Annotated in this window: 107 protein-coding genes and 2 riboswitches (2 of these 109 only partly in view); of the genes, 21 read left to right on the top strand and 86 right to left on the bottom strand. The window is 44.0% G+C overall.

Annotated elements, in window-relative coordinates:
- Positions 1-1080, bottom strand: the 5' portion of a protein-coding gene (locus ACU1JV_RS16350; RefSeq protein ID WP_040103652.1) for a potassium/proton antiporter. Its footprint begins 387 nt before the window's first position; 1080 of the gene's 1467 nt are visible here — the first part of the coding sequence; the start codon lies at positions 1078-1080; the stop codon falls past the left edge of the window.
- Between the two features lie 201 nt (positions 1081-1281).
- The gene (gene fumC, locus ACU1JV_RS16345; protein ID WP_025678927.1) at positions 1282-2670 is read right to left on the bottom strand and encodes a class II fumarate hydratase; all 1389 of its coding nucleotides are present in this window, start codon (positions 2668-2670) and stop codon (positions 1282-1284) included.
- Between the two features lie 77 nt (positions 2671-2747).
- Here fumC and ACU1JV_RS16340 point away from each other — a divergent pair, with 77 nt between their 5' ends.
- Entirely contained in the window at positions 2748-2846 is a 99-nt protein-coding gene (locus ACU1JV_RS16340; RefSeq protein ID WP_413986197.1) for a DUF3953 domain-containing protein, read from the top strand.
- Here ACU1JV_RS16340 and ACU1JV_RS16335 read toward each other — a convergent pair.
- The 5 genes from ACU1JV_RS16335 to ACU1JV_RS16315 form a co-directional block, all read right to left on the bottom strand.
- Positions 2839-4383, bottom strand: coding sequence for a 2-isopropylmalate synthase (locus ACU1JV_RS16335; protein WP_058830850.1), 1545 nt, complete (start codon positions 4381-4383; stop codon positions 2839-2841). The genes ACU1JV_RS16340 and ACU1JV_RS16335 overlap by 8 nt on opposite strands.
- A 99-nt stretch (positions 4384-4482) precedes the next feature.
- On the bottom strand, positions 4483-5193 hold the full coding sequence (locus ACU1JV_RS16330) for a FadR/GntR family transcriptional regulator (protein WP_413986198.1): 711 nt from the start codon (positions 5191-5193) through the stop codon (positions 4483-4485).
- 152 nt (positions 5194-5345) lie between these two features.
- Positions 5346-6365, bottom strand: a complete 1020-nt coding sequence (locus ACU1JV_RS16325; protein WP_025678930.1) for an aldose 1-epimerase — start codon at positions 6363-6365, stop codon at positions 5346-5348.
- Positions 6366-6501: 136 nt separating this feature from the next.
- Entirely contained in the window at positions 6502-7305 is an 804-nt protein-coding gene (locus ACU1JV_RS16320) for an MBL fold metallo-hydrolase (protein ID WP_090738981.1), read from the bottom strand.
- A gap of 126 nt (positions 7306-7431) precedes the next feature.
- Complete coding sequence (locus ACU1JV_RS16315; RefSeq protein ID WP_013371376.1) at positions 7432-7728, bottom strand: hypothetical protein; 297 nt, start codon at positions 7726-7728, stop codon at positions 7432-7434.
- A 163-nt stretch (positions 7729-7891) separates the two neighbouring features.
- Here ACU1JV_RS16315 and ACU1JV_RS16310 point away from each other — a divergent pair, with 163 nt between their 5' ends.
- Positions 7892-9124 (top strand): aminopeptidase, encoded by a 1233-nt coding sequence (locus ACU1JV_RS16310; RefSeq protein WP_413986199.1) that lies wholly within the window; start codon positions 7892-7894, stop codon positions 9122-9124.
- Between the two features lie 75 nt (positions 9125-9199).
- Here the strand turns inward: ACU1JV_RS16310 and ACU1JV_RS16305 are convergent, their stop codons facing one another.
- The 11 genes from ACU1JV_RS16305 to ACU1JV_RS16255 form a co-directional block, all read right to left on the bottom strand.
- Positions 9200-9691 (bottom strand): hypothetical protein, encoded by a 492-nt coding sequence (locus ACU1JV_RS16305; protein WP_025678931.1) that lies wholly within the window; start codon positions 9689-9691, stop codon positions 9200-9202.
- Positions 9692-9849: 158 nt separating this feature from the next.
- Complete coding sequence (locus ACU1JV_RS16300; protein ID WP_413987572.1) at positions 9850-10962, bottom strand: glycerol dehydrogenase; 1113 nt, start codon at positions 10960-10962, stop codon at positions 9850-9852.
- Positions 10963-10998: 36 nt separating this feature from the next.
- The gene (gene bioB, locus ACU1JV_RS16295) at positions 10999-12006 is read right to left on the bottom strand and encodes a biotin synthase BioB (protein WP_413986200.1); all 1008 of its coding nucleotides are present in this window, start codon (positions 12004-12006) and stop codon (positions 10999-11001) included.
- Positions 12007-12206: 200 nt separating this feature from the next.
- Positions 12207-13508, bottom strand: coding sequence for a hemolysin family protein (locus tag ACU1JV_RS16290; RefSeq protein ID WP_413987573.1), 1302 nt, complete (start codon positions 13506-13508; stop codon positions 12207-12209).
- 388 nt (positions 13509-13896) lie between these two features.
- Positions 13897-14370 (bottom strand): spore coat protein GerQ, encoded by a 474-nt coding sequence (gerQ, locus tag ACU1JV_RS16285; protein ID WP_090738979.1) that lies wholly within the window; start codon positions 14368-14370, stop codon positions 13897-13899.
- Between the two features lie 62 nt (positions 14371-14432).
- A complete protein-coding gene (locus tag ACU1JV_RS16280; RefSeq protein ID WP_040103644.1) occupies positions 14433-14855 on the bottom strand; it encodes a cell wall hydrolase in 423 nt (140 codons plus the stop codon).
- Between the two features lie 119 nt (positions 14856-14974).
- Positions 14975-15724 (bottom strand): SDR family NAD(P)-dependent oxidoreductase, encoded by a 750-nt coding sequence (locus ACU1JV_RS16275; protein ID WP_413986201.1) that lies wholly within the window; start codon positions 15722-15724, stop codon positions 14975-14977.
- A gap of 134 nt (positions 15725-15858) precedes the next feature.
- A complete protein-coding gene (locus ACU1JV_RS16270) occupies positions 15859-16254 on the bottom strand; it encodes a DUF2500 domain-containing protein (protein WP_013371386.1) in 396 nt (131 codons plus the stop codon).
- A gap of 188 nt (positions 16255-16442) precedes the next feature.
- Positions 16443-16625 (bottom strand): hypothetical protein, encoded by a 183-nt coding sequence (locus ACU1JV_RS16265; protein WP_413986202.1) that lies wholly within the window; start codon positions 16623-16625, stop codon positions 16443-16445.
- Positions 16626-16777: 152 nt separating this feature from the next.
- Positions 16778-18028 carry a WD40/YVTN/BNR-like repeat-containing protein gene (locus ACU1JV_RS16260; RefSeq protein WP_413986203.1) on the bottom strand — a complete coding sequence of 417 codons (1251 nt, stop codon included), beginning with the start codon at positions 18026-18028 and terminating at the stop codon, positions 16778-16780.
- Between the two features lie 164 nt (positions 18029-18192).
- Complete coding sequence (locus ACU1JV_RS16255) at positions 18193-19584, bottom strand: amino acid permease (protein WP_413986204.1); 1392 nt, start codon at positions 19582-19584, stop codon at positions 18193-18195.
- Between the two features lie 232 nt (positions 19585-19816).
- Between ACU1JV_RS16255 and ACU1JV_RS16250 the strand changes: the two genes are divergently transcribed.
- The gene (locus ACU1JV_RS16250; protein WP_413986205.1) at positions 19817-20746 is read left to right on the top strand and encodes an L-lactate dehydrogenase; all 930 of its coding nucleotides are present in this window, start codon (positions 19817-19819) and stop codon (positions 20744-20746) included.
- Positions 20747-20870: 124 nt separating this feature from the next.
- Here ACU1JV_RS16250 and ACU1JV_RS16245 read toward each other — a convergent pair whose 3' ends face one another.
- Entirely contained in the window at positions 20871-21974 is a 1104-nt protein-coding gene (locus tag ACU1JV_RS16245; protein ID WP_013371391.1) for a DUF3900 domain-containing protein, read from the bottom strand.
- Positions 21975-22369: 395 nt separating this feature from the next.
- Between ACU1JV_RS16245 and ACU1JV_RS16240 the strand changes: the two genes are divergently transcribed.
- Together ACU1JV_RS16240 and ACU1JV_RS16235 are read left to right on the top strand one after the other, a co-directional pair.
- Positions 22370-23584 (top strand): MFS transporter, encoded by a 1215-nt coding sequence (locus tag ACU1JV_RS16240; RefSeq protein ID WP_040103641.1) that lies wholly within the window; start codon positions 22370-22372, stop codon positions 23582-23584.
- 720 nt (positions 23585-24304) lie between these two features.
- Positions 24305-26266: an endonuclease MutS2 gene (locus tag ACU1JV_RS16235; RefSeq protein ID WP_413986206.1), complete on the top strand. Its 1962-nt coding sequence runs from the start codon at positions 24305-24307 to the stop codon at positions 26264-26266.
- Between the two features lie 146 nt (positions 26267-26412).
- Here the strand turns inward: ACU1JV_RS16235 and ACU1JV_RS16230 are convergent, their stop codons facing one another.
- From ACU1JV_RS16230 to ACU1JV_RS16210, 5 genes are all read right to left on the bottom strand, one after another.
- Positions 26413-27318, bottom strand: coding sequence for an ROK family protein (locus tag ACU1JV_RS16230; RefSeq protein WP_413986207.1), 906 nt, complete (start codon positions 27316-27318; stop codon positions 26413-26415).
- A 69-nt stretch (positions 27319-27387) separates the two neighbouring features.
- A complete protein-coding gene (locus ACU1JV_RS16225) occupies positions 27388-28194 on the bottom strand; it encodes an HAD-IIB family hydrolase (protein ID WP_413986208.1) in 807 nt (268 codons plus the stop codon).
- A gap of 565 nt (positions 28195-28759) precedes the next feature.
- Positions 28760-29980 carry an MFS transporter gene (locus ACU1JV_RS16220; protein WP_434954051.1) on the bottom strand — a complete coding sequence of 407 codons (1221 nt, stop codon included), beginning with the start codon at positions 29978-29980 and terminating at the stop codon, positions 28760-28762.
- Between the two features lie 33 nt (positions 29981-30013).
- A complete protein-coding gene (locus ACU1JV_RS16215; RefSeq protein WP_013371398.1) occupies positions 30014-31015 on the bottom strand; it encodes an ROK family protein in 1002 nt (333 codons plus the stop codon).
- A gap of 206 nt (positions 31016-31221) precedes the next feature.
- Positions 31222-32178: a tyrosine-type recombinase/integrase gene (locus tag ACU1JV_RS16210; RefSeq protein ID WP_413986210.1), complete on the bottom strand. Its 957-nt coding sequence runs from the start codon at positions 32176-32178 to the stop codon at positions 31222-31224.
- Positions 32179-32646: 468 nt separating this feature from the next.
- On the opposite strand from ACU1JV_RS16210, the gene aiiA reads away from it, so the two are divergent.
- Together aiiA and ACU1JV_RS16200 are read left to right on the top strand one after the other, a co-directional pair.
- Complete coding sequence (aiiA, locus tag ACU1JV_RS16205; RefSeq protein ID WP_413986211.1) at positions 32647-33402, top strand: quorum-quenching N-acyl homoserine lactonase AiiA; 756 nt, start codon at positions 32647-32649, stop codon at positions 33400-33402.
- A gap of 437 nt (positions 33403-33839) precedes the next feature.
- Positions 33840-34007 (top strand): hypothetical protein, encoded by a 168-nt coding sequence (locus tag ACU1JV_RS16200; RefSeq protein WP_007432475.1) that lies wholly within the window; start codon positions 33840-33842, stop codon positions 34005-34007.
- A gap of 77 nt (positions 34008-34084) precedes the next feature.
- Here ACU1JV_RS16200 and ACU1JV_RS16195 read toward each other — a convergent pair whose 3' ends face one another.
- The 11 genes from ACU1JV_RS16195 to ACU1JV_RS16145 all read right to left on the bottom strand — a co-directional run bounded on the left by ACU1JV_RS16195 (position 34085) and on the right by ACU1JV_RS16145 (position 46193).
- Complete coding sequence (locus ACU1JV_RS16195; protein WP_040103633.1) at positions 34085-35131, bottom strand: FecCD family ABC transporter permease; 1047 nt, start codon at positions 35129-35131, stop codon at positions 34085-34087.
- Position 35132: 1 nt separating this feature from the next.
- Positions 35133-36197, bottom strand: coding sequence for a FecCD family ABC transporter permease (locus ACU1JV_RS16190; protein WP_413986212.1), 1065 nt, complete (start codon positions 36195-36197; stop codon positions 35133-35135).
- A gap of 228 nt (positions 36198-36425) precedes the next feature.
- Entirely contained in the window at positions 36426-37409 is a 984-nt protein-coding gene (locus ACU1JV_RS16185) for an ABC transporter substrate-binding protein (RefSeq protein ID WP_413986213.1), read from the bottom strand.
- A 37-nt stretch (positions 37410-37446) separates the two neighbouring features.
- Positions 37447-39162 (bottom strand): ABC transporter ATP-binding protein, encoded by a 1716-nt coding sequence (locus ACU1JV_RS16180; protein WP_025674535.1) that lies wholly within the window; start codon positions 39160-39162, stop codon positions 37447-37449.
- 32 nt (positions 39163-39194) lie between these two features.
- Positions 39195-40202: an ABC transporter substrate-binding protein gene (locus tag ACU1JV_RS16175; RefSeq protein ID WP_025674537.1), complete on the bottom strand. Its 1008-nt coding sequence runs from the start codon at positions 40200-40202 to the stop codon at positions 39195-39197.
- A gap of 220 nt (positions 40203-40422) precedes the next feature.
- A complete protein-coding gene (gene rbsB / locus ACU1JV_RS16170; RefSeq protein WP_013371406.1) occupies positions 40423-41343 on the bottom strand; it encodes a ribose ABC transporter substrate-binding protein RbsB in 921 nt (306 codons plus the stop codon).
- 34 nt (positions 41344-41377) lie between these two features.
- Positions 41378-42346: a ribose ABC transporter permease RbsC gene (gene rbsC / locus ACU1JV_RS16165; RefSeq protein ID WP_016820748.1), complete on the bottom strand. Its 969-nt coding sequence runs from the start codon at positions 42344-42346 to the stop codon at positions 41378-41380.
- Position 42347: 1 nt separating this feature from the next.
- The gene (locus tag ACU1JV_RS16160; protein ID WP_058830866.1) at positions 42348-43829 is read right to left on the bottom strand and encodes a sugar ABC transporter ATP-binding protein; all 1482 of its coding nucleotides are present in this window, start codon (positions 43827-43829) and stop codon (positions 42348-42350) included.
- Between the two features lie 30 nt (positions 43830-43859).
- Entirely contained in the window at positions 43860-44294 is a 435-nt protein-coding gene (gene rbsD / locus ACU1JV_RS16155; RefSeq protein WP_025674544.1) for a D-ribose pyranase, read from the bottom strand.
- On the bottom strand, positions 44294-45172 hold the full coding sequence (gene rbsK / locus ACU1JV_RS16150; protein ID WP_413986214.1) for a ribokinase: 879 nt from the start codon (positions 45170-45172) through the stop codon (positions 44294-44296). Before rbsK ends, rbsD begins: the two co-directional genes overlap by 1 nt.
- Positions 45165-46193, bottom strand: coding sequence for a LacI family DNA-binding transcriptional regulator (locus tag ACU1JV_RS16145; protein ID WP_413986215.1), 1029 nt, complete (start codon positions 46191-46193; stop codon positions 45165-45167). Before ACU1JV_RS16145 ends, rbsK begins: the two co-directional genes overlap by 8 nt.
- 213 nt (positions 46194-46406) lie before the next feature.
- Between ACU1JV_RS16145 and ACU1JV_RS16140 the strand changes: the two genes are divergently transcribed.
- Entirely contained in the window at positions 46407-47135 is a 729-nt protein-coding gene (locus ACU1JV_RS16140; protein WP_413986216.1) for a DsbA family oxidoreductase, read from the top strand.
- Between the two features lie 90 nt (positions 47136-47225).
- Here ACU1JV_RS16140 and ACU1JV_RS16135 read toward each other — a convergent pair whose 3' ends face one another.
- Positions 47226-48014, bottom strand: a complete 789-nt coding sequence (locus ACU1JV_RS16135; protein WP_025674548.1) for an SDR family oxidoreductase — start codon at positions 48012-48014, stop codon at positions 47226-47228.
- Between the two features lie 156 nt (positions 48015-48170).
- Entirely contained in the window at positions 48171-49082 is a 912-nt protein-coding gene (locus tag ACU1JV_RS16130) for a copper amine oxidase N-terminal domain-containing protein (protein ID WP_413986217.1), read from the bottom strand.
- A 240-nt stretch (positions 49083-49322) separates the two neighbouring features.
- Here ACU1JV_RS16130 and ACU1JV_RS16125 point away from each other — a divergent pair, with 240 nt between their 5' ends.
- Positions 49323-50240, top strand: coding sequence for an AEC family transporter (locus ACU1JV_RS16125; protein WP_013371415.1), 918 nt, complete (start codon positions 49323-49325; stop codon positions 50238-50240).
- A 339-nt stretch (positions 50241-50579) separates the two neighbouring features.
- Here ACU1JV_RS16125 and ACU1JV_RS16120 read toward each other — a convergent pair whose 3' ends face one another.
- From ACU1JV_RS16120 to ACU1JV_RS16110, 3 genes are all read right to left on the bottom strand, one after another.
- A complete protein-coding gene (locus ACU1JV_RS16120; protein WP_413986218.1) occupies positions 50580-53651 on the bottom strand; it encodes a X2-like carbohydrate binding domain-containing protein in 3072 nt (1023 codons plus the stop codon).
- Between the two features lie 466 nt (positions 53652-54117).
- The gene (locus tag ACU1JV_RS16115; RefSeq protein WP_025674555.1) at positions 54118-55290 is read right to left on the bottom strand and encodes a M20 metallopeptidase family protein; all 1173 of its coding nucleotides are present in this window, start codon (positions 55288-55290) and stop codon (positions 54118-54120) included.
- A 228-nt stretch (positions 55291-55518) separates the two neighbouring features.
- Positions 55519-56028: a GNAT family N-acetyltransferase gene (locus ACU1JV_RS16110; RefSeq protein WP_025674556.1), complete on the bottom strand. Its 510-nt coding sequence runs from the start codon at positions 56026-56028 to the stop codon at positions 55519-55521.
- 109 nt (positions 56029-56137) lie between these two features.
- Here ACU1JV_RS16110 and xerS point away from each other — a divergent pair, with 109 nt between their 5' ends.
- A complete protein-coding gene (xerS, locus tag ACU1JV_RS16105; RefSeq protein WP_413986219.1) occupies positions 56138-57238 on the top strand; it encodes a tyrosine recombinase XerS in 1101 nt (366 codons plus the stop codon).
- A gap of 8 nt (positions 57239-57246) precedes the next feature.
- On the opposite strand, the gene mobB is transcribed toward xerS, so the two are convergent.
- The 3 genes from mobB to ACU1JV_RS16090 all read right to left on the bottom strand — a co-directional run bounded on the left by mobB (position 57247) and on the right by ACU1JV_RS16090 (position 59515).
- Positions 57247-57798, bottom strand: a complete 552-nt coding sequence (mobB, locus tag ACU1JV_RS16100) for a molybdopterin-guanine dinucleotide biosynthesis protein B (protein WP_413986220.1) — start codon at positions 57796-57798, stop codon at positions 57247-57249.
- Positions 57795-59072 (bottom strand): molybdopterin molybdotransferase MoeA, encoded by a 1278-nt coding sequence (locus ACU1JV_RS16095; RefSeq protein WP_413986221.1) that lies wholly within the window; start codon positions 59070-59072, stop codon positions 57795-57797. The genes mobB and ACU1JV_RS16095 overlap by 4 nt, the downstream gene beginning before the upstream one ends.
- Before the next feature lie 203 nt (positions 59073-59275).
- Positions 59276-59515: a helix-turn-helix domain-containing protein gene (locus ACU1JV_RS16090; protein WP_058711193.1), complete on the bottom strand. Its 240-nt coding sequence runs from the start codon at positions 59513-59515 to the stop codon at positions 59276-59278.
- An 88-nt stretch (positions 59516-59603) separates the two neighbouring features.
- Between ACU1JV_RS16090 and ACU1JV_RS16085 the strand changes: the two genes are divergently transcribed.
- Positions 59604-59819: a helix-turn-helix transcriptional regulator gene (locus tag ACU1JV_RS16085; protein ID WP_016820733.1), complete on the top strand. Its 216-nt coding sequence runs from the start codon at positions 59604-59606 to the stop codon at positions 59817-59819.
- A gap of 268 nt (positions 59820-60087) precedes the next feature.
- On the opposite strand, the gene ACU1JV_RS16080 is transcribed toward ACU1JV_RS16085, so the two are convergent.
- From ACU1JV_RS16080 to ACU1JV_RS16065, 4 genes are read right to left on the bottom strand one after another with little or no spacing between them, the layout of a single operon-like run.
- On the bottom strand, positions 60088-60822 hold the full coding sequence (locus tag ACU1JV_RS16080; protein WP_013371423.1) for a hypothetical protein: 735 nt from the start codon (positions 60820-60822) through the stop codon (positions 60088-60090).
- A gap of 5 nt (positions 60823-60827) precedes the next feature.
- Complete coding sequence (locus ACU1JV_RS16075; protein WP_013371424.1) at positions 60828-60959, bottom strand: hypothetical protein; 132 nt, start codon at positions 60957-60959, stop codon at positions 60828-60830.
- The gene (locus ACU1JV_RS16070) at positions 60932-61402 is read right to left on the bottom strand and encodes an accessory gene regulator ArgB-like protein (RefSeq protein ID WP_369126322.1); all 471 of its coding nucleotides are present in this window, start codon (positions 61400-61402) and stop codon (positions 60932-60934) included. The genes ACU1JV_RS16075 and ACU1JV_RS16070 overlap by 28 nt, the downstream gene beginning before the upstream one ends.
- 28 nt (positions 61403-61430) lie before the next feature.
- On the bottom strand, positions 61431-62144 hold the full coding sequence (locus tag ACU1JV_RS16065; protein WP_040103619.1) for a hypothetical protein: 714 nt from the start codon (positions 62142-62144) through the stop codon (positions 61431-61433).
- Positions 62145-62409: 265 nt separating this feature from the next.
- Between ACU1JV_RS16065 and ACU1JV_RS16060 the strand changes: the two genes are divergently transcribed.
- Entirely contained in the window at positions 62410-62637 is a 228-nt protein-coding gene (locus ACU1JV_RS16060; protein WP_013371426.1) for a helix-turn-helix transcriptional regulator, read from the top strand.
- Positions 62638-62775: 138 nt separating this feature from the next.
- On the opposite strand, the gene ACU1JV_RS16055 is transcribed toward ACU1JV_RS16060, so the two are convergent.
- From ACU1JV_RS16055 to ACU1JV_RS16035, 5 genes are all read right to left on the bottom strand, one after another.
- Entirely contained in the window at positions 62776-63531 is a 756-nt protein-coding gene (locus ACU1JV_RS16055) for a DUF4247 domain-containing protein (RefSeq protein WP_025674568.1), read from the bottom strand.
- A 13-nt stretch (positions 63532-63544) separates the two neighbouring features.
- On the bottom strand, positions 63545-64051 hold the full coding sequence (locus ACU1JV_RS16050) for a DUF4178 domain-containing protein (RefSeq protein WP_017427734.1): 507 nt from the start codon (positions 64049-64051) through the stop codon (positions 63545-63547).
- A gap of 24 nt (positions 64052-64075) precedes the next feature.
- Positions 64076-64483: a DUF350 domain-containing protein gene (locus ACU1JV_RS16045; protein ID WP_013371429.1), complete on the bottom strand. Its 408-nt coding sequence runs from the start codon at positions 64481-64483 to the stop codon at positions 64076-64078.
- Between the two features lie 129 nt (positions 64484-64612).
- Positions 64613-65281: a PspA/IM30 family protein gene (locus ACU1JV_RS16040; RefSeq protein WP_013371430.1), complete on the bottom strand. Its 669-nt coding sequence runs from the start codon at positions 65279-65281 to the stop codon at positions 64613-64615.
- A gap of 86 nt (positions 65282-65367) precedes the next feature.
- A complete protein-coding gene (locus ACU1JV_RS16035; protein ID WP_040103616.1) occupies positions 65368-66390 on the bottom strand; it encodes an NADH:flavin oxidoreductase/NADH oxidase in 1023 nt (340 codons plus the stop codon).
- Positions 66391-66693: 303 nt separating this feature from the next.
- Here ACU1JV_RS16035 and ACU1JV_RS16030 point away from each other — a divergent pair, with 303 nt between their 5' ends.
- Positions 66694-67500 carry a polysaccharide deacetylase family protein gene (locus ACU1JV_RS16030; RefSeq protein WP_413986222.1) on the top strand — a complete coding sequence of 269 codons (807 nt, stop codon included), beginning with the start codon at positions 66694-66696 and terminating at the stop codon, positions 67498-67500.
- Positions 67501-67696: 196 nt separating this feature from the next.
- Here the strand turns inward: ACU1JV_RS16030 and ACU1JV_RS16025 are convergent, their stop codons facing one another.
- The 3 genes from ACU1JV_RS16025 to ACU1JV_RS16015 form a co-directional block, all read right to left on the bottom strand.
- On the bottom strand, positions 67697-68365 hold the full coding sequence (locus ACU1JV_RS16025; RefSeq protein WP_413986223.1) for a 3D domain-containing protein: 669 nt from the start codon (positions 68363-68365) through the stop codon (positions 67697-67699).
- A gap of 5 nt (positions 68366-68370) precedes the next feature.
- Positions 68371-68539, bottom strand: a riboswitch (cyclic di-AMP (ydaO/yuaA leader).
- 244 nt (positions 68540-68783) lie between these two features.
- Positions 68784-69506, bottom strand: a complete 723-nt coding sequence (locus ACU1JV_RS16020) for an amino acid ABC transporter ATP-binding protein (RefSeq protein WP_013371435.1) — start codon at positions 69504-69506, stop codon at positions 68784-68786.
- Complete coding sequence (locus tag ACU1JV_RS16015; RefSeq protein WP_413986224.1) at positions 69493-70956, bottom strand: ABC transporter substrate-binding protein/permease; 1464 nt, start codon at positions 70954-70956, stop codon at positions 69493-69495. The genes ACU1JV_RS16020 and ACU1JV_RS16015 overlap by 14 nt, the downstream gene beginning before the upstream one ends.
- A gap of 148 nt (positions 70957-71104) precedes the next feature.
- Here ACU1JV_RS16015 and ACU1JV_RS16010 point away from each other — a divergent pair, with 148 nt between their 5' ends.
- Together ACU1JV_RS16010 and ACU1JV_RS16005 are read left to right on the top strand one after the other, a co-directional pair.
- Complete coding sequence (locus tag ACU1JV_RS16010) at positions 71105-72283, top strand: M20 family metallopeptidase (RefSeq protein WP_058712421.1); 1179 nt, start codon at positions 71105-71107, stop codon at positions 72281-72283.
- Between the two features lie 39 nt (positions 72284-72322).
- Positions 72323-73393 (top strand): hypothetical protein, encoded by a 1071-nt coding sequence (locus tag ACU1JV_RS16005; RefSeq protein WP_058830876.1) that lies wholly within the window; start codon positions 72323-72325, stop codon positions 73391-73393.
- Positions 73394-73481: 88 nt separating this feature from the next.
- Here the strand turns inward: ACU1JV_RS16005 and glgA are convergent, their stop codons facing one another.
- Positions 73482-74924: a glycogen synthase GlgA gene (glgA, locus tag ACU1JV_RS16000; protein ID WP_013371439.1), complete on the bottom strand. Its 1443-nt coding sequence runs from the start codon at positions 74922-74924 to the stop codon at positions 73482-73484.
- Between the two features lie 21 nt (positions 74925-74945).
- A complete protein-coding gene (gene glgB / locus ACU1JV_RS15995) occupies positions 74946-76871 on the bottom strand; it encodes a 1,4-alpha-glucan branching protein GlgB (RefSeq protein WP_413986225.1) in 1926 nt (641 codons plus the stop codon).
- Positions 76872-77107: 236 nt separating this feature from the next.
- Between glgB and ACU1JV_RS15990 the strand changes: the two genes are divergently transcribed.
- Positions 77108-78334: a glucose-1-phosphate adenylyltransferase gene (locus ACU1JV_RS15990; RefSeq protein ID WP_040103610.1), complete on the top strand. Its 1227-nt coding sequence runs from the start codon at positions 77108-77110 to the stop codon at positions 78332-78334.
- 81 nt (positions 78335-78415) lie between these two features.
- Here ACU1JV_RS15990 and ACU1JV_RS15985 read toward each other — a convergent pair whose 3' ends face one another.
- The 5 genes from ACU1JV_RS15985 to ACU1JV_RS15965 all read right to left on the bottom strand — a co-directional run bounded on the left by ACU1JV_RS15985 (position 78416) and on the right by ACU1JV_RS15965 (position 83835).
- The gene (locus ACU1JV_RS15985) at positions 78416-79843 is read right to left on the bottom strand and encodes a sensor histidine kinase (RefSeq protein WP_413986226.1); all 1428 of its coding nucleotides are present in this window, start codon (positions 79841-79843) and stop codon (positions 78416-78418) included.
- Entirely contained in the window at positions 79840-80538 is a 699-nt protein-coding gene (locus ACU1JV_RS15980; RefSeq protein WP_016820715.1) for a response regulator transcription factor, read from the bottom strand. Before ACU1JV_RS15980 ends, ACU1JV_RS15985 begins: the two co-directional genes overlap by 4 nt.
- A gap of 1 nt (position 80539) precedes the next feature.
- Positions 80540-81874 (bottom strand): hypothetical protein, encoded by a 1335-nt coding sequence (locus tag ACU1JV_RS15975; RefSeq protein ID WP_434954080.1) that lies wholly within the window; start codon positions 81872-81874, stop codon positions 80540-80542.
- A complete protein-coding gene (locus ACU1JV_RS15970; protein WP_413986227.1) occupies positions 81871-82596 on the bottom strand; it encodes a phosphonate ABC transporter ATP-binding protein in 726 nt (241 codons plus the stop codon). Before ACU1JV_RS15970 ends, ACU1JV_RS15975 begins: the two co-directional genes overlap by 4 nt.
- Positions 82597-82677: 81 nt before the next feature.
- On the bottom strand, positions 82678-83835 hold the full coding sequence (locus ACU1JV_RS15965; RefSeq protein WP_058830883.1) for an MFS transporter: 1158 nt from the start codon (positions 83833-83835) through the stop codon (positions 82678-82680).
- A 452-nt stretch (positions 83836-84287) separates the two neighbouring features.
- Between ACU1JV_RS15965 and ACU1JV_RS15960 the strand changes: the two genes are divergently transcribed.
- Positions 84288-85205 (top strand): hypothetical protein, encoded by a 918-nt coding sequence (locus tag ACU1JV_RS15960; protein WP_013371448.1) that lies wholly within the window; start codon positions 84288-84290, stop codon positions 85203-85205.
- 66 nt (positions 85206-85271) lie between these two features.
- Positions 85272-86036: an HAD family hydrolase gene (locus ACU1JV_RS15955; protein ID WP_413986228.1), complete on the top strand. Its 765-nt coding sequence runs from the start codon at positions 85272-85274 to the stop codon at positions 86034-86036.
- A 65-nt stretch (positions 86037-86101) separates the two neighbouring features.
- Here ACU1JV_RS15955 and ACU1JV_RS15950 read toward each other — a convergent pair whose 3' ends face one another.
- The 8 genes from ACU1JV_RS15950 to pdhA all read right to left on the bottom strand — a co-directional run bounded on the left by ACU1JV_RS15950 (position 86102) and on the right by pdhA (position 97496).
- Positions 86102-88453: a type IA DNA topoisomerase gene (locus ACU1JV_RS15950; protein WP_413986229.1), complete on the bottom strand. Its 2352-nt coding sequence runs from the start codon at positions 88451-88453 to the stop codon at positions 86102-86104.
- 545 nt (positions 88454-88998) lie between these two features.
- Entirely contained in the window at positions 88999-90486 is a 1488-nt protein-coding gene (locus ACU1JV_RS15945; protein ID WP_064964191.1) for a glutamate synthase subunit beta, read from the bottom strand.
- A gap of 237 nt (positions 90487-90723) precedes the next feature.
- Positions 90724-91212 carry a dihydrofolate reductase gene (locus tag ACU1JV_RS15940; protein ID WP_413986230.1) on the bottom strand — a complete coding sequence of 163 codons (489 nt, stop codon included), beginning with the start codon at positions 91210-91212 and terminating at the stop codon, positions 90724-90726.
- A gap of 17 nt (positions 91213-91229) precedes the next feature.
- On the bottom strand, positions 91230-92024 hold the full coding sequence (gene thyA, locus ACU1JV_RS15935; RefSeq protein ID WP_413986231.1) for a thymidylate synthase: 795 nt from the start codon (positions 92022-92024) through the stop codon (positions 91230-91232).
- Positions 92025-92274: 250 nt separating this feature from the next.
- Complete coding sequence (gene lpdA, locus ACU1JV_RS15930; protein WP_013371454.1) at positions 92275-93696, bottom strand: dihydrolipoyl dehydrogenase; 1422 nt, start codon at positions 93694-93696, stop codon at positions 92275-92277.
- 3 nt (positions 93697-93699) lie between these two features.
- Positions 93700-95313: a 2-oxo acid dehydrogenase subunit E2 gene (locus ACU1JV_RS15925; RefSeq protein ID WP_413986232.1), complete on the bottom strand. Its 1614-nt coding sequence runs from the start codon at positions 95311-95313 to the stop codon at positions 93700-93702.
- A 34-nt stretch (positions 95314-95347) separates the two neighbouring features.
- Complete coding sequence (locus ACU1JV_RS15920; protein ID WP_013371456.1) at positions 95348-96328, bottom strand: alpha-ketoacid dehydrogenase subunit beta; 981 nt, start codon at positions 96326-96328, stop codon at positions 95348-95350.
- Positions 96329-96428: 100 nt separating this feature from the next.
- Positions 96429-97496, bottom strand: coding sequence for a pyruvate dehydrogenase (acetyl-transferring) E1 component subunit alpha (gene pdhA, locus ACU1JV_RS15915; protein ID WP_013371457.1), 1068 nt, complete (start codon positions 97494-97496; stop codon positions 96429-96431).
- A gap of 255 nt (positions 97497-97751) precedes the next feature.
- On the opposite strand from pdhA, the gene ACU1JV_RS15910 reads away from it, so the two are divergent.
- The gene (locus tag ACU1JV_RS15910; RefSeq protein ID WP_013371458.1) at positions 97752-98486 is read left to right on the top strand and encodes an alpha/beta hydrolase; all 735 of its coding nucleotides are present in this window, start codon (positions 97752-97754) and stop codon (positions 98484-98486) included.
- Between the two features lie 145 nt (positions 98487-98631).
- Here the strand turns inward: ACU1JV_RS15910 and ACU1JV_RS15905 are convergent, their stop codons facing one another.
- Entirely contained in the window at positions 98632-99096 is a 465-nt protein-coding gene (locus ACU1JV_RS15905) for a low molecular weight protein-tyrosine-phosphatase (protein ID WP_013371459.1), read from the bottom strand.
- Between the two features lie 145 nt (positions 99097-99241).
- On the opposite strand from ACU1JV_RS15905, the gene ACU1JV_RS15900 reads away from it, so the two are divergent.
- Together ACU1JV_RS15900 and ACU1JV_RS15895 are read left to right on the top strand one after the other, a co-directional pair.
- Positions 99242-99883, top strand: a complete 642-nt coding sequence (locus tag ACU1JV_RS15900; RefSeq protein WP_058829630.1) for a thiamine diphosphokinase — start codon at positions 99242-99244, stop codon at positions 99881-99883.
- A gap of 281 nt (positions 99884-100164) precedes the next feature.
- Positions 100165-100665, top strand: a complete 501-nt coding sequence (locus ACU1JV_RS15895) for a C40 family peptidase (RefSeq protein ID WP_013371461.1) — start codon at positions 100165-100167, stop codon at positions 100663-100665.
- 68 nt (positions 100666-100733) lie between these two features.
- Here the strand turns inward: ACU1JV_RS15895 and ACU1JV_RS15890 are convergent, their stop codons facing one another.
- The 15 genes from ACU1JV_RS15890 to ACU1JV_RS15820 all read right to left on the bottom strand — a co-directional run.
- A complete protein-coding gene (locus ACU1JV_RS15890) occupies positions 100734-101426 on the bottom strand; it encodes a response regulator transcription factor (protein WP_013371462.1) in 693 nt (230 codons plus the stop codon).
- 161 nt (positions 101427-101587) lie between these two features.
- Positions 101588-102646, bottom strand: coding sequence for a ThiF family adenylyltransferase (locus ACU1JV_RS15885; RefSeq protein WP_413986233.1), 1059 nt, complete (start codon positions 102644-102646; stop codon positions 101588-101590).
- Complete coding sequence (locus ACU1JV_RS15880; protein ID WP_040103594.1) at positions 102643-103410, bottom strand: thiazole synthase; 768 nt, start codon at positions 103408-103410, stop codon at positions 102643-102645. The genes ACU1JV_RS15885 and ACU1JV_RS15880 overlap by 4 nt, the downstream gene beginning before the upstream one ends.
- 2 nt (positions 103411-103412) lie before the next feature.
- Positions 103413-103616, bottom strand: a complete 204-nt coding sequence (gene thiS / locus ACU1JV_RS15875; protein WP_413986234.1) for a sulfur carrier protein ThiS — start codon at positions 103614-103616, stop codon at positions 103413-103415.
- On the bottom strand, positions 103613-104761 hold the full coding sequence (thiO, locus tag ACU1JV_RS15870) for a glycine oxidase ThiO (protein WP_446724603.1): 1149 nt from the start codon (positions 104759-104761) through the stop codon (positions 103613-103615). Before thiO ends, thiS begins: the two co-directional genes overlap by 4 nt.
- 57 nt (positions 104762-104818) lie before the next feature.
- Positions 104819-105412, bottom strand: a complete 594-nt coding sequence (locus ACU1JV_RS15865; protein ID WP_413986236.1) for a thiamine phosphate synthase — start codon at positions 105410-105412, stop codon at positions 104819-104821.
- Positions 105413-105728: 316 nt separating this feature from the next.
- A riboswitch (TPP riboswitch) is annotated at positions 105729-105837 on the bottom strand.
- Between the two features lie 85 nt (positions 105838-105922).
- Complete coding sequence (locus ACU1JV_RS15860; RefSeq protein WP_013371468.1) at positions 105923-107476, bottom strand: ABC-F family ATP-binding cassette domain-containing protein; 1554 nt, start codon at positions 107474-107476, stop codon at positions 105923-105925.
- Positions 107477-107912: 436 nt separating this feature from the next.
- Complete coding sequence (locus ACU1JV_RS15855) at positions 107913-108452, bottom strand: cupin domain-containing protein (RefSeq protein WP_013371469.1); 540 nt, start codon at positions 108450-108452, stop codon at positions 107913-107915.
- A 355-nt stretch (positions 108453-108807) separates the two neighbouring features.
- Positions 108808-109797: a hypothetical protein gene (locus ACU1JV_RS15850; protein WP_058829634.1), complete on the bottom strand. Its 990-nt coding sequence runs from the start codon at positions 109795-109797 to the stop codon at positions 108808-108810.
- A complete protein-coding gene (locus ACU1JV_RS15845) occupies positions 109784-110338 on the bottom strand; it encodes a hypothetical protein (RefSeq protein ID WP_090738939.1) in 555 nt (184 codons plus the stop codon). The genes ACU1JV_RS15850 and ACU1JV_RS15845 overlap by 14 nt, the downstream gene beginning before the upstream one ends.
- 1 nt (position 110339) lies before the next feature.
- Complete coding sequence (locus ACU1JV_RS15840; protein ID WP_013371472.1) at positions 110340-110735, bottom strand: hypothetical protein; 396 nt, start codon at positions 110733-110735, stop codon at positions 110340-110342.
- 40 nt (positions 110736-110775) lie between these two features.
- Positions 110776-111255: a hypothetical protein gene (locus ACU1JV_RS15835; RefSeq protein ID WP_007430644.1), complete on the bottom strand. Its 480-nt coding sequence runs from the start codon at positions 111253-111255 to the stop codon at positions 110776-110778.
- 49 nt (positions 111256-111304) lie between these two features.
- Positions 111305-113389, bottom strand: coding sequence for a hypothetical protein (locus ACU1JV_RS15830; protein WP_058829636.1), 2085 nt, complete (start codon positions 113387-113389; stop codon positions 111305-111307).
- Complete coding sequence (locus ACU1JV_RS15825) at positions 113379-115214, bottom strand: ATPase, T2SS/T4P/T4SS family (RefSeq protein ID WP_058829637.1); 1836 nt, start codon at positions 115212-115214, stop codon at positions 113379-113381. Before ACU1JV_RS15825 ends, ACU1JV_RS15830 begins: the two co-directional genes overlap by 11 nt.
- On the bottom strand, positions 115214-115343 hold the 3' end of the coding sequence (locus ACU1JV_RS15820) for a hypothetical protein (protein WP_058829638.1). 728 nt of this gene lie beyond the right edge of the window; only the last 130 of its 858 coding nucleotides appear in the window; its start codon lies off the right edge, out of view; it ends in the stop codon at positions 115214-115216. Before ACU1JV_RS15820 ends, ACU1JV_RS15825 begins: the two co-directional genes overlap by 1 nt.

The raw sequence follows: 115343 nt of genomic DNA, 5'->3' as shown, positions 1-115343 counted from the left end.
AAATAAAGGTCCTACATCCATTTCATCCAGTAATGGATAAGTTGCTAGTACAATGGGTACCGCCCCCCGCAGTCCTGCCCAGGATAACAGTGTCTTCTCGCGTACAGAGTACCTGGAAAAAAGCAAGCTTAGGAACACGCCTACTGGACGAGCCACGAGCATGAGGATGAAGGAAAGCGCCAAGCTTTGCCACGCAATGCCCAGCAATTGATCGGGAAAGACCAACAGGCCGAGCAGGACAAACATCATAATCTGCACCATCCAGGCGAAGCCATTGTTAAAATGAATAATGGATCGCTTGTAGGTCAAGTCGGAATTTCCCAATACAATGGCCATGACATAAACCGCCAGCAATCCGCTCGCCTCCAGTAACGATGCCGCCGCATACGTCAATACCGCAAATGCCAATGCCATCACAGGATACAAACCGGATGAATCAAAATTCATTTTATTAATCGCATATACACCTAAGCGTCCGAGTACAAAACCAACGGCTAAACCAAAACCCATTTCCCATAAAAACAACAAGATATGTATCCAAATGGATTGTTCAGGGTGATGTATCAGCTCAATCAATGTTACTGTGAGAAATACAGCCATCGGGTCATTGCTGCCGGATTCCGCTTCAAGCGTCGAGGTAATTCGCTTTTTGATGTTTTTACCTCCTAAAACGGAAAACACTGCTGCCGCATCCGTCGAACCAACAATAGCGCCAAACAGCATGGATTCCATCCAGCTCACCCCTAAAATAAACTTGGCGCAGACGCCAATGACTACAGTCGTAATGATGACTCCTAACGTTGATAATGACAACGCAGGTCGAATTACTGGCTTAACATCTGCAAACTTTGTCTGCATCCCGCCTTCAAACAAGATTACAATGAGCGCAAGAATGCCCACCAGCTGTGTGATAAAGGCATTATCAAAATAAATAAACTGACTGAGCACCATACCTACGGCAATAAACAAAACAAGCGCAGGCATACCGAAACGGCTGGAAAATTTGGTAGTCAGCACACCGACCAGCAGCAAGCCGGACAGCAAAAGCACAATCAAATTAATCACGGTTGTCTGTTCCATACGGCTTCTCCTATCTTGAAAATAAATGTTCATTTTTTCGCCTTCTAACTATATACCCTCAAATCACATAGAATACTAATCTTAAGTAAAAAAAATTATAGGAGAAAATTAAAAAATCCAGCTCATGGTCTGTGCTAAATCGGCACTCCATAAGCTGGTCTGTAATTTTTATAGGTGTTAAGCTGCGACAATTGCCGTACTTTAGGCTTTAGGATGAATCATATGCGCCGGTACAACATATTGGTCAAACTGCTCTTCAGTCAGCAGTCCGCTACGGAGTGCCGCTTCCTTTAGAGACAGTCCTTCCGCATGTGCAAGTTTGGCGATTTTAGCGGCATTTTCATAGCCGATATGTGGATTCAATGCTGTCACCAACATCAGTGAATTATTCAAATTGTGCTCAATCTTAGCGAGATCAGGCTCGATGCCGACGGCACAGTTGTCATTAAAAGCAATGATGGAATCAGCCAGCAGATGAACTGATTGCAAAAAATTGTATATGATTACTGGCTTAAACACATTCAGTTCGAAATTTCCTTGACTTGCTGCAAAGCCGATGGCTGCATCATTACCCATGACTTGCGTAACGACCATCGTTAGTGCTTCACTCTGGGTCGGATTTACCTTACCAGGCATAATGGAGCTACCCGGTTCGTTAGCAGGAATCGTGATTTCGCCCAAGCCGCTCCGTGGACCACTAGCCAACCAGCGAACATCATTGGCGATTTTCATCAAATCTGCAGCTAACGCTTTGATTGCTCCATGTACAGCCACCACTTCATCGTGACTGGTCAGTGCATGAAATTTATTAGGTGCAGAAGTGAACGTTTTACCAGTGAAGCCGGATATTTCCGCAGAGGTTCGGGAACCAAACTCTGGATGAGCATTAATTCCTGTACCCACTGCTGTTCCGCCAATCGCCAGCTCCTTCATATATTGAACCGTATCGACGATCATTCGTTTGCTTTTATCCAGCATGGCATACCAGCCGCTGATTTCCTGACCCAGTGTTAGTGGTGTCGCATCCTGTAAATGGGTTCGGCCAATTTTGATGATATCCTTGAATTGTTCTGACTTCTGTTGAAAAGTCTCTTTCAGCTTATCAATGGCAGGCAACAAACGGTCCTCGACGGCAATAACACCTGCTACATGAAGGGCTGTAGGAAACGTATCATTTGAGCTTTGTGACATATTCACATCGTCATTCGGATGCAGCTTCGCATCTTTTCCCTGTTCTTGAAGCCATTGGCTTCCCAGATGAGCAATCACTTCATTGACATTCATATTGGACTGCGTTCCGCTCCCTGTCTGCCATACAACCAACGGGAAATGGTCATCGACTCGTCCAGCTAAAATTTCGTCCGCTGCATAAATAATGGCGTCCTGCTTTTCCTGAGATAGCTTACCCAACTTATAATTGCTGATCGCCGCACTCTTTTTGAGCACCGCGAACGCCTGAATGACCTCTAATGGCATTTTCTCCGAACCAATCGGGAAATTTTCCTTACTGCGCTGTGTTTGCGCTCCCCACAAACGGTCTGCCGGTACTTTGATTTCGCCCAACGTATCCTTTTCAATGCGGTAGTTCAACTCATTTCCTCCTCTTGGCCTATGTAATTCAGACAAAATATGGTGATCTTCTTTGCCTATTATACATTAAATTTCAAATGTTATCATATATTTTGCAATCGCTTTTTTTTACAATAGGGTTAGAGGAGAGACAGAAGAAAAATTCAGCTATGAGCTTGATTACCAGTCTCAGCTAATCGTGATGTTGCTTTTGGCATGAACTTCTTTTCTGCCCAGTAGCTTGTTTAGTGCGTCGATATAAGCTTTAGCGCTAGCTTCCAAAATATCTGTACTTGTACCTCTTCCCAGTGCTGTGTATTCACCTTGCCTCAAAATAGCGTGGACTTCCCCCAACGCATCTTTGCCGTACGTTACAGACTGGATGGAGTAATCCTCCAATTCCACCACTTCCCCACTGGCCTTGTCTATCGCATTGAAAATCGCATCTACAGAACCATTACCCATCGCTACTTCATCAATCGATGTACCATCTTGCTTATTCAGCCGTATGGAGGCGACTGGGACCGACTGATTACCATAGGACACCTGAATGGAACTTAGCGTGTAAATTTGAGGCGAGGCATTGCGGCTTTCATCCATCAAGACGAGTAAATCTTCATCCAGCACCTGTTTTTTCTTATCCGCCAAGGCTTTGAATTTGCGGAACGCATCCTGAAGCTGTTCCTCTGTCAAAACATCAAAGCCCATGTCCGCCAGCTTTTCCTTAAACGCATGACGTCCCGAATGCTTGCCTAATACAAGTTTACTCGTCTTCAGACCAATGCGCTCAGGGGACACGATCTCATACGTTGTACGCTCCTTCAGCATTCCGTCCTGGTGGATACCGGACTCATGTGCAAATGCATTGGCCCCCACAATAGCCTTGTTTCCTGGTACCGACATCCCCGTACGTTTGCTTACCAGTCGACTGGTGGCATACAGCTCCTCCAAAATCAGACTCGTTTGTGCACCATAGAGATCGGTTCTCGTATCAAGGGCCAGTGCGACCTCCTCGATAGGTGTATTTCCGGCTCGCTCACCGATGCCATTAATGGTACCTTCAAATTGATCTACACCGTTACGGATAGCTGCCAGCGTATTGGCTGTTGCCATGCCAAGATCATCATGACAGTGTGTGCTAAGCTGTATTTTTTCGATACCTGGTACTTGTTGTTTTACGATTCTAAACATTTCTCCAAATTGATCTGGCGAGGCATATCCTACCGTATCCGGCAAATTGACGACTGTCGCCCCAGCGCGAATTGCCATATCTACAACTTCACAAATAAAGTCCAACTCGGTACGACTGGCATCCTCTGCCGAAAATTCTATCTTGCTAAAATACTTGCGTCCATAACGAATGGCAGCGGCAGCGGTCTCTAATACCTTCGCTTTATCCATTCGCAGCTTATGCTGGCGATGAATAGGTGAGGTAGCTAGGAACAAGTGAAGACAAGCGTCCTCCGCCCCCCGTAGAGCTTCTCTGACCGCATCTATATCCTGCTCTTTCGAGCGTGCAAAACCAACCAGTGTTGCTTGGGTGACCTGTTTGGCAATTTTCTGCATGCTGACGATCTCACCAGGTGAGGTTGCCGGAAAGCCAGTCTCAATCCGATCTACGCCTAATTTTTGAAGCTGAAGAGCTATTTCCACCTTTTCTGTGCTAGTTAAGCTAACTCCTGGTGATTGTTCTCCATCTCTTAACGTTGTGTCCAACACCCATATTTTTCGCATACAGATACCACCTTTGGTTTGATTTTAGGAGATGCTCAAAGTAGAAGGTTTAAACATCATTTCATTCATCTGATCATCTGATGTTTAAGATTAAAAAAATTAAGAACTTCCCATATGCTTTTGCAGCTCCAGCTTGGTGCCGTCCAAATGCTGAATACTATACAGTTCTGCAGCTTTGCCATCCTGCTCCAAGATCGCTTCATAAATTTTTTCATGTTGAAGTGTAAAATGATTTTGCATTGCTGGATCGGTAATCAGATTGCTCAGCGCCTTGCGAATAGCCTCTACAAAGCTGCGGTAGACGTCCGTAAGCACCTTATTGCCTGTAGCTGCTGCAACAGCCAAGTGAAAAGTGATATCCGCATCCAAGTACCCATTCATATCTCCAGCGGCCAATGTCGCAGCTCGACGGTCCAGCGCCTCCCGCATCAAGCGTAAATCTTCGTCATTACGACGTAACGCAGCTAATCTGGCAATCTCCAGTTCCAGCACGCTCCGCACTTCATAAACTTCAATAATTTCAGCGCGACTTAGTCGGTAATCCAATGGTTCTTGAGAAGTCGTTGGTTGGCAGACAAAGGTTCCGTGTCCTTGCTTTTTCTCTAATAGACCGCCATGCACCAGTACGCTAACCGCCTCACGAACTGTAGATCGCCCGACTCCAAATAGCTTCATAAGCTCGGGTTCCGTTGGAATCCTAGTGCCCACATTCCATTCACCAGCAGCAATTTTTCGTTGCAGCTGCTCAGCCACTTCATCGGCAATTTGCTTGCGTTTGACGGCTTGAAAAGGCACCATTTCATAATTCATCTGATCATCTCCTGTTTCGTATCATACTATGACACATTCTTTTCTGCAACCTATTTCACCTTCCTTCCCCATTATCTTTTATATAAGACCTTACCAACCGAAAAAGCTTGCATCGTTCATCACGATGCAAGCTTATGAGGATAGAGAATATATTAAGATTTTGTTTTATTCGGAGTAACACAATACAGACGGCTGGTTGTTTCAAAAATATGCCCCGGAGCCAGTGCGATTAACCCGATGTCTTCCGCAGGCAAGTCTGGTCGATTCGGCGCATTGATCATGTTCATTTGCGGTTCAGGACAGATAAATTCCTTGTTCGCTTTGTTGTTCCAGATCATCCAATGCTTATAAGCAGTGCCTACATCGTATACAAGGGTAGCACCTGTCTTACTGTGTGTGAGTTCCATGTAGTTACGTCCATTTTGCGGAGCCGCCGTATAATGATTATCCATAGAGGCAAAATAAGGGCTAACTCCTGTTGTCTTCATCAATTCCTCTTCCGGGGATAACGGTTGGAACTGCCCAGTGGCCAACAATCGATCTGTCAGCTCACGCCGCTCACCGATCGTAACCTTAATCTTGTAATCCTCAGGCGAGCTATCAGGTACAAACGGTACCCGAATGGCTGTGTGAAAGGCAAACAAGTTGGGAATCGGCTGATCCCCCTCGTTATGAATCACATAACGCTGATGCAGGCCGAATTCGTCCAGGCTGTACGTCAGCTTCATTGTAAAGGTGAAGGGTAAATAACGGAACATAGGATGCCCTTCCCTTACATGCTGATTCATTACTACATAACTACCTTGCTCCCCGGAACCGTAGTCCTCAACCTCCCACCGAACGGTGTGTAAAAAGCCGTGCAAATGGTTATGGGTAGCCTCTTCATTAATTGGCAGCTCATATGTAACACCATTCCACAGGAATTTTCCATCCTCATACCGATTCGGAGGGAACAAAAAAGGAATTCCGTAAACGGATGGACTTTGCTTAAAAGCCTCTATGCTCTCAGCATCCGGCTCACGTAGAAAAGAATATCCCGTCTCATTGTCACGAAAAGAAATCAGATTTGCGCCGTTTCCTGGCAGGGCAACCGCTTCATATCGTCCAAATTTAAGACGAATCGCCGGTATTCCATAATAAAGATCACCAATTGCAGTATGCTGTTGTGTCATCAAAAATCCTCCTTGATGAAATGACGATGTTTAATGAAAGCGTTTAGCTTTTGGCTTGACTATACCATGTCCAGCAAAAAAATTCCACGTCAACACAAAAAAACGATGCCCCGCAAGGCATCGTCCTTCACACATATTACACATAGCGTCCCTGTTTGGGTACTGCCATGTGTTCAAAATTCCCAGCCAGCCGTTCCAACTGATCGGTCAGCTCGGTACCTTGCATGAAATGTCCATGCCCTGTAACTGCAATTGCGGGCTTTAAACCAGCTAACATTTTCACTGACCGCTGTGCAGCTTGCCAATCTGTTGTAAAATATGCAGGCGGTCCGTGGATTTCTTTTTCCTGTAAAAGCACAGCCAATGCCGATTCCTGCTTTACCGTGATAAAAGCGTCACCAGCCACCATTAAGCGTCTCTGCTCATGAAAAAGCGATACATGACCAGGTGTATGTCCTGGTGTATGCAGCCACTTCCAACCAGGGGCGCCGGGGATACTGCCATCTCTGGGCAAGGAGGTGATGCGATCATCGAGATCTATAGCATCATTGGGGTACAAAAAGGAAATTCCCGACATCAAACCTCCCCCCACACTAGGGTCAGGTTTTTGATAATCTTTCATTCCCGTCAAATAAGGTAGTTCCAAAGGGTGTGCATAGACAGGCGTACCCCAATGCTGTACCAACTCAATAACCGAACCTACGTGGTCAAAATGACCGTGAGTAAGCACAATAGCAACCGGAGGACCCGTAAACCGTTCCTCAGCCAGGCGTATAATCGAGTCTGTAAATCCTGCCATCCCCGTATCCACCAGCACCCAGGATCGGCTTCCCGGCTCTCCGATAAAACACACATTTACAAACAGCGTCCGTAAGCTCAGGAGATCGGGAGCAGCCTCTTCATTTGCCGTCATTCCTTCGGTGAACAGATGATTTGCCAAAGCTTCACCCTCCTATTCACATGGAATTTCTTGTTATACTCGACCTATAGGCTTCCCCCATGTCAGCAGATTATGCGGACACTGCTAAATATAATCCGCTTGTCACGAAAATAGACCATGTTTACATTACTCAGGTAATTTACTCCATGCCGCATCCAGCAAATAGTCGAAAAGATCATCATTCTCTTCAATCCAGCTATCCATCTGTAGCATTTCTTCCTCCAAGCGCGGCTCCCCAGCAAAATGGAGACTATAATCCCACTCCTTTCCCTTTTTACTGTGGAAGGTAATTTCATATATAGAACTCTGTCCGTCTACTCCAAATACCACTTGACCTAAATATGCACCGTTCTCATCTCTTGTCATTTGTGCCTGTTGAATATGTACTTCTTTCAATTCCTGAGAAGAATTTTGCTCTGTCATTTATTTAACCGCCCTTTCATTTTCACTAAAAAGTACCAAAACTGATTTGTGAACCTTTTCGTTACATTGTACAATATATAAGCTATGTGTGGAATTTGCAAAAAAACTGTGCGAATTACCCTATTCTTATTTGAGGCTTTTTCGTGAAATGGAGGAAAGTTACATGTCAGATTTTCAACAAAAATTGCAGAAATATGCGGAATTAGCCGTTCGAGTGGGCGCGAATGTCCAACCTGGGCAGACACTTATCGTTCATGCGCCAATCTCGTCCGCCGAACTCGTACGACTTATCGTTAAATCAGCGTATACTGTCGGAGCCAAGCTGGTAAAAGTAAAATGGAGTGATGAGACGGTTACCCGATTACAGTATGAACTAGCTCCTGATGAAACTTTTAATATTGCTCCCAAATGGTACGCAGCCGAAATGACTGAAGAAGTGGAAAATGGCGCTGCAGTACTCCATGTCATTGCCGAGAATCCTGATTTGCTTCAAGGGATTCCGTCCAGCAGAATTACCGCTGCCCAGCGTGTGCGATCACATGAATTACGGCAATACCGTGAATACCAAATGGCTGACAAGTTCAGCTGGTCTCTGATTGCTTATCCTTCAGCAGAATGGGCAGCCAAAGTGTTCCCTGATCTGCCAGCTTCCGAGCAAATGGATAAACTGTGGGAAGCCATTTTCAGTACTGTACGTGTGGATCTGGACAACCCTGTGGAGGCGTGGAATGAGCATTTGAAAACTCTTTCCAGCAAAGCTGATATTTTAAACTCCAAACGCTATAAAAAGCTGCATTATCTGGCTCGAGGTACAGACCTCACCATCGAACTTGCAAAAGACCATCTGTGGGTAGCAGCCGAAAGCATCAACCAACAGGGACATAGTTTTGTAGCCAACATGCCTACTGAAGAGGTATTTACTGCTCCACTTAAAACGGGAGTAAACGGTAAAGTCAGCAGCACCAAGCCACTCAGCTACAGCGGCAACATTATCGACAACTTCTCACTGACCTTTGAAAATGGACGTATTGTCGATGTACAGGCCGAAACCGGCTTGGAGACTCTCCAGCATCTCGTAGAAATGGACGAAGGTTCACACTACCTGGGCGAGGTTGCGCTCGTGCCTCACAAGTCACCGATCTCTGACAAAAATATTTTATTCTACAATACATTGTTTGATGAAAATGCCTCGAACCATCTGGCTATCGGTAATGCCTATGCATTCAACCTTAAAGGTGGTAAAGATATGACTCAAGAGCAGTTGGCTGCCAACGGTCTGAACTCCAGTCTGACTCACGTCGACTTTATGATTGGTTCAGGTGAAATGGACATCAACGGCGTTACCGAAGACGGTACTGAGGAACCGATCTTCCGTAAAGGAAATTGGGCGATCTAACACGGCAAAAAAGGCTCTCACCGCTTCATGCGGGAGAGCCTTCTTGCTTCGTCCGTTAGGATATGTTACCTATATTCACAGTGTATTAATCCAATAGTTCGCTGCAAGTCCAAAAACGATTTGTACTATGCTGATGATGAAAAAGACAATAAAGCAGCTTACGACTCTTCGATTAATGGTTTGATGTAAGGATAAAGATGATTTCACATAGAACATACTACCTAATATCCCTAAACACAGACCAAAGACGCCTGCAAATAACCACCCTATAACCAAGCTGACCACTACAAAAGCCCAACTCCAGCCCGGAGCCTTACTTACTGGAACATAAGGTTGATTGGACCCAAGATATATACCGTTTACAGCTAAATCTGCTTTGTTGCCAATGACTACAACATTCAGAGCTTTCTCCTTTAATCTTATTGGAAAATCAATCAAGTTTAAAAATGCGTTCTGGCTTTTCACCTTCTGCTCGCTACCATTCACAATGACTTTTCCACCGTTAAAGCCACGCTTATACTCAATAGTATATTGAGTACCTTGATCTTCCACATTCCATTTTGCCATCGTTAAACTCCTCTCAAAATTTAGGGGAGCCGTAAATATACTCCCGGGATTACCTAATTATGTACCATGAAAATCATACCATAAGCTGCAAGTTAAATAATGGAAAAAGGCCGCTTATTAGCGACCTCTGAATCTACTTTATTAGTATGGGATTAGTTTCAATGTCCAATTTTAGCCTTGTAGGCAACTGAATACTGGTCAGCTGCTAAGATTGCATCAAGCACATCATCCGCTGTAACAGCAAATGGTAAATTGTGAGCTGTTTCGCCTTCTTTGGTAGCAGCCTGAGCTACCCGGTATAAATCCTCTCGTGAGGCTTCATGCAGCTTAATGTCTTCCAGCGTAACAGGCAGGTCCAGTTTTAGATAAAAATCAATATACCGCTCCACCTCAGTTAAAGGTCTTTTTTCCAAGGCAAGCTGTACTAAGGTGCCAAAGGCTACTTTTTGACCATGCGTCAGGTGATGAATGTCTCCTTCGAGTACGGTAAAACCGTTGTGAATGGCATGTGCGCCTGCCAAGCCACCGCTTTCAAAGCCCAAACCGCTTAGCAACGTATTGGCTTCCACCACCGCTTCAAGCGCCGGTGTAACAACTTTGCGTTTCACAGATTCATAAGCTTGTAGTCCGTAATCGAAAAGAACTTCCTCGCACTTGGACGCAATGGCTTCTGCCGCCAACGTTGGCAAACCACCAGCCATAGTGGTAGCACGAGCTTCAATGACTGCGCGGGCTTCAATCCACGTTGCCATAGCATCCGCAATGCCTGAGGAGAGGAACAAAGGCGGTGCTTGAGATATGACTTTCGTGTCAACCAGAATTAAGCTTGGATTTTTACTGAAAAAGGAATACGTATCAAATGCACCCTCATCGGTGTACAAAACAGATAGTGCACTGGTGGGTGCATCTGTAGAGGCAGTCGTTGGAATAATCACAACTGAGGAACCGAGTAGCTCATTAACGGCTTTGGCGGTATCCAACGTTTTACCGCCACCTACACCAATGACAATATCGACCTGGCCGCTTCGTCCCTCATCAGCAATACGGTTTACTTCATTTTTGGATGCTTCCCCTTGAAACTCAACCTTTACCACCGTAATCTCAGCCTGTTCTAGACTTTTGACCACCCGATCGGCTGCAATCTCCCAAACCAGCTTGTCCGCAATAACCAAGGCCGTATGACCTAAAGGCTTAACATATTCACCTGTTTTATCAATCACATTTTTCCCTTGCACATATTTACCTGGACTAATAAATACTTTTTCGCTCATCATTCAACTCTCCCTTCCATGTTTGTACAACCTTTATTATACGGCTGAAAGAGCACACATCTCAATTTCAAAGCCAAGATCTTCTATCATTTGATGATCAGCGGTAACTTCTTGGCCTTCTGTCGTTAAATAATCTCCTACAAAAATCGAATTTGCTGCATAAAGGGATAGCGGTTGTAATGAACGCAGATTTAACTCCCTTCCGCCTGCAACGCGTATTTCCTTGGATGGACAGATGAACCGGAACAGTGCCAACACCTTCAAAGCTTGGATCGGCGAGATCCGCTGTGCTTCTCCTAAAGGGGTTCCGGGGACTGGGTTCAGGAAATTAATCGGAATAGAGTCGGCATCCAACTCTCGTAAGGCATAAGCCATTTGAACGATTTCCTCATTCGTCTCCCCCATACCGATAATAACGCCAGAGCATGGAGACATTCCGTGTGATTGAGCCATTTTCACAGTTTCGACGCGTTGATCATATGTATGTGTGGTTGTAATCGAGGGATAGTTGGCCTTGCTTGTATTTAAATTATGATTGTAACGGTGTACCCCCGCATCTGCCAATCGCCGTGCTTGATCTCCCTTGAGAATCCCCAAGCAAGCGCAAATCTTGAGCGGCATGGTACGAGTAATTTCCTGTACAGCATCAATTACCTGATCCAGCTCCCGATCTGTCGGACCTTTGCCGGAAGCTACAATGCAATATGTCCCTGCTTTTCGTGCTACGGCTTCCCTTGCCCCAGCCAACAGTGATTCCTTGTCCAGCATACTATACTTGCTGACAGGTGCCGTGGAAACGATGGATTGTGAGCAATAACTACAATCCTCCGGGCACAGACCACTTTTGGCGTTCATGATCATATTGAGCTTTACTTTTTTTCCGTAAAAATGATGCCGCACCTGAAATGCAGCTTGCATAATCGGTAATATTTCTGCATCGTCCGCTTCCAGTACCGCCGTACCTTCTTCCAGCGTCAGATAGCTGAAATGGATCGCTTTTTCAGCTAATCGGCCCCAATCTACATCCTTATTGAATAAATTCATACTTCATCCTCCCTCATTTAAATGAACATGTAACCAGATGAGATTTTTAGCGTAAGAAAATCCACTCTATTGTCAACTTAATAATTTGTTATTTGGTTGACAATAACACAGATATCATATCAATTCATATCCTTTATGTAAAGAAGGCAAATTAAAAAGCGACCCCACATCATTAAAGGCCGCTTTCCATATTTATTCCATTATGAGACTCCTGCTTCCTCCACGACGATAGGCTGTTTGATTAGCCGAATACGTGAAATCCGCTTGTTTTCAACTTCTTCCACAATGAACATACATCCTTCAAACACTACAGACTGGCCTGGCTGTGGAGGAATAACCTCTACATGTGAGTACAGCCAGCCTCCTACTGTATCATAATCCTGATGATCAAGATCCAGTCCAAAGCGATCGTTCACTTCATCAATTAATAACATACCGTCAATGGAAAATTCCTCGTCATTAATCTGCTCACAACTCGGACGTTCTTGGTCGAACTCATCCTGAATTTCACCGACGATTTCTTCCATAATATCTTCCAGCGTTACCATACCCGATGTGCCACCGTATTCATCAATCAAAATTGCAATTTGCGTCTTGCTACGCTGCATGCGTTTGAGCAGATCACTAATTTGCGTTGATTCAGGAACAGCAAGAATCGGCCGAATCATCGTACGGGTATCCAGCGTGTTCGCACGTAGAAGATCTTTAATATGGATAAAGCCGATAATATGGTCCTTATCTTCGGCGCAGATTGGATAACGGGTTCTCATGCTTTCCGTCGCAATCGCGAGATTTTCTTCTGTAGACTCATTACTGTATAAACAGATCATCTCCGTGCGCGGAATCATGATTTCCCTGGCGGTCGTGTCGGCAAAATCAAATATATTATCAACAAGCGCCAATTCCGTATTATCAATTAGTCCGCTCTTATTGCTTTCTTTCATCAGAATGCGTATTTCATCCCCCGTATGCGCGGAATCATCGTATTCGGATACCGGCTCCAGACGAAATAAACGCAGCAGGCTGTTCGCCATTCCATTCAACGCCCATATGAATGGATACATCAACTTGTAAAACCAAGTCATCAGCATGGCCGAATACAGCGTAATAGTCTCAGATTTACGAATAGCTATCGTTTTGGGTGCCAATTCACCCAATACAATATGCAGAATCGTAATGACAATAAATGCAATGACCACGGCAGTACCGTGCACGTATACCGCTCCCAAGCCAGCGGCAGTAAATATAGGTTCAATCAAATGTGCGATGGCCGGCTCTCCGATCCATCCCAGTCCCAACGATGCTAGGGTAATACCCAATTGGCAAGCAGACAAATAAGCGTCCAAATTGTGTATCATATTGGCGGCGTATACGGCCTTTTTATTGCCCGCCTCCACCAAGGTTTCTATACGGCTGCCCCTAACCTTCACCATGGCAAATTCCGCAGATACAAAAAATCCATTCAATAATACTAATGCAAAAACAATAAATAAGTTAAACATACTCGGTAAAGGGTCACTCAATATGCTCCCCATCAGCCGTCATTACGGCAGACAGGCGCACCTCCTTCGGATAGTTTCATCATAGACAGAACGATAACACATCATAAGCAGCGTCAACTTCCCAACACATTCACCCCTTCCGGCTTCCCTAAGCCATATTCCGCAAAATGATTAAATCATTTATCAGCTTATATTTAATTATATAACTATACTCTATACAGTCAAACCACAAGCAATGTCAGAAAAATCAATCCCTCTATCATTTAGGTCGGAAAGCTCTCATTTTCGCCTCTTACCACCAAGAAAGCAACTATATTTGAGAAAGAATATAAACAAAATACATCCCCTGCCGTCTGGCAGAGGATGTAAACTCATATATATGAAGGCATCAGCGAACCGGAGATCCGCCCGGGTTCCCGATGACGCCGGGATATTGGTACAACAATGGCTCATCAAAAGTTGCATAATCCAAGTTTAACATCAGCAGAATGGTCCGTTTGCCTGTCGCCGGATCACTAATAATAATGTGGTCCCGACCTGCTGCTTCTAGAATGCCTTTGAATATTTTAGCATTCCATTCCCGGTTATTTTCATAGGTCATATAAAAGGTTCCCGTTTTGCCCAAGTTCAAGCGTAAAATATTCTCGATGTATGATTGCTCGTATTGCGGAGTCTGAACCTGTACCACTGTACCCGTTGGTGTCATAGGGCTGCCACTACTTACTTGAGGTGGAAAGCCAGTCATAGGTTGCATAGGTTGCATAGGTTGCATGGTTCCGACTGGAGCCATCCCTCTTGGCCATTCGGGATATCCATTACCGGAAGCATAAGATACGGGACGGTAAGCTTGCTGTGAAATCATGTAAATTCCTCCTAAGATGGTTTTAATTTAACTTTAATTCTTCAAGCCATTCTGAAAGGTGTCTAATATACATTAGGACAGTCCTGTGCAGTCGGGCTAAAAAAGCAGTGGGCTTTAAAGCGTCCGGTATTGGTCTGGTTATACCAGGTACCCGGGCATTCACCAGTCGGTCTGAAAAACCATAATGCATTGGATGCCGGACGTATTTTTTCTCCATTAATTACACGCTGGGCAAGTCGAATGTCCCGATCACGGGCTTTCTGATAAAAATACCCCTTCTGAGTAGCTTCAAAACCTCCAGGGCTTTGAAACACCATGTCATTCATGAGGCGTATCCCTTGGAAATCCAGGCAATTGGATAAAATTCGGTTCACACCGACATTACCAACCATGAGCATTCCCATCTCACCTTCACCTTCGGCCTCAGCCCGCATCAGCCGGGCGAGGGTCCTCACATCCCCTGAGTTGGTCTTGATTACAGCCACCGCGTCCCCTCCTTGCTTCTCAATCACATACCCTATCCTATGGTACAAATGCCCAATAAGTGACAGTCCAGAAAATAAAAAAATAGCCCCAAGAATGGGACTACTTATTTAGGCTTTTATCATGACTCGTAAACCATCTTACGCGTCATGCCACCATCGACCACCAAATTCGTGCCTGTTACAAAATCATTACCAGGTTGTGTCAAATACAGACAGGCTCGTGCGATGTCTTTTGGGGTCCCTACTCGTCCAGCCGGGTGCTGTTGATGGTCTTCCGCACGCAATTGCTCGTAATCCCCGGTTTCAATCCATCCTGGACTAATACAATTGACCTGAATCCTATCCTTTCCTAGCGATATGGCCATCGCGTGTGTAAGGGCGGCTATGGCTCCTTTGGATGCCGCGTAGGCTTCTGTATCCGGCTCTGACATGAAAGCTCGTGTAGAGGTCATATTAACCACTGAGCCCCCTTCTGCGTTCCGCTTCATTACCTTAGCCGCTTCTCTTGTTGCAATAAAACAGCTGCGTACGTTTGTGTTCAAAATGTCATCCCATTCTGCTTCGGTTAACTCATATGGAGATTTCCATCTAGACACGCCTGCATTGTTAATCAATGTATGAATTGTACCGTATTCTTCTTCCGTGGCACGGATCAGCGCTACAATATCTTCTTCCTTACGCACATCACAAGGGATAAAAATGGCCTGATGACCCTCGTTCCGGACTGCTGCAGCAGCTGCGGCGCCCTCTTCCTCATTGCAGTCAGCAAACACGACTCTGGCACCCTGAGCAGCGTAGGCAAAAGCGACCTCTTTCCCGATACCATGCGCTGCTCCTGTTACAATAACAACTTGTCCTTCAAATGACACGGCTTATTCCTCCTCTGTACTACTCTGTTTTAGTATATATGTACCAAAATGTGCCGTACAAGAAACATTTACAGCCCCCTACCCTGACTCCTCGCAGAAGGCTGTAAATGAGCATGAATGTTTTTGACTGAATCCTACATTTTAACTTGCTCCAAGCTATAGCGATTAAGACGCTGAAATCCAATATACCTTGTACCTTGAAAAGTAAGCCGTCCCTCATCCCCTTCAGCACATTGACCATATTCTTCCCCAGATACCTTGAACTCCATCCGGTCGCCACTCTCCACCTCAAAGGTTACATAATAGAAGGTATAGGTACGAGTGCCTTGTTCCTCCTGGCGCCTCTGTTGGAGATGTGTCCTTCTGGCCGTAATGCGGGAACCCACCGTCAACACAGGCTGCCGCTTGTTCCGGCTCCATTCCATGACTTCCCTGCCCGCAGACAACACGACAATACCCAACACAACTACGAAAAATACGGGCAATACCGTACCCAGCCAATCGAACATCCATAATGACTCAAATCCCATGCACCGCACTCCTCTCCGCCAGGCATTCCACAGAGAAACCACCGGGCATCCTGACCTGCCACAAGCCTTCTATAACAGTATATGTATGTTGCTGCCCAAATTTGATAGTAACCCTCAAGAACGCCAAGAGCCTCCACGGATTAATCCGGGAGGCTCAAGATATGGCGATATCAGAATAGCTCATCGATTTACACATGTACAAGCTGGAGATAACGTTGTGTTTCATCCAGAACTTCATGTTCTTCTTCCTTGGCGTAACGCTCTGCGCATTGCTTGCAGTCCTCTTCAGTCGTGCAACCGTAGGCATCTTGACAAGTGTAGCAAAATTGAAGGTAGTATTGGGTTAACATATGATCCTGATTCGCTCTCATGATTATCACTCCTATCGTTGTTTACAGGTTTAGTATAACAGTGGCTCATTTGTTGGTTTGTGATTTTTTTCACATGTTATCGTATAAAATTTAAATTTTTTAAAAATAAAACGCCCTGGGAAGACATCCCAGGGCAATCACCTTTATCGTGATTATAAAATTCTCCAGTTTGCACCACCGTCCGTTGTTTTTAACAGCAGTGATTTCTTGTCGTCTAGTCGTTCCAAAAGCAGCCAACCTACCGATGAAGAAGCAAAACGCAGCTTGACTGATCGTGGATAGTCTTTTAGCTTCGAAGGCAGCACCTTGTTGCCTCTGAGACTTGTCCACGTCTTTCCTCCATCCATTGTACGGCTCATTCCGTTTACGGTTACAACCCACCCTTCTTTATCGCTTAGAAAGGTACGCCCAGGAGTTATAGAAGTATTATTGCTACTCAGACCCAATGGCACATCATTCCATTGTGTTCCTGTATTATTCGTAAATAGCCCGTTATATTTTGTACCGTTATCCCCGTAGCAGAGAACCGGAATCCAATATGAAGAACTGTTACCTTCAAGAGACTGCTGAGCTTCTGCCTTAGCCTGAGGGCAACCCTGCATGCTGTTAGCGACCGGAGTCCACGTTTTCCCTAGATTCGAAGTTTTATACAACTTCACCCTGCTGTCCACATTAATCGCCACAAAACCCTGATCGTTGGAAGAAAAGCTCATTCCCGCCACACTGCCCTGATCGGGTAAACCTGAGCCTGACTTGTTGGATGTCATACCAGAACTTTGTGCAACTTTATTCCACGTGGCCCCTCCGTCGGTGGTGTGATACAACATTTTTTGTTGATCCTGCTCATTCAGTTTTATATAAGCCATGATCCAGCCTGTAGTTGGATTTACATATTGAATCGAGCTTACATGGTCTCCGCTTGGTAGCGCTGATACATCCCAGCTCTGTCCTCCATCTGACGTTCTTAGAATGACCGTTGCTGTTTGGTCCAGATTTTGACGGACAACCCAACCGTGACGGGAATCTGTGAAGCTGATATCCTTGCCATATTCAAGCTTGTCTTGAAATTGAACATTTTCGGAGGGAGAAATATTATTCCATGTTTTCCCACCATCATGGGTATCATAAAGGCGCAGCTCATTATGGGTAACTCCCCAAACCAACCCTTTATTGTTATCGATTAAATGAAAATCCGCGATTCGTGTTTGTACAACATATTTGGCGTTTGGATCACCCGCCTTCGGGGTCACCGGCGGATTAATAGTTATCGTCTGTCCCTGGTCATCTGGTTCCTCAATCGAAGGTTTAGTTACAGTTTTTGGGGTTTCAGCAGAACAGGCAGTTAGCAAAATACCCGTCAACAGCATTACTCCTCCCAAGAGCGCACGCCAGCGCAGTTTCATATCAAAATCCTCCCTCGATGGCATGCGGTAATCACGTGCCAAAAGCTTATCTGAAACAGAATTATACCATAAACACCCCTATGTGACACTTTTCGCGTAATGACAAAAAAAACCGGTTCCTTCACAAAAGTGAAGGATACCGGCTTTTTTTATACTAATATTGTTCAGGATTTATGGTTCAACAAACTTTTGTGATATCCATAGAAGAAATAAATCAGTAATCCAAGCAGTAGCCACACGATAAATCCGATCCAGGTGCTGATATGAAGCTGAAGCATCAGACCGATGCAAACCAAAGCACTCAGTAGGGGAAGGAACGGAACCCATGGTACGGTAAACCCTCTTTTCAAATCCGGGCGTGTCTTGCGCAGAACGATGACCCCGACCGAGACTACAGCAAAAGCGAACAGAGTTCCAATACTCGTCAGATTGGTCAGTGCATGCAACGGGAACAAGCCGCTAGCCAATGCGATAATGCTACCCACCAGCCATGTACTTCGAATTGGTGTTTGGGTTTTGGTATTTATTTTAGATAAAAAAACGGGTAAAAGGCCATCACGTGACATGGAAAAAATTAATCGTGTCTGGCCGTACAACAGAACCAGTAAAACGGTCGTCATCCCTGCAATCGCACCGACTGAAATTAATCCAGCTACGAAATCCTGATGAATAAAGCGGAGAGCAAACGCAACCGGATCACTAACGCCCAACTGCGTATAAGGTACCATCCCCGTTAGCACAACTGAAACGGCAATATACAATATCGTGCAGATCGCTAGAGAAGAGATAATCCCGATGGGCATGTTACGCTGCGGATTGCGTACCTCTTCGGCTGCAGTTGAGATAGCATCGAAACCCAGATAAGCGAAAAATACGATTGCCGCAGCACTCAATACACCAGAAAATCCATAAGGCAAAAATGGTGTCCAGTTGGCAGGCTTAACATAAAAGATTCCAATCGCAATGAATAACAGTACAACCCCAACTTTGACACAAACCATAATGAAATTGAATCGGACCGTTTCCTTGGCTCCGAGACTTAGCAACAGTGTGATGAGCATGATGATGCATACCGCTGGCAGATCAATAATGGTCCCCTTGGTCGAATCAAAGGCTGCGGTTAAAGCTAACGGTAGATGTATATCAAATCCGGCCAGCAAGCCTTGAAAGTAAGCAGACCAGCCACTACTCACAGAGGCGGCCGCTACTCCATATTCCAGAATCAAGTCCCAACCCAGTACCCAGGCCAGAACTTCTCCAAAAACAATATAACTATATGCATAAGCGCTCCCAGCCGCGGGAACTGTAGATGAAAGCTCTGCATAGCACAAGGCTGCCAATACGCAGGCAATCCCTGCAATAACAAAAGAAAGCATCAAGCCGGGACCTGCATTTTCTGCTGCTGCCTTGCCAGTAATAACAAAAATCCCTGTCCCGATGATGCATCCTACTCCTAGCATGGTGAGATCAAAAGGCCCCATTGTTCTCTTTAAGTGACCTGTAGATCCGCTTTCCTCGTGCGAGAGCAGTCCTGTTTTTTTTCGAAATAAGTCCATATTCCTAATCCTCTTTCCATAATTTCTTACGTCAATATCGGTGCTGCAACGCTTTAGTGCGTGTTCTTATCATTCGATTAATTATTAGCGAGCTCGCCTTTGAAGTCAAGGAAAAATGTCATATTTCTTTGCGGTGGGTTAGTATATAGGGTACACTAAGTTGGAAAGATAAATTTTTAAGTAATATCCTAAAATGAAAAGGTATACAACCCGAGAAGGAGATGAGGATTTTATGAGCTTAAAACCTTACAAACGAAGTAGAGTGGCTATTGTCGGCATGGGAGCGGTTGGCACAACAACCGGCTACACCCTGCTGCTGCGCCAACGCATGCAAGAACTTGTCTTTATTGATGTCAACGTCAAAAAGGCGAAGGGGGAAATGCTCGATATGAATCATGGGCTTCCTTTTCTCGGCGGTGTCAAAGTATGGGCGGGTGATTATGAAGACTGCCGTAATGCAGATATCATCATTGTTGCAGCGGGAGCTTCACAAAAGCCGGGAGAAACACGTATTGATCTTCTCAAGCGTAATGCCGAAATTTTTGAAAGTATTATTGATAATATCGTCAAGGTCAATACACATGGCATTTTGCTGATCGCAACCAATCCAGTAGACATTCTCTCCTACATCTCTTGGAAACGCAGTGGTTGGCCTTCAAGCAGAGTCATTGGATCAGGAACGTTGCTGGACAGCGCACGCTTCCGCTATCTGATCGGCAAACAAAAGGGTATCGACCCACGAAGCATCCACGCCCATATTATTGGTGAACACGGTGACTCCGAATTACCTGTATGGAGCACAGCTAACGTTGCTGGAACACCTCTGGAACTGGACGAAGAGACGAAAAATGAAATTTTTGAAAATACCAAAAATGCTGCCTATGAAATTATAGATGCCAAAGGCGCAACATCCTATGCCATCGGACTGGCTCTCGATCGGATCGTAGCCGCTATTCTCGGAGACGAGGGGTCGGTACTTAATGTGTCCACCCTGCTGGAAGATTATAACGGTGTATCTGACGTTTATTTAGGTGTTCCAAGTATCGTGGATCACAATGGAGTACGTGAAATTTTGGATCTTCCGCTCAATGACGAGGAACGTGCAAGGTTGGTTCAATCTGCGGACAAGCTGAAAGATCAAATTAGTAAAGTGCATATGTAATTCAGTAAGTCAAGAATATAAAAGCTAAACAAAAACGGACCTCCACAGCGGATACATCCGTTGTGAGGTCCGTTTTTTTTATAATATAATTTCGTTCGTTTGTCGCCCTGCTATGCGTTCCAAATTACCAAGGTGGTGTATCGCCATCCACACCCTCATTTTCATGCTGCCTTTTCTCTTTCAGCCGCTCAGCCACTGTTTCAAAGGATTCAGGTTGTAGTAGTTCAATCGGAGAAAATCCCTTTTCAAACGTAAATGCATCACCTTCAATAATAAGTGCATATCTATCATGAAGTTTTGTGATATGCAGCTTGGCACCAAAGTCGGATAGTAAACCACGCACAGCCGTATCATCCAGTTTGAAACGAACTTCAATTTCCGGTTTTAGCTCGACAATATGCTGCGCAGCCTCTACGACCTGAAGGGGTTCCCACTTCCCTTGCAAATCCCGTTTTTCGCTGGCTGCCCACAGTTCCAGATCGCGCTCTTCCTGCTGTCTTTCCTCATTAGATGCATCCGGCCATTTGGTTTCTACATAGTTCTGAACAAAGCCCATGACATGCTCATTAACGATTTCCGGCATGGATTGCTCATAAGTGACGAATTTCAAAAAGTCTTCAAAATACCGTGCATGCGAAGACTGATGTATTTTAAGCTCCCATTCATCGTTCATACCCTCCTCCAGCATGTAAGGATACATGATGGATTTCATATTACGGGCTGAAATCGCCATTTCGACCTCACTTACCAGACTACTCTCAGTAATCCGTGCAATTTTAGGTTCAAAATCACATTTGAGTACAAAAATAAACGGGTCGTCAGAGTGGGTATTTAATGTAGCCTGTACAATGATCAGTGCTCCACCTCGTACCGCGCTTGTATCCAAATACATCCGCACCAGATCATCACATGCATTTTTAAAATCTTCCTTATCCTCTGCTGCACGTAGTCGGGCGAACATATTGAAATTCGGATTACTGCTCAGTTCATGTTCCGGTTCGACGATAAAGCGGCCAATTTTGGTCGGTGCCTGCTCTGTGCTGGGATTTTTTTCAACCTTTCGCTTGCTAATACGAGCAAATTCCCCGTCCAGAAATTTTTTGACATCACTCTCGTCGTAATCATAGTCATCCATTGTAGCATAATGCTTGTAGGACTTACCGCCTTGTCCTTCTTTTCCGTCTACCTGAATCACAAAAAAAGATAAAAAGTCCACTTGAAAGTTCATTTACGTTCTATACGCTCCTTTTCAGGCATGTACGCGTAATTATATCACTATGATTTTAAAAGGTACATCGGATTCAGATTCTGATAGATAAAGATGCGCTTATTAGTTAACATAATATTAATTATGTTCATCTATTTTATTTGAGTATAATTTCCAATTTATAAATATGTAGTGACTCATTCCCTTCTATTCTAATCCGCATTCTTTAGCATGATTGATCACTTCCTTTTTCCTGCTCTACTTCATTCATAATCACAAAAAACCATTTGACTAAATAGTAGTATATTTATTATATTATCTATTGTTATATAGACAAATATTAATTTTGTTTATAAAAAACAAAAAATAGACCCTAAGGGTTTTACCCCCTGAAAACTGGAAAGGAGAGTTTGTTGTTGTTTAAAAATCCATATATAAGGACTATTATCGCCTCCAATGCGTTGCTAAATTTGGGCATCTGGGTGCGGAACTTTGCCATACTGTTGTATGTAACAGATCTGACCCATAATGATCCCGTATACGTATCGCTCATTTCGGTTGCTGAATTTGCGCCTATCTTTCTGTTTGCCATCATTGGAGGTACGTTTGCGGATCGTTGGCGGCCTAAACGGACAATGGTTAGTTGCGATCTGCTGTCGGCTGCATCCATTTTTATCGTGTTGCTCGCATTGTGGTACGGGTCATGGCAAGTGCTCTTGCTATCCACTTTCTTCTCGGCCATTCTATCTCAATTTTCTCAGCCATCTGCGATGAAGATATTAAAGCAGCATGTAGCACCAGAACAGCTTCAGGGAGTGATGGCTCTTTTTCAGTCTCTCATGGCATTATTTATGGTTATCGGTCCTGTCGTCGGTACATTTATTTATCAACACTTTGGTATTTTCTCTTCATTGTCTATAACAGGAATGTTGTTTCTCATCTCTGCGCTTGTTCTGACTCGTATCCCACAAGATGAACAAGCAATTGAGATAGATCGACCAACTCATTTTATTGAAGAGCTTAAAGAAGGAATACGTTATGTATGGAATAACCGTACACTTCGCACGCTTGGAGGAACATTTACCATAATTGGGCTGGCAGTCGGACTTATTCAACCATTAATGGTTTTTGTCGCTATCGAGAACCTCGGACAAGATAAGGAATTTTTACAATGGCCGTTAATGGCGAACGGAGCTGCTATGCTGTTGGGCGGCGGTCTGATTATGGCGATTGCCAAAAAAGTTCAGCCGCAATTGCTGCTGGCGACTGGACTTCTGGTCAGCACACTGACAACCTTTGGAGTCGGATGGTCGCACAATATTGTGCTGACAATGGCATTACAAGTACTTAGCGGTCTATTTTATCCTTGCATTCATATCGGTATCAACACGATGATGATGAAAAATGCCGAAGCTGCTTTTATCGGCCGAGTCGGTGGTGCCCTCTCTCCCCTGTTCTCGGGGATGATGGTCGTCGGTATGAGCATCGGCGGTACACTCAAACGCGAATCCTCCCTGTACACCGTATATATCGTGAGCGCCGGCTTATTTTTAGTCGGATCGATGTTGTTGTTACCGCTGCTTCGTGACAGACAGCCTGTACAAGCTGTCACATCCGTTGATTCTAAATAAGAGCACAAGAAACCGCCCTGGGAGATATGATATGCCAGCTACTAGGGCGGTTTCTTAATGTTAGTACTCTGTTTCATATGGATGCTGTATTCCTGCTGGAGTGGGATCATTTTCATAAATCATTTAATCGAAATTAGTTAACATAATATATTTTTCGTTAACTCATTGTCCTCATGATCACTTTTTCATCAAATTGATGAAGTCAGCCTTGACTTCCATACCTGTCTGATTGTATATTGTGGATATATCTTCAATTAAGGGAGAGATTTTAATGTCGGTGAACGTTCTTAACTAAGCAATTGCATATTCAGGGAAAACCATCAGGCGCTTGTACCCTTCAGGGACAGGTTTGTTTGTTGCTGAGTTTTCACCCTGGTATTAGTTAAGAACATGCGGATATCATAAATCGCCTTAGGGATTATTTTCATTTAGGCCTTATTCCGTGCTGTGTTCAGCACGGTTTTTTTGTTTCCAGCTTTGTGAACTCTTTTTACACGTTTTTCTATTCATAAGCCAATTAACTGATATGTTGGTTGGCCTGTGGTTTAAAACGCAGAAATGGTGAGTTCACATGCTGGATTATAGGCTTATTTGATGATACATTTCCTCTTCCTTAAAGGGCGGAGAATGAACGTTTTGTTCATTCTCCGCCCTTTTTTTGTTTTCCAGAAAAGTTTTGAAAAAATCCTGTCAATACACATCTAAAGGAGAGATTTATTCATGAACGAAACTACAATGCTGCGTTTGGAATATGATCAGATTAAAACAAGAGTATCTGAATGTGCTTTTTCATACCTGGGTAAGCATCATGCCGCTTCCATGCAACCAATTACAGATATCCGTACAATCAAAATTCGTCTTAACGAAACGAGCGAAGCTTTACAGCTCATTCGCCACGGAGCTAGCGTACCCGTTCCTTCATTGGAAGGAATGGAGCACATTCTGCACCTCTTGGGAACCGGCTATATGTTCAGCGAGCGTGATTTTTCTCATTTGGCCCAATTCATCAGAAGCTGCATGCAGCTGATGAAATATATGCATGCCAAGGCGGATGCAGCTCCAACCGTCAGTGCTTATGCCTCTTCCATGTATGGTATGGAGTCACTCCTATCCGAAATCGAGAGATGCATTTATTCGGGTCGAGTGACGGATAACGCCAGTAAAGAGCTAGCTAAAATTCGCAAAAAAATTGCAGTTACTGAAGAACGTATCAAGAGGAAATTAGACTCTCTCACCAGCCGTCATCGATCCATCATGCAAGAAAATATGATCAGTCAGCGCAATGGCCGTTATGTACTTCCGATCAAAAAGGAATTCCGCAAACAGGTGAAAGGCAATGTACTGGATGAATCGGGAAGCGGTCAAACGGTCTATGTTGAACCTGCAGAGATCGTAAATCTACAATTCGAACAAAGCGCAAACATGGCAGAGGAATCAAAAGAGGAAATGAAAGTGCTGGGAGATCTGACCGCAATGGCTGAGTCATACAACCGGGAACTAAGCATTAATACAGAGACGGTAGGCATACTGGATTTTTTATTGGCTAAAGCTAAATACGCCATGACCCTGGATGCTGTTTCTGTCGAGCTTAACGATGAGGGGATTATAGATATCCATGGTGCACGTCACCCATTGATGGCGAATACTATGGTGCCGCTTGATTTCTCAATTGGTGAGGGTTATTCCTCGCTTATTATTACCGGACCGAATACAGGCGGAAAAACGATGGCTCTCAAAAGCGTCGGTCTGTTAACACTCATGGTGCAATCCGGCCTGCTGGTACCTGTTTTGCAAGGCAGCCGCATGGCTGTATTCGAGGACATTGTGGTAGACATCGGGGATGGCCAAAGTATTGAACATGCTTTGAGCACCTTTTCTGCACATATTCGCAACATGATTGGCATTTTGGAAACGGCAGGCAGCTCTACTCTGATCCTGATCGATGAAATGGCTTCTGGTACTGATCCGGGAGAAGGCGTAGGCCTATCTATCGCACTGCTGGAAGAATTTCATCGTCGACGGACGACAGTAGTGGCTACCACCCACTTTAGCGAAATCAAGCATTTTGCTGAAAACACACCGGGATTTCAAAATGCTCGTATGGAGTTTGATACCGAAACGTTGCAACCCTTGTACCGACTTCGCATCGGTGAGGCTGGGGAAAGCTATGCATACGCAATTGCTTTGAAACTAGGCATGTGGACTCGCATTATCGAACGTTCGGAGGCCATTTCTGCTGGAAGAACGTCTCAGAATACACAGAAGTCTTTGGTTCTTCCCCCTTCTTTTGACGATAAAAGGCCTGAGGATGTATGTAAACCTGCCTCTAAAAAAGCATCTACAGACCGTACAGTCGCAAAACAGGAAAAACAAGAGAACCCACTCATAACCAGGTCGTTTGCTCTTGGAGATAGTGTTTATGTCGGCTACCTAGATCGAACTGGTATTGTTTGCAAAACGGAGGATGAACGAGGCAATGTTGGAGTTTTGATTCAAGGACAAAAGCTGATCATAAACAAAAAGAGGCTCGTTCTTCACATCGCAGCAACAGAATTGTATCCAGACGATTATGATTTGGATATTGTTTTAGAAACAAAGGAAAATCGAAAAAAACGAAAGCTTCTAGCACGCAAGCATGTTCAGGGGCTAATCATTGAATCTCCTCCGGAAAATGAAAAGTAAGCGTACGTGCATATTCTTCATTGAAAAATAAGTTGCTTCGGAATGTTATACACACCAAATAAACATAATATATATTATGTAAACTAAGTGAATACAAAAGAGCATGTCTTAAGCTTAAAGACACGCTCTTTTGCTTTTATTTTATCTCATACTTCAAGATGGTGTGATTGCATGTAGTTGTATATAGCACCTAGCAAATTCGCTTCATTGCCTAATTTACTTTGCTCAATATCTGCACGCACAAAATTTAAGATTGAATGCAAATAAAGCTTCTCTAGCTCTTCCTTAATAGTAACAACCAGCAAAGGATTGGCAGATATGCCTCCCCCAATCACAAACTTTTCAGGGTCAAGAATTGTTTGTAGGTTAATAATTTGTGTTGCGATGTTCCTGCAGTATTCTCGAAAAATCTTTTGTACCGTGTGATCACCTTCTTCAATGAGCTTGAATACTTTTTCACCCGTTATAGATTCTGCATGAAGTCCTTTAGCCTTGGCAACCGTTCTAGCTAAAACAGAACTACTACCCTGCATACCAAGCAGATAATCCACATTGTCTGCATGCTCGTTGTTAGTTCTGATGAAGGAGAATTCCCCAGCCGATAAATGATGGCCTTTCAGCAATTTACCTTGAGAGATGATTCCACCGCCCATCCCTGTTCCAACAACCAAAACAACACCATCAGCGATCCCCTGTAGTGAGCCGCGCCATACTTCTCCAAGAGCAGCACACTTTCCATCGTTTTCAATGGCTACGGGTAAATGAAACGCTCTCTTAAAAACTTCAATCATATTGATATCGTTTATATACCTTAATGAACCCCCATGCACCATATGACCAGTGACAGAGTCCACAATACCTGGCATGTTGACGGCTATACCTTCACATTCATCTATAAACTGACTGTGAATTTGCTTCAAAGCTATAAGCAGATTCTCTAGTGAATCTAACGGTGTAGCAACTTTGCCCTTTGTCATAAATTCACCTTGAGAATATAAACTGAATTTAATAAAAGAGCCGCCAATATCAAAAACCAGTATTTTATTTTTCATGCTGCGTATAGTCCCTTCATTCGGTAGTGTGGAATCTGGAGGTCTATCTCTCATAAACGATAATTAATATTAGTGCTTTTGTAAATCCATCATTTTCTTTATCGTTAACAATACACCGTTTTCTTCATTGGATTTGGTAATAAAACTTGCTGCATTTTTAGTGTTCTCACAAGCATTTTTTACAGCAAAACTGTATTTGGCAATACTCATAAGCTCCACATCATTTTCACCATCTCCAAAAGACATGGTTTCATCCATAGTAACGCCCAATATCTCTTGGAGTTTTCTTACCGTCTCCCCTTTATGAGTATGAAGGGCTGTAATATCCAGCCAATTTGCTTCAGAATCTACAATATAAATTTGATCTAGCAGCGTTTTTTCAACATGTTTTCTTAATAAGGAACTTCCCCCGGATGGATCGTAAACCGTTATTTTTAGAAAGTTGCTCTTTATTTGATCAAACGAATCAATCTTCCTAACTTCCTTATAAGAGCCCTTCACAATTTTATAATACTCTTCTTGAATATGAGAATGAACATAAGCTCCTTCTGTTGTACATGCTATGATAATAAAATCCTTAGCAAAAGCTTCAATTTGATTGATCGCTTGTAATGCTAAATTACGTTCAATTGTAAACTCTTTTACAACGACTCCATCCTTTTTAATGCGAGTCGCGCTGTCCCCTAAAATCCAGATCCCTTTTCCATGTTCACCAAACAATTCTTCTACTCTTTCACATTGCTTACCTGTACAAGCAACAAAGGAGATATTATTTTCTTGCATTTCTTCATACACTTGATTGAATAATTCAATATCAAACGTGCCACTATTGTTCAGAAAAGTACCATCCAAATCACTTACTACCAGTTTAAACATAAATAAGCCTCCCTTAGTTGTTTGATACACTCATTGTCAGTTCATACTTACGTTTTTTTATGTTCATTCCAGGGATCAACATCAAAGTCTCTATTAAAATTCTCAAACTTACGTGCTGCAAGCTTTTGAACAAAAGAAGAATGAGCCAAACTACTGATTATGAAATACGTAATGCATAAAACGGTAACGCATAAGACTCCTTCAATCCCCACATTGTCGCACTCCCTTCTGTCGTATCTGCAACTTTTATACAACATCTAATCCATTTAAACAGCTCGATACAGTTCCAGTCCACTTCATAAAAGATTTAATTAAAGACATTAATAAAGATAGTAAAAAAAGCACCTTTATTAAGTGATTATAAAACTACTCAAAAAAATCATCGATGGAGCGGTAAGGTTTTACATCCATAGGCTGTCTTGATAATGCTAAGCACCAGTAAGTACCACACCATATAACTAAACATAAAAAAATAAGTGAGATCATAGAGTGCTCTCCTTTCTCTTTTAGGGTATACATTTACTTTAGCTGATGAAACGCGTTTCAAGTCAAGTTGCAATTTGTCTTAACCCTTCAAATTTCTCTTTCTCAGTATACGATTCACTTGTTCTGAACTGAGTAGCATAAAAAGAAGGAAAACAAGGACTACAACCGGAAAAAAATGAATACTTACCTGAGATGCTATCAGCCCAACAATGGGCGGGAGTAATGTTGTGCCTGTATAAGCAACTGCCATCTGATAACCCATGAGTTTGGCCGAGTTTTCCTTACCGAACCGTGTTGGCGTTTCATGAAGAAGTCCAGGATAAATCGGTGCAAGCCCTAATCCAATAAGGATAAAACCGGGCAATAAAAAGGCAACAGGCAACGGAAGCAGCAAAATGAGTCCGCCTGCAACAGCAGTAAGTTGGCCAATCCGGATTAGGATACGATTATTTATTTTTAAAGTTACAAACCCCGTAATCAGCCTGCCTACCGTGATTCCACCGTAGTACAAAGATACCCAACCAGCAGCAGTTTCAGCTGGGATGTTTCTAGCCCCTACCAAAAAGCTGGCTCCCCATAAACCTACCGTTGCCTCTACACCACAATAAAACAAAAAAGCAACGAGCGTGTTCTTAACTCCTTTCATTCGAATTAGATTTTGTTTGGGTGTGTTCTCAACTTGTGCTATATTGTGATCCATCTGTGAGTAGTCTGATTGAGCTTCAGAAATAATCGAATCTTGTATCGCGTTTACACGTTTCCATAATGGCAGTGTAATAAGCAAAATAATAACAAGTCCCCACTGAATCATGGATACGACTGTATAGCCACTTCTCCATGAATTGTAGTTCGAAATGTAGAAAGACATAATGATTGGTCCCATCGTAGCTCCAACACCCCAAAAACAATGCAGCCAGCTCATATGATGTGCCTTATAATGAGTAGCCACATATTGATTGAGTGCTGCATCTACAGCTCCCCCGCCGAGGCCAAGAGGAATTGCTAAGAGTACGAGCCAGAACAATGAAGGTGCAAAAGAAAACCCGAGTAACGCTCCTGCAGTCAAAAAGCAGCTCATTAGAGTAATCTTGCCTGTACCTATTTTTTCAATGATAGTTCCACTGGCTAGACTTGATACAATGGTTCCGCCTGCAACGACCATGGATACTATTCCGGCTGACCCAAAATCAGTCCCGAGTTCCGGCCACATCACAGGCCATGCTGCCCCAAACAGAGAATCCGGGATTCCCAAGCTAATAAACGCTAGATAAATAATAATCAGAAACCAGGTTGCCATCATGTTTCTCCTCCTCTGCTCAAACGATAGATGTCATTATCTAAAAACAATAATAGGACGCTCTAATTCTTTTAGGGTTAACTCTCTCAACCCTGTTTTAAAATCCTCATAAAATAAATCGGAGAGAACAATGTCAGGATACAAAGGCATCTCATGCTTAGCTTTGTAGGTTTCCAAAAAACGAAAGAAAGAGTCTTCTTCTATATTCTCTCTATAGACTACAATTTGATCAGGATCAAATATAGATTGTAATGTTTGAATTATTTCACATATACTATTGAAAAAAACTTCTCTTCCCTTGCTTTCATCCCACACTATAGACGGGAGGAATTTGATTTCACCAGCCAATCCATGTTTGCCCTTTAAAACTCCATTGCGTAAATAAATCCCCATCCCTGGTGGAGAATTTTCAGGAAAATAGATAGCTAGCACACATTGATCTTCATCTAACTGTTCTCTGTAAACGTATCCACATACAGCCGCATTTACATCATTCTCCACCATAACGGGCAAACCAAATTTGCTCTGCACATCCTCTGCCAACCGGATTCCATTCAACCTTTCATGGCTGCTGACTGTAATCTCTCCATCAACCGATTGTCCCGGGATTCCAATACCAATAACCTTAATAGAAGGATAAAGTGAAATGATGCCTTGAATCGTGGAATAAAATTGTGCATCATCAAAAATTTGAAAGGGATGTTCTTCTTTCATGAGAGCGTCCTCGTTTAAATTAACGACCGTGGTTGATACTACATCCGTTCCTTGTTTTTCATTAATATGTATAATCAGTGCCAGACTATACTCATAATTAAAACGATAGGTTAATGCATGTCTACCACCGTTGGAAGGCACAATCTCATCTTCAAAAATCTCTCCATTATTAAGCAATTCCTGCATAAGCGTATTGATAGTCACCACACTTAAATCAGTCAATGCGGCCAGTTGGGGCTTTGTGGCCTTGCTGATCTGCTTTAATACTTTGCGAACCAGATTCAGATTTATTTCTTTAATTAAATTTGTATTAGCTTTTTCCATACCGTGCTCCTTCTTTTTACAAAATTAGTGGAACCACTTCATAAACCATATTTATAAAGTGGTTCCACTAATTTTGTAGCAAAATATTACCTTTGTCAAGGCAGATGCCATTTTCAAGATCGGTTCAATTCTTTTTTAATTTGTTTACATAATATTAGTTACGTAAACCAACTTCGTTTCATGACATAATGCATTGGTGAATATACTTACAATCCCGTTATAGGTATCTGAATATCCAGTTTATCCATCGCTTTTTCTTTTTCCCGATCAGTGACATGTGTATATACCGTGGTCGTCTGAATGGATGAGTGCCCCAGCAGCTCTTGCACTGTACGCAGATCTGCTCCCTTGCGTAAAAGCATCGTGGCAAATGTATGTCTCAGCTTATGACTGGAATAAGCCTCCCGACGTTCTGTGCCCTTATCTTGCTGGAATCGTTCAAACGTTTCTGTAGCAATCTGTTGAATAGAACGCACCGCCAGACGGCGACCTTTTTGGGATATGAACATCGCGTCTTCCTTACCTCTCCACGGCGTCAATCTTTCCTCCAATGCATGCTCTACAAAATCACATACAGCCGCCGGTACTGGCAGGGTACGCCACTTACGCCCTTTACCGAACACATCTAATGTGCGTCTTTCTCGACTGTAATCTGAGACATTCAACGAATGAACCTCCCCCACCCGCAATCCCATGTAGACCATGAGCAGAAAGATAGCCATATTACGATTTGCATATTTCCCTTCCACCGCGAGCAAGAACGGCTGAATATCCTTTTCATCCAGATAGACAGGCATACGGTTCTTTTCAGTTTTTGCTTTTTTGATTCCCGCTGCCGGATTTGCGCTGCATAACTCAAATTCCTGTAGCGCTCTAAAAAAACTGTTCACCGCTGCATGCTTCCGGTTTCGTGTACTATCTCCGGCGCCTCCTTCCCGCGCTTTAGACAAATACGACATCACATGAATCTTTTTCACCTGGTCAAGTGATTTATCACTCAACGTACGTAAAAACTGTTTTACATCCCCCATGTAATTTTTTTGCGTATGTATCGTATACCCCGCATCCTTCATCCAAATCAAAAAAGCTTCCAGTTCTTCAGCATACACTTCATCAATTTCTTCTATCGTATCTAGCTCCATATGTCGTAATTCTTTTTTCATTCCGCTTACCCCCATTCAGTTCAAATTTCGAAATATGCTGTAAAACGATCATCTTCGTCTGATTTTTATCGACAATCCAATCGACATCTTATGCAGGAGAGCATATAAAAGTCGTTTTAAACCTAAACTGCGTATAATTTATATTATACGCAGTTTTTTTGAGCACTTTTTAAGTATAAATAAAGCGTGTCCCTCTTGTCCAGCCTATGTACTTACCCTTTTTTGCTCATCCTATTATACATCCGCACGTACTGGCCTGTGTGACGGCAGATTCCTGCTGGACGCCTACATACCCTATCATTTAAACTATTAGAAATTAATTTTTGAAAGTGCGGGATTACTGCGAAAGCATGAGGTTCCATCGCACCATCTTACAAATGAAATACAAGCATCACTTTCTGCCAGCTGTAATTCCGTTCATTAACTACATAATAATTATTATGTAAACTAAGACTGGAGGATGATTGTATGATTAACAAATTGTACTGGTTACCGGTCGGTCAGCTTGATATTGATCGCTCCTCACTCAACCATCATGCACAGCCTGGTGAACTGGTGCGCCTGCAAATCTGGTCGTATCTGCTGGAGACAGATCACGGTCCGATTCTCATTGACACCGGTATGCCGGATTCGTTTATCAACAATCCAGATTATTTTAAAAATACACCGTTTGAAGGGCGCTTCATTCCCCATATGTCAGCCGATGATAGTATCGTAGCTGTACTGGATCGGATCGGCTATCAACCAGACGATATCCATGCCATCGTAATCTCTCATATGCATATGGATCATGCCGGAGGCAATCCGCATTTTCCGAATACACCGATTTATGTGCAGCAGACCGAAGCAGACGCTGCGATCGGTAATCTGGAGTATGCGCCGCCGGAATGCGTGCAGACGAACTTGAATTACCGACTGCTCCAAGGGGACCATGAGCTGGTTCCGGGCTTGCAACTGCTCTATACTCCGGGTCATTCGCCGGGTCATCAGTCCGCGCTGGTCACAACAAAGGAATCGGGTCCGGTCATGCTGACGATTGATGTTGCCTACACGCAGGAGAATTACGCAAACGACGTGCCGTTTGACGGCTTTGACCGTGAACAGGCACGCCAGTCAATCGCCCGCGTTCAGCAGATTGTGCAGGAGGTTAAGCCGAACCTATTGTTCTTCGGTCATGATCCTGATCAGGTAGCCGTTCAGCCGGTATATCCACAATACAAATAATGATAAATGTTATAGCCTCTTATTCTTTTCTTTTCATTAGGTAGTTGTAACGACTTCGACATTTCAAACTGCAAAATTTGGTCACCTGAGATCGCTGATATGGAATAAACCAATGATTGCATTGAATAACCTTTGCTGTTCTCGTTGCTCCTCTCCACAGCTTCCAGCAAACTGATAAGTGATTGCATAAACATGAAGCTAATGTCCCTAATCTCCTGTTATCGCCAGCATAAGGAAGTATATCTAAGAACTCATGGGGTGAGTAGCTGTACGACACGGTATGGATGATCAGGATAAGTATTTTGCTATCTCATTCTGTTTTCCCTTGATCATCCAACACGATATACTTAAAGAAGTCGAAAGCCAACCTTATTTTCAGTCTATGCTTATTTCTAAAATGTAGATTTATTCATGACAAAGGGAGTGTTCATTTACTTATGAGTACCGAAATGTTGGAACGTCGAAGTGAGATTTTAAAACGAAACATCCATCAGTTGCTGGTTCAGGAAAATCAACACGGCGTGACACGGCAGGAAAATTACACGTTGCATAAAATGATCAGAGAGCTGCATCAAACCTCTCATGCCTTGAATACTTCCCGTTGAGATGAAAGGCTGCTACATCAAACAAAAAATAACCTTCAGCTCCACTTCTTTAGTGGTGTTGAAGGTTATTTTTTATGTTATCCTTTTGAGCGACTCAAAAGATATAAGAAGTATGGCGCACCTATGATGGCAACAATTAATCCTGTCGGAATTTCTTTCTGTAAAGGTAAGGCTCGTGTGATCGTATCCGCTACAAGTACCAGGAGTGCTCCGACTAAAGCACAGGTTACCAGCAGCATTTTATGCTTCGGACCCACTAGCTTTCTTGCCAAATGTGGAGCTACCAAACCGACAAAACCGATCCCGCCACTAACCGACACACTTGAACTGGCTAGTCCAACTGCAGCCGCGAGGAGAAGAATGCGTTCCTTTTCAATAGGTGTACCTAACCCGGATGCCGTCTGATCCCCCAAATTAAGCACATTCATTACGTTTGCTTTATAGTATGCGAAGGGAAGCAATACAATTATCCAAGGCAGCAGAGCCATTACGAATTTCCAGTTTGAACCCCATATGCTTCCTGCTAACCAATTAGCTACAAACGTGTAGCTTTCAGGTGTCAACTTAAGAGTCATAATGATCATGGCAGCACTGATGCCCGCCGCTACCCCAATTCCGCTCAGCAATAGCCTTGTCGGTGAAATGCCTTCGCCTTTTTTGTAAGAAAGAGCATAGATCAGAATAGCAGCCGCTCCCGATCCAATTAGTGCAAGAGCGGGTAGTAAAAATAATGAATTCATAGTTTGCATAGATGGGAAAAGTAGTACAAACAACATCACCATCAGCCCAGCGCCTGCATTAATCCCCAGAATACCAGGGTCTGCTAGACTGTTGCGTGATACCCCCTGCATAATACAACCGGAAACAGCCAAACCTGCACCGATCAGAATGGCAATAATCATTCGCGGCAGCCGGAATTCAAAGAGAATTAATTCCTGCTGTGGAGTCCCTTGTCCGAACAAGGTTCTAAAAAGCTCCATTGGCGAAAGCCGGATCGTTCCCGTGTTCGCGCTTACTGTGAATGCAGCAATAAGCAATACAAGCAAAATGATAACAACGATCCAATCATGGATTTTTTTACGGTGACTTGCTTTGGCAATAGCCCCATTCGTAACGTTACTCATCTTACAGTGCCCTCCTTTCTTTACGTGCTAGGTAAAGGAAGAATGGAACACCAATTAAGGCAATAAGTACACCCACTGGTGTTTCCTCAGGTGCATTAATCATACGGGCCGCCAGATCGGCAAACACGATAAGTAAAGCTCCCATAATAGCCGAACAAGGAATAATCCAGCGATAATCGACCCCAACCAGTTTGCGCGTGATATGGGGAATAATCAACCCTACGAACCCTATAGAACCAACCAACGATACCGCAGCACCCGCCAGGATTAATACGAGAACCATACCGGCGACCTTTACCATCCCAGTTCGCTGACCAAGGCTCAACGCAATTTCGTCTCCTAGACTAAGTAACGTAATGGAGCGTGATAACATGAGAGCACCGATAAAAGCTGCCACAACCCATGGAACGACAATGCCTAGCTGAACCCACTTGGTCCCACTAAGTCCTCCAGCATACCAAAAAGCCAAATCCTGTCCAACATTAAAGTATAAACTGATCGTATCTCCTAAGGCAGACAGCAATGCCGTGACAGCTGCACCCGCCAATACAAGGCGAACTGGCGTAATACCTGATTTGGATATAGCGCTTGTACCGAAGACCAAAATAACCGCCAAGGCTGCACCCGCAAAAGAATACAACATTAACTGCAAAAAGGAAGTACCCGGAAAAAGAGCAAAACAAATCGCCATCGTCAAGCTGGCGCCCGAATTCAGCCCAAGCAAGCCAGAGTCCGCAAGCGGATTGCGGGTCATCCCCTGCATAATGGCCCCTGCTACAGCGAAACAGACTCCGATTAACACACCACCCAGAATCCGAGGTAGACGGATTTCCCATATAATTTGATGGTTTTGCAGCTCAGGATTAAAATGAAAGACGGCGTTCCAGACCTCCTCCAGTTTGATTGAGGCTGCACCAAATGATAAGGACAGAGCGATACCGAATGCTAACAGTGCTAATCCGGCTGTCAGGATAAGCGAAGCCGCCCATGGCCGCGAGTGGAATTGAGTCGGCGGCTGATTACGATTGCTTTGAGCAGAACTATCCGAAGATTCTGATAATTTCATAACTATGGTTCACCCTTACTGTTGAATAGTATGTAGGCTATCACGAAAACCTGTAGTGAAGATAATATTTGATAATGAGAATTATTATCATGCAATCTTTACTATTGTAAATTAATGCGTCAACAGCTTCAATAGCAAAATTTCGACGATTTTCTTATGTTCAGCTGTTTGTGAAAAATAAAGCCCTCTGGCAAAAATACCAAAGGGCTGCCAACATTACCGAAACAACTACTTCTGTGAGACGTTCTCTTTATTCCGCTGGACGATCATATCTGCCAATTCTTCAGCTTGCCCCGCAATAGCGATAGGATCGAAGTACCAGTATCGATCCTCCTGAAGCTCAAAAACCTTCCCATTCCGGACCGCACTCAGTGATTTCCATATGCTGTCTCCTTCATAACCGCTCAAATCCTTATTAACCGTCAGGAAAATATAAGAGCCAGCATATTGATTAATAACTTCCTTGGAAATTGACTTCCATTGCGTCTCGCCTAATAGTTCTTTTTGGACTTGTGGTGGAGGTGTCAAATTCAATCCTCTATAAACCGCCTGTCCGCCTCTGCCAAAATTATCACCGTATACATAGTATTCTTTTTCCGTGGCTTCCATTACCGTGAAAGTATCCCCGGGTTGAACAATTCCTTTTAATTTGTCACGTGCAGCTTGCAATCGCTGATCGTATTGGGCAAGCCACGTTTTGGCTTCCTGTTCTTTTCCCAGCAGCTCACCAAAAGCTGTCAGTTCTTCATGTACATTCTTGTACGTTCCATAAGGAATGACTATAGTCGGGGCAATTTTACTATATTTTTCATATTCAGAAGCATCTTTAGAACCAATCAGAATCATATCCGGCTGTAAAGCCAATACTTTTTCAATGGATACACTGCCACGGTCTCCAATGCTTGCAATGCCTTGTACAAGATCCTTCGAAAACGGATTATCCAGATAATATTTCACACTTCCCACAGGTTTAATTCCTAATGCTAATAAATCATTCTGGTACATATCTATTACAATCCGCTGAGGGTGAACCGGAATCTTAATATCTCCATGAATTGTCTTGACTGTTTTCGTTGCAGCTGACTTTGATTCACCAGAAGCTTGATTCTGCTTTTCGTCTGGCTGATTTCCCCTTCCACCACAGGCGCTAAGAAAAACAATGACTGACAAAAAAAGCATCGTCACCATCCACATTTTCTTTGTCAAAATCATTCATTCCTCTCTCTATTTACGATGTTGCTGTTGACTCTTACGTTCCATATTGAGCTTGGTGCAGGCGGCTATATGCACCTTTTACGGCCATTAATTCTTCATGTTTTCCTTGCTCGGCAATCCCTTGATCTGCAACTACAATAATACGATCAGCATTTTTGATCGTTGCCAGACGATGTGCAATCACGAGTGTTGTGCGACCCTGTGATAGCTCTGTCAAGGCCTGCTGAATTGCAGCTTCTGTCTCTGTATCCAATGCTGATGTCGCTTCATCCAAAATAAGAATTGGCGGATTTTTCAGAAACATCCGGGCAATTGATAAACGTTGCTTTTGACCACCGGACAGCTTTACGCCTCGCTCACCGATCATCGTATCCAAACCCTCTGGGTAGGATCGAACAAGTTCTTCAATCTGAGCACGACGGGCAGCATCCCAGATTTCATTTTCTGAAGCATCAAGTTTGCCGTAAGCGATATTCTCACGAATCGTTCCATCAAAGAGGAATACATCCTGCTGTACGATACCAATCATGGATCGCAGCGAATCCAGCTTCATTTCGCGGATATCCATACCATCAATCGTAATACTGCCTTCCTCGACATCATAGAAGCGAGGCAGCAAGCTGCAAAGTGTCGTTTTGCCTGCACCTGAAGGGCCTACAAGAGCTACGGTTTCTCCCGCATGTATGGATAGGTCCACTCTATGCAAGACCTTGTCTTTATTTTCATAGCCAAACGTTACACCTTCAAATTGAATATCTCCCTTGAGATGCTTAACGGTCTTCGCGCCTGGCAGATCCTCTACGTCGGATTCACTTTCCAACAAGTCCAGGTAACGTCGGAAACCGGCAATTCCTTTGGGATACGTTTCGATGACAGAATTAATTTGTTTGATGGGTGCGAGGAATACATTGGACAGCATTACAAATGCGATAAATTCCCCATAGGACATCTGTCCCTCAATAACAAACCATGTTCCACATACAAGCACAAACAATGAGACCAGTTTCATCAGAATAAAGCTAATTGAAGAATTCCACGCCATAATGCGATAAGCAATCAGCTTTGTTTTACGAAACCGTCCATTATTTTCAGCAAAACGTTCCATTTCATGGGCTTCGTTGGAGAACGCTTGAACAACGCGAATACCGCTAACGTTATTTTCAATCCGGGCGTTGTAATCTGCAATATCAGAAAACATACGATGGAAAGCAGCATTCATTTTGCGACTAAAATACAATGACAGGTAAATCATTAGTGGAACGATAATAAATGTCAGCACAGCCAGCTTCCAGTTAATACTGAGCATAATACCGAAAGCCCCGCCCAGAGTCATCAGCGCGATGAACAAATCCTCAGGTCCATGGTGGGCAATTTCTCCGATATCCATCAGATCGTTGGTCATACGGGAGACCAGATGGCCTGTTTTGTTATTATCAAAAAAGCGAAAGGATTGCTTTTGTACGCGATCAAACAGCTTTTTGCGCATGTCCGATTCAATGTTAATTCCCAGCTTGTGTCCCCAATACGTAACGACGTAATTCAATCCGGCACTTACAACATAAATCGCAAGTAGAGCCAGACAGGCAAATAAAATCCATTTCCAGTTTCCGCTGGGTAGCAAATCATCAACCACCCGATTAACTGCAAGCGGAAAAGCCAACTCCAGCAGTGCAGCTAGTATAGCGCAAGTAAAATCAATGATAAATAACGTCCGATAAGGACGGTAATACTCAAAAAATCGTTTAAGCATATGACTTCTCCCTTCCTATTCAAATGAACTGGTTATGTAGGATCGACGGAAAGCATCTTAATAGCCTCATTCAGTGATTGATCGATAGCCAGTGGTGAGTAGGTAAACCAAGGATCGGCCTTGATGAAATACACTTTGTGGTTTTTGACAGCCGGGAGATTTCTCCACAGCGCACTTTGTTCAATTTCCTTCAACATTCCGTCCTTAGCCGCTTCATCGTAAACCAACATAATGATACGATCCCCTGACAGTTCAGGCAGCTTTTCCATCGAAATGCTATCGTATACAAAGTTATACTTCGGGTCCTTTGCGAGCTTCTGACGTATGTACTCTGGAGGATTCAATTCCAGTGAACGGTAGATGACATGTCCTACATTTCGCGCCCCGTACACTCTTAGCACGTCCTTACCGTAGGTCATATAAATGGTAATCGTTTCATCCTTTTTGAATTTTCCAGCCAGCTTCTTTCGACCTTCTTCAGCCTTTTTGTCGAAACTAGCGATCCAATGCTCGGCTTCCTTGTCCTTACCCAACACGGCTGCGACATCCCGCAGTTGCTTAAATACATCCCCATCTCCAAACGAGACGGCTACGGTTGGAGCAATTTTCTCCAGCTGTTCTTTCACTTCTGGCGAGGTATCTTCTGTTGCTATGATCAGGTCAGGTTGTAGCTCCAGTACCTTTTCCACATTCGTCGGGTTTCCAATATCAGCAATCCCGTCAATCTTTCCTTTCAAATAGTCGCCTTCTAACACATGAGAAGCAGCCCCTACTGGCTTAACACCTAAAGCCAGCATCGCATCTAAGTATTGTGTCGTGACGACTCGCTGTGGATTTGCAGGAATACTGATCTTTTTGCCGGTGGCATCAACATATTCACGCATAGCAACCGATTGGGATTGCCCGTTAAGGGTATCCGTTCCACTCTTTTCATTGGTTTGGTTGTTACTAGCTGTGCTTCCGCATGCAGCCAATACAACCATCAAAAAAACGCCAAGACCAAGCATGATTCCCCATTTTAAGCTGTACTTTTGTTGCACAATATACGTCCTCCCTAGATATATGTCTTTATAAAATGATAGTGATTCTCATTATCATACAATTGTTATTCTATCTTTTACCATCCTTTCTTACAATACAAAAATTAAAAACTTCCATTTATGTGTATGTATCGTCATCGTAGAATAGCCAAAAAAAGGACTGATGCGCATTACAGCATCAGTCCGAAAAAGCTTAATATGTTGGGTTCAAACGCCCGTTTTATTTCGATTGATCCACTAACTCCAGCTTAGCGGGAATGGATGTTTTCACGGTTTTACCTTGAAGTACATCCTTGGCTGCCTGTACCGCCAGTTGTCCAATCAACTCAGGTTGCTGAGCCACGGTGGCGGTCAGCTTCCCTTCCTTAATTGATTTGAGCGCATCCTCGTTACCATCAAAGCCGATGACTGGAATATTCTTACCAGAGCTTTGGATTGCTTCAATGGCTCCCAACGCCATTTCATCATTGTGGGCAAATACAGCCTGAACATCCGGGTTGCCTTGCAGCAGATTTTCCATCACATTCAAACCTTTGGTCCGATCAAAATCAGCCGACTGCTTGGCTATGACTTTCAGATCCTTATCTGCTACTTCATGGAAGCCTTTCCCACGTTCGCGGGTAGCCGATGCGCCTGGGACGCCTTCCAGCTCAATGACCTTGGCACCTTTTCCGACTTGATCAATCACGTATCTGGCAGCCATCCGTCCTCCCTCGACATTGTCCGAAGCGACGAGTGCTTTCACATCTCCTTTGTCAGCAGATCGGTCCAGTGTAATAACTGGGATGTTCAATGCATTCGCTGACTGCACGACAGTTGAGATAGCTGACGAATCTGTCGGGTTAATGAGTAATGCGTTCACTCCCTGCTGGATCAGATCATCCACGTCATTACTTTGTTTCGCAGAATCATTTTGTGCATCGACCACAATAACCTGCAATCCTTGTTTTTTGGCCTCTGCAACAACTCCGTCCTTAAGAGAAACAAAGAATGGATTATTCAATGTTGAGATCGACAAGCCGATTTTAATATCCTTCAGGTCTGCAGTCGCTTTAGGCTTCGCCCATTCGGGCGGCTCTAGGGAACACCCTGTCATGAGCAGGAGCAGCAAGGCAGTCATGATTAATGTAAGCTTTTTCATATTTGTGTGTCTCCTTCTATGCAGATTAGGTGTATTATGCGGATTTTTTACGGTCAATCAATACTGCAATAGCAATGACGATTCCTTTTACAACCATTTGGTAAAAAGAGTTAACCCCCAGCAAATTCAAGCCGTTGTTTAGAGTACCGATGATAAGCACACCAATTAATGTACCTACGATTCGTCCGCGTCCTCCCGAAAGGCTTGTTCCACCTAATACGACAGCCGCAATGGCATCCAATTCATAGGAAGTACCCGCTGTCGGCTGCGCCGAGTTCAAACGTGAAGTCAAGATAGCTCCCGCCAATGCGGAAAGCATTCCAGCCAATGAGTAGATCCAAATTTTTACACGTGGTACTTTAATACCAGATACAATCGAAGCCTTCTCGTTACCGCCGATGGCATACGTTTTACGTCCGAATGGTGTTTTATGCAAAATGATCCACAGGACAGCAAAGGTAATGAGCATCGTAATCGCTGGAACCGGAATACCAAACTGATAGCCACGACCGAATAATTGGAATACCAGACTGTCTCCGAGCCCCGTAATAGGGTTACCGTTGGTATAAACTAAGGTTAATCCTCTAAAAATAGTCATGGTTGCGAGTGTCGCGATAAACGGAGCCATTTTACCTTTCGTAATCATCAAGCCGTTGACCATTCCCATCACACCACCTAATGCACAACCAATAATAATCGCCAAAACCGGATCGAAGCCGGCCAGCATCATATTTGCAACAAACGCACTGGATAGCGCTAATATGGAGCCGACGGACAAATCTATTCCACCTGTAAGAATAACGAAGGTCATACCGAACGCGATCAATGCATTAATAGATACCTGGCGCAACAAATTCAAAATATTAAGCGGTTCCAAAAAGCTGGGATTTAAGGCTGATACAATGATCACCAAAATAATGAGTCCCAACAATGGGCCAAGCTTCTGTGTGATTTGTGATATTTGAATGCCTTTGCTACCTTTTGCTTCATTCATAGTTGTCATATTACTGTCCTCCTGTAGCTAGCGTCATAATATTTTCTTGTGTGGCTTCTTCCCTGCTCAGCTCTCCGCTGATCTTTCCCTCGTGTACCACGACAATACGATCACTCATGCCAAGTACCTCGGGAAGTTCTGAAGATACCATGATAATCGCGACTCCACGTTCGGTCAGTTCGTTCATCAACTGGTAGATTTCCCGTTTGGCTCCCACATCCACGCCTCTCGTCGGTTCGTCAAGAATGAGCACATTGGGACCAATACCCACCCATTTGGCAATAACCACCTTTTGCTGATTGCCGCCTGACAAACTGCCAACCGTTGCTTCGGCTGATTGGGTTTTAATTTGTAAGCGCTTAATTAATGTATTAACAAAATCCATCTCTTTTTTGCCTGAAATAAATCCTTTTGATGTAAAACTGAACAGATTCGTCAGCACCATGTTTTCCCGAATGGAAAAATCCAGCACTAAGCCCTCATCTTTTCGGTCTTCTGTAATGAAGCCAATCCCTAGTTTCACTGCATCATCTGGCTTGCGAATAGACACCTTTTTCCCACGTACGTGTATCTCACCACTATCCAAAGCATCCAGTCCAAATAACGACCGCATGATCTCGGTCCGCCCCGAACCCATCAAACCCGAAAAACCTACGATTTCCCCAGAGCGCACAGTAAAATTCACATTTTCAAATAGACCTTTATGCGATGCGTTTTTGACCTCTAGCACCACTTCTCCCAAAGCAGGCGTTCTTACCGGGTAGCGTTCAGTCAGCTCTCTGCCAACCATTTTCCGTACAACCTCGTCAAAATTCGTATCAGGGATTGCTTGAGTATCTACGGTTTTCCCATCACGCATAATGGTAATCCGATCACAGATTGCGAATATCTCCTCCATCCGATGGGAAATATACACGATTGAAACACCATCTTTTTTCAAGGAAGTAATAACCTCAAACAGCTTTTGTATTTCCCGTTCGGTTAAGGCTGCTGTCGGCTCATCCATTACGATCACTTTAGCATCCGTCATGAGTGCTTTGGCTATTTCAATCATTTGTTGTTGACCCACTGAACACTCGCCTGCTTCACCGTTCAAAGGAAGATTTACTGAAAGTTTGCTAAATTGCTCATTTGCTAGCGCTTTCATTTTAGAGCTATCTAGTAATCCCCACTTGGAAGTCATCTCCTTGCCGATAAACAGATTTTCCAGTACCGTCATCTCCGGCCACACATTCAGTTCCTGGTGAATAAAAGCAATTCCTTTTTGCTCCGCTTCCTTGGGGTTGGCAAAATAGGTTTCCTGACCGTCAATGATGATCGTTCCCTCATCGCGTCGATGCAGTCCGATTAAAATATTCATCAGCGTTGATTTGCCTGCACCATTTTCACCCATGAGGGCATGTACTTCTCCTTCACGGAGATCAAAGTCAACACCACTTAGGACCTGATTGGTTCCAAAGGCTTTGTGAATTCCTTTCATTTGAATCTGCATGCTGTCCCCCCCTTTTCATTTCACACTGATTTATCCAAAATGAACTCCTGCCTGTAAAATACAATTGGCAAACGGCGTAGCTTCTCCTGTACGAATGACAGCTTTGGCTTGTCGGGTTAATGCCTTAAATTGTTCATGTGAGCAAAACTCAATGACGGCAGTCGGCTCAATAATCTGTGAATGCTCTAGTTGCTCTCCTGCAAAGGTGCGCATAATATACTGCAATGCTTGTTCATTTTCTTGTTTGATTTCTTCGGCTAATGTTACTTTTTCAATCACCATGTCTGCCGCAATGACATCAACAACATCCTGAAAGGAGGGAACCCCCAGTTTCAACGCCAAATCAATTTTGGTAACGCCTTCAGGAACTGGTAAGCCGGCATCAGCCACGACAATAAAGTCCGTGTGGCCAAGATCCGCTAGTATTTTGGATATGTGACTGTTCAGAATTCCATGTTTCTTCATTATAATTGCTCCTCCACTTCACGACGGGTTGGCATTCCGCCTTGCGCTCCAAATTTGGTAACGGACAATGACGCAGCCCGATTAGCAAATTTCACACTGTCTGCTAGCGATTTTCCTTCAGCCAGTGCCACCGCAAATGCAGCGTTGAAAGTATCTCCTGCACCTGTTGTATCAACGGCTTCTACCTTGTAAGTAGGAACCACAACTTCCTGTTCTCCGTCGAAAAACCGTACACCATTGCTGCCTTCAGTTACAAACAGCTTATTCGGATATTTGCGCAACGCTTCTTGAAGACTCATGTCCTTAAACATGATGGCAGCTTCATGCTCGTTTGGCGTAATGTAGGTTGCATTGGCAATTACGCTTTCTTCCACCTCACGAGCTGGGGCTGGATTCAGCAATAATGGTACCTGATACTTCGCACAAATTTCGCTTACATAGACAATCGTCTCTGGCGGTATTTCCTGTTGAATTAACACAATATCCGAATTTCGAATGACATCAAGCGCTTCTTCCACGTAAGCGGGTGTAACTTCATTATTTGCTGCTTTTACCACGACGATACTGTTATCACCCTCGGCCAGTACAATGTGCGCTGTACCGCTTTCCATATGTGTAACCGGTTTCACATAGTTAATATGAACATGATTTTCTTCAAAATTGCGTAAAATCTGTTGTCCAAAATGGTCATCCCCTACACGTCCAATCATCGTAACGTCCGCGCCGAGTCGTGCTGCGGCTACTGCCTGATTGGCTCCTTTACCTCCAGGTACGGTTGTAAAGCTTTCTCCTAATACGGTTTCACCAGCACCGGGACGCTTGGATGAAGTCACTACGAGGTCCATCGAACTGCTTCCGATAACCGAAATTTTAGCCATGATGATCCACCTTTCTCGTCGTTTCCCGTTCGATAAATTTGACGGGCAATTGTATGCTTGAATACGTAAGTACTTTCGAATGAAGATTAGGTACACTTGTTTTCGTTGCTTGTGCCTGCTCAATTAACTGAATGAGCAAACCTGCCGCCTCCCAGCCCATTTCATAAGCAGGCTGTCGGATCGTTGATAATGGCGGAAATAACAAGCTGCTTAATGGTATATCATCAAACCCGATTATTTGAACATCTTCCGGGATTTTCTTTCCTAATCTATGTGCCTCATGCATCACCGCTGTAGCTACAATATCGTTACTAGCAATCACTCCGTCCGTATCCGGATACTTGCTGAACAGCTCTTTGGCCCACGATTCAGCCTCCTTGAACGAAAAAGACGTTGTCTCGACGACATGGTAAGCAATACCGGAATGCTGAAGCTCTTCCACCGCCCCGCGAAAACGATCTTGTGCTGGACGAATATGAGCAGGCCCCTGCATAACTGTAATTTGTCTGCTGCCACGGGCAACCATGGCCTGAGCAGCCAAGCGGCCGCCATGAGCTCCATCCGCATAAACGGAGAGACTGTCACTGGAAGTCCGGTCGAGAAAAACGACTGGTATTTTCAGTTTGGCGTAACAGTCGGCAGCAGGGTCATTGGTAGATGAAATAACCCCAACAACATTATTCTGAACAAAAGTATCCATGTAATCTAATTCTTTTTGGCGATCTTCATCACTATTACCAAAAATAATCCGAAAATCATTTTCCTGCATTCGATCCTCCACCCCACGAGCCAACAAGGGAAAGTAAGGGTTCGTAATATCCGGCAGCAGCAGGCCGATTAATCTGGATTTCTTTTTATACAGAGAACGTGCAACTTCATTAGGCTTGTAATTTAGCTGCTTCACTGCAGCTTCAACCTTCCGCCGTGTATCCTCGTGGACATATCCGGTTTCATTAATAACTCTGGATACGGTCGCTACGGAAACACCTGCAAAACTTGCTACCTGCTTTATTGTTGTCATAATGTAGGTTCAACTCCAATTGTGTAACCGGTTACACATATAAAATATCATAGCATTTATTTTTTGACAAGCATTAATTATTTGCACGTCGAAAGCATTAGCCGTATAATTTATTTTGTAACTGATGAAGTTTCACCTTTTTTACTTACACTAAAGTAGGCAGATTCACTCCCAGTTGCTCAATAAAATATGTATACATGGAGGCATTTCCTGATGAATATCGAAGTTTGGTCTGATTATATGTGTCCGTTCTGTTATATCGGCAAACGCCGTTTGGAGCAAGTTTTACAGCAGTTCCCACACCACGATGAGGTTCAATTGACATTTAAGAGTTTTGAATTGAACCCTAATGCTGTGAAAGATAGTGGTAAAACGATTAATGAAGAACTATCAGCAAAATATGGTGTCAGTCTGCAAGAGGCTCATGCCATGAATGATCGCATGACCGAAAATGCTCGTTCTGCGGGTCTGGACTACAATATTCATGCCATGGTGCCGACAAACTCTCTCGATGCTCACCGCCTAACGCATTGGGCTCACACACAAGGCAAAATGTTGGAATTGAGCGAGCGTTTATTTCAGGCTGTCTTCATGGAAGGCAAGCATACCGGGGAACATGAAGTGCTGGCAGCGTTAGCAGCCGAGGTGGGTTTGGATCATAACGAAGCCGCTGCTATTTTAGCCAGTGACCGCTTTACCAACGAAGTTAGAGCTGATGAAGCTGAAGGCGCTAAGTTAAGCGTTCAGGGTGTGCCATTCTTTGTATTTGATCGAAAATTTGCTGTTTCTGGTGCTCAGCCGGAAGAGGTATTTCACGATGCGCTTCAAAAAGCATGGGATGAACGTTCACCTTTTACTATGATTAGCGGCAGCTCGTCCAAACAGGATGCAGCTGGTGTATGTACCGATGACGGTTGCGAGCTTCCAAGCCGTGAGAGCTGATCAGTCAATAAATTAAACCTCTCTCTAAATAACTTATGAAAAAGCGTGCCAGCACCAATTACACCTGATGCGGCACGCTTCTTTATTTTTTTATAATGATTTAATCATTCCGCCGTCCACAAGAATGGTGCTGCCAGTCAAATAGGATGAAGCCGATGATGCCAGAAAAGCAACGACTTTACCGAACTCTTCTGGCTCTCCGTACCGTCCCAACGGAATGCCCTCTTCTGCTTGTTTGCGAACTTGATCCGTCGTTTGGTGGGATTTTTCGGCTCGATGCTCGTCCAAGCTGCGTACGCGATCGGTTGCAATTCTCCCTGGTGCTACAGTATGTACCAGAATATTGTAAGGGGCTAATTCCATTGACAATGTTTTCGCTAATCCAGCGACCCCAGTACGTAGTGTGTTGGAAATAATCAGGCCCGGAATCGGTTGCTTAACTGATGAGGAGGCGATATTTAAAATTCTACCGCTTTGTTGTTTCTTCATATAGGGTAACACCTCACGGATCAACCGGATATGACTAAGTAAATTTTGCTCAAAGGCCTGCATCCATACTTCATCTGTAAAATCATCAAAGGTGCCCGCAGGAGGGCCGCCCGCATTGTTAACCAAAATATCGACGGTGCCAAACCAATCAACTGTACGGCGGATGGCCTGGGAGATATGTTCAGGTTTGGTTACATCACAAACTACATATTCAACGCGACCACTCGCTGTTTCCTGTAATTCGGCCTGCGTCCGCTGAAGCTCTGCTTCATTTCGTCCCGAAATAACTATATTTGCACCTTCACGTGCCAATTCGCGTGCACTTGCTTTGCCAAGTCCTTTACTGGAGCCTGCAACAAAGGCTGCTTTTCCCGTTAATCCTAAATCCATTTATGATGACACTCCCTTTTCTGAGACTTCTCTATTTAATTGTACACATGACCAGAACATAATGCGAATAGCTCGGTACAAAATAGCAAAACAAAAAAGGGCCTGACATTCAGCCAGGCGCCCTTTTTGTATACACCATTTTTTGTTGACAGCACGTTATAATGCTTCGGATGTTGTTGCCTGCTCATATACAACAACAGACTGGCTCTCAGGCTCCCATTTAACATTTGCTCCCAAAGCCTCTCCGATTACCCTTACAGGTACCATTGTTGTTCCATCCACTATGGCCGCTGGCTGCTCGATAGAATATGGCTGGCCGTTAATGTATGCTTTGGCGCTATTCACGAATAGTTTGACGGACACACCGTTACGCGTGACAGTAACAGCCTTTTCTTTCGGATCCCAGGAAACCTTGGCATTCAGAGCTTCGGAAGCTGTTCTAAATGGAACAAGTGTGGTGCCATTGCGGTTAATCGGTTCGGCATCGTATTTTTCACCATTCACGAACAGCTTCATACCTGATGACCGTCCAGCCTTCCTCGAGAATAGATCCAGCTTTTTGTAGCTTTCCAGATTGGACACATTAGCCAATACTGCCTCCTCCTGCATGTAAACGGCATCTGTTACATTTCCGTTTTCAGCTAGTAGCTCTGCAGCCTTAGTTAGTGCTATGTCAGAATTTCGGATCAATTCAAGTTCAGTTACCTGCTCCGGGGTCAAACGTTCCGGGTATTTTGTAAGCAGCAGATTCGCAATAACCGCTCCTGCCGGCTTATCTTTTGTATTTTCTACCGCTTGAAGCAGACCATTGTACCCGTTGTGTCCCTTGCGACCTTTTTGGTCTTTGGACTCCCCGTATGTATCATCCGTTACTGCAACAGGGGTATTCTTTTTGATTTCGTCGTGTTTATCTTTTTTGCTGCTTTTTTCATTCCGGTCTTTATCAGACGCCTTTGCTTCCTGTTTGTTCTCCTGACCATTTCCGCGCCCCTGCTTGGCTTCGGCGGTTCCCGCTGCCAGTCCCAAGACCAGTATACACGCTAATAATGCTGTCCATGTGTTTCTCATGATGCGATTCCTCCTTATAGTAAAAGACCAGGTTTAAATGTAACCTACATATATTAACGGCTACTATAAGCTAAATATGAAGCTCTTTTTTTCTAGTGTTGCATTTTTAGGGGCTGATGGCTAATCCAATATAATAAATTTTATTATGCGCGAATCTGTTTCCACAGTATAATGGAAAATGCAAATGCATTTTAAAGATTAACCTTTCCATTCGCATAATAGAAAGAAGAGGAGACAGACATGTTCGGCACCATTCTTTTAGACGTTGTTTTACCTATTTTTGTCCTTATCGGTTTTGGCTGTATCATGCAATATTATTTCCGACTGGATTTGTATACCTTAGCTAAAATTAATTTTTACTATATCACCCCTGCAGTTGTGTTTACCGGTCTTTATAACTCTGAAATTTCTTTAATCCTCATGGGTGAGGTCTCACTTTTTTATGCCTTGTACATAGCTATTTTGTACGTAATCAGCACTACCGTTGCCAGATCTCTGAAATACAGCCCCGGCATGCGTGGAGCTTTTACAAACAGTGTAATGCTTGATAATTCAGGAAATTATGGTCTACCTATTAATCAGTTGGTGTTTAAAGGTGATCCGCTGGCTATTTCCGTCCAAGCTCTGATTATGACTTTTCAAAGCTTTGTTACATTTACATACGGTACTTTTGTTGTACAAAATGGTAAGGCCAATACACGAAAAATTTTAATTAATTTTTTAAAAATGCCTGTACCTTACGCGCTTGTGCTGGGCTTGCTCCTGAATCTACTGCACAGTCCATTGCCTAATTTGCTGGCTGAGCCTCTAAACTATATTAGCCATTCGATGGTCGCAGTGGCTCTACTTACTTTGGGAGCACAAATTGTGCAGTACCCTTTTCATTTGCGCCGGACAGCCGTGTATATCAGTATGGTATTACGCCTGATTGCAGGTCCAATAGTTGGTTTTATGCTCGTGTTCTTCCTAGGTCTTAAGGGGATTCCCGCTCAAGCATTGCTCATTGCGTCAGGTATGCCTACCGGCGTTAATACAAGTATTTTGGCGGAAGAATATAAAAATGAACCTGATTTTGCAGCACAGACAGTATTACTTTCTACGATTGTGAATGTCATTACGATGACCCTGTTAATTTCAATATCCCGTCATCTTACTTGAGGTGTATGATAAATATAAACTTGATTTATGACGCTTTTTGTCTGAGGACAGGAGCGTTTCTTTTTCAACAAAAAAAGAACATACGTTCTGGCTCTTATCTTTTTTTCTGTTTGAAGTGGTGTGTTGTGTTATGTAGATGGTATGCGAGAAGGATCTTTTTCTATTATGAATTTTTCATATAGTGAAATAGTTATGTGTTTGAATTCAAACCCCTGCTGATTGCTGTTTTTAACTTGAACTTCTTTTATTTTTAGATAAGAATGAGGAGAACTAATTCCTCAAAAAATAAAGCCAGCTCGCTCATTAGAGTGGCTGACTTTAGATTATTTTTATGAAGATTTAGGGCTCAATTCCCCATTGCTTGATCCCAGACAGGTAAGCGGTTATTTTAGTAGAATCTTGTAAGCTGTTTGCTATGGGGTTAAAGGAATAATCATCAGTCTGTGTATAATTGCTCCAATCCGCTTTGGATATCCGGGTTTGTAGCTCAACACTCTGACCAGGCTCTAAAGAACCCGCTGCCGACTTAAAACCAATTTCCGCATAAGAATCTGCACTTGGCTTTGCATTGGTTAACACTTTGAAGTTAGCAATCACATTCTCTGTACCGATGCTTGACCAATCTGTAAAGAAGTTCTGCGATTTCTCTCCGTTAATGGTGTAATAATAACGCAATGTCACGTCTGCTAGGGAAACGGGTGAGCTTCCTGTATTGGTTATTTTAAACTTGGAGCTGATCGTATTACTTGTTGCAGATATATTCCCATTGAAAGATTGCACCTTCAGAGCGCCCTCGCCTGTTCCCGGCTCACTTGGCGTATCCCCTTTTACCGTAATCGTGAACAACGCATCATTGCCTGTACTAAAATGGAAGTTAAGCGTTGTCTCTCCTTTGGGAAGTTTAGATAAATACTTGTTGGTAAGAATGACTGTTTCTCCACTAACCGTATAATCTTCACCTTTGCTCAGTGTCACGCTCCCTTGCTTGATCGCATCTAGTGTATTACCGTTAAGTGTAAGCTTTACAGTAATATCGCTATTGCCGTTAGCCACTCCATAGGTTGCAGCTGTCGGTGTAATACTTGCTTGCCCGGTCGAAGGCTGATCCCCCCCTACACGATCTGCCACCAGAATGCCGCGCCCATTCGTTCCCAGATAAGCACGTCCGTAAACCCGAGGATCCCCAATAATGGTGGTCACACGAGCATATTGATGCTTGTCATCATTAATGCGTACCCAGTTTGCGCCAGTATCGTCCGAGCGATAGAATCCACGTGTACCGTCAATTTTACCAACGATAAACACTGTTGCATTGGTGCGATTGGGTGCTGCTTTGCCAAAGCCTACAAAATCCGCCTCCTGTACATGATCAAGCTTGGTGAATGTAACACCTGAATCCTTGGAATGCCATAAGCCGTATGGCCCTCCGTCCTCGGAGCCTCCAGCAAACCACACATCCCCTTCCGCTCCTCGTACAGCACCAATATCTGCATTCCCTACACTTGGCAAACCAGTAACTGTGGATGCTGTGAAGGATGCGCCTCCATCAACACTTACATATATTTTTCCAGCAGCAAACGCGTAGTATTTGTTAGGATTTACTCGGTCAGAGGCGATCTTTGCATTGGCTGGTATTCCCGTGCTTGCTGTCCATGAGTTTCCTCCGGTTTTGGAATAAAATACACCTTTGTCCGATGTACTCCACAGCAATCCATTACCATTTGCCGCAACAGCGATGCTGCCTCCTCCTGCTGTACCAGAAGGCTCGCTATTTGCTTTGTACCAGTTTGCTCCGCCATCATTGGAAAATCCGATGGATTTGGCATTTGGATCTTTTTTATAGTCTGCTTTACCCACCCGAGCCATAAAAGAAGGGTTCAGCTCGGCATAATCAATGCTTTCGCTGCTTGTAAAGGTTGGATTATCCAGCATTTTAGCGGGAGCCTTGAACAGATCATCATGTCTGAATCCGGAAACATCACCCACTGCACTCACTAGAGGAGCTCCAGTAGGAGGGCTCACCAGATCCAAAATCGCCGTTTCCTCTATCCCTTTAGCGGCTACCGAGATGTCCAGCTTATCTCCCTTGTCCCAATTGGTCAGATTTTTAGAGCCATATATCGTAGCTCCTGTGCCATACAGCATATGATCTGAGTTAAATGGATCTATCTCAAGATCTCCAATCATCCACCCTAGCTTGGGCGATATTTCTGGCGGAGCAGGGTTGGCATTGAAAGTCAGCCAAGGCGCACCGGATATATCCAGATTGTATTTGAGCTTACGAGACGGGTAACCGTCGAATTCCCAAATAGGGCTCCAGGTTGCTCCACTATCAGTACTGCGGTAAATCGTTTCATCCGGCCACCAGGCATTCAATGTTGCAACCATAAGGGTACCAGGCTTCTGGGCATCCACCGTCAGTCCACCATACCCAAAATGATTGTCCGCGCTGCTGCTGGCAACGGGGCTAATGTTAGTCCACTGTCCGCTGGCTGTATTCAATTTCCATAGTTCACCCTTTGTTCCGTCATATGGCCCAGCTCCATCGCTGTAAGAAATATACAGGTTTCCATCTGGTGATAAAACACTGTGATGTGGCAAATAACCTGTAGGCTGTCCTGCTACAGCAGACCAGGTTGTCCCGCCATCTGTACTGCGGTAGACACTTTGCTTTTTGTCTGCGACACCCACATAGATGGTCTGTGTTGCTTTGCTGGAAGAGCCCGTTTTTTTGTCAAAGGTGATCCAGGCTAAACCGACAATATCACTGGTGTATTCATTTGAAGGGTCCTGTACATACGTCCCCGGATTCGGGAAACCGCTCACCTTACTCCAGGTTGCCCCGAAGTCGGAGCTTTTCCACAGTCCATTACCACTTCGAGCTCCGAAGAATAATATATTGTTCTTATTCGGATCAATTGTCAGACGTTCACCCATCGAGCGTCCCGGCATATTGCCTCCTACCTTAAAGGGAAGCTTCGTAGTCTGCCATGTATTACCTTTGTCAGTGGAGCGCATAATTTGCCCGTTATGTTTATCCCAGGAATTAGTATACGTACCTGTAGCTATATATACACGATTCGGATCCACAGGATCGGTGGCTAGTGCGTCGACACCATTTTTGTTCCAATCTTCCCAGCCCACAGAATCGGTCAGCGGAATCCAGCTTTCATTGGCAGGATTCCAGCGGTAAGCTCCTCCAATATCTGTGCGGGCATAGATCAGATCTTTTTCCGTTTCATTAAAAATAATACCAGGTACAAAACCACCTCCACCACCTGTAACGACACTTTTCCAAGTATATTCGTCACTTGGAGCAGCATGAGTGGGTGCTATCATGCCTGTCCAGGAAGCACCCCCTACTACAAGCGCCAAACATGCAATTCTCAACCTGCTTTTTGTCTTAGTCAATGAATTCAACCTCCTTCTCTGTAATCATTTGAATTGGTAAGCCATTTGGAGCTAAAAGTAATCAGACAATTGCGGATTCATTCCTATCGTTATTATTCCATTCATCAATCAAACGAGCGTTCTTTCAAGCTCACCTCCAGTAATTCAATAGATATGCAACATCCGATTGATAGCGCTTACACGGATGTTTGCTCAATAGTTTCGTCATCTTTTTCTCTTTTCCTTGTGTGAAAAATCAAGATAATGTAATAGGATCTCCTGGTTGACTACTTGTAATATAAGAGTAAGCTTTCCCTTACCGTTGATACCTCTTATAATTTACTATTAGGATTTTTTCATATAGTGAATTATTTTCTTAATTTTTCATTCAATCTAGATGCCAAAATACTTTGATTTACAGCAAAAAACCGCGCTATGCGCGGTTCGAGCTTCCGTTAATGCTATGGCTAACCATTAAAAAATATAATTATTGCAAATATTCAAGCGCCAACGCTAGAAAAATATGTCCTGAGATGAGCAATGCGCGCTCATCAAAATCAAAGTGAGGATGGTGATGAGCAAAATGCGTTCGTTCATCCTCATTACGTGCACCCACATGAATAAAAGCTCCAGGTCGTTGCTCTAGATAATAGGCAAAATCCTCTGCTCCCATGACCGGTTTCAAGTCCATAAAAGCATCTGCCCCATACAGCCTGCTGACTAGCTCACGTACCCGTTCTGTTTCGGCCTCAGCATTCACCAGTGCAGGATAGCCATTCAAATAATCAATTTCGTATCCCGCATGATAAGCCTCCGTCAGACCTTTTACGATACTACGAATTTCGTTCTCGACTTCCTTGCGTACATCCTTATTAAACGTACGTACGGTCCCTTCGATTTTGGCTTTATCTGCAATCACATTAAAGGCAGTACCCGCTTGAAATACCCCAATCGTTAACACCGCTGATTCAATAGGGTCCACTCTGCGACTCACCACCTGCTGCAATCCGTTCACAATCTGACTGCCGATGACAATGGAATCCACTGTCTGATGTGGCCTGGCGCCATGTCCACCTTTGCCGTTGATCTGAATTGTGAAAGCATCGACTGCAGCCATTGCCGGACCACTCTTTAAACCAATTTTGCCCAGCGGGATCTCCGAGGAAAGGTGGATACCATATACTGCTTCCACCCCATCCAGACAACCATCCTCGATCATGAATTTGGCTCCGCCAGGCGGTTTTTCTTCGGCATGTTGAAAAATAAACACAAGCTTTCCCTTCAGTGTCTGACGGTGATGGCTTAACACTCGTGCGACTCCTAGCAGCGCAGCCGTATGACCATCATGTCCACAAGCATGCATAACACCGGGAACGGTCGATTTATAAGGCGCATCCTTTTCATCCTGAATAGGAAGTGCATCAAAATCAGCACGAAATGCAATCGTTCTACCTGGCTGGCCACCTTCTAAAAAACCGAGCACACCATTTCCACCGACATTCATTCTTACTTCAATACCAAAAGAGCGTAATTGATCGGCGATAAATGCAGATGTATTCGTTTCTTCAAAAGAAAGCTCTGGATGCTGATGCAGATGTCTTCTCCATGCAATCAGTTCTTGTTCACCATCTTTTAGTTCCTGAACCCATTTCTCCAGCATATTACCCTCTTTTCCTATTGAATTTATATGCTTACATCCTTATCTTACCATAGATGATTCCAATAAGTTATATATGAATTAGCAAATAGCTTTATACCTGTGTTTTTATAGTGTCAATGCAGCTTCTAATTGGAACGATCTATGGATAGAAGACTGTAATTAACAACAAAAAAAGCCGACAGAATATTCTCCTCGGCTCTTTTCTGATGATTTTCTATTATGAATTTTTCATGTATTGAAAAACTGACTTATATTTCCTCGCACTGGATGTGTCTGCTCCCTATACTCACCATTCGTATAGCTTCCAATTACCTTGCGCCAAAAGGATTGGGCTGGTCTATTCGTGCTCATCTGCGTCACCTTCCACCGCCCGTTAAAACGTCCAAACAGCTCATGAGCCGCCCATGTACCCACACCATTGTACCGATAAGGACGAAGTACAAAGAACTCAGCCATGTAATAGTCAGCTTCTCGATTGCTAGACATTCGGTCAACGAGTGCAAAGCCCACAGGAATATCCTGTCTCCAAATCAGAAAAGGTAGCTTCTGTTCGCCGCTCGTCCAGTATTGATACAAGTCTGGATAAGCCGGGAATGTTCCCTTCTCAGTGACATCAATTCGCAGATAGGCTGTAAAATCGTATAAGTAAAATTGCATGAGTTGGACAATAATGTCCTTCTGCGACTCTGGTACACTCTTTATGGACAGCTTCAATTCTGATTTGATATTATATCCCATACTTTCACCTCTCTTGGCGGTCAGCTTGTTCTTTACTTTAATTACTCCCATCCAGTGCTGTTCAAAATATGCTAAAATACATGTATTATGACCGGACGAGGTGGACCCTATGAACATACAAAAGATCATCGACCGGCGCAAACTGGATGAAAAGATGCCGGATCTGCCATGGTACGTACAGCAATTTATGGATTACAAGCTTCCCGACCTATCCCCCTCTACTTTGCTGGAATATGTACGGGATTACGAAGCTTTTTTTTCATGGCTTCGCTCGGAAGGCTTGTCTGCCGGAGAAGCGAATGCCCAAGTTACGCTGGAAGAATTAGAGAGACTTCATATGGATAGCATTACAGGCTTTCGCTTGTTCCTGTCTACCAAACGCGAAGGCTCCAATTCCCGCATCACCATTTCACGTAAGTTGTCGTCCCTGCGTTCACTCTTTCATTACTTGAGTCAAATCGCTGAGGATGAAAACTTTTATCCGTTGCTCAAGCGCAATATTATGGCCAAAGTCGAAATTAAGCGCGTACATAAACCCAAGGATACGGCCGCCAAGCTCAAAGGAAAAATACTGGAAGAGGAAGAGCTGCTTGAATTTATCGGCTATATTTATGAAGGCTACGGACAAGATTTGGCTGATAACAAGCAAGCCCTATACTCCTATGAATTAAACAAGGAGCGGGATGCCTGTATCGCAAGTCTTATTCTGAACTCGGGGCTACGTGTATCCGAAATCGTCAACTTGAATATAAATGATCTCGATATAAACAATAAATTACTGTATGTGTACCGCAAAGGAAATAACGATGAAACTTTTAAAACGCCAGTATATTTCCGCGAGCAGTCCAAAGATGATCTCGCACTTTATTTGTCCTTAAGACATACCCGTTATCGTGCTCCAAAAAAAGAAAAAGCTCTTTTTGTCGCACGTCCCAACGGCAGTACGGAGGGCAAACGGATGACTAAAAGAGCGATTCAAGCTATGATCATCAAATACGCCAAACGGTTCGGCAAACCCTATTTGACCGTTCACAAGCTCCGTCATTCCTTTGCTACTGACTATTATTTACAAAATGATATCTACAAAACCAAGGAACAGCTGGGTCACGCTTCGACTGAAACAACGGAAGTCTATGCCCACCTGACTGACAAAACGATGTCTCAGGCGATCGAACGACGGATAGAGACTCAGACTGACCCAGCCGATTAATGGCCCTCTCAGCCCTGCTCTGTCTGGAATCCTGCTCTGTGCCTCTGAATTTGTTCGAGTAACCAGCGGCCTGCCGGGTCGCTGGCATCGGCAGGATATATCTGCACCGATTGTTCATCTGAGTAGTAATCCTGAGCCCAATCCATATGGCACTCCCAAACTACTACTCCCTGTACATTTGTCAGCTCCTGAACAAGTCGGGCATCCGATTGTTCTCGCACCATGACCAGCTTCGGATATTTTTCCTGCTTGAAGCCTTCCAGCAACACACAGTCATACGCCTGAAAATGCCGGATGAGTCCGGTCACAGGCCGACTATGTTCCTCTAAAATCGCTGTTCTTTCTGCCGAAACAATCGCTACGCCTTCGGCGCCTGCCTGTCGGTGCTTGTACGTATCTGTTCCCTCATGATCCATCTCAAATTCATGACCATCATGCTTGATCACTGCTACACGTAGTCCTGACTGCTGCACATATCGAATTAAACCTCCGAGGAAGGTGGTTTTTCCTGTATTTTTGAATCCGACGATTTGACATACAAATGGATGTTTTGTTTTCACGTCACCTGTCCGCCTTGAAGCACCAGTACATGCACCTCTTCACCTTCGCGCAAGCCTTCAGTTGTGGGAGGGACTACGATCAGACAATCGCTGTCCTTAATCGTGACCATGGCACTGGATTCATCTACTCGCGCAGGAATCGCATATACTTGTCCACCACGTATCTCCAGAGAACTGCGTACAAAGCGGGTATAGTTGTTTACCTTCGTATAATCTGCTCCTAGCTTCGCTGTCCAGGTTTGCAAATACGGATGTACCGAAGATAACATCATTTGAATAGTTGGACGTACAAACAGCTCACAGCCTACAAAGCACGCACCGGGATTGCCTGAAAGCGCAAATAACAGCTTGCCGTCTATCACTGCGGCTGTGGTTACACTACCTGGACGCATCGTAACCTTGTTGAACAGCATATTCACATCTTCCTGTCGCACGAGGTCACCCATAATATCAAAATCACCCACCGACACTCCACCACTCGTAACCACGATATCATAGGCAGCTATTGCTTCTCTGACAGAAGCCCGAGCAAGGTTCAAATCATCATGAATGGCTTGCAGAATGAACGGCTCTCCTCCTGCCTCTCTAATTTGAGAAGCCAGCATATATGTATTACTGTTTCGAATTTTCCCCGGTTGTAACGGCTCATCCACTGCGAGCAATTCTGACCCTGTGGAAAAGACGGCCACCCTTGGCTTCCTGTAAACAGGCACCCGATGTACACCAAAAGTAGCCAGTACCGAGATGTGCCCCGCTCCCACGCAAGTTCCCTTACTGAGCAAAAGCTGACCTTCCTTAATCTCATGACCAATTTGTGTCACATTTTTGCCAACTTCCATACGCTTCTTCAAGCCAACATATGTCTGTCCATTTTCCTCACGCAGCTGTGTCGCCTCCAGCATAACCACCGTGTCCGCTCCTTCAGGTAATTGTGCTCCTGTCATGATGCGGGCTGCCATTCCCGTCTCCACCCGCTTGTCCGATACGGTGCCACAAGGAATTTCATCAATCACATGTAGCCAGATTTCCTGACCAGTCGAACAGACTTCAGTGTCCGAGGCAAGGATCCCATAGCCGTCCATACCAGAGCGACGAAAGCGGGGATACGGATGTGGCGCAGTCAAATCCATCGCCAGATAGCGACCATGTGCTTGCTCAAGCCCTACGTCCTCCCTTTCGCCCTGTTGAACATAACTAGCTATCCTGCTTTGTGCCTCTTCCACCTTAACTGCTTTACGTTGGAATTTTTCTGTATTTAATGGCGTCTGATTCATGTTCTCACTCCGTTCTTCTAAAATACCCTCTTTCTGTTATAACGCTAAAACCGTTATCTGGCAAATCCGAACGGTATTTATTGGATTGCTGCAAGTCTCTATCCGCCAAAAAACAGCCTGAATATCATATCGCGGCTGTTTTTGGTAGATTTTAGTCTTTGGTTTTTGGTTTTGCATGTCATCACGTCAGTTTTCTACGTATATTAGGTTATATTATTTTTACCGAAATAGATTGAATCTATTGTAACCTCATACAACGAGGACATTTGCTGCGCTCGAGCTATTGTTAAATCAGATGAATCTTCCTCTATATGTTTTAATTCATTCATTGACATACCAAGTATATTGCAAGCTATTAACTCACTATATCCTGAAGCGAGTCGTGCCATCTTTATTGTATAAAAGCTAGTGCAAGTTACATTTTCATTTTTATCTGCAACCATCCAATCAACTCCACAATATAATTGATAAAAAAGTAATTTACCTGTATACTCTGAACGAAACACTTTTCCCCTGTTAGGAGCAAGTAAGGTGCAAAAACTTACTCGGGGGAAATGCCTTTTGAAAGAGGAGCTCAAATCTCATGGACGCACTCAATCATGGCTCGCCCGACGAACTGGATATTCGCGGCAACAAATATCCAACTGGATCGCGGGACGTGACAAAATGTCATTCGAGGCGGCAGTCCTCATTTCTAGGATATTGGAGTGTAAAGCTGAGGACTTATATGAGTGGGAACTTGCCTGACAAACAGGCATTTCCTTCGGGGCATTTGTACATGCCGGCATTTACAATATATATCCCGCTTTCACCCTCCTTTTCTTATATGTAGATTGTTTCACCTTAATTTAAAAGATTGTTATTTTTTTCATAATCAATTTTATCACATGGAAAATGATTAAAAACGGGAAATATGTCGAATTAAATCGAACCCGTCCGGCTTATCCTAGTCTAACTGATTATTGACTTATTCATTTAAATCTGGTAATAAAAATGACCCCTGAATTTTCATGGGTCATTTCCACAGTTTTTTAAGCGCTTTAAGTTTATTATGAGACATCGAGCATGTGAAGTCAGATCCTTCGAATCGTACCAGCCCTCCAAATGCGTTAGACTCAATTTCACAAACCAAGTCGAGATTTATCAGGGTATCTTTATAAGCTGGATATAGATACGGAAAAGCTTCCCTGCAAGCCTGTGCGGTTAGCCCGATTGTATAAGAGCGATCTCCAGAGTGGAAACGCGGGACATAGTAATTTTTTTTAGGTTCCCACATATCCACACTAAGCATATTCCCTACCTTAAAAAAACCGCTCACTGTTGCCTTACCCACTACCTTGATTTCCGATCCGAAAATATAACGAATTTCTCTATCGGCATTCATTGCATCCGCATATATTTGTTTCCATCGAGATAAATTGGCTGAATTTATACTTTCTTTGATGTCTTGATTTTTAAAAACAACCTGCCCCCCTCCATAATCTCCCGTAACGATCTTGTCCACTTGTGTGATGTTAACCAAATTAGATCCGTCCAAATTGCAAAAAGTGGGTAAGCCTACGGAACATTCATGGAGGGTGGTGGGAACTGTAAATCTTCCATGAGAAGTATGAAAAAGCGGGATGTGATAATTGCTTTTAGGCTTCCACAATTCAATCGCAACTAGGTGATTTTCACAAAAGAAAGAGCAATCTCCAAGTGAATTGTCATCAAGCAATGGAGTGGCTAGGATTCGCTTTCCCTCTTCCATTAAATTCAGTTCTTTTCTGTTTTCTTCAGCTCAGCTGGTACCGGTTTAGCGCCAAATATTGTTTTTTCTTTTTTGGTAGACTCGTTAGCGTATTTCCCAAGGCTTATACTTAAAACTCTCGCCAATTTCTTATCCATTTTCGCTCACCTCCTTTCCATAAAGGAAGAATACTGAATGCTTGTATAACTATAGATAAACATATTATGTGAGATTGTACAAAAAAATTTAATATGCAAACCAAAATACATATCGTTTTATAATACTTGTGATATTTGGTCTTATTAATATAGATAAAATGATTGGGAGCATATACTACAAACACTAATAATGAACAAGCGTTAATTATCAAAATTGTTGATAAACCTAAAGAAACAAAAGGTATAGTTACACATATGGCCGTTGTAAAACAGACACAAAGGGTAAGGTTGCTGAAGTGTACCCCACCTGAAAATCTCCTTACAAACATGATCGTAGCCAGAGCTAGTAATGCCCCCCAAAAATGTCCTGTTATCCAGGCTATAACTGCAACCATTAGTACTGCCGAAATTTCGGTTATTTTTATACCAATCGCATACTCCATCACTTCTACACTTGTAGGTCCATCAGGATCAGCTTTCTTTATTTCTGATGCGATGTGCCTCGATAGCGTTTCTAGCATCCTCGTAATCTCCTTTCTCTGAAAAGAAGTACGAAATTCCAAAAGTTAGCAATGAGATGGAAAGTAGTCCTATCGTATTGGAGTTATAGAGCATATACAAAGTAACAAGAATAGTGACAAATGATATTAGGGAGCCTATGATGAACATTTTATTAAGGGGTGATAGGTAATTTTCACCTTTCAAAAAATCATGTGGGGGCTGAATGATAAATGAGAAACCAAAGTTGTATTTCCCCATGACAAAAGAAATAAAGTACGCAGTAAAAATAGAAGCTAACTGTATAACGTAAATGGAAGAACCAGAAGTATTATTAATAATATCAGGTTGTGCTACTCCGAAAAAATTTGCAAATATATATACAAATAGCTGTAGGTTAATGTAAGCTGTTAGACCAGAACCAGCAGAAAATGCTGCAAGATATGTTTTGATCCCTAAACCAAATCTTAAAAAGAGAACCATTAACAAATACTGAAGCGGAAAATCAAATTTAGGCATGCCTATAACTTCTCTCATGAGAAAGGAAAAGAAAGCTATGCCAATTGCATAGAAAAGTATTTTTCTTCGATTTTCCCACACCGGAAGCATATAAAGCTTCAAGACCAAAGTAACTGCCGCTAAAGCATCGAAAAAACCAAGTAAAATATATAAAAAAGCAGATAACACAGTTACATCATCCTCCTATTTCGCCTGATGTAATTGTATATTTTACTAATAGATGTGGCAATGAAATAATCTAGTAAACTGTCATTTTTTGTATAAATATGAGGTAAAATTTTCTTTCTATGGCTTTCTTCTTCAAACTCGACACCCATTCGTGCTAACAAAAAAATCCCCCCAAGTGAGCGACGTTGCTTTTGCTAATGTATTATGTTGGTTTTTTTTCGATATCAAGGTTATAATCTACTTAATTTGGGGTGGAGGGATTATAGTGGCTTTAAGTGACAATTTTAAAAAATTACGTATAAAATATCATTTGACTCAACAAGAGCTTGCTGAGATCGCTGGGGTTACCAATAAAGCAATTTCAGCTTGGGAGAGCGGACTTTCTGAACCACGAATGGGTGCTATAGAAAAGATAGCTCGTCATCTCCATATCAAAAAAAGTAACATCATCGAAGACGATGGCATTGAGCACATAAGCTCTGATCAAGTGTAGGTCAAAGTAGACGGTAATAAAATCGAAGTGAGAGCATCCGTTCAATTCACTGTAGGTTATATCAAACAACAAAAAAAGGAACTGTGCAACAGCTTCACAGTTCCGCAAACAACTTTAGAAGAATATAAAACATTACCATTATCGTCGACTTCGTCGGCTGATTTTACCTGAGCCGCTGCGTGTTTTAGGCTTACTATACGATTTGCGCGGCGAATCAAATATGCTGGAACCGCCGCTGCTGCCTCGGTCACGTGAAATCGAGCCTCTGCTCGGTGAACTGCTGGAGCCTCTATCGAATAGACTCCCGCTTGATCCAACGCTGGAATCCGAATTTTTCCCTCTACGGGTAACTGAGCCTTTTCGCTCCACCGTTATCGGCGGGATCGCTTTTTTCTCCTGTGCTGTTGGAGCACGATATTGCCCTTGTGAAGGTCGGTATACATCTCTGCTCGAATAACCTCGATAGGAGCCAGACCCCCGCAACGAATCGAACAGAGCATCCAGCACAGTTGCAGTTAAGTATCCTTTTAGAAAGCTGGAACTGTAATTTTGCTCGACATACTTTTTACTATCAATTTCAATGAGTGTGTCTTCCTTCTTAGCTGGATCCTGCTGCAAATGGTACCACTCATCACTATATACCAGAAACATCCGCTCATTGCTCTGAGGTGACATTTGTTCCGGTGTACGCTGTTCTTTCAATTCCTCCGCTACTTCGGGAACCGTTTTGCCTGCCGCCCGATACACGTACGAGGTCGAGTTTCCGCTACCACTAACGGATTCCAGCGGATACGTATCTTTCACATTTGGCGCGCCGCAGCCGCTTAACACGGATACGAACAAGCTCAGCGCCACAATGACCTTTAATGCATATTGCCAGGTGCGTTTGCTCATGTGTAACCCTCTCCTAGCTTGCCCGAATAACCTTGACGTCTCCGGTAATCACTTCTTCTCCTTCATAAAGCATAAAGCGACCGTCCTGCCATTCTACCCGCAATAGATGGTAATCATCAGACTGGTACTGCCAAACATGTTGCTCTCCACCCTGCCGGAAAGGAGCACGGCCCATAACGGTAACATGCCCAAAATACTGTTCTTCCAAATGATACGTTGTATCATCCAGTTCTAAAATGGTCGGTACTTCCTCCGGGTTGTCTAGTCTGCCATCGATGGCCTGATAAAGTCCGAATTGCAGTGTTTCCCGTTCCTCAATATGAAGATAACTCACTTGATTACCATCCTGAAGCGTCAAAACAACAGCATTCCGAGCACGATTATGTACACGACCTACCACTTCATAGGTGACAAGCGACACCTCACAAATATCCCCTGGATTTAAGTGAAGCATGCTTTTTTCCGCTTTCGGCGGTTCAGGCTTAGCAAATAGATTTGAAATTCGTTTCCATACACTCATGGTCATATTTCCTCCTTACTTTGCCTAGAAGCATGCTGTAATGATCAAGGCACCAACCAAATGCAGCGCTCCCGAAAACAGACCGAAACCAATTTTACCTTCCTGGGTACCTTTATCCAGATCAAACTGTGCCCAATATCTCAACAGCAGACGCACAATCACTTCCAAAACAAGCAGGATAATAAAGGCAATCACAGAATACACAAGCGCTTCAAGCAAATTATTAGCGGTAGCAATTGAACCTGATAAAATATATCCTTGTGCAATCAGCTTCATAATCATCCGTACCGTTACGGCCATATTTCCGGCTTTTACTTCGGCAAAATCCTTATACTTTGTAAATAAAGAATCGACATACATTAATACGAACAGCAAAATAGCACCCGCGCCCGTCCATACCAGCATCGCTTTCATCGTTTCTAAAAAATGCATTTGCTACCATCCTCCACATCTTCTTGACTACATATATTGATTTACGCCCCCAGGCAGGGAAAAGCGAAGGAGAAAACGTTTCTCCTTCGCTTACTGAGCCCTCACACTAGCGGCAATGCTTAAAAGTTCTTATTTGTTTTCGTATTGTTTCAGCAAAGCAGCAAGTTCATCGTCCACAGCACTTTTCTTATCCAGCTCTTTGAACTCTTCATCCAGCGATTTTTCCTTGGAAGCCATTTCGTTGCTCGCTTCAGCACGTGCTTCTGCTTGCAGCATTTTTTCCTCCATACGCTTCAATCCAGCAGTTGCCGTATCCGAGCTAAAACCGTTCATAGCTTTGTTAATTTCAGTTTGCGCTTTAGCTGCGTTATAACGGGCAACCAGTGTCTCGCGCTTGTTTTTCATTTCAGTCAGCTGTCTACGCATTTCATCCAGCTTACCACGCAGGTTGTCAGCTGCAGCTTTGTTTTGCTCATAACCAGCTTGGAACTCGTTCATTTTTTGTTCGGCAGATTTCTTTTCTTCCAGCGCACGACGAGCAAGATCCACATTTTGTGCTTTTGCAGCCGTATGAGCCTGTTCTTCGCGTTTTTTCACCAAAGCTGCCTGTTCTTCGTATTGCTGTTTGAATCTCTTTTCAATAGCAATTTGAGCGGCTACCGCTTTCTCTGCGTCTTCCAGATCCTCTTGCATATCACGAATGTATTGATCCGTCATTTTAACTGGATCTTCTGCCTTGTCGATAATGGCGTTAATGTTAGACATCGTAAGATCTCTTAATCGTTTGAAAATAGACATGTGAAGTTCCTCCTAGAATTGAATGCTTAAATTTTAAGCTCTGTACACATGTTTACGCAAGCTTTGCAAAGAGGTTTCAAAAATATCTAAAAACCGCGTAGATAAGGCTCTGGGATATCTGCCTGTACTTTTAGCGCCCGTGAAGCATGCAGCGCCCAATAGGGATCACGCAGCATGGCACGCCCTATGGCTACCAGATCAGCTTCATTTTGCTGAACGACTCGGCGGGCATCCTCATAATCATCCAATAAGCCGACAGCAATGACAGGCACATTCAATTTTTCACGGATGGTATGAGCCAAATCGACCTGATAACCAGCACGCGCAGACGGGCCTCCGCTGGAGCCTATCGGACCCTCACCACCAGAAGAAATATGGAAAATGTCTACACCTGCATCACGATATCGTTCCCCTATGGCTGCTATGTATTCAACATCATATCCGTCTTGGACATATTCTTTGGCAGATATCCGCATTAGCACAGGCATATCAGCAGGAAGTACCTCTTTAACAGCACGGATCACCTCAACACCAAACAGTGACAAATCCTGCCCATATTCATCTTCTCTGGTATTGGTTAAAGGGGAATGAAATTGATGGATCAGATAGCCGTGAGCACCATGAATCTCTACCGTGTCAAAACCAGCTTCTACCGCCCGGCGAGCCCCCTCTTTGTAGGCCTGAACCAGTTCCTTGACTTCTGCTCTCGTCAAAGTGTGGGGATCTTTAAAGCGTTCACTAAAGGGGATCGAGGACGGGCCTACAGGTGTCTCAGCATCCTCGGCCTTGCGTCCGGCATGGCCTAATTGAATGGCAATTTTGGCACCATACTTGTGGACTTCCTCTACAATTTTGCGATATGCAGGAATATGTTCGTCACTCCAAATGCCCAAATCACGATCCGTAATGCGTCCATCCGGATGAACCGCTGTCATTTCCACAATTATGAGCCCAGTCCCTCCTACCGCGCGACTCACATAATGGACATAATGCCAATCCGTCGGTTTGCCGTCCTTGGCCTCCACGCTGTATTGGCACATTGGGGGCATGACAATCCGATTTTTTAATGAAAGCCCCTTTAATTGATAAGGAGTAAACAAGTCGGTCACTTTTATCCATCCTTCCCTCAATTCCAAGTATGTATCATTATGAATAGCATCCCCATTATACACCAGCTGTCACGGTATACCGAATCCTTTGTAAGGCTAAAACTTGCGAAAATGCTTCAGTTTTCGGTCATGTTTAAGAGAAAATGTACGTTTACTTCGTCATCTTCACGGATACCCGCTTCATGATGTACTTCTCTTCAGCCGTGTAGGGCTTCACTCAATCACCAGCATAATTTTAATAGGACAGGTACATAATAGCTGAGAGCACCACTAGGTACCACTGCACGGAAAGGGGGAATACAAATGCGGTACAGGGGAGTGTTGCCATGTTTAGCACTGTTACTAGCATTTTCAAGTTTTCCCGTTCACGCGGACACGCCTCCTAACATCGGAACGCCCCATCCCAAGGAAGCTGCTGCCGCTACTTCGGTATATCAAAGTAAAGATCGAGCTACTCCAACATTAGCGATGCTACGAAAAAAGCATGCGGACATTTTTAAAATGTGCGGCCCGCACACCCGCCAAATTGCCTTAACCTTTGATGATGTGCCCGATTCAAGGTATACGCCGCAGGTTTTGGACGTATTACACGCAAACGGTATCAAAGCTACCTTTTTTATCGTCGGTCACCGTGCGGAAAAGCATCCGGGGATCATACGCCGCATCATCCGCGAGGGTCATTCTATAGGAAACCATTCCTATACTCATCCGGATTTCAGGAAGGCCACACCAGAACGTTTTCGCCACCAGATTACAAAAACAGAACGCATTTTAGAAGCCAGCATAGGTTTTCGGCCCAGATTGATACGACCACCCTATGGTGAAATCACAGAGCCTCAAATCCAATGGGCACGTCGTCATGGGTACATGATCGTCAATTGGAATGTGGACTCTCTAGACTGGAAGGGATTAAGCAAAACACAAATTCAGCGCAACGTGATCCCGGCTACCGGACCTGGCTCCATTATTTTAATGCATGCAGGTGGAGGTCAAAGTTCCAACTTGCAAGGCACTGTCCAAGCTTTGCCGGGTCTAATCCACTCTCTAAAAGCTAAGGGCTACAAATTTGTCACTGTCCCCCGGCTACTTCACACATCGGAACGAAAATAACAGCATGTCTAAGCTTCAAATATACCAACAACGTAAAAAGGCTGCCTTAACGAGCAGAATACTTCTGCTTGTAAGACAGCCTTTTTTAGCGATAAACGACTGGGCCTAATAAAAAGTCGTCCCAGTTATATGTTGTATGATAGATCAAGTTTACATAACATATATTATGTTTAATTAAATCATACTAAGCACAATGCTATTTATCAATGACGTACAGTTTCACATTCTGGAAGCCAAAGTCATTCACGAATGATTTATTGCCAGGGATAAAGATATCAATCCGCTTTCCGGTAATAGCACTGCCCTGATCACGGGCAACGGCCACAAAAGAACGGTCTGGCAAGCCGGGATGGGAATAACCTGTAACTAGCACCTTTGTTCCCATAGGAATGACTTTCGGGTCTACCGCAATTGTACCTAGCTTAAGTGGATTGCCGTAATAATCGACCGCACCCCATTTGCCATTTTCATCAGCTGCGGCAGAATATGCTGTAGCTTTAACATCAACTACTTTACTGTAATTGAATGTTTTGCCCCATGCTTCAATTGTTGGCTTCTCATTCGCTGGTGCTTTCTCTGTAAGAAGCTGTGGCTTCGAATCCGAAGCCGCCTTTACACTTTTTTCGTCTGGCACTTTAATTTGCAGACCTGCATATATGTTGTTGGACGCAATATCCGGGTTAGCCTTCGTCAACTCATCTACTGATACCCCATAACGTTGAGCAAGCAAAAAGAAGGTATCGCCTTCTTTGGCAGTATGAAGCGAAGCAGCATCTGCTACTCCAGCTGTCTGTGCCAGCCCTGCAATAGCTGCAGCAAGCACCGCAAATTTCATAGTTTGTCCAATATGTTTTAAATATTTCAAGATATGTACCTCCTCTGTTATGCCTGCGGAGTTAGCTGTCGGATTCGGACTCAGGAGAAGCCCTATGCTTGTGCAATTCACCCCTAGGCATATTCCACAACATCTTATGATGCATTGGAATCATTGCCGTTGTTACGTCCCCCGCACTTCCCATGGTTTGAGCCCAGCACCTGAGTATTTATTATCATTACTGCTGCCCCGGTAAGTTTTGGCTTACTGCATAATATCACAATTTTGTAACCTTATCTGCATGAAAATGTTGGTAACCTTGAATATCATACTATACTCGTTACAATTTTGTCATCAAGAATCCGTTTTCTGTTACGAAAATATGGAGATATAGTGACAAAAAGAGAAAAGCCCTCCGTGAAACATCATCACGAGAAGGGCTTTGTCAATATTTTATAAAAGCATTTTCTTACAGCACTTTAGCAAGAAAATCACGGGTACGGTCATGGCTTGGAGTACCGAATACTTGCTCAGGCGTACCTTGTTCTATAATTTGACCGTTGTCCATAAAGATGATTCGATCCCCTACCTCACGGGCAAAGCCCATTTCATGCGTCACGATCACCATCGTCATGCCGCCCTCAGCGAGCTTCTTCATCACGTCCAGAACCTCTCCAACCATTTCAGGGTCAAGGGCAGAAGTAGGCTCATCGAACAGCATTACGTGCGGCTGCATGGCCAAAGCACGTGCTATCGCAATACGTTGTTTTTGACCGCCAGATAACTGGTTCGGGTAGGTATTCTTCTTATCCTCAAGACCCACGGTCCGCAGGAGCTCCAGCGCAATTTTCTCCGCTTCTTTCCCCGACTGCTTTTTCACCTGCGTTGGTGCAAGCGTCAGATTCTGCAGTATTGTTTTATGCGGAAACAGATTAAAATGCTGGAAAACCATCCCCATCTTCTCCCGAGTCGCATTAATATTATGACCACGGGCCGTAATCGGCTCACCCTCAAACAAAATTTCCCCTTCTGTTGGCTGTTCCAACAGATTCATACAACGCAAAAACGTACTTTTTCCTGAACCACTCGGGCCGATAATGACGACTACTTCACCTTTGGCGATATCTATATCAATGCCTTTTAAAATTTCATTCTTACCGAATGATTTACGCAGTTGTTTAACGGTGATCACTGGCTCTCAACTTCCTTTCCCATAAACCCAACAGCTTAGATAAGCTGAATGTCATTACAAAATAAATAGCGGCTGCGATTACGAACGGACTCAAGCCTTCGTAGGTAATATTCTTAATGACCTGGGCTTGATACATAATATCCACCATCCCAATGGTCGAAATAATTGATGATTCTTTAATGATCGTAATGAACTCATTACCAATAGCAGGCAATATAGATTTAAATGCTTGCGGTAAAATGACATGACGCATTGCTTTGCCTCGTCCCATCCCGAGCGAGCGGGCAGCTTCCATCTGTCCACGGTCTACGGCCTGAATACCCGCACGGAAAATTTCAGCCAAATATGCCGAGCTATTCAGAGACAATGTGATCACACCCGACTGGAGTGGGGTAAAATTGATACCCAGCGTCAAAGCAATTCCGTAGTGAATGATCATGAGCTGTACCAGCATAGGTGTACCGCGCAGGATCTCGACATATGTGGTACCTAACCACTCAATGATACGTATACCACTCATTCGCAGCAAGGATATGATCAGACCAATAATGAATCCAAACAATACTCCGAGTGCAGACAACAACAGAGTGTAGCCAATACCCGTAGCGTAAAGACTACGATATTTCATAAATATATCTACAATGCTATTCGAAGAAACCTGTCTGTCGGCAGACAGTGCACTCGCTTCTGTAGAAAACTTCTCAATCGAACCGTCTGCTTTCAGGCGAGCCAACGTTTTATTTACTGAAGCAAGCAATTCCGCATTTCCTTTACGAATGCCTACAGCAGTTTCTGCTCCTTCATCCTCAGGTACTGCCTTAGCAAGTGTTACGGTACCGTCTAGTGTGTATCCTTTAGCAACGGTATCTTCGATTACAACCGCGTTGATACGGTTGGTCCGAAGCTGGAGTACCAGATCGGATATTTTATCTAATGAGGTAACCGAAGCATTAGGCACTTTTTGTGCAATTTCTTCCTGAATACTCCCCTTCTGTGCACCGAGCTTCTCTCCTTTCAGAGTAGCCATCGTTGAATATTTGTCCTTATCCTCCGGGCGTACCATAATGACTTGTTTGGAGTGATAGTACACATCCGAAAAATCAATACTCTTTCTGCGCTCATCCGTCGGTGTCATACCGGACAGCACCAAGTCTACACGACCACTTTGCAGAGCAGGCAGCAAGGAATCAAAGCTCATGTCCTCTGGGACCATCTCTGCGTTCAGATCCTTGGCGATTTCCTTGGCAATCTCCACATCGAACCCAACAATGGTTTTCTTACCGTTAATGACTTTATAAAACTCATACGGCGGAAAGTCGGCACTCATGCCCACTACAAGTTTTTTCTGTGGTTTTGCTTCCGTTCCGTATGCATTGAGCATCGGAAGACCAGCCAACAGTAAGATAACCGCCGACAAAACCAGGGCGGTAAAACGATATGCCTTTTTCAATCTTTTTTTCTCTCCTTAAATTCTTTATAATAAATAAGATTGTGTCATTATAAATGAATATGCATGATTATGCAATGAATGTTATAGTACAATTTTAGTATATCTATCGCAGTACCTACATTACAGCTTATATAAAGGAGTTTTTAGCATGAATTTCAAACAGACCATTCAACACACCATTGAACAGCACGCCCAGCGGTTTAAGGACATTTCGTTATATATTGGCGCAAACCCTGAACTTGGAAACGAGGAATTCCTGGCCTCTGCCCGTTTAAAAGAAGAACTTGCTTTTCACGGATTTGAAGTTCAGGCACCCGTATTGGGTATAGAAACAGCCTTTATTGCTACTTACAAAGCAACCAAGCCTGGACCAATCATTGCTTTTCTGGCAGAATACGACGCTCTGAAAGGGCTAGGACACGCCTGTGGGCACCATTTGATATGTATGATGAGTACAGGCGCTGCCGTCGGTCTCAAATCGATTATCGACGAGACTGGTGGAGAAGTACGTGTATACGGCACACCTGCCGAAGAAACACGCGGTGCAAAGGTTCCGATGGCGGCGGCCGGGTTGTTTGATGATTGCGATATAGCTATGATGACACATCCCTTTGACCGCTACGAAAAATCAGGAAAATCGCTAGCGATTGATGCTGTGCAGTTCGAATTTTTTGGTCAATCCGCTCATGCTGCGGCCAGTCCGCATGAAGGGATTAATGCTTTGGACGCTGTGATTCAAACGTTTAACGGGATTAACGCATTTCGGCAACAGGTAAAAAGTACGGTACGTATCCATGGCATCATTAATCAGGGTGGGCAGGCTGCCAATATTATTCCTGATTACGCCTCAGCCCAATTTTACGTGAGGGCCGCTACACGCCAAGAGCTGAACCCGCTTACCCGCCGTGTTGTTCAAATTGCTGAAGGAGCTGCTTTACAAGCCGGGTGTCGTTTGGAAACTTCCAATTATGAGACTTCTTACGATGAAATGGTGACTAATCGTGTACTCTCCGACACCTTTACCGCAAATTTGGTGCAGGCTGGCATTGCGCAAGAAGATATTACGGAAGGTGAAGATCATGGCTCTATGGATATCGGAAATGTATCACTTCATTGCCCTGCGATCCACCCGTACATTCAAGTTATTGACGAGAAGCATGCCTTGCATACACCAGAATTTCGCGATTTAGCAATGCAGGACCGCGCAATGGAAGGAATGCTCTTGGCCGCGAGAACCTTGGCATGGACGGCTTGCGATGTAATCACAAATTCTGAGCTGCTGGCACAGATAAAAAAAGAATTCGCTCTACTGAATAGCAAAAGCTAAAATCGGAAATGCCGTCTTCTTCTAGAAAGGAGTGCCATTATGAATAGTATGACTAGCTTTTGGACGTTGTTTATTGTGGTTGGTCTCATCATTCTTTGGTTTATATTCCGTGCTATACGCAGGAATCGTGGAAACAGAAGTACGCGGCGCCGGAATGCATTTTTCCTTAGCTCTCCGTCTCCTTCGTCACTTACGCAGGAGCGTCATCGAGAGATTACGGAGCTGAAGAAGCTGCTGGAGCGATCCATTCCAGCCTCCTATGCTCATAACGTAAAGCAACGTGTCATGGACGCCAATCCTAGCCTGACGGAGCAAGAATATAATTGGCGCTGGCATGAGCTAAAACGATACTTCATGCTATGCGCCATTATGAATCGGGTGCCTATGTTCAGTAGTGATGTGGATGAACTATGGCACGAAATGTTAATGTTTACGCGTGAATACCAGCAATTCTCCGAAGCTTTTTTTGGTCGTATGCTTCACCATGCACCCCATTCGGGCGGCTCTCAGCCGATGCCAGAGGAGCGGGCGTGGTTTGACTGGTTGTATGTGGAATGCTTTGGTTGGAATCGTTATAGTGCCAGTTTGTGGGGAACTTTTTTTAATCATCCGCTACCGAACGATGAGCTTTCACACTATTACAAACTGACAGCTTCGACGCAGCCAATAGGTGACCGATGGAATTCCCATGAAAATGTAGACATTTCACAGCAAGCACAACAAGCGGTTCATAAGATAATCCAACACCTCCGTGAGCGGGTAAATAAAGCTGTAAATGATCCAGAGGGCAAGCAGCTACCCAAGGTCAACTATTTGCAGGTTGACTATCTGCTATTGGCTGCTGTGTGGTATTCATGGTATCAACCTGAACAATTTGCCATACACATGCACCCAGATTCTACAAACAGTGCCGCACTAGCCAGCTCATCCGGCTGTAGCTCCGCAAGCGGCTGCTCGAACTGGGATACACACCACTCGCACCATCATTCCTCCCATGACAGTTCTCATGGTGGAGGCTCTTCTCACCACGATTCAGGCGATTCCGGGAGCCATTCCTCGTGTAGCAGCGGCTCTTCGTGTGGAAGTAGCTGTGGTGGCGGGGGCGACTGACCAGCAACAAAAAAGGGAATTCCTCAGCCAAACCATGGCTAAAGGAGTTCCCTTTTTCATTAGCATAAATATGGTATTTATGTGCTGTTTAATCGGTCTTTGCTAGCGAACGGTAAATATCCATATACGCCTCGGCCGATACATCCCAACTGTACTCTCCTGCAAAGGCCGTCTGTGTAAGCTTGTTCCAATGCTCAGGTTGACGATAGTAATGAACAGCACGACGAATGGTATGCAGCATGTCATGTGCATTGTAGTTCGTGAAACTAAAACCGTTACCTTCACCTGTGGATTCATTGTAAGCCTGCACAGTATCGTTCAGCCCTCCAGTTTCTCGCACGATGGGGATACTTCCATAACGAAGCGCCAGCAGTTGACTAATCCCACAAGGCTCAAACCTCGATGGCATAAGATACATGTCACTTGCCGCATATATTTTTCGTGACAATGGTTCGCTAAAAGTAAGCTGCGCTGACATTTTCAGAGGATATCGTCCCGCTGCTTCCCGGAACCAGTGCTCAAAAGCAGGGTCCCCTGTTCCCAGTACGACAAACTGAATATCATCATAATACAAAATTTCGTCAAGCACTCTGGTTACCAGATCTAGCCCCTTCATATCCACAAGCCGGGTTACCATAGCAATCATAGGTACGTCCGGACGCACCGGCAAACCCAGCTCCTTTTGTAGAGCAATTTTATTTTCCTTTTTCTTTGCCAGACTTGTGCGGTATTTCGTATAAATACGATTGTCTGTGGCAGGATTGTAGCTTTGGGTGTCAATTCCATTCACAATCCCCGTTAAGCGTCCCTGCTGTCCTAATTTACGAAGTAGACCCTCCAGTCCGTATCCGTAAAATTCAGTTTGAATTTCCTCTGCATAGGTTGGACTCACGGTCGTGACATGATCCGAGTAAGTAAGCCCACCTTTCATAAAGTTCAGTCTGCCATAATACTCCACACCCTCGGGGGTAAAATAGCTTCCATCCAAGTTAAGCAGCTCCGTTAAGACCTCATATGGAAAATCACCCTGATACAACAGATTATGTATCGTAAACACCGTGCGAATATCGTTGTAAAAGGGCAAATGTCGATAATCGGCATTCAGAAGTAGCGGTACCATCGCCGTATGCCAGTCATGACAATGCACAATATCTGGCCGAAAATTCAGTTCAGGCAGCACTTCCAAAATCGCCCGGTTGAAGAAGGAGAAGCGTTCGCCATCATCCATATAACCGTAAATACCGTCACGACCGAAGTAATATTCATTATCTATAAAATAAACCCTGATCCCGTCCAACGTCAGCTCCTCTACTCCACAATATTGATCACGCCAGCCTACAGCTACATGCTTGACCGTTACCGGACGCAGAGACTTCTTATAGGTATCGGGAATACCCGCATATTTAGGTAAGATGATTCGGACGTCACACCCTGCCTGATGAAGTGCCTTTGGCAGTGCGCCAATAACATCAGCCAACCCACCTGTTTTAATAAATGGATGTGCTTCTGCTGCCGCAAACAAAATGTTCATATGTGCTTCCTCCTTATGTGGTCAATCTGCTTTTTTAGACCTACGTGGTGGTGTCTTCTTGAGTATAACGATGCTTAGGGGTGGAATAGTCACCTCCAAGCTGTGAAGCTGTCCGTGGTAAGGGATTTTGGAAGTACGTATCGCTCCGGAGTTTACCTGACCACTTCCCCCAAAGTCCTTATGATCGCTGTTCAGCAATTCCATATAGCTTCCTGCCTTTTGCAACCCAATTCGATAATTTTCTCTTTGCACAGGCTGAAAATTAATAAGGACAACCAGCGTATCCCCCGTTTTTTTGCCTTTACGTAAATACGTAATTACACTCTGCCCTCGGTCTTCAGCTTCAATCCATTGATAGCCGTCCCACGAATGGTCCAATTCCCATAATGCTTTCTCCTGAAGATATAAATGATTCAGTGCTTTCGAATATGCGTGCAAAGACCGATGACTGTCATAGTCTAGCAAAAACCAGTCAAGCTGATCCTCATCCTTCCATTCAATAAACTGACCAAATTCCCCTCCCATGAATAAGAGCTTTTTACCTGGTGAGGTCATTTGGTAGCCAAGGAGCGCCCGTAGTCCGGCAAATTTTTGTTCATAGGTGCCCGGCATTTTATCAAGCAGCGACTTCTTACCATGAACAACCTCATCATGCGACAATGGCAGTGTAAAATTTTCGCTGTATGCATAGGCTATGGGAAAGGTCAGCAAATTATGGCGCTCGGGTCGTTGATCAAACTCCGATTCCATATAATCAAGTGTATCGTTCATCCACCCCATATTCCATTTGTAATTAAAACCGAGCCCTCCATCGCTTACTGGGGAGGTCACCATCGGCCAAGCGCTGGACTCCTCTGCCATCATGAGTGCATATGGATAATAGCGGAATACCGTCTCATTCAGCTGTTGAAGGAAGGCGATAGCCTCCTCATTTTCAATCCCTCCCTTGGAATTGGGACAATATTGTCCTTCCTGCTTTTCAAAATCCAGCCGTAACATGCTCGTCACCGCATCCACACGCAGACCATCAATATGGTACACATCCATCCAGAACAATGCGTTGGAGATCAGAAAAGAACGTACTTCTGGCTTGCTATAATCGAACGTTAGGGTTCCCCAGCCGGGCTTTTCAGCAATTAGCGGGTCCGCGTATTCGAACAGTGGCGATCCGTCAAACCGTCTCAATCCATGAGCATCCTTGGCAAAATGAGCCGGAACCCAATCCATAATCACTCCAATTCCCGCCTGATGGCAACGATCCACTAAATACATAAAATCATGTGGTTCACCATAACGGCTTGTGAGTGCAAAATATCCTGTTAATTGGTAGCCCCAGGAAAGATCATACGGATGCTCACTCAGCGGCATCAGCTCAATATGTGTATACCCCATATCAGTTACATAAGGCACAAGAAGCTCAGCCATTTCCCTGTATGTATAAAACGTACCATCTGCTTTTTGCTTCCAAGTGCCTAGATGAAGCTCGTATATATGTAGAGGTTTACCATAAGGTGCTCTACGTTTACGGCGCCAAGCTGCATCGTTCCAAACATAACCATCCAATGAAGATACCACTGAAGCCGTAGCCGGTCTCACTTCAGCACGTACAGCGTAAGGATCTGCTTTCAGAAATCGTTCACCATTTGGACCTGTAATGTCGTATTTGTAAAATGTTCCTTGGGATATCCTCGGAAAAAAACGACTCCAAAAACCGGATTTGGGAACCCTATATAAGGAATCCTGTTCCCCATTCCAGTTGTTGCGATCTGTAGCAAGCCCGACATGGAGAGCATGAGGAGCCCAGACCGTAAAACGAACGCCCTGTTCTCCGTTCTCCACAGTCAGGTGGGAACCCAAAGATCGGTAGCTTTGATAAAGCGTTCCTTCATGAAACAAATAAATATCTTCCGATGAGATAGTCTGTTGCGGAAGAGTTTGGTCTGTCATCACGTCACCACCCTTTTATGTTTGTAAGTAAAAATGTATGAATCGGTAATGCATTCGCTTTTGGGTCAAAGCTGACCAGAGTTATTACCCCATTCTAGCCACAATGAACAGAAAAATGACTAGGAAAAAAATAAACCTTAGTTTTTGGGGAATCTTATATACCTGATGGTTTCAAGAGTACCCCATACCGTTTATGTATGTACTACAACAGACAACTAAACCGGGAGGGAAACGAAATGTTTAATAAAGAATGCATTGCCATGCTGCTGGCAGGCGGAGAGGGACGCCGTCTTGCTCCCCTTACTTCAACGATTGCAAAACCCGCCGTACCTTTTGGCGGTCATTACCGGATCATCGATTTTCCTCTCAGTAATTGCGTAAATTCAAACATTGATACTGTAGGTGTACTGACGCAATATGAGGCGGAATCCTTGCACGAACATATTGGGGATGGAACTCCATGGGGCCTTACAAAAACGGATGACAAAGGAATTACCCTGCTTCCATCTTATAATACAGGTAACGCTGAATATTTAGGAACGGCAGATGCTATTCATAAGAATATCGAATATATTGACAGCCAAAATCCAGAACATGTGCTTATTTTATCCGGTGACCATATTTACTATATGAATTATGGCGAGATGCTGAACTACCATAAGGAAAAAGGAGCTGCGGCAACCATTTCTGTCATGGAGGTTCCTTGGGATGAAGCACACCGTTTTGGTGTTATGAGCGCCGATGAAGATCTGCGCGTCACTGAATTCGCAGAGAAGCCGGAGAAACCGGAAAGTAATTTAGCCTCTATGGGGATTTACCTTTTCAAATGGGATTACTTAAGAAATTATCTACTGGAAGACGCACAGGATCCTCAATCCAGTCATGATTTTGGCAAAGATATCATACCTAAAATGCTGGCAGACCAAGAATCACTATACGTTTATGAATTCCAGGGTTACTGGAAAGACGTAGGTACAGTTAAAAGCCTATGGGACTCCCACATGGACTTGCTGCAAGAAAATTGCGCGATTGACCTTCAGCGTCAAGACTGGCCAATGTATACACGTGAACGCCGCACAAGGCTGAGCGCGCAAAAGGTGCCTGGTCGTAAAATGCAGTCATTGGACAGCCTCCTGCATGATTCCTGCCAAGTCGAAGGCCAAATTGAGCGCTCCGTAGTGTTTAGCGGCGTCGAGGTGGGAAAAGGCTCTTCTATCAAGGAAAGTATCGTTATGCCTGACACACGTATTGGGCGCAACGTGCATATTGAGCACGCAATTATCGGTGAAGGTGCTGTGATTCGTGACGGTGCTGTTATTAAAGGTAATCCGAGCGAAATTGTGGTTATCGGACCCAATGAAACAGTATTTGGCAAAATGGCAGTACGGCCGCAAACTACACGTATGCTAAAAGAAGCATATGAGCGTAACACACGCTTGCGTGCAGAAGGCTTTACTTCATAACTCTCCCCTAAAATTTCAAACAGCCAGCCCTCCAATATAGTGAGGACTGGCTGTTTTTATGGTTACAACTTACATTTAACTTTAAATCTGCCCTTCCGAGAGGTGTGGTGGTTCCACGGATGGCTCTGCTTGCAGAGCAGGCAATGAAACCGTAATGGTGGTTCCAGCTCCCAATTCACTTCTAATGAGCATCTGACCGTGATGACGCTCAACAAACTGTTGCGAGATTGCCAATCCCAGTCCAGTCCCCCCATTTTGGTGGTCTACCTGGAAAAAGCGATCTCTTACTCTGGCAAGATTTTCTTCACTAATGCCAATCCCTGTATCCTGTACCGATATCTCGATATTGCCCTTAACACGTTGAAGAGACAGATAAATAATCGAGCTCTCATGCGAAAATTTGATGGCATTATCTACAATGTTCAAAAACACCTGTTTCAGACGGTTACCGTCTCCATGAACAAGGTATGCCGTTTCCTCGGAATCCATTTGGAGCTTAATCTGCTTCATTTCTGCCTTGGCCCATACATTCAGCATAATTTCCTGCAAAAGCTCTCGAAGATCAACTGTTCCCATCACGAGCTTCATGGCATTTTGTTCCAGTTTGGAAAAATCGAGAATTTCCTCCACCAAGCCAATCAGCCGGTCCGTTTCCTTAGAAATAATCTGCATCCCGATCTTCGTCTCTTCCGGGTCATATCCGCCAGAATTTAACGTTTCACTCCAGCCCTTAATCGAAGTAAGCGGAGTACGCAGCTCATGAGAAATGGAAGAAATAAAATCATCCTTGATTTGATTGGTTCTGACAATCTCCTCTGCCATGTAGTTCAACGTCGATGCCAGTTCACCCAGTTCATAGCGATAATCGCCTTTGATACGTGCATCAAATCGACCCTGCGCCATCTGAGCAGATACATCGCGAATATTGTTAATAGGTCTGACAATGGAATTGGCAAGCCCTGTACTCACTACAAATACAATAATCAATACAGCTGCCATGATTCCCACCGAAAATAATGTAATGATGAATAACTTGTCATTTACTAATTCCAACGAAGTCGTATACCGGATTATATATACCTGATCCCCGACAATATTGTCCAGTTTCTGAGATACCGCCATCACCTGCTGTCCCGTGCCGGGTTGCTTTCCGATCCATTTGCCCGTATCTCCAGCTAAGGCTTGTGTCACATCACTGGTTTGCACATTTAGATCTGAAGCAAAATTTGTCGAGTTATCAATTACATTCCCCTGTTCATCAAGCACTTGTAGTTCGGTTTTGGGCAGAGAAAAATCTAACAAATAAGATTGTAATGATTGCTCGGACTCCTTGAATTTGGATGCAAATTCACTTACCGTTTGAATGCGGTTTTCGATCTTTTTATAAATGGTGTCATAATAATATGATCGGAGTGCAAACATAAATATGACTTCTACTAACAGAAGCGCCAGGAACACTACAAAAAAATAGTGAAGCACAATCTGTCGGCCAATCCCCCTTTTGATCATTGAGACTGGCCCTTCCATTTATATCCATGTCCCCACACGGTTTGCAAAAAAGCCGGCTCGGAAGGATTGTTTTCAATTTTCTGCCGCAGACGTCGGATATTTACATCTACAATTTTCGGATCGCCCATATATTCCTTGCCCCATACGTGGTCAAGTAGTACATCTCGGCTGAGCGGCGTATTTTCTTTCTCCAGAAAAAACTGAATCAGGGAAAACTCTGTCGGTGTCAACTCGATCAGCTGTCCGTTTTTCTTAAATTGTTTAGCTATCAAATCCAGTGTAAACGGACCGGACTGGAAGGACACCTTGGCTGCTGTTTCACGATGTACATTCACCCGACGCAATAACGACTGAATACGTGCAATCAGCTCTGTCGGGCTGAAAGGCTTGCTCACATGATCATCAGCCCCTACAGACAAGGCATACACCTTATCCTGTTCCTGTACCTTGGCTGTCAGAAAGATAATGCCAATACGCTCATTCGTTTCCCGAATTCTCCGACAAACCTCAAAACCATCCATTCCAGGCACCATCACGTCAAGCAGCGCGATATCAATATCCCGCACCGTGTTCAAAATATTCAGAGCCTCATGCCCATCTGCCGCCTCCAGCACCTCAAAACCGTTACGTTTCAAGTTAATAACGATAAAGCTACGGATCGATTCCTCGTCTTCCATGATCAAAACTTTACTCACTCTACTCTACCTGCCTTTCCCCCATCTTGTTTTTAATGGTTTTACGTGGTTCCAGCTCACTGGATCGCTTAATGCCAATTACCTGTGCATTCGTTCGCCACAATTGGCTATAACCTTCATTATTTCGCTCCCATTGTGACAATGAGAAATATTTAATTTCCGCTATTGTTTTGTCTGTATCCTCCAAAATAAATCGCAAATAGCTATCCTTCCTGGAAACCTTGGGATCAATAGTCACCTTGCCATGCAGCTCTTTCGGTAACCTAAAGTAGACCTGTTCGTTAGAATCTCGATACTGCTGCTGTTTAAAAATCGTCCCTTTGGCCCCGTCCCACTGATAGAACGATACAAAATACGGAACTTCATCCAGCGGCCTGTTGCTCCAGCCTTTAGGCTTCTCCAAATTTCCAAATTCGAGAATACCGTCACCATCCACATCACCACTGGCGATGGTAGCATCCTTGAAGGTAACATCCATAAGATTAAGCTTTCTGAGTTTGCCGTGATCTATTACGATAACATTAGATACCGTAGTTGTCTCGGCGATCTTTGTATCAATAATGATCCCCTGCCTACCTTGAGCCACCTTGCCAGCGACGACATTGTAGACACCTAGAGCCTGACTGTCCAAATCCAACGATCCGATTTCCTTAAAGCTCCCTCCGCTGAATTGGAATGTTTTGACAGTAAAAAATTCATTACGACGGAGCAATATAATCGTCAAGTCATTTAGATTGTCTCCGTTTAAATCCATTTTTTTATGGTTAAAATCATCTACGACGAAGTACGTATAGCCCGTTGCATATATTTTTTCCAACGTTCCTCCAGTATAAGAGTATACGATAAGGCCCTTCTGGTCTCCGTTTTCGCCACTGTCTCCGCTCGAAAAGCCTGCTACAATATCAAGCGTACCGTCATTCGTTAAATCTACAAGTTTAAATGATTCCAACACCGTGCCTTCCCCATCAAACGTAAGCTTCTTTACCCACGTTCCTCCTTGATCTTCAAACAAGACACCATGTATTTTTACGCTCTCATCTGGAGTTTCATAAAAGAGCACTGCTTCGTCTATGCCATCATTATTCAAATCTCCCGTCCGAATTGGCGTAGGATCATCCGGATCATTCGGCCTTAAAGGCTGTACCGCCCCTAATTGCGTATTCACTGCTCCATTCAGCTGTTGTTTCTCATCAGACATCGTTGGTGTCTGCATCAGCGAAATCGGATCGCTAATCACATTACAGCCGCTTAAAAATCCAGCAAGAAGCAGCAAGGAGCAGCAGCAAGCCACCATTTTCAACAGCATTTTTTTCACTTCTCTTGCCGTCCCCTTCACAATTTGTTCTTTTCTGCCTGTGTCAATCGTCTTGCCTGGATATCAAACACCAGTTTACCCTCATTCAGACCCCAGATTCGGGAAGCAAAACGTTCAGCCATTTCCAGCGGCAGTACAGTAATGATTGTTACTCGCTCGCCAGAGCACAGCTTGCGAAAGGTTTCCAGTACATGCGCTGCTGAGGCAGGATCAAGTCCATTTACAGGCTCATCAGCTAAAATAACCTTAGCTCCGTGAACGAGAGCACGCGCTGTGGCTACCCGCTGCCGTTCGCCGCCGCTGAGCTTTCCGCATTTATCATGCGCCTTATCCAGCAGACCCAGCTCCTCTAGAACGTCCATCGCTCCCATATAATCGTCGGAACGCACCATGCCAGTCACCATTCTCCACCAGGGTGTTTGACCCGATCTGCCAATGAGCACATTTTTAAGAGCGGTCCGATTCATATTAAGATGCGGATTTTGTTCCAGGTGTGCCCACTCTCGCTTTATTTTCATCTTGCCCGTCCACCCGGATCTCAGTACATCATTGCCACCAACAATCAAACTGCCTTCTTCCCAAGGCTCTTGTAAAGCAAGACAGCGAAGAAGTGTCGTTTTACCGCTTCCGCTTGGCCCCACTATAGCAATGAATTCACCCTGATGAATTTCAGCATCAATCCCTCGAAGCAACAGGGTACGTTCAGGCCCCACTTGCTTGGTCAGCTTCCGAATTTTAATCATCTATGATTCCCCTTTGTCCGCCATCAATACATGTTTATATTTTATAGTAATTGTGAAACAAATACCATGCAAACCGCAGTTTTATACCGCTGGTACTCTTTTTCGGGAAAACAGACCTAACAATCCGAAAACAATATAACTACCTCCAAGGACTAGAAACATACTGCCTTGAGTTCCAATGTCCAGCAACCCTCCGCTAATATTAGGTCCGATCACACTTCCCAGATTAAAATGAAAGGATGCCAGCACATTTGCAGCCGCCAAAAATGATTTGGGCAACAGGTCAGCTGCATAGGCCAAACCAAGTGAGAAAAAGGAGCCTACCAATCCACCTGCGATGGTCAGCAATACCAATGTGAACATAAAATGATTGCCACTCCATGGTAGTAACATAAAGGTCAACCCTCCTGCTATACCTACGCTCATTAGTACCTTTTTACGTCCCCAACGGTCACTTAATATACCTAAAGGCAGTTGCAGCACTAAGCCTCCCAAACTGACGAAAGGCAGCAAGGCAGCAATTTCATCGGTATGAAAGCCAATACGCAGGCCATAGACTGGAAAATTACTGTTCAGGCTCGCTTCCATATAACCGTATAGAAATGCAGGCAACAGAGCGTACCATGCCCAGCTATAGCTGCGCCGGAATCTTTGTGCGGGACGCGCCTCAGTCTCCTGCTTCTCGGGTCTTGAGTCAGGCAGCTTGATTAACACTAACAGCAACACAAGCAAGCACAACAAAGCCAACGCAGCAAATGGAACCAGCATCCCATAATCAAGTAGCCACAATCCCAATGGGCCTAATGCAAAACCCAGACCATAAGACATACCATAAAAGGAAATGTTGCGGCCTCGATTCTCTGCTGGAGTTACCAGCAATATCCACAACTGCGCAGAATAATGCAACGCACTGTCACCGATACCTACTAGCAGGCGCAGTACGAACCAAACCCGAATATCAGGGATTAGCGGGAACAGCAGCAGCGTGATCAGCACAAGCACAAGACCACCAGCCATCAGCTTTTTAAATCCCAGCCACCCCAAAGTCCGTTCAGCCACCAGTGTCATTGCGAATGAACCAATATACAGTGCAGCCGCGTTCATTCCGTTTAGCGATGACGAAACCCCCATTTGTTCCAAAGAGATCGACAGAATGGGCAATAGTAAACCCTGACATAATCCAGCAACAATAATAACTGCAATTAAGATAAAATAATGAACACGTAACGACGACGACATCCCAGCTCCTCCTGCTCGAACAAATAAATTATTAACATCATAAAATGAATGTTTAGAAATGATTTGCATTTGATACCATAATCAATAATAAATCTTATCACGATGTGTACCATGACTTTCTAAAAATCGATATATTACATATTAAGATGTTTTTAGCGTGTTAATTTTAGTGTATTAAAGAGAGAAATAAAAAAATCGCCATCTGAGATGACGATTTTACGGATAGAGCTAGTCTGGTATGTATCCGACTCCTCGGTTAAGAGCCTCGTATGTTCAATCCGACCAAGTTCACGTCACAACGCACTATTTCATATTATAGTGGACAATGCCTGGCAGAACAAGCCATAATAAATGAGTGGGCAATTTCAAAATGCTCATGTTTTGCTTATGGACGGGCTTTATTTACGTTCACCGCTCTGGGCTAGAAGACAGAATAGGAGGCATTTGGTTCCATGAGTTATCAAATTAAAATAGACACTTCCCCAATTTATGAATTGCTCGGCAGCTTTATGGCCTATGTAACTAAAAAGTGGGTCCAAGATATGGACTTGGGCCATGAATGGATCGACAAGGTGGATGCACGATTACAACAGGAAGTTCGTACTGAGCTAGCTACAGCTCAGGATTGCCCTTTTAGCGATTATGACGCACTCTATGCCTGGGCGTTGCTTCGACCAGAAACAGATGAAATATCCGACTATATTTCTTACTTGGATCACGGACCGGATAAGGATATGTTTGAGCTACTTGTTCCGCATATTCCTTTTTTAACCTTTGAAGAATCTTTACGCATTCGTAAGGTATATGCACCGCTCCTCAGATTGTGGGATCGTGATTATTTTCGGGCCTTGGAAGGCGAACTGCGTGTATTGGCAGAAGAAGATGCTGCGGAAAAGCGCATGCTGTTAAGTAAAATGGAACCGGAAGCACTTGTTGAATATGCGACAGCTGGACTAGTCGTGCCACATATGGAAGACCTCGATACAGTAGTGCTGTTTCCGGTCGTTCATAATCGCCCAATTAATTCATACTGCTTTTACACCCGTACACTGCTGATCCAGTATCCGGTAGATATTCCCGAAGAGAGTGAGGAAGAACCGCCCACGCTTCTACTACGACTCACTCGTGCAGTCAATGATCCACAACGGCTGCGCATTTTGCGTTATGTAGCTCAAGGTCCTAAGTCTCTTGAAGACATGCGTCATGATTTGAGCCGATTGGAAGATACACTAATGTCTGATATGATGATTTTGCGTGTGGCTGGTTTGCTCCGCATACACATTGGACGCTATCACAAGGAAAAATTCAGCATCCGTCCCGACGGTGCGGCTGATTTGCAGGTATTTTTGGAATCCTATATTGGATTGTAATTTGAATCGCAACTTTAGTTATAAACTGAACACCGTTAAAGCTTTGGCTTGGAAGGAGTATGCATCATGTCGTATCCGAAACAGCACATTTTATTTGATCTTGATGACACTTTGGTCCACTGCAACAAGTATTTCGACCTTATTCTCAACCACTTTTTCGATTTGCTTCAGGAATGGTTTGCAGCTCATAACCTAACGAGAAATACAATCCGTGAAAAACAAATTGAAATTGATGTGGCTGGGGTTCATCAGGTAGGTTTTGCCAGCGAGCATTTTCCACAATCCCTAATAGATACGTACCAGTTTTTCTCTGAACAATTCGGACGCCGTACGGATTCTCGGGAAGAGCAGGAGCTTCGCTCGCTTGGCCGAAGTGTGTACAAGCAGGAAATTGAACCGTATCCAGGTATGGCCGAAACGTTAAATTCACTCCAAAAAGCAGGGCATTCCCTTCACCTTTATACGGGCGGTGAGCAGGTCATTCAAGAAAGAAAGATTGAACAAATGAAGCTGGCTACTTACTTTGATGACCGTATCTATATTCGCCAGCATAAAAATGTCGAAGCACTGGAAGAAATCATCCAAATAAATCGGCTGGACCGAGGCATCACCTGGATGATTGGGAATTCTTTACGCACCGACGTATCTCCAGCCCTTGCGGCAGGTATTCACGCGGTGTATCTTAAGCAGCCTAAAGAATGGATTTACAATATGGTTGAATTGCAAAAAAACGTGAACTCTGTAATGTATACAATACAAAAGCTAACAGAAGTGCCACGAGTGATCCACGAAAACATACAATTGCATCAACAAAAAAGGACCCTCGGATAGGGTCCTTTTTTCGTGTTTAAAAAGTCATTCAACCTTCACATTCTACTATGATAGACGACCCTATTTCAGGATTCCTCACGAACGCTAAGTTGTCCTGTTCCTGGTACATCCAGAACAATCCGCGCTTTGACGGTCGATCCATCTTTACGTTTAAAAGACAACAATTGCGTCTGCCCCTTCGCGAGCAGGGACTTGAGCATCGTTTCGGTAATCTGCTTGCCAGCATATTCCTTCCAAATGACAAAACCACAGCCCTGCTTAAAATGGCTACACCCATACCCTTTACGGCCTTCAATAATGCTTCCACCGCAATTGGAACACGGGCAGCTGCCTAATGCCTGCCTTTGGCTCACTGAAGCATCTGACTGTCCATCAGATGAGCTCCGCACTGCTTTTGTAGCTGAACTGCGTCTTGTTGGTGGTGCTGCTTGCTTTAGCGCAGCACTTCCTGCACTACTACCGCCTCCTGATGGTGTGCGATCCATTCCTTTGTCGGTGGCACGTCCACTCGCGCCTACACTGCGGGCGTTCCCCTTGCCTCCCGAGCGATTACTCCTTGCCTCCTCGCCAAAGGCATTTGCGGGAGCAGGTGGCTGCTGCCTTACCTTATCAATGATGGACAACGTGAATCTTTTAACGTTATCCATAAACTTCTCCTGAGCTGCCTCACCCTTGGATATTTGATGAAGACGGCGTTCCCATTGACCTGTCATCTCCGGTGAGGCTAATAGATCTACCCCGGCATGACGGATCAGGTCAATAGCCATCTTTCCCTTATCTGTAATAAGAATCTTTTTGCCCTTCATTTCAATGTAGCCGACCTTCTTCAATCGTTCAATTGTGGCGGCTCGTGTCGCAGGTGTACCTAAGCCAGCGTCCTTCATAACCTCGCGTAATTCCTCATTCTCCATCTGCTTGCCGGCGCTTTCCATCGCTTTAAGCAATGTGCCCTCCGTGTAGCTTTTAGGGGGCTGAGTCGCCTTTTCTTTCATCTCGGCGCGAACACAATCCACCGGACGTCCTGCATCAATTTCAAACTTCTTGTCCGTCCACTCGTCCGTTTCCTCTTCATCTTCCTTTTTGGATGTTTTGCTCTTTTTACCTTTATCCTGGTCAGCTTTGCTCAAAACCACTTTCCATCCCAAGGACAGAAGCTCCTTAATATTGGTTTTAAACAAATGCTTGTCCACCTGCGTCATTACGGTATGCATTTTATATTCAGCCGGAGGAAAAAAATGCGACAGAAACCTACGAATAACCAAGTCGTATACATTTTGTTCCTCCTTACTTAGCGTTCCCGGTCTTTTTAACGTCGGCAAGATAGCATGGTGATCCTCAACACGAGACGGATTGCAGACCGATTTATTCTGTTTATGGACCAAGTTAGGGTTTGCTTGTTGAACCAGATCAGCATAAGGGCCTGTCCCCAGAATCCGTAAAGCCTTATGCATGCCGTCTATATTCTGCTCTGTCACATAGTTAGAGTTGGTACGCGGATAGGAAATGACCTTGTGGCGCTCATAAAGCGCTTGTGCCACATCCAGCGTTTTTTTGGCCGAATAGCCGTACTTGGCATTCGCCTCGCGTTGAAGCAGCGTCAAATCGTACAATTTAAAAGGATACTCCTTTGTCTGCTTCGTATCATATTTGGTAATCTTCCCCTCTTTCCCGCGTACCGCCGCAGCGATCCCCTCAGCTTCTTCCGGTTTCGTCAGCCGATCTCCCTGCCATGCCCCTTTGTACTTAATCTGATCTTGCTTAAACTCAGCCCACACGTCATAGAAGGTTTGAGACTGAAATGCTTCAATTTCCTTTTCTCTATCATGAATTAGTGCCAGTACGGGAGTCTGTACCCGTCCTACCGACAGCAGGGTGTTATGACGTGTTGTGAACGCTCTGGAAGCGTTCATGCCAATCAGCCAGTCCGCTTCACTTCGTGCCCGCGCAGCTTGAGTCAGGAATTCAAACTCCGAGGCATCTCGCAATCGTTCAAAGCCTGTCGCAATACTCTCTGCCGTCAAGTCCGAGATCCACAATCGCTTAACCGGCTGTCGTAGCTTTAGCTGCTGCTGAATTAACGCAAAAATATATTGCCCCTCTCGTCCAGCGTCACAAGCATTCACGATGGCATTGCAGCGTTTGGCCAGCTCACCAATCATTTTTAGCTGATCTTTTGTTTTCGGATTAGGTACGATTTTGAACTGTTCAGGGATAATCGGAAGATCTTGAATATTCCATCGTTTGTACTTAGCATCGTAAGCATCTGGCTCAGCCAGCCCTAACAAATGACCGATCGCCCAGGTTACAATGTATTTCTCCCCTTCCAAATAGGTACGGTTATTTTTAGCACGAGGCTCCATAACAGCGGCAATCGTCCGCCCCATATCCGGTTTCTCAGCAATAATCAACGTCTTCATACATTCCATTCCTTCCTGACGGCCTTCTGTTTCTCCTCCATGAATCATAGATATACATGGAACGCAAATGAAAACACAGCTATCCCGGCCTCATGCAAAAGGAGCTTTCTCCCAGCGAAAGCTCCTTTGTAAATTCATTTAGTCTAGCGCTTCAACAATATACGTCTATTATACCATAGATCTCATGGTTCTCTCAGGTCATGATTTTACTCTAAGTTGAAACTACACCATTTATAAACGCGGGTCATGTTTATGTTAATTTATATTACATATATTTAAGTTTTCATCTAATTGTTTTGTAAAATAAAAGTATTTTTCTTTAAAAAGGCTACACACACCCTCCTTATTTATGTTATGATCACTATAGATAACAGTCGCATGATTAAAAATTCAATTTAAAGTCATTTTATATAACATTAAGTTTACACCCCTTTGTACACCTTCCTAGAAAATTGGATTCAACAACTAGCGACAATGCTTGAAACACAAATAAAGCCCCATCCTAAGATGGAGCCTTTACTTGATTCGTAACATTAAATTTATAATTACACCAAAACAGTAGTACCCATGAGGTATTTATCAACTTCACGTGCTGCTTCTCGACCTTCATTAATAGCCCACACAACCAGACTTTGTCCGCGGCGCATGTCACCCGCAGCAAACACCTTATCCACATTCGTCACATATTTCCCATAACGTGCCTTAACGTTGGAGCGACGGTCCGTTTCCAAACCGATTTCCTTCACAATCGTTTGCTCAGGCCCATCAAACCCAATTGCAATCAGTGCAATTTGTGCTGGGAATACACGTTCCGTACCTGGAATCGGTTGATAGATTTTACGTCCAGTTTCATCAACAATACGTTGGATTTGAATGGTGTGCAGTTCTTTCAGATTGCCATTCTCATCACCTACAAATTTGGTTGTCATGATGGAGAACTCACGCGGGTCTTCCCCAAACAACGCTTTCGCTTCTTCCTGTGCATAATCGAGAGAGTACACATTCGGAAACTGCGGCCAAGGATTGGCAATCGGATCACGTTCCAGTGGAGCTTTGGTGTGTGTGCCAAATTGAGTGACACTCCGGCAACCATGCCGCAAAGAAGTAGCTACACAGTCCGAACCTGTATCACCACCACCGATAACAATAACGTCCTTACCTTTGGAAGACAAATAGTTGCCATCTTCAAGGTTGGAATCCAGATAACTTTTGATGGTGCCATTCAAATAATCCATAGCATAATGGACTCCATTCAAATCACTGCCTTCAATATTGAATTCTCTCGGCTTTGTAGATCCACCGCATAGCACAACCGCATCATAGTCGGCAACCAACTGTTCAGTAGGGATATCCTTGCCAATTTCCGTATTCGTGATGAATTGAATACCTTCAGCCTCCAGCAAGTCTACACGACGCTGTACAACCTTCTTATCCAGCTTCATGGATGGGATTCCGTACATCAGCAACCCACCTACACGATCTGCACGCTCATACACAGTCACGCTGTGCCCTGCTTTGTTAAGCTGTGCTGCCGCAGCCAATCCCGCAGGACCCGAGCCAACAATAGCCACTCGTTTGCCTGTACGTTTTTCCGGCGGGTTAGGAACAACCCAGCCTTCCTCAAAACCTTTTTCGATAATCGCTTCCTCAATTGTCTTAATGGTAACAGACTGCCCGATAAGGCCAACAGTACATGAGCCTTCACATGGCGCAGGACAGACACGGCCCGTAAATTCGGGGAAGTTATTCGTTTTGTGCAGCCGGTCTAACGCTTCCTTCCACAAACCACGATATACGAGATTGTTCCATTCCGGAATAAGATTATGAACCGGGCAGCCTAAAGTTGCTCCCATGAGATCCATCCCCGTATGACAATAAGGAGTTCCGCAGTCCATACAACGCGCCCCTTGGGTACGCAGCTCTTCTTCAGACATATGCTTATGAAATTCTTCCCAATCCTTTATACGCTCTGCCGGGTCCCGGTCTGTAGGAAGTTGTCGTGTGTATTCCATAAATCCAGTTGGTGTAGACATGTTACGTTCCCCCATCTCTTCGCTTATGAACCCCGATCATCCATTCAGAATTCTAATCAAATTCGAACTTGTCTGTTTGTGTTATGAAAGGGTCTGTTCTCGTTGAATTTGATTTATTGTATCACAATACAGCGTAAAAGTAATGAAAACTTATGCAACTTTCTGCATCTACAGCCAAAAGGATTTTTTATATGGTTTATTAATTTTTCAAATGAGCTAGGTTGAATTCATCTATTGTTATTCTGTTCTCTCGTAAACAACAAAACGGTAGTCGTACAGGTTTTTGTCGTCCTTGATACCCGGCGTCTCATTGACTATAGTCCAGCTGCTCCAATCCAGCTCAGGAAACGTCGTATCACCTTCAAAAGTCTCCTCAATTCGAGTCACAATCAGCCGATCAGCATGTGGCCAAAACAGTGAATAAATCTCTGCTCCGCCAATGACCATTAGCTCTTCTTCCTGCGCAAGTTGGAGCCCCTCTTCCAGTGTATGAATCACTTCCGCACCTTCTGCCTGATAGTGCTCATCACGAGTCAAAACGACGTTGCGACGGTTTGGTAAGCTTTTCCCGCCAAAGGATTCCCAGGTTTTTCGTCCCATGAGTACCGTTTTATTAATCGTCTGCTCTTTGAAGAAGGCCATGTCCCTGGGAAGGCGCCAAGGAAGACTGTTATCCCGGCCAATCACACCATTTTGTGCCATAGCCCATATCATCGAAATGCTCATCTTTCCACCTCCTCTAATCAGATGGCGACAGGCGCCTTGATCCCTGGGTGATGCTCGTAATTCTCAAAAACAAAATCCTCGTAAGTGTAATCGAAAATGGATTCAGGCTTGCGCAGAATTTTTAACTGTGGCAAGGGATAAGGATCACGTTCCAACTGTGTATGCACTTGTTGTATATGATTTGAATAAATATGCACATCGCCGCCTGACCAAATGAACTCTCCGGGCTCCAAACCGCACTGCTGTGCAACCATATGCGTCAGCAATGCATAACTAGCGATGTTGAATGGCAGTCCAAGGAAAGTATCCACTGAACGCATCGTCAGCATACAGGATAACTTTCCTCCAGCTACGTAGAACTGAAATACAAAATGACATGGTGGCAACTTCATCGATTCAATTTCAGCCACATTCCAAGCACTGACGATATGTCGACGTGAATCCGGACTGTTTTTGATAGCCTCAATGACCTTCGCAATTTGATCAATATGTTGTCCGTCCGGTGCTTCCCATGCGCGCCATTGCGATCCATACACAGGTCCCAGATTCCCCTGCTCGTCTGCCCATTCATCCCAAATGCTAACTCCGTTCTCCTTGAGATAAGCAATATTGGTATCCCCTCGCAAAAACCATAACAGTTCATGTATAACGGATTTCAAATGTACTCTTTTAGTGGTCACCAACGGGAAGCCCTTGGCCAGATCAAAACGAAGTTGCCTTCCGAACACAGATAATGTTCCCGTCCCTGTCCGATCCTCTTTTTTCACTCCGTTCTCTAAAATATCCTCCAACAATTCCAAGTAGTTGCGCACGTTGTTTCTCTCCTTTGAGCATGAATAAAATACAGCATCGTCAATTTTTAATTTTTTAAAATTCTCGATCTACCCCATTAATCTATATTTAGTTTATCATGTAGGGTACTTTTTTGACCATGTGCTGTGTGAATTTTCATGATAGTCCAATAATCTTAAAGTTTGAAAAAAAGAGACAAAGAGCGCAGATATAGCGCTCCTTGCCTCTTTTTTCATGTATGAAAACCAAAAACAAGATAATGAAATGGAATTAGCGACGTGGCGCCAATGCGTGGATCGGATGACCCATTACGACTTCTGCAGCTTCCATCACAAGTTCGCCCAGTGTAGGGTGAGCATGGATAGTCAAGGAGATATCTTCGAGTGTAGCACCCATTTCAATCGCCAGACCCAGCTCAGCAATCAGGTTGGAAGCTTCCAGACCTACGATTTGCGTACCCAGTACCAGACCTGTATCTGCGTCAGCTACGATTTTTACAAAGCCTTCAGCAGCGTTCAGGGAAACGGCACGACCGTTTGCTCCATAAGAGAACTTGCCAACTTTGACATTATAGCCTTTTTCTTTAGCTTGTGTCTCTGTGTAGCCTACGCTAGAGCATTCTGGATCTGTGAACACAACAGCCGGAATACATTTATAGTCTACAACGGATGGTTGGCCAGCAATTACTTCAGCAGCTACTTTACCTTCGTAAGAAGCTTTGTGAGCCAGAGCAAGACCAGGAACAATATCGCCGATTGCGAAGATGTGAGGGATGCTTGTGCGTCCTTGGTGGTCAACTTTCACCATTCCGCGTTCATCCAGTTCTACACCGATCAAATCCAGACCCAGTTCACCGTCTGTATTTGGACGACGTCCAACAGTTACAAGCAGGTACTCAGCAGTTACTTCTTTGCTTTCACCGTTAACAGAGAATTTCACTGTTACATCTTTATCAGTTTGTTCCGCACTTTCCGCTTTAGCGCCAGTGAAGATTTCGATACCTGTTTTCTTCATGCTTTTCGAAACGATGGAAGTCATATCTTTATCGAAGCCAGGAAGAACAGTATCCATACCTTCAATGATCGTTACTTTGGAACCGAATTTGGAATACATTTGTCCAAGCTCTGCACCAATATATCCACCACCGATAACGATCAGGCTTTTCGGAATTTCAGGCAGGTTCAATGCTTCAGTAGAAGACAGAATGCGTCCGCCAAACGGGAATGGCTTCAATTCGATAGGACGGGAGCCTGTTGCGATAATTGCATTTTTAAAACGGTAACGTGGTGATTCATGTTCGTTGAATACACGCGCTTCGTTTTCGTTGATGAACATGCACTCACCGTTGAAAACTTCGACTTTGTTGCCTTTGAGCAAGCCGCTTACGCCGCCAGTCATTTTCTTAACAACACCGTTTTTGAATTCTTGTGTTTTTGCAAAATCTACTTTTACATTTTCAGCCGTAATACCGAAAGTTTCGCCATGTTTAGCTGCTTCGTATTGATGAGCTGCAGAGATCAAAGCTTTGGATGGAATACATCCACGGTTCAAGCAGACACCGCCCAGCTCAGATTTGTCAACGATCAATACGCTTTGTCCCAATTGTGCGGCACGGATGGCAGCTACATAGCCGCCAGGACCCGCACCGATAACCAATGTGTCAATATCCAGAGAAGCGTCTCCTACTACCATTGATTACACCTCCATTACAAGCAGCTCAGGGTTAGCGAGCAGCTGTTTAATATAGTTCATGAAGTTTTGAGCAGTTGCACCGTCAATAATACGGTGGTCAAAGCTCAGGGAGAGAGCCATTACTGGAGCGGCAACAATTTCACCGTTTTTCACGACTGCTTTTTCACTGATGCGGCCAGTACCCAAAATTGCAACCTCAGGGAAGTTGATGATTGGAGTAAAGAACATACCGCCTGCGGAACCAATGTTCGTGATGGAAATCGTGCTTCCTCTCATTTCATTGGCAGCCAATTTACCATCACGACCGCGTACAGCCAGGTCACGAATGGAATCAGCAATCATCCAGATACTCTTACGATCAGCATCTTTGATAACAGGAACGATCAAGCCGTTGTCTGTATCTGTAGCGATACCAATGTTGTAGTATTTTTTGTAGACAATTTCGTTAGCTTCTTCGTCGATCGAGGCATTCAGAGCCGGGAATTGACGGGAAGCGGCAACCAAAGCTTTTACGATGAATGGCAGGTAAGTTACTTTTGTGCCCTTCTTCTCTGCAATTGGTTTGATACGAGTACGGAAAGCAACCAGCTCGGTTACATCCACTTCATCCATAATTGTAACGTGTGGAGCCGTGTAAGCCGACTTAACCATAGCATTGGAAATTGCTTTACGGATACCTTTAAATGGTACGCGTTCTTCCTCAGCACGCGGATCTGCAGCTGGTGCGGATGGTGCTGCAGCTTTCGCTTCTTTTTTAGCTGGCTCTTGCGCTTTTGCAGCTTCTTTCGCTGCTGGTGCAGCCGCTTGGCTTCCACCATTTTTGAAAGCTTCTACATCTTCTTTAGTGATTTTACCGTTTTTGCCGGAGCCACTCACTTGAGCGATGTTAACACCTTGCTCACGTGCAAATTTGCGAACGCTAGGTGTAGCCAGTACGTCTTTGTTCGAAGCAGCAGGTGTTGCACCTGGTTGCGTGTTCGCTCCACCTTTGGCAGCATCCTCTTCTTGTTTAACAGCAGCTGGTGCTTCTTCTTGCTCAGGAAGTTCACCTTCAGCAGCGATGACAGCCACAACTTGACCTACGTTAAAGATGTCTCCGTCTTTGGCAAACACTTCTTGAACCGTACCATTAACCGGACATGGAACTTCAACTACAGCCTTGTCGTTTTGTACTTCCATGATGATATCATCATCAGTTACTTTGTCGCCGGGCTTGATGTGCATCTTGATGATTTCGCCTTCGTGAAGACCCTCACCCAGCTCTGGGAATTTATATTCAAATCTAGCTGCACCTGTAGCTCCGCCTTGTGCAGCAGCACTTGGCTCAGGGCTAGCAGCTGGCGCTTCCGGTGCATCTTCTTGTTCAGGAAGTTCACCTTCTGCGTCGATGACAGCCACAACTTGACCTACGTTGAAGACGTCTCCGTCTTTGGCAAATACTTCTTGAACCGTACCATTAACCGGACATGGAACTTCAACTACAGCCTTGTCGTTTTGTACTTCCATGATGATATCATCATCAGTTACTTTGTCGCCGGGCTTGATGTGCATCTTGATGATTTCGCCTTCGTGAAGACCTTCACCCAGCTCCGGGAATTTATATTCAAATTTTGCCACGTTTAAAACCTCCCAAATTTACGGTGTGCTTTAATTAAAATTCCAATACTTTATTAACCGCATCAATGATACGTGTTGGCGTTGGCAACCAAGTATCTTCAATTTGAGCAAATGGATAAACGGTATCCGGACCTGCTACACGCAGAACTGGTGCTTCCAGATGCAGGATTGCTTTTTCGTTAATTTGTGCAATAACTTCAGCAGCAACACCGGCACTCTTTTGCGCTTCTTGAACAACGATAGCACGATTGGTTTTTTGAACAGAGGCAACAATGGTATCAATGTCAATCGGGCTGATTGTACGCAAATCAATGATTTCCACTTTAATACCCTTTGTTTTTTCCAGCTCTTCAGCAGCCTTAACCGAAGTGTGTACCATCATACCGTAAGTAATGATCGTCACATCGGAACCTTCACGAACTACATTTGCCTTGCCCAGTTCAACTGTGTAATCATTCTCAGGAACTTCAGCACGGAATGCATGGTACAGGTTCAAATGCTCCATGAAAAATACTGGATCGTTATCGCGAATAGACGCGATCATAAGACCTTTTGCATCGTAAGGGTTGGAAGGAACAACAACCTTAATACCTGGGGTTTGAGTCAAAAGACCTTCCAAGGAATCTGTATGCAGCTCGGCTGCCTTAACACCGCCACCAAAAGGTGTACGGAATACGATTGGAGAATTGTAACGTCCGCCGGAACGGTAACGCATACGGGATGCTTGAATTGCCATTTGATCGAGTGCTTCAAAGATAAAGCCTACGAACTGGATTTCAGCTACAGGGCGGAAACCTTGGATACCCAGACCGACAGCAAGACCCCCGATTGCGGATTCCGCCAGCGGAGTATCGAATACACGTTCTTCGCCAAATTCTTTTTGCAGACCTTCTGTAGCGCGGAATACGCCACCTACATGACCTACGTCTTCACCGAAAAGCAGGACGTTAGGGTCGCGTTTCAACTCTACGCGCAGTGCGTCACGAATCGCTTCTTTCATGTTCATTTGTGCCATTTGCTTCATTTCCTCCTTAAACATTGACAGATCAGTTTCAGTTCAGGTCAATCGAAAAGCAGACCGGATCGGGTTGCCGCCCGGTCTCTTTCAAGTTCAATTATTTAAAATCAGCTTTTTGTTCTTCCAAGTGCTTAGGCGTAGTTTCGAACATGCTATCGATCAGGCCAGGAATTGTCATTTTTTCTGTTTTCTCAGCCTTTTTGATCTCTTCGTTCACTTTTGCCTTAGCTTCTTCTTTTACGCGAGCTGTATCTTCTTCAGTCCAAAGACCTTTTTTCTCAAGGTATTTCGCAAAGCGGGCAATTGGATCTTTTGCATTCCATTCGCCTTCTTCTTCTTTAGAACGATATTTCGTCGCATCATCAGAAAGGGAATGCGGACGGAAACGGTAAGTAACGGCTTCAATCAATGTTGCACCTTCGCCATTACGTCCACGCTCTGCAGCTTCTTGAACAGCTTTAATAACTGCAAGCACGTCCATACCGTCAATTTTCACGCCTTTAATACCAGCAGCTACTGCTTTATGAGCGATCGAAAGGGCAGCGGTTTGTTTCGAGAATGGAGTTGTGATCGCGTAACCATTGTTTTGCACAAAGAAAATAACTGGTAATTTGTATACACCAGCATAGTTCAGACCTTCGTAGAAGTCACCTTCGGAAGAACCACCGTCACCTGTATATGTAATGACGACTTGTTTTTGTTTTTTCAGTTTGTAGCCCATTGCAATTCCCATAGCGTGCAGAATTTGCGCGCCAATGATGATTTGCGGCATCAATACGTTAACGCCGTCCGGAATTTGACCACCGTGTTGATGACCACGGGAATACAAGAAAGCTTGATATAATGGCAGGCCATGCCAAACGAGTTGCGGAATATCTCGGTAGCCTGGTGCAATAAAGTCTTCTTTTTGGAGCGCAAATTCACTACCAACCATTGTTGCTTCTTGTCCGGATACCGGAGCGTAGAAGCCGAGACGTCCTTGACGGCCCAAGTTAACAGCACGGTCATCCCAAGTACGTGTAAATACCATACGATACATAATTTCTTTCAATTGATCATCTGTAAGTTTAGGCAATTTATCTTTATTGATAATTTCACCATCCGGAGAAAGCACGGACAGAGCCTCAACTTCCTCTGTGTAAACTTCATAAGGAACCTTGCTCATTTTCTTCACCTCAACAAAAAAATTTGAATATCAAGTTCCGCTGTTATAGGATTATTATACACCTGTTATATCGCTCGCGTCAAAGATTTAGTTATTTTTTTTGAGTTTACCACATTTTTGTGTATGTAACAGGGTGTGTTTTTTACTATAACAGCTTAGTACATGATTGAAATTTTAAACATCTATTGCAATCAGGGTAATCTTAACTTATTGTGATCCTTAATGCAAAATAATACCCAAGAAAGGTGACGAAAAATGACGGATTCTCGGTATTTAAAACGAACCATCCTTAAAGACGAAGTAGACAGCCGCTTACTTGGCGAAACCCGAACTCTTCGGATTTATTTGCCGCCCGGCTATAATGAAATATTGAGCTACCCGGTCGTCTACTGTCAGGATGGAGAGGAATTCTTCAACTTTGGACGAATTGCAACACACGCCAACCGTCTCATACTGGATGAGGGCGTGGAACCCTTCATTATTGTAGGCGTGGAAGTGAACACCAAAATCAGAACTCAGGAGTACGCTCCCTTCGGCAATCGTTTTGAGGCATACACTGCCTGTTTTGCAGAAGAGATTATTCCCTATGTGGAACAAAAGTATCCTATAAGAAAAGATGCAGCTTCCCGCATTCTTGCTGGGGATTCACTGGGAGGCAGTGTGTCTTTGCATTTGGCGCTATTGTATCCTGAGCTGTTTAATCGCATTATTAGCCTCTCAGGTGCCTACTATGAAGCTTCGCAAGAAATTATTGCCCGTGAGAAAGAACTGTCGCATCTAAATGTATGGATGACAGTTGGCCTTCAGGAAGATGCTTTTGAGAGTGATACCGGCATTTACAACTTTGTAGAGCTGAACCGTCAATGCGCAGATTTACTGCGCGAGCGGAACGCCGAAGTTTCTTACCGTGAAAAGGATGGCAAACATTTATGGGGCTTTTGGCAAAACGAGTTGCCTGACGCGCTAATGTATTTTTTGGATCGTGCCTGAGTAAAAAAACATCCCAGACAATGATGAGGAATGGAGCATTGACCTAGGAGGACATAAGGCTCCTTCCTCTTTTTTTATATTTTGATTACGCTTTCAAAAATATATAACGAAAAACGGCAATGATTGCCGTCATCTGTCGTTCACATTATAGCTTTTCTTCTATGATCTTGTCCAGCAAGGCCTCGCATCCTGCGTCCAATAATCGATAGGTCTCTTCAAAGTTCCCGGTAAAATATGGGTCGGGTACTTCTCTTAACTTTTCTTGAGGAAGCAAATCCATGAATTTTAGAATATCAGCATCTGCTCCACCTGCAAGTTTACGCATGTTTCGTTCATTAGAGTCATCCATGCACACAATATAATCAAATGCATCAAAATCACGATCCGTTATTTGCCGTGCCTGTATGCCTTGTTCGCTGATTCCGTGCAGTTTAAGCTGCTTTAGCGTTCCCTCATGCGGAGGATTTCCAATATGCCAGTCGCCTGTTCCAGCCGAATCCACCCGAATTTCTGCGTCTAATCCCCGTTCCTTTGCTTTATGTCTCAGTATTGCCTCCCCCATGGGAGAGCGGCAAATATTGCCCAAACACACAAACAAAACGTTAATCATTTCGTTCCCCTTCCTAATTCACGTCACACTTTTTTTCTGTTCCATTGTAGCCAGGTCCTCCAAAATTGTGCAAGCCATATTTAACGCGGTATACTTAAAATGATCGTATATCTGGAACCGTATGCAGAAAGAAAGGATGTTGGTTATGATGAAAAAGCGAGCCATTGTATTTTCAGGCGGTCGTCTTAATGAAGAAGATTTACAACAAATACAACCCGATGATTTTATTATAGGCGCAGATAAAGGTGCCCTTTTCCTGATAGAACATGGTATTACACCACACGTCTCTGTAGGAGATTTTGATTCGATTACTTCAGAGGAACAAGAACAGGTAAAATCAGCAAGCCAACGTATGATTGCGTGCGATCCAGTACATAAGGACCTAACTGATACAGAGCTTGCTTTAGAAATTGCTATGGAAGAACAAGTAGATCATGTACTCTTGCTCGGTGTTACTGGCACTCGAATGGACCACACCTTAGCCAATGTTCAAATATTAGTACGGGCCATGCAGCATCACATTAGTTGCGCTATCATGGACGCACATAATTATATTGAGCTGACCGGATCAACGCTCGAGATCCAGCCCATGGGCTATACATATACATCCCTGATTCCTATGACCGCCGAAGTAACAGGTATACAACTGGAAGGATTTATGTATCCCCTTCATAATGCCACACTCAAAATGGGACAATCACGGGGTGTCAGCAATAAGCTAACGGCTGCAAAAGGTACTATTTCTATCAAAAGCGGTCTACTACTCGTTATTCAAAGCAAGGATTAATTATGACATTGTTGTAACTATTTAAAGAGTTGTTCACACACTCAAAACCCTTGACTAACAAGGGTTTTTCGGTTTTTTGAAGGTACTAGAATTAATTTATTTTTTACAAATTGTAATTTTTAATCGTTTTTTAATAATCGCGACGTAAGCCTTGCTCCACAAGCACTTGAGAGTAGTTTTCCAACTATTAGGCGGCTTCAAAACTGTTATACTCAACGCTGTCAGTTAGTTATCAACTCAGCAAAATATTGCACAAATCAATTTTTGGAGGTACTTACAACATGAATATGCATAAAATCATAAAAAAGGTAATTATCGCAGGAGTCGCTGCCACTATCGGCTTTGGTACTTTTGCCATTGAGGGAACAAATACAGCACAAGCTGCTACTGCTACTACTACTGTAGGTCAAAAAGTAATTAACTACGGCAAAAAATATATGGGTACTCCTTATAAGTTTGGAGCTTCCACAAGCACCACACGCAATTTTGACTGTTCTTCTTTCATGAAGCACATATTCAAGAAATACGGAGTCGATTTGCCGCGTACTTCTGTTCAACAGTCTAAAGTCGGACATGCCGTATCCAAGGCCAATTTGAAAAAAGGTGACTTAGTGTTCTTTTCAAGCGGTAGCCGTGCCACAGGACGCAATATTACTCACGTAGCAGTATATATGGGCGGGGGTAAAATCCTACACACTTACGGTGGACCTGGGGTGACCATCTCTGATTTGAACTCCGGAAACTGGAAAAGAACGTACATTAAAGCACGTCGCGTGCTGTAATGTAAAACTCATTTAAGATTGGTAAGCCGGGACGAAAAGTCTCGGCTTTTTTTTATTTAAACTTTATGCTATTTTGCTTCAGTTGGCGTTCTGAGTGAATAGCCAATGCCTCGTTCCGTTCGAATCATTTTAAACTTTTGCCCTCTATCTACTTTAACCCTTAAATGCCTGATGTACACATCTACTACGTTCGTATCAGCGATATAATCATGTTTCCAAACATCCTTTAAAATTTGCTGCCTGCTACAAACTTGATTAAGATGTATCGCCAGATGTAGCAAAAGATCGAATTCTTTCGGAGTTAATTCCAGCTTTCGCTCCCCTCTGCTCACCATTCTGCTTGCAGTGTCTATATGTAAATCCCCTGCCTCGATTGCTCTTTTCACATCACGTTCAACACCAAAAATGCGTAATAAATTAGCTACTCTAGCCTGAAGAACTCTAGGATAAAAGGGCACTACCATTACATCATGTGCTCCTTGTTCAAAGCAGTAAACCATAAGTGCTTCCTCATCTGATGAAATCATTACAAGCAGTGGAACATGAGGATAGTTCTGCTGCAAAATGCGAATCAAGCCTTGAGTGTCCGCCTGTTCATCTTTAATGTTCAGGAGTAGCAAACTCACAGGATTTTGAGCTATATAAGGGCTTACATCCGACGTATTACGAACATGAACCACCTGATAACCTGCCTGCTCCAATGGATGAACGAATACAGCGGGCGCTTCATTTTCATCCACAAGTACAATTAACGGGCTCATCTTTTCACCCACCTGGTTTGGACATCGCATTACATATTGGATACGAACAAGTTTGTTATAAGCCATTAAAACATATTTGTGTTAGTGTAACAAAAAAGCAGAAAATCATTCTCAAAGAATGGTTTTCTGCTTTATGCTTTATGGTTTATGGTTTATGGTTTTCAGCCCAAATAGCGATGATATAGACTTCTTGCTTTTGCCACGTCCTTTGTCCCATGGATCAGCGCTCTGCCATCTGCAAAAACAACTAAGTGATGCTCGCCCACACTAAAGGAAACCAGATACGAATTCCACTCTACGTTCCCCTCACCCAATGCTGTAAATCTATTTGCTATCTCTGCGAGATTCAGATGTGTTCGGTTGGCAGGTCTTATTTGAACGGTATCCCTACCGCACAAAACATCTGTCTTCTGCCGATAAGAAGCTGATAAATAGGGATACGTCGGTTGGCTACCGCAAGAAGGACAATTCGCTTTTTTAAGACGATCCACTGCTATTGCTACATACTCATTTTTCCACAAATCAAACGAAAGCAACTTTCCTCTCAAGTTCTCGGGATATCCACCAAGAAGCTTGAAAGCTTCCGTAGTCTGGTTAGCGGTGACCATTTGTACTGCCTGCGGAATAATCCCGGCCGTATCACAGGTCTCCCCTCCAAGCGGTACAGTTCCCATCAGACAGTGTAGACAAGGTGTCTGACCCGGTAAAATAGTGTAAGTTACACCGTAGCTACCCACACATCCTCCATAAATCCAAGGAATGCGATGCTTGAGTGCCATGTCGTTCATAAGAAGCCGGGTATCGAAATTATCGGTTGCATCCATCATGAGATCTACCCCCTGGATCAACTCTTCCAGCTCTTCTATCCCAACATCCAAGACATGTGCATGTACAATTGTTTCCGAATTAATATCCTTTAATCTTCGCTGGGCAGCTACTGCTTTGGGACACCTTTGCACAGCATCACTTTCCTGAAAAAGCTGCTGGCGCTGCAAATTGCTCCATTCCACATAATCCCGGTCTACCAGGCTTACCGTACCTACGCCTCCACGAACTAACGTTTCTGCAATACCAGTGCCCAGCGCTCCAACACCTATGATTAGTACATGAGAGGAAGCAAGCCGGCGTTGGCCTGCAGGCCCAAAGGGTGCAAACCTTTCCTGTCTGGAATAACGGTCTCTTTGTGGTGGTTCAGCAGCAGATTTTTTAGTAATCCTCATCCCTGAACCATGCCTTCTATCGGACTGCTTGCTGAGGCATAACGTTTTACAGGAATCATCCCCGCCTCAAATCCATATCTGCCTGCACGTACAGCCAGCTTCATGGCCTCAGCCATTTTCACAGGATTCTTCGCTCCTGAGACAGCTGTATTCAGCAGAACACCATCTGCTCCCAACTGCATTGCCATTGCTGCGTCACCAGGTGAGCGAATACCAGCATCGACAATGACCGGAACTTCCGCTTGCTCGATAATCAACTCTAACGAAAACGGATTGAGCAAACCATGTCCTGTACCAATCGGCGACGCTCCAGGCATTACGGCATGTACTCCAAGCTCTTGCAACCTCTTCGCTAGTATCACATCATCCGATATGTAGGGTAGCACGACAAAGCCTTCCTCTAGCAACTTTTCACTAGCTTTCAATGTTTCAAAAGGATCAGGCAACAGCGTCTTGCTATCCCCAATGACTTCTACCTTAATCATATCGCACAAGCCGGAGGCTTTTGCCAACTTGGCAATACGGATTGCCTCCTCTGCTGTTGTTGCCCCCGCTGTGTTGGGAAGAAGTGTATACCGGCTCAAATCCAGTGTATCGAGAAAATGCTGCTTATCCCGTTCCTCCAAATTCAGTCTGCGCACAGCGAACGTTAATATTTCCGTCTCAGCAGCCTCTACAGCTTGGGATTGGATATCCAGATCCGAAAATTTCCCTGTTCCTAGCAACAGCCTTGAGGTAAAAGATGCTTTTCCAATGGTTAACATGATCAACCGCCTCCTACAAAATGTACGATTTCTAGGCAATCTCCATCCTTAAGTACCGTTTCATGATGATCTTCACGGGTCAATATATGCCGATTCAGCTCTACCACTACGGTTTTCACCTTTAAATCAAGTTCATGCAGCAATTGATCCACACGAGTGATTCGATTGGAAATGGTCATACTCTGTCCGTTAATGATCAGCTTCATAAGCTTTCCTCCTTGAGGAGTTCAGAAGAAAATTTACTTATTCCAAGTCCAGCTGCACCAGCCCCTTTAAGCATAGCTGCCATCGCTCGCCCAGTCGCATCACTAAGCAGGACACCGTTGCGATAATGCCCGACTGCAGCATAGACGCCCTCTAGCCCAGGAACAGGACCAATGAAAGGACGCTCCGCAGTTGCCTGCGGACGCAAGCCCGCCCATGCACGTACAAAAGAAGCTTCCTGTACACGCGGCAACCAGGCAGATGCACGTGCTAACAGCCCCTTTAAGCCTCCTACGGTCACCTCTTTGTCATATTGATACGGAAGACTCGTGGCACCAATCCAAAGCTCGTTATTCTGTTTAGGCACGAGGTAAATATCGTCAGCATAAATGGTATAATCCAACGGATGATCCTTCAAGGAGACTGCTACCGCTTCGCCCTTGACCGGGTATAGTGGATAATCAAACCCAATTTGTTCTAGCAATTTCAAGCTGTCCAAGCCTGCGGCAATCACGACCTGATCACAGGAAAAAAATCCACTATCCGTTCGCACACCGCAAACTCGACCATCCTGTATGACCAGTTCCTCAGCTTGAGTTCCAGACCATATTGTTGCTCCCAGCACCGCAGCTGCCCCTGCATAAGCACGGCAAAGCTGGACAGGAGACACTTGTGTCTCCTTTGATCGGTAGATAGCCCCAATTACTTGATCTGCCAAGCCCGGAATCCGTCGGGCCAACTCCTTGGCATCCCACCAAATGGGACGATCATCCTCTCGCATATTCGCAGCATTCCAGCGTTTTTGGCCCTCTGCTTCCGAACGAAATGGGGTCACAAATCCTCCTGTACGAAAGTCCACTGAAATACCCGATAAACGTTCCAAATCACAGACAAGGTCAGGGAATGCATCTCGACTTGTACGGGCAAATCGTGCCAGCTCAAGGTCTGCAAACTCTTCACTTTCCGCTGCCAGCATTCCCACCGCTGCTCCTGATGCTCCCTCACCAGGGATCCATCGTTCCAGCATGATCGTAATGCGTCCCTCCTTAGCCACATGATAAGCAATGGAACTGCCGATCACACCTCCGCCTATGACCAAGCATTCAGCTTGTCCTATCGCTTTTTTCTCTGTATGTGTCTTTAACATATGTTCCGCGTCTCCTCTCCAGTAAGCATTCTGCTTTCCCTTCATCTCGTTTTCTTGCTACAGGTTGTGAACTACAAGATCTACCATTCGCCTATATTCCATCGCTGCTGCAACGGGTGACTTTGCTTCCCATATACCAGACATCACCGCAATTCCGCTTGCTCCAGCATGATAAAGCTCTGGAACATGATGGGGTTGTATGCCTCCCAGCGCTATCACCGGAATGTCCGACAATCTGCAAATGCGTTCAAGCTGTGCTATACCCCGCGGTACAAGACCGGCTTTACAATGGGTCTCATATACATGACCAAATAGTACATAGTCTGCTCCAGCCTGCTCGGCGGTCTGCACCTCCTCCAAGGAATGTACAGACACTCCACAGCGTGTACCCTCTGAAAGTAGACTTTTCGCATCCACCACAGATAACCCATTAGCTGGAAGCTGGACAGCTCCTGCCGAGGTAAGTAAAGCTACGTCCACGCGGTCATTTACTACAATTTGCCGCAAAGGAACTTCCTGCTTGATCATGCTACGAGTCAAAGAAAGCAAAGCAGAGGCACCCTTCTGTTTCGAACGCGCGTGTACATAATGAATATAAGGACAAATAGCGGCAGCCACTTTGGGTACATCCACACAGGAGACACTTTCCATCGTAATTACGTGTAATTCGATCTCATTTTCACCTCACTTGGACTAAAAAATATAAAATAATCGTATAAGCTGAACTATATTGTTGCAGCTCCCTATTGGGTAATATCATACGGAGCCAGCCACATGTACCAGCAATAATGAAAGGAGATCATATGTAAATCCGTCTACGGAAGCTCGAACAAATGAGGATGAACGAAACGCAAAAAGCCACTTCCCAAAGGAAGTGGCTTGACAAACGTTCAAAATCAAACGGACTATTATATCCGTAAACGTATATCGTTCCCTGCGCAAACAAAAGTAAAGAGCTACTACCTTGTTTGTACAGTACTCACTTCCCTACGCTGGCATAACCCAGATCAGGTACAAAGGGTCCGAAATCCATTTATTTCGTCTCAGCCGCATGGGCGGCTCCCCTAGTGTGACTATTTTATTGTATCAGCTAAAGATAGCTTAGCATATTTTCCTAATTCTGCAAACCCCAACTTGTGTGAAATCTGTCAGAACTGGATTTTAGTTAACTTTACTAGACCACTCTTCTACATTCCACGTTTTGGTTACCCAATCCTCGTAAAAGTCCGGTTCGTGGGATACAAGCAATACGGTCCCTTTGTATTCCTTCAAAGCGCGTTTGAGTTCATCCTTTGCTTTGACATCCAAGTGGTTGGTAGGCTCATCAAACAGTACCCAGTTGCTCTCACGCATTAACAGTTTACAAAGGCGGACTTTAGCCTGTTCTCCACCACTAAGCGCAGACAAAGGCCGGGTGATATGCTCATTCTTCAAACCACAACGCGCCAAATGCGCTCGTACTTCATGCTGATTCAAATGTGGAAATTCATTCCATACATCGTCAATCGGTGTAATTTTCTCTGCCTTTACTTCCTGCTCAAAATAAGCGGGCTGCAAAAAATCTCCTTGATAGGTTTTTCCGCTGATCGGAGGTATTTTCCCCAGAATGGTTTTGAGTAACGTAGACTTACCAACACCATTGCAGCCAACAATTGCGATCTTTTCACCACGTTCGATCGTCATGGACATTTTAGGCAAAAGGGCATGAGTATAGCCAATTTCAAAGTCAATACCCTCAAAAACTGTTTTCCCGCTTGCACGGGCTTCTTTGAACTGAAAGGTTGGCTTTGCGGCTTCTTCTGGCTTATCAATACGTTCGATCCGATCAAGCTGCTTTTCACGGCTTTTTGCACGACCTGATGTAGATGCGCGCGCTTTATTGCGCTGAATAAAATCTTCCTGTTTCTTAATATATTCCTGCTGCTTCTCATATGCATCAATATGCTGGGCTTTGTTCAGATCCGCCATCTCAAGAAACTTTTCATAGTTAGCTGAATAACGGGTCATCTTAGCAAATTCAAGATGGTAGATTACATTAACGACTTGGTTCATAAATTCAGTATCATGTGAAATTAGGATAAAAGCATAAGGATAATCCTTCAAATATCGCGTAAGCCACTCAATATGCTCCACATCCAAATAGTTGGTAGGCTCATCCAGCAGCAATACATTTGGCTTTTCCAACAGCAACTTCGCAAGCAGCACCTTTGTCCGTTGCCCACCACTAAGGGCTGCTACATCCCGATCCAGTCCGATGGCAGAGAGACCTAATCCATTCGCCATTTCTTCAACCTTCACATCAATGAGGTAAAAATCCCCCATATCCAGTTGCTCTTGAATTTCTCCCATCTGTTCCAGCAGTACTTCCAACTCTTCGGGAGAAGCCTCTCCCATTTTATCCGTAATCTGCATCATTTCCTTTTCCAGTTCCAACAAAGGAAGAAACGCGTCTTTTAATACATCACGTACTGTTTTACCTGGCGTTAGCTTGGTGTGCTGATCCAGATAGCCATAACGTACACGTGGAGTCCATTCCACTTTGCCTTCATCTTTAAGCAATTTTCCAGTCAGAATGTTCATGAGTGTCGATTTACCAACACCGTTTGCTCCTACCAATCCTACACGTTCCCCCGCAAGTAATCGAAAGGAAACATTTTTAAATAACGCACGGTCCCCAAAGTTGTGGGATACATTTTCTACAGTCAATAAACTCATAAGCTGTTTTTGGCTCCTTATTGTCTCATCGGCATTGCCGAGTGTTCTTATTTCATATAGCTATCGTTTCTTTCAAAGCTTTATTGTAGCACATCCGGCACCCTTATCGGAATATTGAAAACAGCGAATTTTAAGGTTTTCAGATGGATTGGCCTAAAAAAAGAAAAACAGTTAATCGTAGTAGCACTTAAGCTCCTCTTCGGTATGTACGTAAGGAGTTACTTGCTGCTTTGGTAATCTAAGCTTCTAGTATACAGAAGCTTACAATTCCCTAGCAATGAATGCCTAAATAATTGATAAGTTCTAATAACAATTAATAAAAAGGAACTCTATGTAGACAGTTCTCATGAGTATCGGAGGAATAATAAAATGAGAAAATGTAATCATCCCGGTCTGGGTTCTTGACCGGGATGAAATAAAATTAATTTATAATTGGCTATCTTTCAGCAGACATGGCAATTTCTTTTGTTTCATGAACTGTACCAAATGGATGCTCAGGCGGTGCATAGATAACGTATATCTTAAGGGGCGTATTTCCTGTATTAATTACATTGTGCCATTTTCCAGCAGGTATCATAATTGCATAGTCATCATAGGCCATCACTTGATAATCTAATTTGTCTTTCCTATCCCCCATTTGAACAAGTGCCTGACCTTCTTCAATACGTATGAATTGATCAGTTGTTGGATGAGCTTCTAAACCGATATCATCGCCAACATTAATACTCATCAGAGTCACTTGAAAATGTTTCCCTGTCCATATAGCAGTACGATAATTTTTGTTTTGATTTGCAGCCTGGTCAATATTCACTACAAATGGACTTTGTCCATAATCTCTTAATATTATCTTTTCATTGAGATTACTGTCGTTGTTGTACCAATTGTAGTATTGAGGATTATAACTCCGATAGTTGTAATTACAGCTGTTATACATAGGAATATGCCATGGGAAGTGATGGCATGATTTAGGGTACATACTCATTCTCCTTTATTTGATTCAGTGTTTACTTATCATATGCGGTTGCCTATATAAAGGACTAAAAAACCTTCAACATTAGGCAAGAGCCTAAATGATGCCAAGACAAAAATATTCACAAGCGGTTTCGTCTTTTACTTCAACAGATATTAGCACTTAAAATTACATATAACCGCATATACTTTGCGAGTGGTGTCAGCTTCGTTGGAACTCCCCCCGATAAGTCGAGTATCAAATTCCATTTATTTGACTCACTCTTTAAAATAGCAGTGACCATAAAATCGAAAGACTAGGCTGTCACTGCAGGCCAACCTTTTAGTTGACCTAATAATACGAAACCCACCCCGGAGAGTGATTATTTTAAGCTGTTATGATATTTGTATTCGAAATACCCAGCAGCTGCCGCAGATTTTTCATCCGTAAAACGCTCAACCGCTTGAAAAGGGGCTGGATATGAATCTCTATAAAAATATTTCATTTTAGTACCCGGTTCTATGCCTCCAATAATAGATCGCTTTCGGACGACTCTTCCACCACCAAACCCGTAGTTATTGTAATACCTGTCTCCAACTGGAATGCCTTGGATAAACGCAATCATACCCACATCATCTATCGTGTTATACCATTCCTCTTGTGGAATGAGTGGAAGAGTGAACGTATAGGAAATGCCATTCCGTGCTGCTTTTTCGTTATGGACGTTAATCATTCGAGCCAGATCTTCCTGAACGGTGCGAACGATGGTAGAACGGCGCATTTGCTCAAAGGTTAATGAATTGTTCAGGAACGAAATGGGGGTCTGACCCTCAAGCTCCTTTTGAAAACCCTCCACCCATCTCTGATTCCGCGCATCATATGCGTGCAGATAATTGTCCAGGGTGAATCCCACACTATTGCCTGCTGCATCAACATAGGCATAAGGCTTTTTTTCGCTCCACTTGTGGCCTATGACCGCTTGTCCATACGCATCTTTATAGGTTGCTGAAGCGAACGTATAATAACCATCATAGTCCAGAATCACAATGACTGGTATGTAATCCAATAACGCACGTTGTGCTGCTGTATCCCCATCAATGCCCATATTAAGGAAGAAAGTGTGCAGGAACGTCACCAGTGCTTCTTCTTTATCTACACGAAAAAACTTATCTGATCCATATCCGGCCTCGCGTTCCTGATGTTCATTCTGTGAGAGCACAACACCTGCATCCTGAACTGCGGTACGGAGAGCAGACGTATATTTGATTTCTAGCTGCTGTACTTCACGCTGATTCTGCACTCGTAAATCACTAACCACACCAAAGGGCAAAAAGAGTAGGACAAATATAACTGCAAAATCAGTAATCTTCATTCAAAACCATGCCCCCGTAAGAAGCTGAAACTGCCGGCTTATCGTTATCTATTCCACCCAAAATCCAGGATTTGTATAAATCCGCAGGAGTTCGATTCGTATTATGTAATCGTACTGTAAAATAATCTCCGGCCATCAAGGTATACCGACGTGTCTGTTCCGACTTGGGCTGCGAATTATCAGGAAACAGTACAGGTAAGATTTGCGGGTTATAGTAGCCATCGTATACAGCTTCATAATTACCAAGAAAACTGTCTGGCTTCGCCGCATCTGCATAGTTCGGTACATATTTTTTGTGCATATGCTCCAAATCAACTTCGTACGTATTGCCTGTCAGCTCCAGATCACGCATAAAATCGTTATACATCGTCGGTGTAATGTAACCTTTGGTTCTTACCATATCAACAAAATGTACAGTCGAATGATATGTATTTAACCCGGATATATCATCCTGCCGTTCAGCAGCTTGAGCTGCGGGTACGATGTACAAAAGCAATACAGCGAGCAGCGCCCCCAACAGCTTGGATATTATTTGAACCACTTCAGTCCTCCCCCAATTTCTCAAAACGTACAGATGTTATGTCTCCGTTCCCATTACGCTGTGGGTATATGGCATATATAGAGGAAGCATCCAAGGTAGATACATCAGGCTCAAACGGTTCAGAGTATACATCGTACTCTAAACCGTCAACTTGAACCGAAATCCCCTCCTGCAAGTTCATCCGAATGGTCTGGATAACTTGAGTCCCCTTAATCCGTTGCGGCGTCTCCACCTCTATAGTTCTGGATATCCGCCCCTCTGATTGCTCCTCCCGCTGCGACCTTAATTCCAGTGCACTACCCAATTGACTGGACAAGTTTGCTGCTGCTGCACATGCGGTTATAAATAGAATAACTGACACACCAAGCCACAGCATACTTGAAGCGTGATCAGACATGCTCACATCTCCCTTATGACTATTATCTTTGCTGTACTTCTTAAGACTGGGTAAACAACAACCCACGTACCACGTTTGATTTGTCTTTAACGATTTCAGCCTTGAATTTACCACTTGGATTTACGTATTCATTCTCCTTTTCATTAAGTGTATTCGCAATTTTTCCCGTCTTATCACTGCCGCCATTCACAGCACCATACTGCTCGCTGTCTGGACTAATGTTCAGAGCATTTCCATACCACTGTCCTGCCATATTTTTGCCGGTTTTAATCTGAATACCAAACTGGTCCTTTCCCTGAAACTTCCGCAGCGCATTGGTTACCTGGGAGCCGCTAATTGTTGTGCCGTCGTATACTGTAAAGGAGGCTTGAGACAATTCGGTCTGGATATCGGCGAAATTGTTTTGTGCTGTTTTAGTAGCTTCCTGAGCTGAGATAAACAGTATGACTACAATTGTAATTAGTGCGATGGTCAAAAATATCCCAGCAGCTACCTTTAATGCTGTTGATGCATTGTTCATTTCTTTCTCTCCTCAACTTGTAATATTGGTTAATCATCATTGAATTTACTTACTGAATTTTTTGTATTTGCTCATAATAGCTATCCATTTGAACAAAGCTCATACCGATCAGCGGAATCACCAAATATAAAAAGATAAGACCATACATCGGGGCAAAACCAATCATCCTCCCCCAGATTGCCTTGCTGTCTATTATTTTTTCATACTCCTGTTTTCTTTGTTCAAAATAGTAGGTCATCTGGGATTCCAAATCATCAAACGCCTCTCTAATGGTAATTTTCCCCAAAGATAAATAAAGCTTGTCCACCAGACGTTGAAATTCCGGCAAAGGTGCTTCTTCTTTCAACAAATCGAGAGCTGCCTCTGGTCCATGTTCATAATGAAGCAGACATTTTTGCAGAGGTCTTTTGAAGATAACTGAAAATCTGTTCAGCCACTCCAATATTTCCTCGACAGACATTCGTTCCATAACCCGTAAAATGGAAATAACCGTTTGAAACTGATACACCTCATGCTTCATGTCCAAATAACGCATTTTCCGTTGCAAATATAATAAAAGCATGGGCATTTGGTAGGCTACATACCCAGCAACTATACTAATCAGTACTTCCCACCATTTGATATATTCTTCATTCCAATCTTTCAGCTTTTGGAGAATTCGTTGAGTATTTCTGGATAGCTGCTCTGGAGTAGCTGTGCCATTAGCATAGTGTTCTAAAGCAGCGTACGCTCGCTCGTATGTGCTATCCGCTTTCATGTACAACGTTTGCATGATTTTGCGGTCAATCTCACTCTGCTTCAAAGCTTCCTTTTCCTCTATCGGACTTAAACGTCCAAACATTTGACCCGATTGTACTGGTGCGTGAAGGATATGCGTTTTTTCAGCTTCATGTAAAATAAATATGGTGCTGATACTAAGCACTAATCCTAAGATAAAAAGAGCAATTCTACGTATGTAGAGCCACTCAAGCTTTACCTCCGCACCACTTTCCTTTAATAGTCGGGTTATCTGGGAATAAGATGTCATATGCTGCCGGGGAATTAAAGAATCCACCATATTACGAATGATGGGCAGACGATATAACTTCTGCTCCCACACCCTCCGCCCTTTACCCGCACGATATCCTGTCTCGTCCGACTGTTGCAGTTTCTGTAACAGAAAGTAGGATAGGATGATAACAATGTAAACGGTCAATTTTGTGATATAACCCAATTTCCCCTGATAAAACTCATCCATGGATGGAAAGCTGGATCTCGCCCATCTCTCGATTGGGGTAGTAAAGAAAACGGGAGCCAGTGCGATCACGTTTAAACTTTTTAGTAGGTAGTCCAGTTTATTTCTCCGCAGTAACTCCAACTGGATTTCACGTGCAAGACTGCTTAGCCCCTTTAAATAAATGGAACCACCATCCTCAACCCGATCACCAAACTCCATTACCATATACGAAATACCAGCAAAGGCTTTTAAAAACCGATTTGGAGCTGATTCATAATATCTTTCGAGTGCCTCGTGCGGATCAGCATCTGTCAGCGCCTCATGGATGAGCCGTGCATGTCTTCCAGCCTCTGCTCCTGCTAAATCGGCCGCTTCAGATATGGATTCTTCTACCATACCGTGCTGATGATAGTGATGACGTACATTGGCGAACAATTCGATCATTTGAGAAAGTAGCCTTTTTTCCATTTGGCTAGTGGCCACATCTATAACAAGACTGTTGATTACCACTCCACATAAAACGGCCAATATAGCAAACTCTATTCCTGGTTTCATCATCAACAGCACAACGCCGCTGCAAACAAAAGTACCCCAGCTGAACAGTATCATCTTCATGGTCTGCAGACGAAGCTTATACTCATCGTATGCATGCTGACCAGCTAGTCGCTTACGTACACTTGTGATGTATCCAGATGTGATAGGGACCCTCATACACAGCGTATACAATTTATGCATTAAAGTTTGAAGTTCCCGTTGAAGTACCGCTTTTCCCTTTCGTGCTTCCTGTACAGAATGAATTCTACCTCTGCGAACTGCATAGCTCTTATGCTTATGCAACCCATACAAAACTGTATATAGAACTGCAAATCCCACACCTGATATAAGCAAAACCCACAATAAAATTTCTTTAAGACTCATAGTCTTCCTCCCAATAACGGGTCAAAAAACTGCAGAAATCTGTAGCATCCTTAGCATTCATTTGCTCACACATTTCTTCTACGCTTTTAGCTGTCAAGGGCTTCATTGGTATATAGCTTCCATTTCGATATTCCATAACATGGCGATAGCTATAGCTCGATGAAGCATTGGGACCTACATCCGTATGCTCTGGATTACGCGGTACACATTCTGTGATCCGTTCGATATAACGCCGCCCTTGCGCATCACGCTTGAGATGCACATCAAAATTAATGACATGCACTACCTGTTCTTCAGCAATGCCTTCATGCTGAAATACTCCAGTTTTGAGCAGTGAATTACGAAGCGAAAATACAAGATCGCGAAATGTTTTAGCATGGTGAGTAAAAATAGTGAACAGACTAGCAACCTGCGACATTTGAATCATCCAAGCAGCTACTTCATCACTCGCTACTTCACCTAGAATATTGACGGTTCCATCTGTTTTTTTCTGCAAGTCAAGACCTTGTTGTCCTGAAATATGATCTGTTTCTCGAAAGGTAAGAATATTACGGCGACTGTAGATGTTGCGTAGATGCAGCTCAAAGGCCATTTCCTGAACGCGAAGCGTATACGAAGCGTAAATATGCTTGACCATCGCCATTAACAATGTTGTTTTTCCTGAACCCTGCGCACCTGTAATTGCAGTAATCCGACTGCCTTTCATTAGATAAGATAATAGCTGGATTGGAAAATCAGCGTTTTGTCCCCTAATTAACTGTTCCAGCGAAGCGCTTTGAATATCAAACTTACGAACAAAGAAAGCCCATGATTCAGAGAAAGGCGGGCGCACTACTACTACCCGTGATCCATCCTTCATTTCGTTGACCTTATAACCATTCGCTTCAGAAAGCTGTCCTGGATAATTGTATTTGTAAATATTTTGACATACCCTTTTAAGCTCACGTTCCGATCCGAAGGAAAGGAATGAAAGATGGATAGTTTTACCTTTGTAGAAAATCCACACACTCTCATATCCATTTGTAGTAGGCGCAGAGGTTTGTTCAAATACAAATCCATCTGAAGACCAATGTGGTGATGAAGGAATCCCACCTTCCGGCACACCACTGACACCCCCGCTTACACCATCGATCTTCTGGTCACGAATATCATCAATGACAGAAAAGCCTTTATAATTTTGATAAATCCGCTGCACAATAATATCCACTTTCTCCATAAAGGAAAGGGGACGGTATTCACAGTCATAGATATAGCGGATATCCTCTGTTGTTACGAAATAGCTTCCATCCTCTTCACCTTGCTGTGAATACCTCATTTCGGCTAAGTCATAAGTATCCAGTAAACGTGATAGTGCATCCGCGCCAAACTTCTGCTGATATTGGTAAAAAATAATTTCGAATTGATCCTGTGTGCTAAACAACTCAGGTCTGGAGAATGGCATAATTGTATCGGCGATTTTCTCGTTCAAACCGTAACCGTTTATCAGAAGCTCACTCATCAGATTTTTAACAAAACGTTTATCTCCACTGCTGCCATTGGCACAGTCCTTTAACGCCCTTCGTAGTTCCGCCCTTTGATGGATACGCCGCCTATATTCCTCTTCATGTAATCCGGCATCTGCCATCTGGCTGTGACTTAGTTCATGAAGCGCATTTTTGATATATTCTATCAATGTTTCGAAGGTGGCTTCTTCGTTCTTTGGTTCTATCCGAAGAGCTGAATGTTGCGAGTGAAGATTCCCTCGATATTTAACAATAATCAGTACGATGCACAACAACACAATGCAGGTAACAATTAACCCGTTGATCATATGAGCGGACAGCATTAAGCGCCCCTCTCCAAAGCCTTGAGCCGAAGATCGGACTCTACCGCCTCCAGAATAGCTTTGCTAATCTGCCGTACGCTCTGCGCCCATCCTACAGACATAAAAAGCTTGCGTTGCTGCTCTTTTCCA

Source organism: Paenibacillus sp. T2-29, from assembly GCF_052921365.1.
Note: the sequence above shows the minus strand (reverse complement) of the source record. Positions and strands in the feature narration are given on the sequence as shown.

Excerpts from the sequence above, each read along its gene's own strand:
- ACU1JV_RS16340 (WP_413986197.1), top strand. The coding sequence starts at position 2,748 with ATGTTATCATATATTTTGCAATCGCTTTTTTTTACAATAGGGTTAGAG.
- ACU1JV_RS16335 (WP_058830850.1), bottom strand. The coding sequence starts at position 4,383 with ATGCGAAAAATATGGGTGTTGGACACAACGTTAAGAGATGGAGAACAA.
- ACU1JV_RS16330 (WP_413986198.1), bottom strand. The coding sequence starts at position 5,193 with ATGAATTATGAAATGGTGCCTTTTCAAGCCGTCAAACGCAAGCAAATT.
- ACU1JV_RS16325 (WP_025678930.1), bottom strand. The coding sequence starts at position 6,365 with ATGACACAACAGCATACTGCAATTGGTGATCTTTATTATGGAATACCG.
- ACU1JV_RS16315 (WP_013371376.1), bottom strand. The coding sequence starts at position 7,728 with ATGACAGAGCAAAATTCTTCTCAGGAATTGAAAGAAGTACATATTCAA.
- ACU1JV_RS16310 (WP_413986199.1), top strand. The coding sequence starts at position 7,892 with ATGTCAGATTTTCAACAAAAATTGCAGAAATATGCGGAATTAGCCGTT.
- ACU1JV_RS16305 (WP_025678931.1), bottom strand. The coding sequence starts at position 9,691 with ATGGCAAAATGGAATGTGGAAGATCAAGGTACTCAATATACTATTGAG.
- ACU1JV_RS16300 (WP_413987572.1), bottom strand. The coding sequence starts at position 10,962 with ATGAGCGAAAAAGTATTTATTAGTCCAGGTAAATATGTGCAAGGGAAA.
- bioB (WP_413986200.1), bottom strand. The coding sequence starts at position 12,006 with ATGAATTTATTCAATAAGGATGTAGATTGGGGCCGATTAGCTGAAAAA.
- ACU1JV_RS16290 (WP_413987573.1), bottom strand. The coding sequence starts at position 13,508 with ATGTTTAACTTATTTATTGTTTTTGCATTAGTATTATTGAATGGATTT.
- gerQ (WP_090738979.1), bottom strand. The coding sequence starts at position 14,370 with ATGATTTCACAGCAAGCTTACCGTCCCGTATCTTATGCTTCCGGTAAT.
- ACU1JV_RS16270 (WP_013371386.1), bottom strand. The coding sequence starts at position 16,254 with ATGGGATTTGAGTCATTATGGATGTTCGATTGGCTGGGTACGGTATTG.
- ACU1JV_RS16265 (WP_413986202.1), bottom strand. The coding sequence starts at position 16,625 with ATGAGAGCGAATCAGGATCATATGTTAACCCAATACTACCTTCAATTT.
- ACU1JV_RS16260 (WP_413986203.1), bottom strand. The coding sequence starts at position 18,028 with ATGAAACTGCGCTGGCGTGCGCTCTTGGGAGGAGTAATGCTGTTGACG.
- ACU1JV_RS16255 (WP_413986204.1), bottom strand. The coding sequence starts at position 19,584 with ATGGACTTATTTCGAAAAAAAACAGGACTGCTCTCGCACGAGGAAAGC.
- ACU1JV_RS16250 (WP_413986205.1), top strand. The coding sequence starts at position 19,817 with ATGAGCTTAAAACCTTACAAACGAAGTAGAGTGGCTATTGTCGGCATG.
- ACU1JV_RS16245 (WP_013371391.1), bottom strand. The coding sequence starts at position 21,974 with ATGAACTTTCAAGTGGACTTTTTATCTTTTTTTGTGATTCAGGTAGAC.
- ACU1JV_RS16235 (WP_413986206.1), top strand. The coding sequence starts at position 24,305 with ATGAACGAAACTACAATGCTGCGTTTGGAATATGATCAGATTAAAACA.
- ACU1JV_RS16230 (WP_413986207.1), bottom strand. The coding sequence starts at position 27,318 with ATGAAAAATAAAATACTGGTTTTTGATATTGGCGGCTCTTTTATTAAA.
- ACU1JV_RS16225 (WP_413986208.1), bottom strand. The coding sequence starts at position 28,194 with ATGTTTAAACTGGTAGTAAGTGATTTGGATGGTACTTTTCTGAACAAT.
- ACU1JV_RS16220 (WP_434954051.1), bottom strand. The coding sequence starts at position 29,980 with ATGATGGCAACCTGGTTTCTGATTATTATTTATCTAGCGTTTATTAGC.
- ACU1JV_RS16215 (WP_013371398.1), bottom strand. The coding sequence starts at position 31,015 with ATGGAAAAAGCTAATACAAATTTAATTAAAGAAATAAATCTGAATCTG.
- ACU1JV_RS16210 (WP_413986210.1), bottom strand. The coding sequence starts at position 32,178 with ATGAAAAAAGAATTACGACATATGGAGCTAGATACGATAGAAGAAATT.
- aiiA (WP_413986211.1), top strand. The coding sequence starts at position 32,647 with ATGATTAACAAATTGTACTGGTTACCGGTCGGTCAGCTTGATATTGAT.
- ACU1JV_RS16200 (WP_007432475.1), top strand. The coding sequence starts at position 33,840 with ATGAGTACCGAAATGTTGGAACGTCGAAGTGAGATTTTAAAACGAAAC.
- ACU1JV_RS16195 (WP_040103633.1), bottom strand. The coding sequence starts at position 35,131 with ATGAGTAACGTTACGAATGGGGCTATTGCCAAAGCAAGTCACCGTAAA.
- ACU1JV_RS16190 (WP_413986212.1), bottom strand. The coding sequence starts at position 36,197 with ATGAAATTATCAGAATCTTCGGATAGTTCTGCTCAAAGCAATCGTAAT.
- ACU1JV_RS16185 (WP_413986213.1), bottom strand. The coding sequence starts at position 37,409 with ATGATTTTGACAAAGAAAATGTGGATGGTGACGATGCTTTTTTTGTCA.
- ACU1JV_RS16180 (WP_025674535.1), bottom strand. The coding sequence starts at position 39,162 with ATGCTTAAACGATTTTTTGAGTATTACCGTCCTTATCGGACGTTATTT.
- rbsB (WP_013371406.1), bottom strand. The coding sequence starts at position 41,343 with ATGAAAAAGCTTACATTAATCATGACTGCCTTGCTGCTCCTGCTCATG.
- rbsC (WP_016820748.1), bottom strand. The coding sequence starts at position 42,346 with ATGACAACTATGAATGAAGCAAAAGGTAGCAAAGGCATTCAAATATCA.
- ACU1JV_RS16160 (WP_058830866.1), bottom strand. The coding sequence starts at position 43,829 with ATGCAGATTCAAATGAAAGGAATTCACAAAGCCTTTGGAACCAATCAG.
- rbsD (WP_025674544.1), bottom strand. The coding sequence starts at position 44,294 with ATGAAGAAACATGGAATTCTGAACAGTCACATATCCAAAATACTAGCG.
- rbsK (WP_413986214.1), bottom strand. The coding sequence starts at position 45,172 with ATGGCTAAAATTTCGGTTATCGGAAGCAGTTCGATGGACCTCGTAGTG.
- ACU1JV_RS16145 (WP_413986215.1), bottom strand. The coding sequence starts at position 46,193 with ATGACAACAATAAAGCAGGTAGCAAGTTTTGCAGGTGTTTCCGTAGCG.
- ACU1JV_RS16140 (WP_413986216.1), top strand. The coding sequence starts at position 46,407 with ATGAATATCGAAGTTTGGTCTGATTATATGTGTCCGTTCTGTTATATC.
- ACU1JV_RS16135 (WP_025674548.1), bottom strand. The coding sequence starts at position 48,014 with ATGGATTTAGGATTAACGGGAAAAGCAGCCTTTGTTGCAGGCTCCAGT.
- ACU1JV_RS16130 (WP_413986217.1), bottom strand. The coding sequence starts at position 49,082 with ATGAGAAACACATGGACAGCATTATTAGCGTGTATACTGGTCTTGGGA.
- ACU1JV_RS16125 (WP_013371415.1), top strand. The coding sequence starts at position 49,323 with ATGTTCGGCACCATTCTTTTAGACGTTGTTTTACCTATTTTTGTCCTT.
- ACU1JV_RS16115 (WP_025674555.1), bottom strand. The coding sequence starts at position 55,290 with ATGCTGGAGAAATGGGTTCAGGAACTAAAAGATGGTGAACAAGAACTG.
- ACU1JV_RS16110 (WP_025674556.1), bottom strand. The coding sequence starts at position 56,028 with ATGGGATATAATATCAAATCAGAATTGAAGCTGTCCATAAAGAGTGTA.
- xerS (WP_413986219.1), top strand. The coding sequence starts at position 56,138 with ATGAACATACAAAAGATCATCGACCGGCGCAAACTGGATGAAAAGATG.
- ACU1JV_RS16095 (WP_413986221.1), bottom strand. The coding sequence starts at position 59,072 with ATGAATCAGACGCCATTAAATACAGAAAAATTCCAACGTAAAGCAGTT.
- ACU1JV_RS16090 (WP_058711193.1), bottom strand. The coding sequence starts at position 59,515 with ATGGTTGCAGATAAAAATGAAAATGTAACTTGCACTAGCTTTTATACA.
- ACU1JV_RS16080 (WP_013371423.1), bottom strand. The coding sequence starts at position 60,822 with ATGGAAGAGGGAAAGCGAATCCTAGCCACTCCATTGCTTGATGACAAT.
- ACU1JV_RS16075 (WP_013371424.1), bottom strand. The coding sequence starts at position 60,959 with ATGGATAAGAAATTGGCGAGAGTTTTAAGTATAAGCCTTGGGAAATAC.
- ACU1JV_RS16070 (WP_369126322.1), bottom strand. The coding sequence starts at position 61,402 with ATGGAGTATGCGATTGGTATAAAAATAACCGAAATTTCGGCAGTACTA.
- ACU1JV_RS16055 (WP_025674568.1), bottom strand. The coding sequence starts at position 63,531 with ATGAGCAAACGCACCTGGCAATATGCATTAAAGGTCATTGTGGCGCTG.
- ACU1JV_RS16050 (WP_017427734.1), bottom strand. The coding sequence starts at position 64,051 with ATGAGTGTATGGAAACGAATTTCAAATCTATTTGCTAAGCCTGAACCG.
- ACU1JV_RS16045 (WP_013371429.1), bottom strand. The coding sequence starts at position 64,483 with ATGCATTTTTTAGAAACGATGAAAGCGATGCTGGTATGGACGGGCGCG.
- ACU1JV_RS16040 (WP_013371430.1), bottom strand. The coding sequence starts at position 65,281 with ATGTCTATTTTCAAACGATTAAGAGATCTTACGATGTCTAACATTAAC.
- ACU1JV_RS16030 (WP_413986222.1), top strand. The coding sequence starts at position 66,694 with ATGCGGTACAGGGGAGTGTTGCCATGTTTAGCACTGTTACTAGCATTT.
- ACU1JV_RS16010 (WP_058712421.1), top strand. The coding sequence starts at position 71,105 with ATGAATTTCAAACAGACCATTCAACACACCATTGAACAGCACGCCCAG.
- ACU1JV_RS16005 (WP_058830876.1), top strand. The coding sequence starts at position 72,323 with ATGAATAGTATGACTAGCTTTTGGACGTTGTTTATTGTGGTTGGTCTC.
- glgA (WP_013371439.1), bottom strand. The coding sequence starts at position 74,924 with ATGAACATTTTGTTTGCGGCAGCAGAAGCACATCCATTTATTAAAACA.
- glgB (WP_413986225.1), bottom strand. The coding sequence starts at position 76,871 with ATGACAGACCAAACTCTTCCGCAACAGACTATCTCATCGGAAGATATT.
- ACU1JV_RS15990 (WP_040103610.1), top strand. The coding sequence starts at position 77,108 with ATGTTTAATAAAGAATGCATTGCCATGCTGCTGGCAGGCGGAGAGGGA.
- ACU1JV_RS15985 (WP_413986226.1), bottom strand. The coding sequence starts at position 79,843 with ATGATCAAAAGGGGGATTGGCCGACAGATTGTGCTTCACTATTTTTTT.
- ACU1JV_RS15970 (WP_413986227.1), bottom strand. The coding sequence starts at position 82,596 with ATGATTAAAATTCGGAAGCTGACCAAGCAAGTGGGGCCTGAACGTACC.
- ACU1JV_RS15965 (WP_058830883.1), bottom strand. The coding sequence starts at position 83,835 with ATGTCGTCGTCGTTACGTGTTCATTATTTTATCTTAATTGCAGTTATT.
- ACU1JV_RS15960 (WP_013371448.1), top strand. The coding sequence starts at position 84,288 with ATGAGTTATCAAATTAAAATAGACACTTCCCCAATTTATGAATTGCTC.
- ACU1JV_RS15955 (WP_413986228.1), top strand. The coding sequence starts at position 85,272 with ATGTCGTATCCGAAACAGCACATTTTATTTGATCTTGATGACACTTTG.
- ACU1JV_RS15950 (WP_413986229.1), bottom strand. The coding sequence starts at position 88,453 with ATGAAGACGTTGATTATTGCTGAGAAACCGGATATGGGGCGGACGATT.
- ACU1JV_RS15945 (WP_064964191.1), bottom strand. The coding sequence starts at position 90,486 with ATGTCTACACCAACTGGATTTATGGAATACACACGACAACTTCCTACA.
- ACU1JV_RS15940 (WP_413986230.1), bottom strand. The coding sequence starts at position 91,212 with ATGAGCATTTCGATGATATGGGCTATGGCACAAAATGGTGTGATTGGC.
- lpdA (WP_013371454.1), bottom strand. The coding sequence starts at position 93,696 with ATGGTAGTAGGAGACGCTTCTCTGGATATTGACACATTGGTTATCGGT.
- ACU1JV_RS15920 (WP_013371456.1), bottom strand. The coding sequence starts at position 96,328 with ATGGCACAAATGAACATGAAAGAAGCGATTCGTGACGCACTGCGCGTA.
- pdhA (WP_013371457.1), bottom strand. The coding sequence starts at position 97,496 with ATGAGCAAGGTTCCTTATGAAGTTTACACAGAGGAAGTTGAGGCTCTG.
- ACU1JV_RS15910 (WP_013371458.1), top strand. The coding sequence starts at position 97,752 with ATGACGGATTCTCGGTATTTAAAACGAACCATCCTTAAAGACGAAGTA.
- ACU1JV_RS15905 (WP_013371459.1), bottom strand. The coding sequence starts at position 99,096 with ATGATTAACGTTTTGTTTGTGTGTTTGGGCAATATTTGCCGCTCTCCC.
- ACU1JV_RS15900 (WP_058829630.1), top strand. The coding sequence starts at position 99,242 with ATGATGAAAAAGCGAGCCATTGTATTTTCAGGCGGTCGTCTTAATGAA.
- ACU1JV_RS15895 (WP_013371461.1), top strand. The coding sequence starts at position 100,165 with ATGAATATGCATAAAATCATAAAAAAGGTAATTATCGCAGGAGTCGCT.
- ACU1JV_RS15890 (WP_013371462.1), bottom strand. The coding sequence starts at position 101,426 with ATGAGCCCGTTAATTGTACTTGTGGATGAAAATGAAGCGCCCGCTGTA.
- ACU1JV_RS15885 (WP_413986233.1), bottom strand. The coding sequence starts at position 102,646 with ATGAGGATTACTAAAAAATCTGCTGCTGAACCACCACAAAGAGACCGT.
- ACU1JV_RS15880 (WP_040103594.1), bottom strand. The coding sequence starts at position 103,410 with ATGTTAACCATTGGAAAAGCATCTTTTACCTCAAGGCTGTTGCTAGGA.
- thiS (WP_413986234.1), bottom strand. The coding sequence starts at position 103,616 with ATGAAGCTGATCATTAACGGACAGAGTATGACCATTTCCAATCGAATC.
- thiO (WP_446724603.1), bottom strand. The coding sequence starts at position 104,761 with ATGTTAAAGACACATACAGAGAAAAAAGCGATAGGACAAGCTGAATGC.
- ACU1JV_RS15865 (WP_413986236.1), bottom strand. The coding sequence starts at position 105,412 with ATGGAAAGTGTCTCCTGTGTGGATGTACCCAAAGTGGCTGCCGCTATT.
- ACU1JV_RS15860 (WP_013371468.1), bottom strand. The coding sequence starts at position 107,476 with ATGAGTTTATTGACTGTAGAAAATGTATCCCACAACTTTGGGGACCGT.
- ACU1JV_RS15855 (WP_013371469.1), bottom strand. The coding sequence starts at position 108,452 with ATGTACCCTAAATCATGCCATCACTTCCCATGGCATATTCCTATGTAT.
- ACU1JV_RS15850 (WP_058829634.1), bottom strand. The coding sequence starts at position 109,797 with ATGAAGATTACTGATTTTGCAGTTATATTTGTCCTACTCTTTTTGCCC.
- ACU1JV_RS15840 (WP_013371472.1), bottom strand. The coding sequence starts at position 110,735 with ATGTCTGATCACGCTTCAAGTATGCTGTGGCTTGGTGTGTCAGTTATT.
- ACU1JV_RS15835 (WP_007430644.1), bottom strand. The coding sequence starts at position 111,255 with ATGAACAATGCATCAACAGCATTAAAGGTAGCTGCTGGGATATTTTTG.
- ACU1JV_RS15830 (WP_058829636.1), bottom strand. The coding sequence starts at position 113,389 with ATGAGTCTTAAAGAAATTTTATTGTGGGTTTTGCTTATATCAGGTGTG.
- ACU1JV_RS15825 (WP_058829637.1), bottom strand. The coding sequence starts at position 115,214 with ATGCTGTCCGCTCATATGATCAACGGGTTAATTGTTACCTGCATTGTG.